This is a genomic window from Streptomyces sp. NPDC002076 (assembly GCF_053593835.1).
Window position 1 is genome coordinate 1 of sequence record NZ_JBSFDI010000023.1, and the last position, 112979, is coordinate 112979.

Sequence of the window (112979 nt, forward strand, 5' to 3'; positions counted from 1 at the left end):
CAGCTGGCAACTCGCCCCGGCCACCGCATAGCGAACAGGGGCTGCCCGGCCTATGCCCGGACAGCCCCTCACCAAGATCTTCATGAGTCTTCTAGCGCTCCGTGACCTTCCCGTCCGCCACTTCCAGCCGCCGGGTCACGCGGACCGCGTCCAGCATGCGCCGGTCGTGGGTGACCAGGAGCAGGGTGCCGTCGTAGGAGTCGAGGGCGGACTCCAGCTGTTCGATGGCGGGCAGGTCGAGGTGGTTCGTGGGCTCGTCCAGGACGAGGAGGTTCACTCCCCGGCCCTGGAGCAACGCCAGGGCGGCACGGGTGCGTTCGCCCGGGGAGAGGGTCGCGGCCGGGCGCAGCACATGGTCGGACTTCAGGCCGAACTTGGCGAGCAGGGTGCGGACCTCCACCGGCTCGGTGTCGGGGACGGCCGCGCAGAAGGCGTCCAGCAGGGTCTCGGGGCCGTGGAAGAGCTTGCGGGCCTGGTCGACCTCGCCCACCAGGACGCCCGAGCCGAGCGCCGCATGCCCGGAGTCGAGCGGGACACGGCCGAGCAGCGCGCCGAGCAGGGTGGACTTGCCGGCGCCGTTGGCCCCGGTGACCGCGACCCGGTCCGCCCAGTCGATCTGCAGGGACACCGGCCCGAAGGTGAAGTCGCCGCGCCGGACCTCGGCGTCCCGCAGGGTCGCCACAACCGCTCCGGAGCGCGGGGCGGACGCGATCTCCATGCGCAGTTCCCACTCCTTGCGCGGCTCCTCGACCGCCTCCAGGCGCTCGATCATCCGCTGGGTCTGGCGCGCCTTGGCCGCCTGCTTCTCGCTCGCCTCGCTGCGGAACTTGCGGCCGATCTTGTCGTTGTCGTTGCCGGCCTTGCGCCGGGCGTTCTTCACGCCCTTGTCCATCCAGGCCCGCTGCATCTGCCCACGGTCCTGGAGGGCGGCCTTCTTGTCGGCGTACTCCTCGTAGTCCTCGCGCGCGTGCCGCCGGGCGACCTCGCGCTCCTCCAGATAGGCCGCGTAGCCGCCGCCGTAGAGGTTGATCTGCTGCTGGGCCAGGTCGAGTTCGAGGACCTTGGTGACCGTGCGGGTGAGGAACTCGCGGTCGTGGCTGACGACGACCGTGCCGGCGCGCAGGCCGGTGACGAAGCGCTCCAGGCGCTCCAGGCCGTCGAGGTCGAGGTCGTTGGTGGGTTCGTCCAGGAGGAAGACGTCGTAGCGGGACAGCAGGAGCGAGGCGAGCCCGGCGCGGGCCGCCTGGCCGCCGGACAGCGCGGTCATCGGCTGGTCCAGGTCGACGGCGAGACCGAGCGAGTCGGCGATTTCCTCCGCGCGCTCCTCCAGGTCGGCGCCGCCGAGGCCGAGCCAGCGCTCCAGCGCGGTCGCATAGGCGTCGTCGGCACCGGGTGACCCGTCCACGAGCGCCTGAGTGGCCTCGTCCATGACGCGCTGGGCCTCGGCGACACCCGTACGACGGGCGAGGAACTCCCGGACGGTCTCGCCCGGCCTGCGCTCCGGCTCCTGCGGCAGATGACCGACGGTCGCGTTCGGCGGGGACAGCCGCAGCTCGCCCTGTTCGGGCGGGGTGAGTCCGGCGAGCAGCTTCAGCAGGGTGGACTTGCCCGCGCCGTTGGCACCGACGAGACCGATCACGTCGCCGGGCGCGACGACGAGGTCCAGCCCGGAGAAGAGGGAACGGTCACCGTGCCCGGCGGCGAGGTTCTTGGCGACGAGGGTGGCAGTCATCAGGACGCCGATCCTAATGGGCCGGACACCCACACCTCCGCCCCCTTTCCCGGTGGGCCTGCCTGCCCCTCAGCCGCGTCGCCCTCCGCCGACCGGTGCCGTGAGCACGCCTCCCGTCGTGCGGGCGACGATGTACGCCTCCCCCTTGACCGCCTTCGGGTCCAGCGGGACGCGGTGCCGGCCGGGCTCCAGGACGCCGTCGAACACCTCGCGGGTGTGGGTGCGGTAGAGCCGGTCGAGGCGGTAGGCGGTGATCCGTACCCGACAGGCCGAGGTCACCTCGATGTCCGCGGCGCCGTCGGCGGCGGCCAGCCCCACGAGCCGGCGCTGCGGGAGCGGGCTGCGGTCGAGGGCGTGCTCGATCTGGGCGACCAGCAGCGGCACGATCGGCGCCAGGCCGTCCACGCGGGCGATGTCGACCCCGGCGCGCTCGAAGGCCTCCAGTACGGCGGCCCGGTCGGCCTCCCCGACCGCACGGCCGAAGGCGACCGCGCCGTAACCGCGCAGTTCCTCGGCGGGGACGGTCCGGGCGTCCTGGGTGATGTCGGCGCCGATCCCGATGGTGCGCAGCGCGGCGGCCAGCTTGGCCAGGACCGCAACCCGGGCGCCGATCAGCAGCACCCGTCGACGGGGCGCGCAGGAGCCCGCCATCAGCTCGCCGAGCGCGGCGCGGTACTCGGCGCCCCGGAAGCGGAACGGCCCTATGCCGTGGTAGCCGTTCAGCTCCAGGTCGGCGCGCTCGTTCGTCTGCCAGGCGAAGTCCCGCCAGACGTAGTCCTCGCCGTCGCGCTCGATGACGGCGGTGACCGCCCCGCAGGCCAGGTCCGCGCAGTCGGGGCAGCCGTAGATGACGAACCGGCCGTCCGGGAGCGGCGGTTCGGCCTCCAGGAGCAGTGCGCGCACCTGCTCGGTGAAGATGGCGGGCGGGATGTCCGAGGCGAGCGGGGAGACCGCGTCGAGGTCGGACAAACGGAACAGCAGCGGGCGGCCGTCCACGACGAAGTCCACGAAGTCGCGGTGCACCTGGTAGCCGCCGTCGGCGAGCACACCGCCGGCGCGGATGGCCGGTGCCAGGCCGAAGGTCGCGTATGCGGCAGACATGCTGTGAGTATCCCCACACCGGCACGGATGTGAGCGCAGCATGACAGGGTCTTCCGGACAGGGCCTATCGTCCTGGTGTGGAAAGCGAGCCGAGCGACGAAGTGATCGTGGTCGGGAGCGGGATCGCCGGGCTGACGACGGCCGTGGTCCTGGCGGAGTCCGGGCGCCGGGTGCGGGTGTGGGCGCGGGAGCCCGCCGAGCGTACGACCTCGGCGGTCGCCGGCGGCCTGTGGTGGCCGTACCGCATCGAACCCGAGCCTCTGGTCGGTGTGTGGGCGCTCGCGTCCCTCGCCGTGTACGAGGAGCTGGCGGACCGGCCGGACGAAACGGGCGTACGCCTGGTCGACGGCGTACACCGGGGGACCCGGCTGGACGAACTGGGCGCCTGGGCGGGCCGGGTGCCGGGACTGCGGGCGGTGGCCGACGGTCTCGCGGCGCGGTTGCCGGTGATCGACATGCCGGTGCATCTGGCATGGCTGCGGGAGCGGCTGGCGAAGGCCGGGAGCGTGCTCGAGGCGCGCGAGGTGACCGACCTCGCCGCGGTGCCCGCGCGGGTCGTGGTCAACTGCACGGGTCTGGGCGCGCGTTCGCTGGTGCCGGATCCCGCGGTGCGTCCGGTGCGTGGGCAGTTGGTGGTCGTGGAGAACCCGGGGATCACGACCTGGTTCACCTCCGTCGACCACTCCTCCGCCGCGTCCACGTACGTCATCCCGCAGCCGGGTGGCCTGCTGCTCGGCGGTACGGCGGAGGAGGACGACTGGTCCCTCGACCCGGACCCGGCCACCGCCGCGGCGATCGTGGCCCGGTGCGCGGCGGTCCGCCCGGAGATCGCGCAGGCGCGGGTGCTGGACCACCGGGTGGGGCTGCGGCCGGCCCGGGACGCGGTACGACTGGAACGGCAGCCGCTGCCCGACGGCCGTGTGCTGGTGCACAACTACGGGCACGGCGGGGCCGGGATCACGGTGGCGTGGGGGTGTGCGCGGGAGGCGGCCGGGCTGGCGTTCCCGGCCGCCTGACCGGGCACCCGCGCGGCGGCCGGGCCGGCGGGTGCCGGCCCGCGCTTGCGGGGTGCCGGTGCGCCCACCCGTGCCGCCTGGGGGTCCCCCAGACCCTTAAGGCACTGGGGGAGGCACGGCTGCCCGCAGGGGCGGCCGTGCCACGCAGCCGATGGCGCTGCAGCTCAGGTCAGTTCGCCGGAATGCGCGGGGCGGCGTGCGGTGCGCGGACGCCGGTCAGCCGTGCCGGGGCAGGGGCCATGGCCGGCGTACCGCTGGTGGCCCGGGCGAACGCCGGCGCCCCGCCGACCAGCGGGAGCGCAGCCGTCGTACCCGACAGGGACACCGTGAGGGCCGGCTCGGTGGACGGCGGGTCGATGAGGTCCTTGTCCGTGCCCGCGATGATCAGGGCCAGCCGGTGTCCCTCGGGGACGACGTGGTCGGTGGCCGCGAGACGAAGAGTCATCGTGTAAGCCATGCCCGGGGTGAGCGGGACCCCCTTGGTGAGGGAGGCGTAGTGGCCGAGGTCGGCCCAGCCGCGGCTGAACACCGTGTAGTCGACCTTGGCCGTCTTGGCCGCCGTCTCCTTGAAGCAGGCGCTGTCCCCGGTCGTGCTCTCGCCCCAGCAGGTGCGGTTGCTGAGCGTGGTGATGCCTTCCGCGGCGTCCGCGTAGTCGCGGATGGTGTCCGGGCCGAGATCGACCAGGACGGCGGACAGGTGGGCCGAGGCGGTCGAAGGCGTCGCGGTCACCGTCACCGTGGACGAGCCGGACAGGCGCAGGTCGTGGGTGAGCGGCGCGGTGAGGAAGCCGGTCTTCGCCGGGGTGGGCGTGGTCAGGTGGGCCGCCCAGTCGGTCTCGCTCAGCTTCGGGTCGTCGGTGAAGGTCTCGGTGCCGGTGGCCGGGTGCAGGCCGAGCGTGCCGACGCCCGCCTGGGCGCCGGGAGCCGGGTGGAGAACGGTGGTGCGGGTGGTCTGCGGGGGCCAGACGCGGGAGGTGACCCACTGGTCGGGGTGGCGTTCGAGGTCGGCCATCGGCTCGCGGTCGATGCCGTTGTCATAGCCGAGGAGTTCGTGGTCGAACCAGCGATGCAGGGTGTCGACCCAGGCGCCGCGCCGGTAGTCGAAGGGGTCGACATGGCCGGTCTGGGACAGCCAGATCTTGCGGTGCACACCGTGCTTCGCCAGCGCGTCCCACCACTGGCCGAAGTGCTTGGTGCGGACGTTGAGATCCTGCATGCCGTGCACCAGGAACACGCTGGCACGCACCTTGGCCGCGTCCTTGACGTAGTCCCGCTCGGTCCACAGCGACGTCCAGTCGCCGCTGCGCGGGCTGCCGTCGGCGAGTTTCTTCTGTACGGCGGCGCAGTGGGCGTGCGCCGTGTCGCTCTCGACGTAACCGGCCAGTTGGTCGGGGCCGCCGTCGTACAGCGGGGCGCCCTGCGCGAAGTAGTAGTCGTACCAGGAGGAGATGGCACTGATCGGGACGATGGTTTTCAGCCCCTTGACGCCGGTGGCGGCGACGCCGTTGGCGATCGTCCCGTCCCAGCTCTTGCCGATCATGCCGGTCCGGCCGTTGGTCCAGGTGGCTGTGACGGTCTTCGTCCCGGTCCGGCTCGTGTACGCCTTGGCGCGGCCGTTCAGCCAGTCGACGACGGCCTTCGCGGACTGGACGTCGGAGCGGCCGCCGACGTCGGCGCAGCCGTCGGAGCGGTTGGTGCCGGCGAGGTCGACGCCGACGAAGGCGTAACCGCGGGGAACGAAGTAGTTGTCGTAGAAGAGCGGCATCTGGACCACGTGGCCCTGTGCGTCGTACGTCTTGACCTGGCTCTCGTTGCCGCGTCCGCAGCAGGAGTAGTAGGGGCTGGCGTCCATGATGACGGGCACCTTGCGGCCCTGGCGGGCGGGTTCGGCGGGCCGGACGATGTCGGCGGCGACCCGGTCGGTCCTGCCGTCGCCGTCTTCGTCGAGCCCTGTGTCCACCCATACGGACTCGCGGACGGCGTGGGCGTAGGAGTAGACGGGCCGGCTCTCGCGCGGGGCCCGGCTCGCACCGGTGGCGGCCTGTGCGGCGGACGGGGTGAGGAAGGCGGCCGTCAGGATGGCGGCGACCGCGGTCGCGAGCGCTCTCCAGATCGTGAAGCGCGTGCGGATGAGGGTGCGTATCGGCATGCGCGGACGGTACTCCGGTGAACTCCCGCTACAGAAGGGGACTTTACGGCACTCCGCGGGCACGTGACGGCCGAATGGCGATCGTGTGACAGCGGGGGCCATGGACAGGTCAGGGGCCACAGGGACTGAATAGGCTCCGGACAGCTGTCCCCGAAGGACCTTCCGAACGGACGTGAAGTCCCGACGACTTGGAGCTGACGTGCACCGCAGAATCATCGCGCCGGGCGCACTCGCGGCGGCCTCCCTCCTGCTGGCGATCCCGGCATCGGCCGCGAGCTTCTCCCCCGGCGCGCCGGGCATCGGCGACCCCTACTACCCGTACTACGGCAACGGCGGCTACGACGTCTCCCACTACGACCTGAGGCTGCAGTACCAGCCGACGACGGACGAGCTGCAGGGCACGGCGACGATCCTGGCGCGGACCACCCAGGACCTGTCCAGCTTCGACCTGGACTTCCTGCTGGACGTGAGCGAGGTGCGGGTCAACGGCGCCAAGGCCGCGTTCACCACCTCCGGGCAGCACGAGCTGGTGATCACGCCGAGGACGCCGCTGGCCAAGGGCACGCCGATCACGGTGGTGGTCCGCTACAGCGGGGTGCCGTCGACGAAGAGCGCCTATGGCTTCAACACCTGGCACCGCACGCCCGACGGCGCGGTCGCGGCCGACGAGCCCGAGGCGGCCTGGTGGTGGTTCCCGAGCAACGACCACCCGAGCGACAAGGCCACCTACGACGTGTCGGTGGCCGTGCCCGACGGCACCCAGGCCATCTCCAACGGCACGCTGCAGTCGACCGGTTCCAAGCTGGGCTGGACCCGCTACAACTGGCGGCAGAACAAGCCGCAGGCGACCTATCTGGCCACCCTCGCCATCGGGAAGTTCGACATCACGACCAGCACCTCCGACGGCGGGGTGCCGGTCGTCAACGCCTACAGCAAGGACCTCGGCGACAACGACGGGGCCGCCCGGGCGAGCGTGGAGCGCACCGGGGAGATCGTCGACTGGCTCAGCGGCTACTTCGGGCCGTATCCGTTCAGTTCGGCGGGCGGGTACGTGCCCAACACCACCACCGGGTACGCGCTGGAGACCCAGACCCGCGTCTACTACAGCCCGAAGCAGTTCGCGAACGGCTCCAACACCTCGGTGGTGGTGCACGAGCTGGCCCACCAGTGGTACGGCGACGACGTGTCGCTGAAGGGCTGGAAGGACATCTGGATCAACGAGGGCTTCGCCCGGTACGCGCAGTGGCTGTGGTCGGAGCACGAGGGCGAGGGGACCACGCAGGAACTCGCCGACTACGTGTACGCCTCCCATCCGGCCGACGACGCGTTCTGGACGGTCAAGCCGGGTGACCCGGGCCCGGACGACCAGTTCGACATCGCCGTCTACGACCGCGGAGCGCTCGCCATCCAGGCATTGCGCAACGAGATCGGTGACGACGCGTTCTTCCGCATTCTGAAGGGCTGGCCGCAGGAGCACGCGTACGGCAACGCCTCGGTGGCCGACTTCCAGAAGTACGCCGAGCAGGTGTCCGGCAAGCCCCTCGCGGCACTGTTCGACACCTGGCTGTTCCAGCCGTCGAAGCCGGCCGCGCCCGCCGCACGCGCCGCGTCCCTGGTGAAGGCGGACACGGCGGTGGCCCGGCCGAAGTCGTGGCAGAAGATCGAGGCGACGAACGACATCCACGCCACGCACGGACACTGACCCGGGGACCGGCTAGGGTCTCGGCTCTGCCGCCCGTTCGAGCAGTTCGTCCCGGTCTATCGACTCCGCTCGGGAGGCCGGGACGGTGCAGGCGTAGGCGCCCGCCACCGCGCCGTAGCGGGCGCAGGTCTCGGGCGGTTCGCCGGCGAGGCGGCCGTAGAGGAAGGCGGCGGCAAAGGCGTCGCCCGCGCCGTTGGAGTCCACCACCGGCGCGGGCGGCAATGCCGCGGGCACGCGGGTCAGCTCGCCGTCGGCCAGCAGATACGCGCCCTCGGCTCCGGCGGTGGCGACGACCACCTCGGCACGCCCCCGCTCGGTGATGCGCCGCATGGTGCGCTCGGTGTCGGTCAGGGCGGCGGCCGACAGGAAGACGATGTCCGCGGCGTACGCGAAGGGCTCGTGGTACGGGTTCTCCCCGTCCCAGTCGTGCAGATCCGTGGACAGGGGGACGCCGGTCGCGGTCAGCACGGGCAGGGTCTCGGCGCAGGGCTGGGTGATGGTCACGTGCACATGCCGGCTCGCTCCGGCCAGCATGCGCAGCAGCTCCGGCGGGAAGCGGTCGCCGGGGCGGGCCCGGCTGGTGTCGTACAGGGACAGGCGACGACCGTCCGGGCCGACGAGGTTGACCGCCCGTTTGGTGCCGGCGGGCTGCGGGAGCGCGGTCAGTCCGATGCCGTGCTCGCGGTGCAGGGCGCGCACGAGGTCGCCCTCGGGGTCGGCGCCGAGCAGGTCGAGGTGGTGGGTGCGCAGGCCGAGTGCGGCAAGGCCCAGGGCGACGAAGTCGCCGGTCTGTCCGGCGCGGGTGCGGATCCCGGAGTCGATCATGTAGCTGTCGGCGTACGGGAGAGGCAGTTCGGGGACGTGGATGATCGTGTCGACGCCGGCTCCGCCCAGCACCAGGACGTCCGTCGCAGGGGGGTGCGAGCTCGGCTGGTCGCGCGGTTCCCCGATCACCTTGGCGGCCTTGAGGGACGGCACGGTGGCGTCACCCCGGACATGCATGATCTCCGACATGACGCCACCGTAGGCGATGCCACTGACAGTGGCACTGAGCCGCTAGTTCGCGGAGCGCGACAGCTCCGTGAGCTCCTGGTCGGTGTTCTTCGAGACCCGGCGGCGCACGCCGAACCAGCCGACGACGAGCATGACGGCGATGACCGGAATCAGCAGGATGGTCTTCCGGCCGACCTCGGGGTCGTTCCACATCATGCCGAGGCAGATCAGCAGGAACGCGATCGTGGCGATCTCGGTGACCGGGCTGAACTTCAGCTGGAAGTGCGGCCGGGTCGCGAGGCCCGCGCGGGCCCGGCGGACGAAGATCATGTGGCAGAGCATGATGATCACCCAGGTGCTGATGATGCCGAGGGAGGCGACGTTCAGCACGATCTCGAAGGCCTGGCTGGGCATCAGGTAGTTCAGGCCGACGCCGAGCACACAGACCGCACAGGTCAGCAGGATGCCGCCGTAGGGGACCTGGCTGCGGTTCATGCGGGCGGTGAACTTCGGGGCGGAGCCCGCCATGGCCATGGAGCGCAGGATGCGGCCGGTGGAGTACAGGCCGGAGTTCAGCGAGGACATGGCCGCGGTCAGGACGACCAGGTTCATCACGTCACCGGCCGCCGGAACCCCGATCTTCGACAGGACCGTGACGAACGGGCTCTCGTCGGCGGAGTACACCGAGCCGGGCAGCAGCAGGGCGAGCAGCACGACCGAGCCGACGTAGAACAGGCCCACACGCCACATGATCGAGTTCACCGCGCGCGGGACGACCTTCTCCGGCTCGGCGGTCTCGCCGGCGGCGACACCGACCAGCTCCAGCGCGGCGTAGGCGAAGATCACGCCCTGCATGACCAGGACGACCGGCATCGCGCCGTGCGGGAAGAGCCCGCCGTGGTCGGTGATGACGCTCAGGCCGGGGGTGTGGCCGCCGACCTTGTGCTGGGTGGCGAGCAGGAAAATGCTGATCAGCATGAAGCCGACGATGGTGGCGACCTTGATGATCGCGAACCAGAACTCCATCTCGCCGAAGATCTTCACCGAGATCAGGTTCACGGCCAGGACCACCGCGAGGGCGATCAGGGCGAGCACCCACTGGGGAATGCTGGTGAACATGCTCCAGTAGTGCGTGTAGAGCGCGATCGCGGTGATGTCGGCGATGCCGGTGGTCGACCAGTTCAGGAAGTACATCCAGCCGGCGACGTAGGCGCCCTTCTCGCCGAGGAACTCACGCGCGTAGGACACGAAGGACCCGGAGGACGGGCGGTACAGGACCAGTTCGCCCAGGGCCCGGACCACGAAGAAGGCGAAGACGCCGCAGACCAGGTAGGCCAGGGCGAGTGCCGGTCCCGCGTTGTGCAGGCGGCCGCCGGCGCCCAGGAGGAGTCCGGTGCCGATGGCGCCACCGATGGCGATCATGTTGACGTGGCGGGCCTTGAGGTCCTTGCTGTAACCGGCGTCGCCCGCGTCCGCGGGCGTCCGGTCCGCCTGATCCGCCTGGATGCGGGCGGGGGCCTGTGCCGATTCCACGGCGTCCTTGCTCACGGGTGGTTCACTTCCTGGTGCGCCCAGGCCTCGTGGGCCCGGGGGACGTGCAGGGCTTGGTCCGCACCACCCCGGTGTCGAGTCGCGGCACAGACCAAGCCAGCAGCTTCCCAGAAGGAATCACCTCTACGCGATGGCCCATGTCACACAGCGTTACTTCTCACAGGATCAACGCAGGGTTCACATGTCGTTCACCTCAGGTTTCACACCATTGGTGAGACAGCGATACTGCTGCACATGACGACCCATGCCGAGGACACGCCCCTCACCATCGACGAGCTGGCCGCCCGGGCGGGCGTCACCGTGCGCACCGTGCGCTTCTACGGCAGCAGGGGTCTGCTGCCGCCCCCGGTGATCGGCCCCCGCCGGGTGGGACACTACGGGCCCGACCACCTGGCGCGGCTGGCCCTGATCGAGGAGTTGCAGCAGCAGGGGATGACCCTGTCGGCGATCGAGCGCTACCTCGGGCAGCTGCCCGCCGACCTCTCCCCGCACGACCTGGCCATCCACCGTGCCGTGGTCGCGTCCTGGGCGCCGGACACGGTCGACACGGTGTCGCGGGAGGAGCTGGAGCGGCGGGCCGGCCGGCCGCTCGCCGCCGAGGACGTGGAGCGGCTGGCGGCGATGAACGTCGTCATGGCAGCGGAGGACGGCACCTTCCGGGTCGACTCCGGGTTGCTCCGGCTCGGGGTGCAGCTGCTCGACGTACCGCTGTCGCAGGAGGTGATCCTCGCGGCGCGCAAGGTGCTCATCGAGCACTCCCGCGCGGCCGCTCACGCGTTGTCACAGCTGTTGCGAGGCGCGGTGACGGAGCGGGACACCAAGGAAGTGCGCTCCCTGTCCGCCCACATGCACCCGCTGGTGGTGCAGGCCCTGCTGACCACGTTCCAGCGCTCCCTGAACCAGGAACTGCGGGAGTGGCTCGACTGAGCGGCACCGGTTGCGGGGTGCGGGCAGGGACTGCGGGTCCGGTTGACAGTGCCTCGGGGTGAAGCCCTCCTGCCGGGTCCGTCTCGTGCCTGCCGCTCAGCCGTCGGCCGATGCCGGGCCGATCCCGGTCGCGGTGACGGCGTCGGCGAGGGCGCGGAGCAGGGGGTTGCCGTCACCGGTGCGCCAGGCGAGGGCCCAGCGGCGGGGCAGGCGATGACGGCCTGGCCGAAGCTGGCCGCCTTGAGCTGGTCGTCCGATCATCGCCACCCAGGCCGTCGGACGCGTCGGCACTCCCGCGGATATAGCCGCGGTCGTCGCCTTCCTCGCCTCGCCCGACAGCGCCTGGGTCACCGTCAACACCATCGATGCCAGCGGCGGCATCTGTCTCGGTCCCAAGCAGCACGGCTGACAGGCGAGGACCGTCAAGGCGGCACCTTCCGTCGCAGGGGAGGGTGCCGCCTTGTCGGGACCGGGTCAGTGGCCGTCGGTGAAGGTCTCTCCGCGCTCCGACTTCTCGACGAGCAGCGCGGGCGGGGTGAAGCGCTCGCCGTAGGTCTCGGCGAGTTCCCGCGCGCGGGCCACGAAGCCGGGCAGGCCGCCTTCGTAGCCGTTGATGTACTGCAGGACGCCGCCGGTCCAGCCGGGGAAGCCGATGCCGAAGATCGAGCCGATGTTGGCGTCGGCGACCGAGGTCAGGATGCCCTCCTCCAAGAGGCGTACGGTGTCGAGCGCCTCGGAGAAGAGCATCCTCTCCTGCATGTCCCGGAACGGGATCTCGTACCCGGGCCGGGTGAAGTGCTCGCGCAGGCCCGGCCAGAGTCCGGCCCGCTTGCCGTCCTCGGTGTAGTCGTAGAACCCGGCACCGCCGCTGCGGCCGGGGCGGCCGAACTCGTCGACCATGCGGTCGATGACGGCTTCCGCCGGGTGCGCGGTCCAGGTGCCGCCCGCCTCCTCCACGGCCCGCCTCGTCTCGCCCCGGATCTTGCGCGGGAGGGTGAGGGTCAGCTCGTCCATCAGGGAGAGGACCTTGGCAGGGTAGCCGGCCTGGGCGGCGGCCTGCTCCACGGAGGCGGGCTCGATGCCCTCGCCGACCATGGCGACGCCCTCGTTGATGAAGTGGCCGATCACTCGGGAGGTGAAGAAGCCGCGCGAGTCGTTGACGACGATCGGCGTCTTGTTGATCTGCCGGACCAGGTCGAAGGCGCGGGCCAGGGCCTCGTCACCGGTGCGCTCGCCCCTGATGATCTCCACCAGCGGCATCTTGTCGACGGGCGAGAAGAAGTGCAGCCCGATGAAGTCGGCCTGGCGCTCCACACCCTCGGCGAGGGTGGTGATGGGCAGGGTGGAGGTGTTGGAGCACAGCAGCGCGTCGGGCGCGACGACGGACTCGATCTCCTGGAACACCTTGTGCTTGAGGGCGGTGTCCTCGAAGACGGCCTCGATCACCGCGTCGCAGCCGGCGAGATCGGCCACCTCGGCGGTGGGCGTGATCCGGGCGAGCAGCGCGTCGGCCTTCTCCTGGCTGGTACGGCCCTTGGCGACGGCCTTGGCGCACAGCTTCTCGGAGTAGCCCTTGCCCTTGGTCGCCGCCTCCAGGGAGACGTCCTTCAGGACGACGTCGATGCCGGCGCGGGCGCAGGAGTAGGCGATGCCGGCGCCCATCATGCCGGCGCCGAGGACGGCGACCTTGCGCACCTTGCGGGGCTCGATGCCCTTCGGCCGGTTGGCGCCGGAGTTGACGGCCTGGAGGTCGAAGAAGAACGCCTGGATCATGTTCTTGGCGGTCTGCCCGGTCACCAGCTCGGTGAAGTAGCGGGTCTCGATGGTGATCGCGGTCTCGAAGTCGACCTGGGAGCCCTCGACGGCCGCGGCCATGATGTTGCGCGGGGCCGGGTAGGGGGCGCCGTTCGTCTGCTTGCGCAGATTGGCCGGGAACGCGGGCAGGTTGGCGGCGAACTTCGGGTTCGCGGGGGTGCCGCCCGGGATCCTGTAGCCGGGGACGTCCCAGGGCTGGTGCGACTCGGGGTGGGCGTCGATGAAGGCGCGGGCCTTGGCGAGCATCTCCTCGGGAGACTCGGCCACCTCGTGGACCAGGCCGTTCTCCAGGGCGCGGCGGGGGTTGTACTGGGTGCCCTGGAGCAGCACCTTCAGCAGCGCGTCCGTGATGCCCATCAGACGCACGGTGCGGGTGACGCCGCCGCCCGCCGGCAGCAGGCCGAGCGTGACCTCGGGCAGGCCGATCTTGGAGCCGGGGGCGTCCAGGGCGATGCGGTGGTGGGAGGCGAGCGCGATCTCGTAGCCGCCGCCGAGGGCCGCGCCGTTGATGGCGGCGACGACCGGCTTGCCGAGGGTCTCGATGCGGCGCAGCGCGTTCTTGATCTCGGTTGCGGTGTCGAAGACCTGCTGGGCGTCCTCGGGACCGGCCTTGATCATGTCCTTGAGGTCGCCGCCGGCGAAGAAGGTCTTCTTGGCGGAGGTGTAGATGATGCCGCGGATGGAGTCCTTCTCGGCCTCCGCGCGCGCGGCGATCGCCGTGATGGAGGCGCGGAACGCCTGGTTCATGGTGTTCGCGGACTGGTTGGGGTCGTCCAGGACGAGGGTGACGACACCGGTGTCGTCCTGCTCCCAGCGGATGGTGGTGCTCTCGGTCATGACAGTCGTCTCCGTTGAAGTCTGGTGATTCCGCGGGGAGTTCAGATGCGCTCGACGATGGTGGCGATGCCCATGCCGCCGCCGACGCACAGGGTGGCGAGGCCGTAGCGCTTGTCCTGGCGCTCCAGCTCGTCGATGAGCGAGCCGAGGATCATCGCGCCGGTCGCGCCGAGCGGGTGGCCGAGGGCGATGGCGCCGCCGTTGACGTTGACCTTGTCCAGCGACAGACCCATGTCCTTGACGAAGCGCAGGACCACCGCGGCGAACGCCTCGTTGATCTCGACCAGGTCGATGTCGTCGATGGTGAGGCCGGCCTTGGCGAGGGCCTTGCGGGTGGCGGGGGCGGGCCCGGTGAGCATGATGGTCGGCTCGGAGCCGGAGACGGCGGCGGAGATGATCCGCGCGCGGGGGGTGAGGCCGTAGCGCTCGCCGACCTCCTTGGAGCCGATCGCGACGAGCGAGGCGCCGTCCACGATGCCGGAGGAGTTGCCCGCGTGGTGGACGTGGTCGATCTTCTCCACCCAGTGGTACTTCTGCAGCGCGACGGCGTCGAAGCCGCCGAGTTCGCCGATGTCCGCGAAGGAGGGCTTGAGCTTCGCGAGCGAGTCGGCGGTGGTGCCGGGGCGCAGATGCTCGTCGTGGTCGAGGACGACCAGGCCGCTGCGGTCCTTGACGGGGACGACCGAGCGGTCGAAGCGGCCCTCCTTCCAGGCCGTGGCGGCGCGCTCCTGGGACAGGGCCGCGTACTCGTCGACGTCCCGGCGGGAGAAGCCCTCGATGGTGGCGATCAGGTCGGCGCCGATGCCCTGCGGCACGAAGTTGACGGCGAGGTTGGTCATCGGATCGTTGAACCAGGCGCCGCCGTCGGAGGCCATCGGCACCCGGGACATCGACTCCACGCCGCCCGCGAGGACCAGGTCCTCCCAGCCGGAACGCACCTTGGCGGCGGCCAGGTTGACGGCCTCCAGGCCGGAGGCACAGAAGCGGTTCTCCTGGACGCCGGCGACCGTGTCGGGCAGTCCGGCGGCGATCGCGGCGATCCGGGCGATGTCGGAGCCCTGGTCGCCGACCGGTCCGACGACACCGAGCACGATGTCGTCGACGGCGGCCGGGTCGAGGCCGGGGAAGCGGTCGCGGATCTCGTGGATGAGGCCGACGACCAGGTCGATGGGCTTCGTGCCGTGCAGGGCGCCGTTCGCCTTGCCGCGGCCGCGCGGGGTGCGGATCGCGTCGTACACGTACGCTTCGGTGCTCACTGGTGTGCCTTTCGGGAGGGTGGGCCGAGCGGGGTGGGCCGGGTCAGTCGGCGTCGGTGACCGGGTCGTCGTTCACGGGTGCGGGTATCCCCCAGTCCCGCGCCACCGCCTCCGTGTCGGCGCCCGGCAGGGCGGGGCCGGTGCGGACGGACGTGGGGGTCGCGGAGAAGCGGGGGGCGGGGGCCGGCTGGGTGATGCCGGCGTGGTCGGTGAAGGTGCCGCGGGCGGCCAGGTGCGGGTGGTGCGGGGCCTCGCGCAGGGACAGCACGGGCGCCACACAGGCGTCCGTTCCCTCGAAGAGTGCCGTCCACTCGTCCCGGGTGCGGGACTTGAAGCGGGCGGCGACGCGCTCGCGCAGCTCGTCCCAGCGGCTCCAGTCCTTGTGGGCCGGTGCCAGGTCGTCCAGGCCGAGCAGCCGCAGGAACTCCGCGTAGAACTGCCCCTCCAGGGCGCCGACCGCCATGTACTTGCCGTCGGCGGTCTCGTAGGTGCCGTAGTAGGGGCAGCCGCCGTCGAGGAGGTTGGCGGCGCGCCGGTCCTGCCAGCCGCCGGCCGCGAGCATGCCGTGGATCATCGCAGAGAGGTGGGCCGCGCCGTCCACGATGGCGGCGTCGACGACCTGTCCGGTGCCGGTCACGCGCGCGTGGTGCAGGGCGGCGAGGACGCCGACGACCAGGTAGAGGGAGCCGCCCGCGTAGTCGCCGAGCAGGTTGGCCGGAAAGACGGGGGGCTCGTCCGGGCGGCCGGTCATGCCGAGGGTGCCGGTCAGCGCGATGTAGGCCACGTCGTGGCCCGCGCGGTCGGCGAGCGGGCCGTCCTGCCCCCAGCCGGTCATGCGGCCGTAGACCAGGCGGGGGTTGCGGGCGTGACACTCCCCGGGGCCGACGCCGAGGCGCTCGGCGACGCCCGGGCGGTAGCCCTCGATGAGGATGTCGGCCCGCTCGGCGAGGTCCAGCACGCGTCCGGGGCCGTCCGGGGCCTTCAGGTCGACCACGACCGAGCGCTTGTTGCGGTTGGTGACGTCGTACCCGGGATCGATGCCGAGGCCGGGACGGCCCGGCCGGTCCACCCGGACCACGTCCGCGCCCAGGTCCGCGAGGAGCATGGCGGCGAACGGGCCCGGCCCGATGCCGGCCAGCTCGACCACGCGCACGCCGGAGAGCGGCCCGTCGCCCGGCGTCCCTGCCGTCGTCATGCAGCCCCCAAGCGTGTGTGACACAACTGATGTAACACCGGTGATGCTAGGAATGCGTTCCACCGGACACAAGACCTAACGAGCAAGCGCTTAGTCAAGTGCCCGGGCTCCACGCGGATCACCCAGGAGGGTGAGAGGCGGCCGTGCCGACGGCCTCGCCCCGGAGCCCGACGGTGGGGCCCTGTGGGCGACCGCCGTCGTCCACAGCAAGGAACCCGCGCGCTTTCTCCCGCTTCGTCAGGGCATTCCTGGCTGTGGCCACCACTGCCTCCGGGCTGGTCGTCGACACTCGCACTCCTCACGCTAGCCTCAGCCACCGACAGCGGCGCGAGCTGCGGGACCAAGGGGTGTCATGAGCAGGCTGAACAGGACGGATCGTCCCTATGACCTCGTGCTCTTCGGAGCCACCGGCTTCGTCGGCTCCCTCACGGCGGAGTATCTCGCCGCGCACGCGCCCGAGGGCCTGCGCTGGGCGGTGGCCGGCCGGGACGAAGGCAAGCTGCGGCGGCTGCGTGAGCGCCTGCCCGGCGGGGCGGACGTCGGTGTCCTGCGGGCGGATGTGACCGAACCGGCGACCCTGCGCGCCCTCGCCGAGCAGGCGCGCGTGGTCGCCACGACCGTCGGGCCGTACGTGCTCTACGGCGAGGAGCTGGTCGCCGCCTGCGCGGACACCGGGACCGACTATCTGGACCTGACGGGCGAGCCGGAGTTCGTGGACCTGATGTACGTCCGGCACGACACACGCGCGCGGGAGACGGGCGCGCGCCTGGTGCACGCGTGCGGCTTCGACTCCGTACCCCACGACCTCGGCGTGTACTTCACGGTCCGGCAGCTGCCGGAGGGCGTGCCGCTGACCGTGGACGGATACGTGACCGCCGACGCGGCCTTCTCCGGCGGGACCCTGGCCTCGGCGCTGAACCAGTTCGCCCGTGGCCGGCAGCTGCTGGCCGCGGCGCGGGAACGGGGCCGGCACGAGCCGCGGCTGATGGGCCGCCGGGTTGTGGCGCCGACGGGCGCGCCGCGGTTCGCCAAGGAGGTCGGCGCATGGGCGCTGCCGCTGCCTACCGTCGACCCGCAGATCGTGCGCCGCTCGGCGAAGGCGCTCGACCGGTACGGCCCCGACTTCCGCTACCGGCACTACGCGGCGGTACGGCACCTGCCGGTCGCCCTCGGCGGGGTCGCCGCCGTCGGCACGGTTCTGGCGGCCGCCCAACTGCCGCCCGCGCGGCGCTGGCTGTCGGGCCGGCTGCAGCCGGGAGACGGGCCGAGCGCGGAGAAGCGGGCGCGGAGCCGGTTCGCGGTGCGCTTCGTCGGCGAGGGCGGCGGGCGGCGCGTGTACACGGAGGTCTCGGGCGGCGACCCCGGCTACGACGAGACGGCGAAGATGTTCGCCGAGGCGGCCCTCAGCCTGGCCTTCGACGACCTCCCGGCGACGGCCGGGCAGGTCACCACGGCGCAGGCGATGGGTGACGCCCTGACCGAGCGGCTGCGCGCCGCGGGGATCACCTTCCGGGTCGCGGCCACCGGTCCGGGCGCCTCCTCCCCCGTTTGAGGCTTTCGCCGCAGACACCCCCGGCTGCCTGCGGCCATCGCCGCGAAAGTCTCACAAAGCTCTTCAACGAAACGATGGAGGCCCGGGACGCGGAGCCGAAGGAGGCGCCAGAGGCATGAGGTTCGTGCTCGAAGTGACCGTGGACGAGGCTGCGTCGGCGCAGGACCGCGCCGGTGAGCTGGGGCGCATCCTGCGCTACTGGGGCGGGAACCTCCACCATTACGCCCTGGAACCGGGAGACGGCTCGGCCGTCCACGACTCGACGTATCAGGAGGTCGGCGCCTGGCGCGTCGTGGGTTCCTGAGCACCGCCTCCGGCGCCCTGCGCCGCCTCCCGCAGCGCGCGGCGGCACAGGGCGTCGGCCCGGCGCGTGGTCTCCGGCAGCCGGTAGCGCGGGGTCAGGGCCAGCGTGTGGGCCACGGCGTTGTCCAGGCTCACCCGGTGGCCGACGGAGACGAAGACCGGTTTGACGTCGTCACGGGTGCGCAGGGCGCGCCCGACCTCCTCGTCCCCCGCGAGCAGCGGAGCGGAAGCGCCGCGCGCCTGCTCCGGATCGTCGTACGTGAAGGTGAACGGGCTCTTGGCGACGCCGATGACCGGCAGGCCGGTGAGCACGCCGAGGTGGCTCGCGAGGCCGAAGCGGCGCGGATGGGCCAGGCCGTAGCCGTCGCACACGACCAGGCCCGGCGGGCACGGCAGCCGGTCCAGGGCGGCCCGGACGGCCGGGATCTCGCGGAAGGCGAGAAGACCCGGCACATACGGGAAGGAGACGCGGCCGACGGCCGTCGCCTCGGCCACGACGTCCAGGGTGGCGGCGTCCAGCACGACGGCCGCCGCGGCGACGAGGTCGAGCTCGTCGTCGTAGGCGACGTCGACCCCGGTGACCCGGCCCGCGCCCGGCTCGGGACCGCGCTCGTCGAGCACCACCCGCCCACGCAGCTCGTCCTGCACCGCGCGGGCGTCTTCCTCGGTCGCGGGCCAGCCCGCGGGTACGCCAACGGTCGTCATGGTGACCTGAACTGTACGGTCCCGCGGCCCGTTGTCGGAGCCGGGGGTACGCTCGCGATCATGTTCGTGCTGGAGCTGACCTACACCGCGCCTCTCGACGCCGTCGACGCGCTGCTGCCGGACCATGTGGCATGGCTCGAGGAGCAGTACGAGAAGGGCTTCTTCCTGGCCTCCGGGCGCAAGAACCCCCGGGACGGCGGGGTGATCCTCGCCGTCGCCGAGGACCGCGCCCGGATCGAGGAGATCGTGGCGGGCGACCCGTTCGCCACCGGCGGAGTATGCACGTATCGCATCATCGAGTTCGTCGCCACGAAGACGGCTCCGGAGCTGGCCCGCCACCGGCAGACGCCGGACTGACTGTCGCTGCTCATCCCTTCTTGGCGTTCAGCGCGCGCTGCAGCTGGTCCTTGTTCATGTTCGAACGGCCTTCGATGCCGCGCTGCTTGGCCTCGTTGTACAGCTGGTCGCGAGTCGGGCCCTGGGAGCCGACCCGGTTGCCCGACCGCTGGCCGCCGCGCCTGCTGGACGACATGTCCTGCGTCGAGCTGCGGCTCGCGGTCTTGGACTCGCCGGAGCGGGCGCGTTCCTTGTTGACCGTCCGCGAGGCGATCTCCTTGGCGCGCTCGGTGCTCTCGCCCCGGTCCTGCGCGCTCTTCTTGATGTGCTCGTACTGACGCTCGCGCTTGGAGCTGGAACCGGCGGGCATGATGGCTCCCTTCGTCTCGGTTCCCGTGCTACCCGAGTACCCGGTTCCGGCCGCTCCCTTCAGCGTTCCAGCCGCGCGACCCTCCCCTGCTCACCGGCCGCCCAGCAGCTGAGGTCGGGCGTGCAGTCCACGGTGTCGTACGAGCCGGTGTCGATCGTGCGCCAGGTGCGGCCGGCATCGGTGGTGAGGTCGGTGCCGGTGGGGCCGACGGCGAGCGCGGCGGTGCGGCTGTGCGGCAGCCAGGCGGCTCCGGAGCGGTAGGCGGGCGGGGACGTGGCGGCCGGGGTCCAGGTGCGGCCGCCGTCGTCGGTGACCGCGGCGGCCTGCGGCGAGGCCTGGTCGGGGCGGTAGTCACCGCCGACGGCGAGACCGTGGTCGCGGTCGCGGAAGGCGAGCGCGAAGACGCCCTTGGCGGGGTCGCCGGCCGGGACCGGTGTGTCGGCGGCCGTCCAGGTCAGTCCGCGGTCGGCGGAGTGCAGCACGCGCGCGTGGGCGCCGCCGCCGGTGGCCAGCCAGACGTCCTTCGGGCCCGAGGTGACCAGGCACTGGCCGCTCGCGGCGAAGCCCGCCTCACCGTCCAGGGCGGGCGGCATGCCCGTCGAGGGCAGCATGCGCCAGGAGCGGCCGCCGTCGCTCGTGGACAGGATGCGGAACCTGCCGTCCACGGGGTCGCTCATCGCGAGGCCGTGCCGGCGGTCGAAGAACGCCAGGCAGTCGTAGAACGCCTTCGGGTCGCTGTTGCGGAAGGACTCCGTCCACGTCGCCCCGCCGTCGTCGGTGCGGTACACGCGGGACGCCTCGCCCTCGCCGATGGCCAGCACCACGGCGCGCCGCGCGTCGAACGCCTCGACGTCCCGGAACTGCAGATCGGCCGCGCCCGGCGGAGAGACGTTCCGCCAGCTCGCTCCGCCGTCGGTGGTGCGCAGCACCGTGCCGCCGGTACCGGCCAGCCAGGCGGTGTGCCGGTCGACGGCCGCGAGGCCACGGAAGCGGACCTGCGGGGTGCCCGGGTCCTTCGGCGCCCAGTGCGGGCTCCCCTGACCGAGGGGTCCTGCCTCGGCGGCGGGCACGGTCAGCGCGGCCAGCGCCGCCCCGCACGCCACCCCCGCCGCCACCAGCCTGCTCCTGCGTCCTCTGCGTCGCGTGCTCCCCAAGCGCCTCATGGCGGGCGAAGCTAGCCCACCGTCCGGGCCCCGTCCAGAGGCCAACTCCCCTCCGCCGCAAGCGGAGACGAGAGGGCCCGCGCCGTGCATGAACGCGGTGACCGAGGTCACTCGTGATTCCTGTGCACGGATCGGCCGGATCCGTCGTCTCTTCCGATGCCGGGTGTCGCACACCCGGGCGTAGTCCAGCCGTCACGAGGGAGCAAGGCGTTGTCCACCGTCATCGAGCAGCCCGTAGAGGCACGTCTCGTCGCCGCAGCACCGCGCATGCCGAGCATTCCCGCCACGCTGCGCTACGACCGACGCGATCCGTACGCCGTCGTCATGGCCTTCCCGGCCCCGGCCACCCTCGAAGGGGTCGAGGTGCGCTGGACCTTCTCCCGTGATCTGCTCACGACCGGGCTGCAGCAGCCCGAGGGGCACGGGGACGTCCGGGTACGGCCGTACGGCTACGACCGCACCGTGCTGGAGTTCCACGCCCCCGAGGGCACCGCGATCGTGCACGTGCGCTCGGGTGAGATCCGGCGCTTCCTGGAGGCCACCAACGAGCTCGTCCCCGTCGGCCTCGAACACCTCCAGCTCAACCTGGACCACGACCTGGACGAACTGATGCGGGACGCCTGCTGAGCGCTCCGCGCGCGTGCCCAGGCGTTGGGCAGCACGAGCGGCTCGCCGGGCATTTAATTGCGTTGACAGCCTCCCGGCCCCCTCCTACGGTGTACAGCGGTCCTGTTGCCGTCGATTGGAGAAGGACGTTGCTCGTCTGAGGTCCTGAGGCATCGCGTCGCACCGGTTGAGGTGTGTGCGCGGCGTACGACCTCGGCGTCCGAGCCGTCCTCGGGCACAGGCCCTCTTTTCGTGGCCTCTTCGTGCCCCACGACCTTTCGGTTCCCGCCTCGCGGTGTCTCGACATGCGTCCACCCGACCGCACGAAACCCTCGCGAGGCCCTCATGTCATCTTCCCTCACCTGTACGTCCCTGTCCTTCACCTGGGCCGACGGCACCGCCGTCTTCGACGGCCTGGACATCGCCTTCGGGCCCGGCCGGACCGGCCTGGTCGGCATCAACGGATCAGGGAAGTCAACCCTGTTGAAGCTGCTGGCCAGCGAACTCACCCCGGCCGACGGCATCGTCAAGGTCTCCGGAGAGGTCGGCTACCTCCCCCAGAACGTCACCCTGGACACCGCGCTCCGCGTCGACCGGGTCCTCGGCATCGCCGAACGGCGGGCCGCGCTGCACGCCATCGAGGCGGGCGACGCCGCCGAGGAGCACTTCGAGACGCTCGGCGACGACTGGGACGTCGAGGAGCGCGCCCTGGTCACGCTCGGCGAGCTCGGTCTCGGCCATATCGGCCTGGACCGCACGGTCGGCGAGGTCTCCGGCGGCGAGTCGGTGCTGCTGCGGCTGGCCGCACTGCTGCTGCGCCGTCCGGACGTGCTGCTGCTGGACGAGCCCACCAACAACCTGGACCTGTATGCGCGCCGGCGGCTGTACCAGGCCGTCTCCGCGTGGCCGGGCGTCCTGGTCGTGGTCAGCCACGACCGGGAACTGCTCGACCTGGTCGACCGGATCGCGGAACTGCGCGCCGGCGAGGTCACCTGGTTCGGCGGCAACTTCTCGGCGTACGAGGAGGCTGTGGCCGTCGAGCAGGAGGCGGCCGAGCGGATGGTGCGCGTCGCCGAGGCCGATGTGCGCAGGCAGCGGCGCGAACTGTCCGACGCCCAGGTCAAGCTGGCCCGGCGCAACCGGTACGGGCAGAAGATGTGGGACTCCAAGCGCGAACCGAAGATCGTCATGGGTGCCCGCAAACGTGCCGCCCAGGAGTCGGCGGGCAAGCACCGCATCATGCACGAGGAGCGGCTCGCCGAGGCCCGGGAGCGCCTGGACGAGGCGGTGGAGGCGGTACGGGACGACGACGAGATCCGCGTGGAGCTGCCGTACACGGCCGTACCGCCCGGCCGGCAGGTGCTCACCCTGGAGAAACTGGAGATGGCCTACCACGCGCGCGTGGAGGGCATCCTCGATCTGCGCGGCCCGCAGCGCGTCGCGCTGGTCGGCCGCAACGGCGCCGGCAAGACGACGCTGCTGCGGACCGTCGCCGGAGAGCTGGCGCCGGTGGCCGGCGAGGCGCGGGTGCATGTCCCGCTGCGTTTCCTGCCCCAGCGGCTGGACGTGCTGGACGACGCGTTGACGGTCGCCGAGAACGTGGCCCGGTTCGCGCCGGACGCCACCAACAACCGGATCCGGGCGCGGCTCGCCCGCTTCCTGTTCCGGGGCGCGCGGGCCGACCAGAAGGCGGGCACGCTGTCGGGCGGCGAGCGGTTCCGGGCGGCCCTGGCCGCGTTGATGCTCGCCGAGCCGGCACCCCAGCTGCTGCTGCTCGACGAGCCGACCAACAATCTCGACATGGCGAGCGTGCGGCAGCTGACCTCGGCCCTGGAGTCGTACGAGGGCGCGCTGCTCGTGGCCAGTCACGACCTGCCGTTCCTGGAGTCGATCGGCATCACCCGCTGGCTGCTGATGGAGGAGGGGGTGCTGAAGGAGATCTCGCGGGACGACATCGAGGCCTCGGCATAAGACCTGACGTCTCAGGAGGGCCACAGCCTGACACCGGGGGTTTTGCCGTGGCCGGGGCGGATTGCATGATGGCGGACCGGTGCCGTCTCACCGGCACCGGAAAACCGCACCATCGATTCGAAAGGCCCCTCGTGCCCAGCAAGAAGGCCCTCGTCCGCCGCCCAAGCCCCCGTCTCGCCGAAGGCCTGGTGACGCACATCGAGCGGGAGAAGGTCGATGTCGGGCTCGCCGTCGAGCAGTGGGAGGCCTATGTCGAGGCCCTGCGCACGCACGGCTGGGAGACGATCGAGGTCGACCCGGAGGACGACTGCCCGGACTCGGTGTTCGTCGAGGACACCGTCGTCATGTACAAGAACGTGGCGTTGATCACCCGGCCCGGCGCGGAGTCCCGGCGCCTGGAGACCGTCGGCGTGGAGGAGGCGGTGGCCCGCCTCGGCTGCTCGGTCAACTGGATCTGGGACCCCGGCACGCTGGACGGCGGTGACGTCCTGAAGGTCGGGGACACGGTGTACGTGGGCCGCGGCGGGCGCACCAACGCGGCGGGTGTGCAACAGGTGCGGGCCGCCTTCGAACCGCTGGGCGCGCGCGTGGTGGCCGTTCCCGTGAGCAAGGTTTTGCACCTGAAGTCCGCGGTGACCGCGCTGCCCGACGGCACGGTGATCGGGCACATACCGAAGGTCGACCGGCCGTCGCTGTTCCCCGGCTTCCTGTCGGTGCCGGAGGAGTCCGGCTCGCACGTGGTGCTGCTCGGCGGGCACAAGCTGCTGATGGCGGCGAGCGCGCCGAAGACCGCGGAACTGCTGACCGATCTCGGCCACGAGGTGGTCACGGTGGACATCAGCGAGTTCGAGAAGCTGGAGGGTTGTGTGACGTGCCTCTCGGTGCGGCTGCGGGAGCTGTACGCCTGACGGACGGTCCCGTCCCTGCGACGGCCTCGGAATCCGCAAGGTCCGCAGGCCGTCGGCACGTCCGGGACTGGCCGGCGAAGGCGCGCGGCAGCACGGCGGGAGGCCCCGTCCGGCGTACTGATCAGCGATCTTTACGACAGCCTTAACCTACGGCTTCGTAACCTACGGTTTCGTAGCCTACGATCTCGTAGGTTTCCGGCACCCGCTCGCCGGACCGTCCCCTTTCCCTCCCCCGCTGTTCGGCGTCCCCCTGGAGTTACCGTGACGATCACCTCCCCTCACCTCGGCAGCCCGTCCGCATGGACCGACGCCCGGCTGCTGTTCGCGCTGGAGGAAGTGGTCGAGAAGGAGCTGAACCGGCATCTGAAGATCGCCAAGGACTGGATGCCGCACGAGTACGTGCCCTGGAGCGACGGCCGCAACTTCCCCGGTCTGTTCGAGGACGGTGAGGCCTGGGACAAGGACCAGTCCAAGGTGACCGAGATCGGCCGTACCGCCCTCGTGGTCAACCTGCTCACCGAGGACAACCTGCCGAGCTACCACCACGAGATCGCCACGCTCTTCGGCCGCGACGGCGCCTGGGGCACCTGGGTGCACCGCTGGACGGCCGAGGAGGGCCGGCACGGCATCGTGATGCGCGACTATCTGCTCGCCTCGCGCGCGGTGGACCCCGACAAGCTGGAGCAGTTCCGCATGGCGCACATGAGCGAGGGCTTCGAGTCCGACAACCGGCACTCGATGCTGCACTCGATCGCCTACGTCGCCTTCCAGGAGCTCGCCACCCGGATCTCGCACCGCAACACCGGCCACCAGTCCGGCGACCCGGTCTGCGACCGCATGCTGGCCCGCATCGCGACCGACGAGAACCTGCACATGGTCTTCTACCGCAACCTGCTGAAGGCCGCCTTCGAACTGGCCCCCGATCTGACCATGCAGGCCGTCCGTGACGTCGTGGTCAACTTCCGCATGCCCGGCCACAGCATCCCCGGGTTCGAGCGGGCCGCCGCGCAGATGGCCATCGGCGAGGTGTACAACCTGCGCATCCACCACGACGACGTGCTGCAGCCCGTACTGCGCTTCCTGAAGGTCATGGAGATCGACGGCCTCGGCCCCGAGGGACGCCAGGCGCAGGAGGAACTAGGCCTGTTCATGGGCGGCCTGGACGCGGAGGCCGCCAAGTTCGACGAGAAGCTGGCCGCCCGCAAGGCCCGGATGGCGGCCCGGGCGGGGGCCTGACGCACGCCGGCGCCGGACGCTCGCCGGGCCGGCCCTTCCGAAAGGACGGGTGGCAGGCGGGCGTCGGCGGACGACGTCAGTGGGACGTGCGGCGCAGGGCGAGGCGCTCCTTCTCGGACAGACCGCCCCAGACGCCGAAGCGCTCGTCGTTGGCCAGCGCGTAGTCCAGGCAGGCCGGACGCAGCTCGCACATGGCGCAGATACGCTTCGCCTCGCGCACCGAGCTGCCCGGCTCGGGGAAGAAGAAGTCCGGCCCGGTCTGCGCGCACAGGGCCTGTGCCTGCCAGGCGTCGTCGGCCGGGGTGATCGTGTCGAAGTGCATGCCAAGGATCGTGCCGCGCGGCGAAAAACGTTCGATCAACGCCGGGTCAACGCCGACGGCAGGGCCTCCGGCCGTCCCCGATGATGCTCCCCGGGACCGCACCGGCGCACGGCGGCGCGCGGGGCGCGGCGAAAACCCGATGAACACACCCGAGCGCCGAGGACGAAGGCGGATCCGTCCGGCGCGTCGCGGCGCTCCGGCAGCGATTGTCAGTGGGGGGTGCCAGACTCGGCAGTGCAGAGGACGGGACCCCTTTCGAGGAGGGCGAAGATGCTCACCACCCGTTTCGTCAACGGCGCTCCGAACTGGATCGACATCGGCACCCCTGACATCGACGGCGCCGTCGCCTTCTACGGCGGTCTCTTCGGCTGGCAGTTCCAGTCGGCGGGACCGGAGGCAGGAGGCTACGGGTTCTTCCAGCTGGGCGGCAGGACCGTCGCGGGCGGCATGCAGTCCGGCCCCGAACAGGGCCCGCCGACCTGGACGGTGTACTTCCAGAGCGCCGACGCGCAGGCCACCGCCAAGGCCGCCGAACAGGCGCACGGCAGCGTGCTGTTCCAGCCGATGGACGTCATGGGCGAGGGACACATGGCGGTCCTCGCCGACCAGGCTGGTGTGCACTTCGGGATCTGGCAGCCGGGCCGGACCAAGGGCGTGGACGTGGCGAGCGAGCCGGGCTCCCTGTGCTGGGTCGAGCTGTACACCCCGGACATCGCGGCGGCCGCCGCCTTCTACCACCAGGTGCTGGACCACGAAACCTCCGCCGTGCCGTTCCCCGGCGGGACGTACACGTGCGTCAATCCGGCCGACGGCGGCGAGGACGCGATGTTCGGCGGGATCGTGCCCCTGGCCGACGACCCGTCCGAGGCCCAGGGCAGCCCGTACTGGCTGCCGTACTTCGAGGTCGAGGACACCGATGCGGTCGTGGAGAAGGTGCAGCGGCTCGGCGGAAAGGTGCGCATGCCGGCGACGACCCTGGAGGGCGTCGGCCGCATGGCCAAGTTCGCCGACCCGTACGGCGCCCGCTTCGCGGTGATCAAGAGCCAGGCGCCGCAGGGCTGAATCCGGTCGGCCGACCGGACCGGAGCCGCACACACGGCGACAGCTCCCCGCGCCGTGGCTAGGCGGACGCCCGTCGTATCAGCGTGGTCGGGAGGATCACGCCACCGACGGGCGCGCCGTCCACCGTGGTTCCGGCCCCGTCGCGGCCATCGGTCCGGGCGCGGGCGTCTGCCCGGCCACGGGCGTCTGCCCGGTCACGGGCATGCGTGCGGTCGGGGGCATGTGTCCTGTTGCGGGCTTCCGTCCGGTCGCGAGAGTCCGTCCCATCACGGCCGCCTGACCGGCAGCAGGCATCCATCCGGTCGCGAAAGTCCGCCCCATCACGGCCGTCCGCCCCATGCCGGCCGTCTGTCCGGTCGCGGCCGTCGGACAGACCGTGCAGCAGCAGGCGGGCCATCAGGCGGCCCATCCCCTCGATGTCCTGACGGACCGTCGTCAGTGGCGGGTCGGCCTCCTCGGCGAGGGGCAGCATGTCGTCGAAGCCGATCACAGCCACGTCCTCCGGCACCCGCCGGCCGCTCGCGCGCAGCACGCGCAGGGCGCCCAGCGCGGTCAGGTCGTTGGCGGCGAACACGGCGTCCACGTCCGGGCAGCGGTCGAGGAGTTCGCGCATGGCGCGTTCGCCGCCGGCCGGGGTGAAGTCGCTCTCCACCACCAGCCGGGGATCTTCGCCGCCCGGCACCTCGGCCATGACGTCCCGGTAGCCGTCGAGACGGTCCACCGCCGACGTCTGGTCCAGGACGCCGGTGAGATGCGCGATGCGTCTGCGGCCGAGATCCACCAGATGCCGTACGGCCGCGCGCGCCCCGCCCCGGTTGTCGCAGTCGACGTACACCACGCCCGGGTCCTTCACCGTGGAGCGAGTGGGGCCGGCCGCGCGGACCTCGTCGCCCCAGCCGGGCCGTCCGCCGAACACGGTGGGCACGCCGGCGTCGTGGATGAGGCCGGGCAACGGGTCGTCGAGATGCAGGGAGAAGACCAGCGCGCCGTCGACATGGCCCCCGGAGAGATATCGGGCCACCCGCGTGTGATCGTCGCGGCCCTCGGTGAGCAGCAGCACCAACTGGTTGTCGTGTGCGGTCAGTTCCTTGCTGATGCCGCGCAACTGCAGGGCGAAGAAGGGGTCGGCGAAGACCCTGGTCTCGGGCTCGGCGATGACGACCGCGACGGCGTCGTGCCGCTTGGTGACGAGGCTGCGCGCCGCCTGGTTGGGGACGTAACCCAGCTCTGCCACGGCCTGCCGGACGCGCTCGGCCAAGGGTTCGCGCACCCCGTCGCCGCCGTTGACCACCCGCGAGACGGTGGCCCGGGACACACCGGCGCGCGCGGCCACGGCCTCCAGCGTGGGACGCGACACTCCCTCGGCCACTTCGGGACTCCTCATCGGCGGTTGCCGGCCAGGATAACCGCGCCGCGGCTCACTTCAGCAGGTCGATCGTCGCGCCCACACCTCGGCGTTCCGCCTCCCGCCAGGCGAGCCAGGCGAGGGCGAGGTCCTGCCAGGGCAGCCCGACAGGGGCGTACACCGTGCGCTGCCGGGCCGCGGTGCGGCCGGGATGCGCGCCGCGCAGGACATCGGTGAGGGTGGCGTCAGCGGTGGTCCGGGCGAGCCCGGGCGCGGCCAGCGCGCCCATATGCACGGCGAGTTCGATGTCGTCCACGACGAGGAGCGCGGCGTCCAGCAGGTCCGGGGCGAGTTCCCGCTTGCCGGGCTCGTCGGTGCCGAGGCTCGTGAAGTGCTGTCCGGCACGGGTGTCCGCGAGGGCGAGCAGCGGGGCCCGCGACCAGGTCGCGAGCAGGACGGTGTCCGCGGCCCCGGCCACCGCGCCGGCCGAGTCCAGCACCCGTCCGCCGTGCCGGGCGGCGAAGGCGGCGGCCCGGCCGGAGTCGGTGTCGTGCACGACGAGCCGGCCGGGCGGGCGCTCGATCGCCAGCCCGCGCAGCGTCAACTCGGCCTGCGCACCGGCGCCGATCACACCGAGCACACCGTGGTCGGCCGGGGCCAGGAGCGCGGTGCCGAGGGCGGCGGCCAGCCCGGTCCGCCAAGCCGTGACGGTCGCCGAGTCCAGCAGGGCGAGCAGTTCGCCGTCCGCGCCGCCGTGCAGGCAGATCACACCGCGCAGGGCGGGCCGGGCGCCGGGAAACTTGGCGTTGACCTTCACGGTGTAGGCCTCGACGCCGGGCAGCAGACCGGGAATGAGCGCGGTGGCGGTACCGGGGAACGGCAGGTCGGTACGGACCCGTTGGCCGGGTACGGAGGTGGCGCCGGCCGTGCGGAAGCCGTCACGGAGCGCGGCGAGACAGGCCGCGGGCTCCAGCACGGCCTCCAGGTCACTTCGGGTCAGGACACGGGTCATCGCGGCATGATCCCCTGGTCCGGGGCCGTTGTCAGTGACGTGGTGCATGCTGTGATCAGTGGCGGACGGGCGCCACGGTGGACCATGGGGGGAGGACAAGGTATGGTCCGCGCACTGCTCTCAGGGCATCGGCTCCTGCCGGGCCCGGCTCGGCTGGACGCGTTTGGGTTCGCCGGGCATCTTCGGGTACTCCGGCGGGTACGGCAGATCGCCCAGGCCGTGGTCGTGTTCGTCGCGGCGGGCCAGCTCAAGCAGGGCGTCCAGGGAGTAGGCGTGCTCGTCCATGTCGGAGTGCACGTCGCCGAGTTCGGCGAAGCGGGCCGGCATGGTGGCGAGGTCGAAGTCGGCGGGGCGGGCCACGCCGACCTCCTCCCAGCGCAGGGGTGCCGAGACGGTGGCGTTCGGGCGGGGGCGTACGGAGTAGGCGGAGGCGATGGTGCGGTCGCGAGCCGTCTGGTTGTAGTCCAGGAAGATGCGGCGGCCCCGTTCCTCCTTCCACCACTTGATCGTCACATGGTCGGGCATGCGGCGTTCCATCTCCCGGCCGACGGCGATCGCGGCGCGGCGCACCTGGGTGAAGGTCCAGCGCGGTTCGATCGGGACGAAGACATGCAGACCCCGGCCGCCGGAGGTCTTCGGCCAGCCGCGCAGCCCGCCGAACTCGTCGAGGACGGCGCGCAGTTCATGGGCGGCGCGGGCCGCGTCGTCGTAGTCGGTGCCGGGCTGCGGATCGAGGTCGATGCGCAGTTCGTCCGGGCGGTCGACGTCCGTGGCCCGCACCGGCCAGGGGTGGAAGGTGAGCGTGCCGTACTGGGCTGCCCACACGACGGCGGCCTGTTCGGTGGGGCACATCTCGTCGGCGCTGCGGCCGCTGGGGAAGGTGATGTGGGCGGTCGGGATCCAGTCGGGCATGCCCTTCGGGGCCCGCTTCTGGAAGAACCACTCGCCGCCCACGCCGTCCGGGTAGCGCTCCAGCGTGGTGGGGCGGTTGCGCAGCGCGCGCAGGATGCCGGGGCCTACGGCGACGTAGTACTGCGCGAGGTCCAGCTTGGTGAAGCCCCGCTCCGGGAAGAAGACCTTGCCCGGGCTGGACAGCCGTACGGTCCGGCCGTCCACCTCCAGTTCCACCGCATCACCCATGCGGCCACGGTAGGCGCACCCCGCACGGCTCGCACACCGGGCGGCACGCGGCGTATGCGAGCAGAATCGAATCCATGGATCTCCCCGTCATGCCGCCTGTCAAGCCCATGCTCGCCAAGTCGGTGGCGAAGATCCCTCCGGGGATGCACTACGAGGCGAAGTGGGACGGGTTCCGTTCGATCGTGTTCCGGGACGGGGCCGAGGTAGAGCTGGGCAGTCGTACCGGTAAGCCGTTGACCAGGTACTTTCCGGAGCTGGTGGCGGCGCTGAAGGAGCGGGTGCCCGAGCGGTGCGTGCTGGACGGGGAGATCGTGATCGCGCGGGAGGGCCATCTGGACTTCGACGCGCTGGCCGAGCGGATCCATCCCGCCGACTCCCGGGTGCGGATGCTGGCGGAGAAGACCCCGGCGTCCTTCGTCGCCTTCGACCTGCTCGCCCTGGACGACCAGTCCCTGCTCGACGTCCCGCTGACCGACCGCAGGGCCCTGCTGGAACGGGCGCTCGCCGACGCCACACCGCCGGTGCATGTGGCGCCCGCGACGACGGACAGCGAGGTGGCGCGGCAGTGGTTCGAGCACTACGAGGGCGCAGGCCTCGACGGAGTCGTCGCCAAACCGCTCGATCTGCGCTACCGGCAGGACGAGCGGGTCATGTTCAAGGTCAAGCACGAGCGGACGGCGGATGTCGTCGTGGCCGGGTACCGGTTCCACAAGAGCGGCCCGGTGGTGGGCTCACTGCTGCTCGGCCTGTACGACGAGCGGGGGCAGCTCCAGCATGTGGGGGTGTCGGCCGCCTTCGCCATGAAGAAGCGGGCCGAACTGGTCGAGGAGCTGGAGCCGCTGCGCATGGCGGACGTGGCCGGGCACCCGTGGGCGGCCTGGTCGGAGGAGGCCGCCCATGAGACGGCCCGGCTGCCCGGCGCGCCGAGCCGGTGGTCCGGAAAGAAGGACCTGTCCTGGGTGCCGCTCCGGCCGGAGCGGGTCGCCGAGGTGGCGTACGACCACATGGAGAACGGGCAGCGCTTCCGGCATACCGCCCGCTTCCGCCGCTGGCGCCCGGACCGCACACCGGAGAGCTGCACCTACGCCCAGTTGGAGGAGCCGGTGCGCTACGACCTCGCGGAGATCCTGGGCGAGAAGGACCGGAGCTGAGCCGGGCGGACCGGGCTGAGCCGGGCGGATCGGGCTTGGCCGGGCAGGGGGGGCCAGCGAGGCAGGGCCAGTCGGAGTCCTACGGCTGCATGAGGATCTTGATGGCGCCGTCCTGCTTGTGCTGGAACATGTCGTAGGCCTGCGGTGCCTCGGCGAGCGGCAGCCGGTGGGTGGCGAAGTCGTCGACGCCGAGCGGGTCCTCGTCGGTGAGGTAGGGCATGATCCGGTCGCTCCAGCGGCGGACGTTGGCCTGGCCCATACGCAGCTGGATCTGCTTGTCGAACAGGGTGAGCATCGGCATCGGATCGGCCGTGCCGCCGTACACGCCGCTCAGCGAAATGGTGCCGCCGCGCCGTACCAGGTCGATCGCCATGTGCAGGGCGCTGAGCCGGTCGATGCTGAAGCGTTCCGCGAGGGGAGCGCTGATCTTGCGGGGCAGCAGCCCGGTGGCTGTCTGGGCGAGCTTGGCGGCGGCGCTGCCGTGGGCTTCGGTGCCGACGGCATCGATCACGGCGTCCGGGCCCCGGCCGCCGGTCTCGTCGTGGATGGCGTGGACCAGGGCCTTCTCGTCGTCGAAGGCTCTCAGGTCGTAGGTCTCCACACCGTCCCGGGCGGCGCGCGCGAGCCGTTCCGGCACCAGGTCGATGCCGAACACCCGCTCCGCGCCGCATGCCTTGGCGATCCGGCAGGCCATGTCGCCGATCGGCCCTAGGCCGAGGACGGCGAGGGTGCCGCCGGGCGGGACGGCGGCGTACTCGACGGCCTGCCAGGCGGTGGGCAGGACGTCGGAGAGATAGACGAAACGGTCGTCCGGCGGGCCCTCGGGCACCTTCATCGGCCCGAACTGAGCCTGTGGGACGCGCAGATACTCGGCCTGGGCGCCGGGCACGGCGCCGTACAGGCGGGTGTAGCCGAACAGGGCGGCGCCCATTCCCTCGCCGGTGACCTGAGTGGTCTCGCACTGGGTCGGCAGCCCGGTCAGGCACATCCAGCAATTGCCGCAGGCGATCTGGAACGGCACCACGACCCGGTCCCCGGCCTTGAGGTCCGGCACTCCGGGGCCGACCTCCTCGACGATGCCCATCGGTTCGTGCCCGAGGATGTCGCCCGGAGTCATGAACGGGGTGAGCACCTCGTACAGATGCAGGTCCGAGCCGCACAGTCCGGTGGACGTGATGCGGATGACGGCGTCGGTGGGCTCTTCGATCCGCGGGTCGGGCACGTCCTCGACCCGGACGTCCCGCCGCCCCTGCCAGGTGACTGCCTTCATGGGTCCCGCTCCCTCGTTCGCGTGGGCGTTTGGCGGTGGCGCCCGGGTACCCGCGCCCACCAGCACCGAACCCCTCCTGACGGAGCCCGAGCCGCCCACGGAACGCGCACCTCCGTACGCGTTCGGGTATGGCCGGCGATGACCCGATGAGCACACAATCGGACGCATGAACGGGGTGGCCATGGTGGGCATGAGACACAGAGCGAGTATGCGACGCGGGGCGCTGACGGCGGCGGCACTGGCGGTCTCGCTGACCGTCTCCCTCACGGCCTGCACCCATCACGGCCGGGACGACGGCCGCGCCCCACAGCACACCCCGGCATCCATGTCGCCGCCGACTCCGGCGCCGTCGGTCGCGGCGGCCGGCTCACCACTCGCCGTGAAGATCGACAACGTGCCCGCGGCCCGCCCGCAGACCGGGCTCGACGCGGCGGACGTGGTGTACGCCGAGCAGGTGGAGGGCGGTCTGAGCCGGCTGATGGCGGTCTACGCGACCAGGCTTCCGCAGACCGTAGGACCGGTGCGCAGCGCCCGCGAGTCCGATCTGGAGCTGCTGCGCCAGTTCCACCGGCCGACGCTCGCCTTCTCCGGCGCCCAGCACAAGCTGCTGCCGCTGATCGACCGGGCGCCGCTGCGGCCGGAGTCCCCCGACGAGGCCCCCGCCGCCTACTACCGGGGCACCGCCAAGGCCGCCCCGCACAACCTGTATCTGCACCCCGCCAAGCTGCTGCCGTCCGCCCCGGGCAAAGCGGCACTGACGACCGGCTTCAGCTCTGGCCCGGCCCCGTCCGGCGGCACTCCGACGGCCACGCGCACCGTCCGCTACCCGGCCGCCCGCTTCACCTTCACCTGGTCCGCCGAGCGGCACCGCTGGCTGGTGGCGATGGACGGCACGCCCACGGTGACGACGGACGGCACGCGGGTCACACCGGCGACGGTCGTCGTGCAGTACGTGAAGATCCGGACCTCCCGCTACCACGACGTGCTGGGCAACCACACGCCGTACACCGTGACGGTCGGCTCGGGGAAGGCCCAGGTGCTGCGCGACGGCCGTTCCTTCGACGCCTCCTGGTCACGGCCGGCCGCGACGGACGGTACGAAGTTCACGGCGGCGGACGGCAGCCGGATGAACTTCGCCGCCGGCCAGGTGTGGGTGGTGTTCGCACCGGCGCCGTGAACTGCCGTACGGGACCGGTCAACGCCCGTACCGGCCAGGTCAGCCCCGCGCGACCAGCGGTTCGGCCGGGTTGCGCAGGCCCTCGGCCGCGTCCGCGACCCGGCGGATCAGGTCGAAGAACACGGTCTGTTCCTCGGCGGACAGCGGCGCGAGGAAGACCTGGTTCATCCGGGCGGTGCGCACGGTCAGCTTGCGGTGGACCCGCCGGCCCTCGTCGGTCAGGCGGAGCAGGAAGCGCCGGCCGTCCTCCGGATCGCGCGCCTTGGTCAGCAGCTCCCGGCGGCCGAGCCGGCTGATGACCTCGGCGATGGTCGAGCGGTCCAGACCCACCCGCTCGCCCACCGTCCGCTGGTCGAGGCCCGGCTCGGCGACGAGCGCGTTCATGACCGCGAACTGCGGCGAGGTGATCTCCTCGGAGACCATCGTGTTCCACAGCAGGTAGTGCGCCTGCTGCAGCCGCCGGGCCAGGTGCCCGGGATGGGTGGTGAGGTCCACCGCGGCCATGTGCGCTCCCTGATCATTTCGTTGGTGTACTGAACAATACCCGCCGATCAGACGGTCTGTCGCCCATGGGAACTGCGAATGACCCGCGTCTTGACGGACATCGTCCCCCGGTGGCAGCGTGTGAGGCACCTCGCTGAAATACTCAGTGCGCTGATTAATGGCGAAGAGATGAGGCTTCACGGATGGACAAGGTGGTCGCCACCGCCCTTGAGGCGGTGGCCGATGTGCCGGACGGCGCGTCCCTCGCGGTCGGCGGGTTCGGGCTGAGCGGTGTGCCGAACGTGCTGATCCAGGCGTTGTACGAGCGCGGGGTCGGCGGTCTCTCGGTCGTCTCCAACAACTGCGGAGCCATGGAGTCCGGACTCGCGGTACTGCTGGCCGCGGGGCGGATCGGCCGGGTGACCGGCTCGTACATCGGCGGCAACAAGGAGTTCGCCCGGCAGTACCTCGGCGGTGAGCTGGAGCTGGAGCTGATCCCGCAGGGCACGCTGGCCGAGCGGCTGCGCGCGGGCGGCGCCGGCATCCCCGCCTTCTACACCCCGGCCGGGGTCGGCACCCAGGTCGCCGAGGGCGGGCTGCCCTGGCGCTACGACGGCTCCGGCGGCGTGGCGCTGGCCTCGCCGCCGAAGGAGGTGCGGGAGTTCGACGGCGTGGAATACGTCCTGGAGCGCGCCATCCGCACCGACTTCGCGCTGGTCAGGGCCGCGAAGGGCGACCGGCACGGAAACCTGGTCTTCGCCAGGTCCTCCCGCAACTTCAACCCCCTCGCGGCCATGGCGGGGAAGGTCACGATCGCCGAGGTGGAGGAGCTGGTCGAGCCCGGCGAGATCGACCCGGACGCCGTACACCTGCCGGGCGTCTTCGTGCAGCGGGTGGTGGCCCTCACCCCGGAGCAGGCGGCGGACAAGCGGATCGAGCAGCGGACGGTGAGCAGGACGGTGAGCAGCTGATGGCCTGGACACGCGAGGAGCTCGCCGCCCGCGCGGCACGAGAGCTGCGCGACGGCCAGTACGTCAACCTTGGCATCGGCCTGCCGACGCTGATCCCGAACCATCTCCCCCCGGGCGTCGAGGTCGTCCTGGAGTCGGAGAACGGCATTCTGGGCACGGGCCCCTACCCGACCGAGGACCAGGTCGACCCGGATCTGATCAACGCGGGCAAGGAGACCGTGACGGTCCTGCCCGGCGCGTCCTTCTTCGACTCGGCGCTGTCCTTCGCGATGATCCGCGGCGGGCACATCGACGTGGCCGTACTCGGCGCCATGCAGGTCTCCGCCGGCGGCGACCTGGCCAACTGGGCCGTGCCGGGCAAGCTGGTCACCGGGATCGGCGGCGCGATGGACCTGGTGCACGGCGCCCGTCGGGTGATCGTGGTGATGACCCACACCGCCAAGGACGGTTCCCCGAAGATCCTCAAGGAGTGCACGCTGCCGCTCACCGGCAGGGCCTGTGTGAACCGAGTCATCACCGATCTTGCGGTGGTGGACGTCACCGAGGGGGGTCTCGCCCTGGTGGAGACCGCGCCCGGGGTGACCGTGGACGACGTCGTCGCCCGAACCGACGCCGAACTCACCATCCCGGAGAGCCTGCAGTGAACGCAGCCAACACGGTCTACCTCGTCGACGCCGTCCGCACCCCCATCGGCCGCTACAACGGCGCCCTGGCCTCCGTACGCCCGGACGACCTCGCCGCCCACGCGATCCGCGCACTCCTCGCCCGCACACCGGCTCTGGATCCGGCCCGGATCGAGGACGTCTACTTCGGCAACGCCAACGGCGCCGGCGAGGAGAACCGCAACGTGGCCCGCATGGCCGCGCTGCTGGCGGGCCTGCCGACCTCCGTGCCCGGCGTGACCGTCAACCGGTTGTGCGCCTCCGGTCTGGAGGCGGTCGTCCAGGCGGCCCGCGCCATCGCCGTCGGCGACGCGCACATCGCCCTCGCGGGCGGCGTGGAGTCCATGACCCGCGCCCCGTATGTCCTGCCCAAGTCCGACCGCGCCTTCCCGGCCGGACACGCCGAGCTGTACTCCACGACGCTCGGCTGGCGCATGGTCAACCCGAGGATGGACCCGCAGTGGACCGTCCCGCTCGGCGAGAGCGCGGAGCTGATCGCCGACAAGCACAGGATCACCCGCGAGCAGCAGGACGAGTTCGCCCTCGCCTCCCACCGCAAGGCGGCCGCCGCCCAGGAACAGGGCCTGTTCAGCGCCGAGTTGGCGCCCGTCCCCGTCCCGCAGCGCAAGGGCGAGCCGGTCTCCTTCGCCGCCGACGAGTGCGTACGGCCGGACGCCTCCCTCACCGCGATGGCCAAGCTCAAGCCGTCCTTCCGTACGGACACCGGCAGCGTGACCGCGGGCAACGCCTCCCCGCTGAACGACGGCGCCGCCGCCCTGCTCCTCACCGACGAGGAGGGGCTGAAGGCGACCGGCCGCGAACCGCTCGCCCGGATCTCCGCGACCGGGGTGTCCGCGACCGACCCGCACTACTTCGGGCTCGCCCCCGTCGAGGCCGTCGACCGTGCTCTCGCCAAGGCGGGCAAGGGACTCGACGATCTGTCGGTCCTGGAGCTGAACGAGGCCTTCGCCGCCCAGGTCCTCGGCTGCCTCGCCGAATGGCCCGAGTTCGACCCGGCGATCCTCAACCCCCAGGGCGGCGCCATCGCGCTCGGCCACCCGCTCGGCGCCTCCGGCGCCCGCCTCGCCGGCACCGTCGCCCACCAGCTCGCCCGCCGCGGCTCCGGCACCGGCGTGGCCACCCTCTGCATCGGCGTGGGCCAGGGCCTCGCCCTCGTTCTCGAACGCTGACCTCCAGGACGTGCCATGACTCTCACCCAATCCGACATCGACCTCGAAATCGCCGCCGAGCACGCCGCGTACGAGAAGCGCGTCGCCGACGGCGCCCCCGTCGAGCACCATCCGCGCCGCGACTACGCGCCCTACCGCTCCTCCGTACTGCGCCACCCCAAGCAGCCCCTGGTCGCCATCGACACCGCCCGGGACCCGGAGCTGGTGGAGCTGCGCTCCCCCGCCTTCGGCGAGCGCGACATCACCGGGATCGACAACGACCTCACCCGGCACCACCGCGGCGAGCCGATCGGCGAGCGGATCACCGTCTCCGGGCGGCTGCTGGACCGCGCCGGGCGCCCGGTGCGCGGCCAGCTCATCGAGATCTGGCAGGCCAACTCGGCCGGCCGCTACGCCCACCAGCGCGAACAGCACGACGCCCCGCTCGACCCGAACTTCACCGGATTCGGCCGCACCCTCACCGACGCCGAGGGCCGCTACCACTTCACCACCATCCAGCCCGGCCCCTATCCGTGGCGCAACCACGTGAACGCCTGGCGCCCGGCCCACATCCACTTCTCGGTGTTCGGCACGGCGTTCACCCAGCGGCTGGTGACGCAGATGTACTTCCCGAACGATCCGCTGTTCCCGTACGACCCGATCCTGCAGTCGGTGACGGACGACGCGGCCCGGCAGCGGCTGGTCGCCACCTACGACCACGGCCTGTCGGTACCGGAGTTCTCGCTCGGCTACCACTGGGACATCGTGCTGGACGGCCCGGCCGCCACCCGGGTCGAGGAAGGACGCTGACCGCCATGACGAAGATCGACACGAGCAGCCCGGAGCAGGTGCTCCCCACCCCGTCCCACACGGTCGGCCCCTTCTACGGCTACGCCCTGCCCTTCCGCGGCGGCGAGGAGATCGCCCCGCTCGGCCACCCGGACACGATCACCGTGCACGGGTACGTCCTCGACGGCGCCGGCGCGCCGCTGCCGGACGCGCTCGTAGAGCTGTGGGGACCGCGCCCCGACGGCACGGTGCCGCAGGTGGACGGCTCCATCCGGCGCGACCCGGCCACCGGCGAGTACCTCGGCCGCAACGGCGTGGAGTTCACCGGCTGGGGCCGCATCCAGACCGACGCGAACGGCCACTGGTACGCGCGCACCCTGCGTCCCGGCGCGCGCGGCGGCAACGCGCCGTACCTCAGCGTCTGCGTCTTCGCGCGCGGCCTGCTCGTCCACCTGTTCACCCGTATCTACCTGCCGGGCGACGAGGCCGCACTGACCGCCGACCCGCTGCTCACCCGGGTGGGCGACCGGCGCGACACGCTGATCGCCGCCGAGGAGGGCCCGGGCGCCTACCGTTTCGACATCCGCCTTCAGGGCGAAGGCGAGACGGTCTTCCTGGAGTTCCAGTGACACCTGCGTCCCCTCCGTACGCCGACACCGGCCTGCTCGCACCCGGGTGGGCCCGGTCGGGCGCCGCGTCCGAGACCAGCGACCACGCGTATCTGCGGGCGCTGCTGGACGCCGAGGCCGCGCTGACCCGGGCGCAGGCCGCGCTGGGCCTCGCCCCGGCCGAGGCCGCGACGGCGGTGACCGAGGCGGCCGTCCCGGACCGGTTCGACCTCCGCGACCTGGCCGCGCGGACCCCGGCCGGGGGCAACCCGGTCATTCCGCTCGTCGCCGACCTGACGAGGGCGGTCGGCGAGGAGTACGGCCCCTGCGTCCACCGGGGCGCCACCAGCCAGGACGTCCTGGACACGGCGACCATGCTGGTCGCCGTGCGCACCCTCGGCCTGGTCCTGGCCGATCTGGGCCGTGCCGAACGGGCGCTGGCCGGACTCGCCGCCGAGCACCGGGAGACGGTGATGCCGGGACGGACGCTCACCCAGCACGCCGTACCGACCACGTTCGGGCTGAAGGCCGCCGGGTGGCGCGCGCTGGTCCTGGACGCGCGCGACCGCGTCACCCGGGTACGGGACGCGCTGCCCGCCCAACTCGGCGGTGCCGCCGGGACCTTGGCGGCCTTCCGAGCCTACGGCGCCCAGGACGCCACCGCACTGACGGTGGCGTACGCCCGCGAAGTCGGCCTTGCCGCACCGGCGTTGCCCTGGCACACGCTGCGGACGCCGATCGCGGACCTGGCGGGGTGCCTGGCCTTCGCGGCGGGGGCGCTGGGCAAGCTCGCCGTGGATGTGCTGACGCTGTCGCGCACCGAGATCGGTGAGGTGAGCGAGGGCAGCGGCGGCGGCTCGTCGGCCATGCCGCACAAGGCGAACCCGGTGCGCGCCACGCTCCTCCTGGCCGCCGCCCGGCGCGCCCCCGAGCTCGCGGCCACGCTGTACGGCTCCGTCGCCGCCGAGGACGAGCGGCCGGCCGGCGCCTGGCACGCCGAGTGGGAGCCGCTGCGCGATCTGCTCCGGCTGGTGGGCGGCTCGGCCGCCCACGCGGCCGAGCTGGCCGAGGGCCTGCGCGTGCACCCCGCCGCGATGCGCCGGAACCTCGGCCTCACCCGCGGCCTGATCGTGTCCGAGCGGCTGTCCGCCGCCCTCAGCCCCGTCCTCGGTCGTGCGCGTGCCAAGGAGCTGCTGACCGAACTGGCCCGCCGAGCCCACGCCGAGGACCGCCCGCTGCGCGAACTCCTCACTGAGCAGGCCGAGTTGAAGGAGATCGACCTGGACGACCTCTGCGCCCCGGCCCACTACACCGGCTTCGCCGGAACTCTCACCGACCGTGCTCTGGAGCGACGTTGACCGAGAAAATCCTCAACCACCTGGCGGAAGGCCCCGCTTCGGCACCCCCGCTGCTGCTCGGGCCGTCCCTCGGCACCTCGTACGCCCTGTGGGACGCGCTCGCGCCCGAGCTGTCGGCGGCCCACCGCGTGGTGCGCTGGGACCTGCCCGGCCACGGCGGGTCGGCGCCGGAGCTGATCGGGCCGGGCGCGACCGTCGGCGACCTCGCCGCGCTGGTGCTGGCCCTCGCCGACTCGCTCGGCATCGACCGGTTCGCCTACGCAGGCGTCTCCCTCGGCGGCGCCGTCGGCCTCCACCTGGCCGTGCACCACCCCGAGCGGCTGACCTCCCTGGCGGTCATCTGTTCCTCCGCCCACTTCGGCGGCGCGGCGCCCTGGCGGGAACGGGCGGACCGGGTGCGCCGGGAAGGCATGGAGTGGCTGGTGGAGAGCGCGGATGCGCGCTGGTTCACTCCCGGGTTCACCGTGCCGAGGCTGGTGCTGGACCATCGGGATGCCGATCCGGAGGGGTACGCCGCCTGCTGCGACGCGCTGGCCGCGTTCGACCTGCGCGACCGGCTCGCCGGCATCGCCGTACCGACGCTGCTGGTGGCGGGCAAGCAGGATCCCGCGACACCGCCGGCGCATCTGCGCGAGATCGCCGACGCCGTGCCCCGCTCGACGCTGGTGGAGCTGCCCGGCGCCTCCCATCTGGCGCCGGCGCAGTGCCCGCGGGCCGTGCTGGCCGCGCTGCGCACCCAGCTGGACGGATTCCCGGCGAGCGGGATGGCGGTGCGCCGCGAGGTGCTGGGCGACGCGCACGTGGACCGGGCGCAGGCCCGGCAGACCCCGTTCACCGCCCGGTTCCAGGACTTCATCTCCCGCTACGCGTGGGGCGAGATCTGGACCGATCCGACGCTGTCCCGGCGCGAGCGCAGCATGATCACCCTGACCGCGCTGGTCGCCCACGGCCACTACGACGAGCTGGCGATGCATGTCCGGGCGGCGCGGCGCAACGGGCTGACGCCGCAGGAGATCGGCGCGGTGCTGCTGCAGACCGCCGTCTACTGCGGGGTGCCGGCCGCCAACTCGGCGTTCGCGACCGCCCAGCGGGTCCTCGCCGAGGAGGAGGGGGACACCAAGGGCTGAGGGTGACCCTGCCGGTCGTAGCTTCGACAGCACCCCCCTCGCGGCGCCCGGCCGTGCCTAGGGTGGAAGCATGTCCACCATTCTGATCACCGGTGCCACCTCCGGACTCGGCCGCTACGTGGCCTTCGAACTGGTCCGCTCCGGCCATGTCGTCCTGGCCCACGGCCGGGACCGGGACCGCACCGAGCGGCTGGTCGCGGAGCTGCGCACCGAGGGCGAGGCGGAGGGCTTCGTCGCCGACCTGGCCCGCCTCGCCGAGGTCCGCGAATTGGGCGCGCGGGTCGCCGGGGCTCATCCCGACCTCGCCGTGCTGATCAACAACGCGGGGGTGGGCGGCGGCACGCCCGGCTCCGGGCGGGAGCTGAGCGCCGACGGGCACGAGCTGCGGCTCGCCGTGAACTATCTCGCGCCGGTCGTCCTGACCCGGTCCCTGCTGCCGGTCCTGCGGAACAACGCGCCGGCCCGGATCGTGAACGTCGGCTCGGCCGGCCAGGAACCCCTGGATTTCACCGACCCGGAACTCAGCCGCGGCTACAGCGGGATGTCGGCGTACTGCCGCAGCAAGTTCGCCCTCGCCGCGCACACCTTCACGCTCGCGGAGGAACTCGGGCACAGCGGGGTGTCGGTGAACGTCCTGCACCCCGCCACCTTCATGGACACGGCGATGGTCCGCGAGAGCGCCATCGCGCCGTGGAACTCGGTCGCGGACGGCGCACCCGGTGTACTGGCCCTGGCCACCGAGGAGTTGGGCAGCGGCGGCTACTTCGACGGCACCCGGCGGGCCCGGGCGCACGAGGAGACGTACGACCCGGAGGTACGCAAGCGTCTGGCGGCGGTCACGGAACAGTTGCTCACGATGTGAGGTCCGCAGCAGGGCGCTAGCTCAGCCCCTGTCCCGACTCCAGCGCCTCCCTCGCCTGGGCTGCCAGCCCATCGGCACCGCAGGCCCGGGCAAGGTCCAGGCCCCGGCCCAGTTCCGCGACGGACCGGGCGGCGATGCCGTACTCGACGCGGGCCGCCGCGTGTTCGTACTGGCAGGGCGAGGCCTCCAGGTAGGTGACGGCCTGGGCGGCGAGCTGGACCGCGCGCCCGCCGGTCTCCAGGGCGGCTGCGCAGCGCAGGGCCTCGCCGATGGCGGTGTCCGTGCCGAAGCGTTCGGCCTGCCGGCGGGCGTCGGCGGCGAGCTGTGCGGCGCGCTCCGGGTCCCGGTCGGCGAGGGCTCTGGCCAGGTCGATGGACCAGGGCGAGAGGACCGGGTTGTGGCCGCCGCGCGAGGCGGCGATCTTCTCGGCGGCCTCCAGCTCGTGGACGCCCTCCTCGGTACGGCCGACGGCGAGCAGCAGCCGGCCGCGCACGCAGCGGATGTCGGGCAGCACGATCGTGGAGGGGTAGGGCGGCGCGAAGCCGTACTGTTCGGCGATCGACCAGGCCTCGTCGACGCGGCCGCGGGCGAGCAGGGTGTCGACCAGGCCGCAGGTCGCCGACCAGTACAGCGGCAGGCGGCGGCCGACGCGTTCGGCGAGGACCAAGGCCTCGCGCAGGGTGGACTCGGCATCGCGCAGCCGGCCCTGCCTGCGGTAGGCGAGCCCGAGGAAGGCATTGGCGAGGGAGAGGTGGCCGCCGCGCCAGCCGGCACTGTGTAGACGCGCAGGGCCTCGGCGAAGAGGCTCTCTGCGCGGTCGAGCCGGTCGGCGTAGGCGTACGCGCTGCCGAGCATCATCAGCAGCTCGATGCCCCACTCGGGGTCGGTCCAGCCGAGGCCGGGGGCGAGGCGGCCGTTGACGAGGGCGCGGTCGCACAGTTCGAGCACCTCGTCGGCGCTCTCGCCGTGGGTCATGGCGTCGAAGCCGCGCAGGATGAGCAGGGCGCGTTCGGCGTTGTCGCGGCCGGTGCAGGTGCTCGCGAGTTCCGCGAGGCGCCGGGAGCGGGCCGGGGAGACGGTCTCGCCGTGGATGCCCTCCCACATGAACTGCACGGCCTGCAGCCGCATCCGCACGGGGCCGGCTTCGTGCCGGGCGGCCTCGGCCTGGACCGTGCGGACGGCCTCCTCCAGCTGGTCGTTGTGGATCAGCGCCTGGGAGAGCCGGACCACCGCGTCGACCCGCCGCTCGCCGTCTAGGCCGGGCAGGCCGAGGGCGAACTGGAGGTGGTCGATGGTGACGGCGGGTGCCGTGAGCAGGCTGGCGCAGCCCAGTTCGTACAGGACGTGGGCGTGGACCTCGGGGAGGGGCGGCTCCTGCAGGGCGCGTTCGAGGCAGGTGCGGGCCGCGTCGGGCGCGCCGACGGCGAGGTGTTCGCGGGCGGCCTCGCGCAGTTGCTCGACGAGTTCCTCGTCGCCGTCCGGGTGCACCTTCAGCAGATGCCGGGCGGCCTGGGCGGCGCCGCGTCCCAGTTGGGTGATGATCTGGGCGGCGACGCCGTGCATGGCGGTGCACACCCCGGACGGGATGGAGTTGTAGACGGCGCTGGCGATGAGCGGGTGGACGAACTCCAGCTCGCCCTCCTCGCGTTCGGCGCCGGCCACGGGGGCGGGTTCGGTGAGGATGCGGGCGGTGCAGAGCAGTGCCGCGCAGTGCCGGGCGACGGCCTCGTCCATGGTGGCGAGGCGGGCGACCATGTCGACGGTGATACCGGTACCGAGGATGGCGGCCGCCCAGGCGAACTGGGTGGCCTCCAGGCCGAGCCCCTTGAGCCGGTCGACCAGTCCGCCACCGCGGGCGGCGCGGTTGAGGGCGCGCAGTTCACCGGCCCGGGCCTCGACCGGCTGCAGTTCGCTGTCCTGCACCTTGGCGAGGAGTTCGGTGGTCTCGTAGGGGTTGCCCGCGGTGACGGCCCAGACCTCGCGGCAGAACGCATCGTCCGCGTGGCGGCCGAGGGTGGCACGGGTGAGTCCCGCCGCCGCGTCGGGCGTGAGGGCGCTGAGGTTGTTGACGGGGCGGCCCGCGGCGGCGGCCACCGCGTCGAGGTGGCGGGCGCTGTCGCCGCTGACCTCGCCGGGGCGGCGGGCGACCACGACGAGGACGGAGAGGTCGTCGAGGCGCTCGGCGAACGCGGCGAGCCAGCGCAGGGTCTCCTGGTCGGCCCAGTGCGCGTCGTCGATCAGCAGCACCAGCGGCCACTCGCGGCGGGCGAGTCGGCGCACCGCGGCGACGAGTCCGTCGCACACGTACTGCGGGTCGGCGCTGCCCTCCTGCGGGTCCGCTATGCCGAGGGCGGGACCGGCGATGTCGTACCAGTCGCCGAGGTACTCGCGGGCCTCCTCGGGCAGTAACGACAGCAGGGCGGGCTGCAGCAATTGCCGTACCACGTTGAACGGGACGGACTTCAGGGTCTCCGCGCCGCGCGCGGACCACACGGCGCAGCCGCGGCGTTCGGCGATGCGGCGTGCCTCGGCCAGCAGCGCGGTCTTGCCGAATCCCGCCTCGCCGCGGAAGACCAGCAGACTGCCCGCGGACGACTGGTCGGCGCACAGGAGGTCGAGTGCGTGTGCGACGGTGGCGATCTCCGCGTCCCGCTCCCACAGGGAAGCCGAGGCGGCCGTCGGCGGCCGTCCCTCCGTCATCCCGATACCTCCCCAGGTCGCCCGAATGACGTACAGAACCTGAGCGTAGCCGTCCGCCGGGATGTGTGGTGGCCGGTCGGGGCAGCTCTTGCCCCGGCGGGTGAAAGTGGGCGCGGGCGGGCGACGCACCCCCGGGCCGAAGGGCCGGTCAGCAGCGGACGAGGCGTCAACCATGGCCGGTACGGGACCGGTTGCCGCTGGTTGCCGGTACCGCTCTCGCTGCCGCGACGGCGTCCGCCCCGAGGACGCGTCGGCGGCGCTCACCCTGCCGGGGCGTACGTCTTCGCGGTCCGCGGCCTATGACCGTCCACGGCCTGCCGGGCACGGCCGGGCACGGATCCGGCGCAATGCGGGCGCCCGGCGTCCGAGCGCGCGGACGTCGGTGACGGGGAGTCAGAACAGGGCTGTGGGAAAAATCCCGGTGGCGAAATGTCCGGTCCGGCCGATTGGCGGCTGATCCTCTCATCGCACTTTCACTGTCGCCTCATACGGTGGGGTCATGACGCAGGTGACTCCCCCCGGGTGGTACCCCGACCCCGGGCAGACGAACGACGGTCCGCCCACCGAGCGCTGGTGGGACGGCAAGGCCTGGACGGACCAGACCCGCCCCGCCGGGACGGCCGCCACGTGGGGTCCCCCGACGCAGCCGCCGCCGGCCGGCGGCCCGCAGCCGGCCGCTCCCTCGGCTTTCCCCGCCTATGGCGCTCAGGCCGCGTATCCGGCGTATCCGGTCTACCCCGCCCCGCCGCCGGCCGGCCCCCGGCGGGGTGTGCGCACGGGTATAGCCGTCGTGGTGGCGACCGCGGTCCTGGCGAGCATCGCCGTCGGCGTGTGGGCCCTCACCAAGGACCCCGGCGGCGGAAGCTCCGACCAGGCCGGGTCGGGGCAGGGCGCAGCGGGCGGACAGGACGGCGGGCAGGGCGGTCCGGGCGGCGGCTTCGGCGGCCAGGGCGGCTCCGGGGGCTCGGGGGGCTCCGGCGGGGCCTCGCCGTCGCCGGGCCAGTCCGAGGCGCCCAAGGTCAAGGGCGGCGGCACGGTGCCGGACCCGGTCAACGGCATCAGCCTGCCGGTGCCCGAGGGCTGGACCGGGCAGACGATCAGCGTCGGTGCGCAGGTGACCTCCGACGACTCCTACAAGTGCCCGGGCAACTCCGCCCAGACCTGCACCTCGGGCGGCGCCTACTCGGCCCCGGCCCAGGCGCTGGGCATCAAGGGCGACACGGCCGAGAAGGTCGCCGAGGCGGACATCGCGGCCAACGCCAAGGAGTCCTATGGCGGCACCACTTACGGCAGCATCACCTCACACCAGGTGCTGGGCTCCGGGGCGGTGACGGTGGCCGGGCAGAAGGGGTACATGGTGCGCTGGAAGGCGGTCACCAGCAAGGGCGCCGACGGCTATGTGGAGTCGGTCGCCTTCCCCTCACCCGACGACGCCAAGCGGCTCGTGGTGGTGCGCTTCGGCATCGACGTCGGGCAGAAGACCTCGGTCATCGACGACATCCTCAAGGGGATCAAGGTGTCGTCCGGCGGCGGGAACGGCCAGGACGTCTGACCGACGGCGGCCGGGACATGATGCGGCCGGGTGGGGTTCCCCTCCGCTCAAGAGGAGCCCCACCCGGCCGGGGGGCGCGCCGCCCCCGTCCCCACGGTGCGGCGCGGTCAGGCCACCGTTCAGTCATCCCATGAACGGCGGCCTGGGTCTCAGGTCGGTCCTTGCGTCAGTCCGAGCGCGGGCAGCACGGTGGACTCCACGAACCGGATGAGATAGTCGCTGTCGGCGTACTGGCCGCTGAGCACCGGCCGGACGCGCAGGACGCCGAACATCATGGCGGGGATGTACTCCAGCGCGGGATGGTCCGCGCGCACCTCGCCCCGGGCCACGCCGCGGGCGAGCATCTCCTGCAGCGCCGCGATCTCGGGATACACCAGCGCCTCGCGCAGCGCCTGGGCCAGCTCGTGGTCCGCCGTCACCGCGTGCCCGAGCGCCTGCAGCAGCCTGGTGTCCTTGCCGGACCAGTCCCCGGCGGCCCGCGCCGCCTGGCGCAGGTCCTCGGCGAGCGATCCGGTGTCGATGCCGGTGAACCGCACCTGGCGGCTGGCGCGCAGCGCGGCGGCGACGAACTGAGGCTTGGTCTTCCACTGCCGGTAGAGCGTGGACTTGCTGCACCGGGTGCTGGCAGCGACGCCCTCCATGGTGACGGACTCGTAACCGCATTCGCGGATCTGGTCCAGCACGGCGTCGAAGAACTCCCGCTCACGCTCGGCCGTGATCTTGGAGCGGCGCGAGGCGACGACCGTCTCCGGTCCCTCCGCGGCCTGCGACGTCATGCGGTGCTTCCCCTCACTCGTGTACTGCGGTCATTCCTGCACGGCCCGCTGAAGCATCGCTCAAGCCGGGCTCCCGACGCTGTCTCCAGTGTGTCGCACATCAACCGATACGCAAGTGTACCGGTACTCGGCCGTATCGGTACACTGACGTATCGGTACGGCCACGTATCGATGAGCTCCGCCCCCGGGGACGGTGCTCGTCCGCACCACCACACGCACCACCGTCAGCGAAGGGGCCGGGGGATGGATGCCCGAACCGAGCCTGCAGAGGCAGCAGCGGAGCCGCCGGACGCGACCGCGCGCCCGGCACTCATACGTGAGCTTCTGCTGGTCGCGGGGCTCTTCCTCGTCTACAAGCTGGGCCGGCAGCTGGCCACCGGGCACACCGGCAACGCCGTCCACAACGCCCACCGCGTGTGGGACCTGGAGCGGGCGCTGCACCTCCCCCACGAGAACGCCGTGCAGTCCGCACTGCTGCACGGCGACATCCTCGTCCACCTGGCGAACGCCTACTACGCCACCGTCCACTTCCCGGCCACGCTGGCCTTCCTGGTCTGGCTGTATCTGAGGCGGCCCGCGCACTACGTGTGGGCCCGCCGGGTTCTCGCGGTCGTCACCACGGCCGCGCTGGTGCTGCCGTTCACGTTCCCGCTGGCCCCGCCGCGGATGCTGACCGGCACCGGCCTGGTGGACACCGCCCGCCGCTACGGCCCGTCCGTGTACGGACCGCCGTCCAGCGACCATCTGTCCAACCAGTTCGCGGCGATGCCGTCGCTGCACTTCGGCTGGGCGCTGATGGTGGCGATCGGCCTGATCGTGGCCACCCGGTCCCGGTGGCGCTGGCTGTGGCTGCTGCACCCGCTGATCACCCTGCTGGTGATCGTGGGCACGGCGAACCACTACTGGCTCGACGCGGTCGCCGCGACGGCCATGCTGGGCCTCGCCCTCGCCGTGATCCGTCCGCCGCACCGGACGGCCGGCACGGCGGGACGCGGCGCCGGCCGGCTCGCGCCGCGCGAGCCCGTCCTGGTGGGAGCGGCCCGATGAGCGCCGCCGCCCTGATCTCCGTCGCCCTCTCCCTCGTCTCCGCGATCGCCTACGCGCTGGCCGCCGTCGCCCAGGAACGCCTCGCCTCCCACACCACGGCGACCGGCCTGCTGCGGCTGCTCGGCACCGGCGCCTGGTGGTCGGCGGTCGGTCTGAACGCGGCGGCCGCCCTGCTGCACGTCGTCGCCCTCAAGTACGGCCCGCTCACCCTCGTCCAGCCGCTGGGCGCGCTCACCCTGGTCGCGGCCGTACCGCTCGGCGCGCGGGCGGCCGGGCGCCGGGTCAGCCCGGTGGAGTGGCGCGGTACGGCGCTGACGCTGCTCGGGCTCGCCGCGCTGCTCGTCACCGCCTCCGGTCCGGCGCCCGCGCGAGTGCTGTCGTTGACCGAGGCGCTGGCGGTCGCGGGTACGACCGCCGCCGCGATCGGCATGCTGTCCTGGCCCGGCGCCCGGCCCGGCCTCCGGCACGCGACGGCGTCCGGCTTCGCCTCCGGCGTCGCCTCGGCGCTGACCCAGACGGTCACCGTGGCGGCCACGGACCGCACGGGCCCGGCGCTGAGCACCGAGGTCGTCGTGGTCGCCGTGCTCGTCGCCGGGTTCGCCGTCGGCGGGCTGCTGCTGTCGCAGACCGCCTACCGCGGCGGCCTCGGCGCGCCGTTGGCCGTGGTGACCCTCGCCAACCCGGTGGCCGCCGCGGTCATCGGCCTCAGCCTGCTAGGCCAGGGTCTCCAGGGCGGCCCGGCCGGCGTCCTGCTGGCCCTCGTCGGGGCGGGGCTGGCTTCCTGGGGCGTGGTCCTGCTCACCCGGGTCACGCCGGAGCCGGTGCCTGAGGACGACGACCACCCCGTGGCCGCGGTACTGGCCCTGGAGCCGGGAGGCGCGACCACCGAACCGGCCCTGATTCCGCGGCAGCCGGACCAGCCCGGACATCTCACGGCGCTGTGACTGCGCCGCGGGCGGCCGGATCACTCCGGATGGGCCACCGCCTCCTTCTGCAGGTGCACCGCCGCCAGCAGGCTCAGCCTCGGCTCCGCCTGGCGCAGTGCCTTCACCGCCGCGACCGAGGCGATGTCCCCGGCGAAGCCGACAGCGGCCAGCCGGGAGCGGACCCAACGGGCGCGCACCTGGGACTCGGTGGCGGCCGCGGTGGCCTCGACGAGCGCGGCGGCGCGTGCCAGACCCGGGCGCTCCTGAGGCGATGCCTCGGCCAGCGCCTGGCGCAGGGCGACCGCGACCATGTCCGCGTCCCGGATGACCGGCACGACGTCGTGCTTCCTGTTGAATCCTGCGAGAGCTGCCATGTGGATCATCGTGGCCGCATGCCCGCCACCTGGCACGACACTTGAGGATTCCCAGAGGATCGGCCCTCGTCCGCGTGCGTGCCGTCCCCGGGTGCCGCCCGGTGTCGCGCTTGACTTCGAGAGCACTTGAACTCGTAGCGTTCCCGGCATGAGCACTGCACAGCACAAGATCGGATCGGGTTTCGGCGCCACCAGCACCGCCGACGAAGTCCTGCGGGGCATCGACCTGACCGGAAAGCTCGCCCTCGTCACCGGCGGTTACTCGGGCATCGGCCTGGAGACCACCCGCTCGCTCGTGAAGGCCGGCGCCCACGTGGTCGTGCCCGCCCGCCGCCCGGCCACCGCCGAGCAGGCGATGGCCGACATCCCCGGCGTCGAACTGGACGAGCTGGACCTCGGCGACCTGGAGAGCGTGCGCGGTTTCTCCGAGCGGTTCCTCGCCTCGGGGCGGACCATCGACATCGTGATCGACAGCGCCGGGATCATGGCGTGCCCGGAGACCAGGGTGGGGCCCGGCTGGGAGGCCCAGTTCGCCACCAACCACCTCGGCCACTTCGCCCTCGTCAACCGTCTGTGGCCCGCGATCGCACCGGGTGGTGCCCGGGTCGTCTCCGTCTCCTCCCGCGGCCACCACTTCTCCGGGATCCGCTGGGACGACGTCCACTGGCGGCGGGGCTACGACAAGTGGGAGGCGTACGGCCAGGCCAAGACCGCCAACGTCCTGTTCGCCGTCCAGCTCGACAAGCTCGGCCGTGACGCCGGCGTCCGCGCCTTCGCCCTGCACCCCGGCGGCATCATCACCCCGCTCCAACGGCACCTGCCCAAGGAGGAGATGATCGAGCGCGGCTGGATCGACGAGGACGGCAACGTGCTCAACCCCGAGGGCTTCAAGACCCCGCAGCAGGGTGCGGCGACCCAGGTGTGGGCGGCGACCTCGCCGCAGCTGGACGGGCTCGGTGGCGTCTATCTGGAGGACTGCGACATCGCCGAGCTCGCGCCGGAGGGCGAGGAGCGCACCGGCGTCAAGGACTGGGCGATCGACCCGGAGCAGGCGGCTCGGCTGTGGGAGCTGTCGGCGGAACTGACGGGCGTCGACGCGTTCTCGGCCTAGGCGTACGGCTGCCCATGGGCGAGCGGCGCCCCGAGCGAACGCTCTCCCGGGCGAACGGCGCCGTGCGCGAGCCGCATCCCGAGCGAACACTGTCCCGGGCGAACGGCGCCGTGCGCCACGGGTGCCGCTCCGTGCCGCACGGCGGCTCGGCCACGACATACAGCGGCGGCCGGTGCGCACGCGTTCCGTGTGCACCGGCCGCCGTCGGCGTTCTCCCCCGTCGGGGCCTGTTCAGTTCCAGCCCCGCGAGTCCTGCTTGAGCGCGGTGTCGACGGTCAGGGCCGTCGCCACCACGAGGCTCAGCAGCGGCTCCGGCAGCTGGTAGTGGATCTGCAGGACGTAGTTGTCCGCGGTCGTGAAGAGCGTCTTGGCGAGGCCCTCCCAGGTCTTGGTGATCCGGGCGACCTCGTTGTCCGCGTGGTCGACGATCGCGAAGTTCCACGCCCGCCAGTTCTCCGCCTTGATCGCGCCGACCTGCTGGCCGTTCGCGTTCATCGCGAAGTTGATCTTCCCGATCATGTTCTGCTGGACGATCTCGCCGACCTGCGACCCGTCCGGACGCGACACGATCACGCGGGACTTGAAGATCTTCGCGGGCCGGGTCAGCAGCAGCTGCGGCTGGCCGTAGGCGTCGCGGATCTCCAGCTTGTGGGTCAGGAACTGGTCCCAGTTGGAAATGAAGCGGAAGATCTTCCGCAGTACGCCCTGCCCGACCTCGGTGACCGAGCCGATGTCCCGGCCGTTCTGATCCATGACCTTGTACTCGTTGGTCACCTCGATCAGCTTGGCCTTCTGGTTCACCACCAGGACGGGCTCGGTGAAGAGGGTGCCGCCGCCGGGGCCGCCGGCCGCGACCCCGGCCTGCTGCTGCACCTGACGCTGCACCTTGGGGTCGACGCCCTGCGCCTGCGGGGCGCCGTACTGCTGGGGAGCGGCCTGCTGCTGCGGAACCTGACCGGCGGGCTGCCCCGCCGGGTTGGTGTGCTGGGTCCACTGCGCGCCGTCCCAGTAGCGGAGCGTCTGGGGCGCTCCGTGCGGATCCGGGTACCAGCCTGCCGGAGTGTTCGATTGCGTGGTCACCGGGGCACACTACCCTGATGTGACCGGTACCTGACCAGTCCGCACGGAGCGGTCGTCATCGCCCGTTCACTCCGAGGCGATCGCCGGGTCGCTGACGCCGGGGTGGCCGTTCTCGACGTGGCCGGCGAAGCCGCGCAGGAAGGCCGGGTCGGCGTCACACGTCACCGTCACGTCGTACCAGCGCTTGCTCGCCGTGAGGTCCACGGTGTGCTTGACGGTCGCGCCGGGCCGTACGGTCACCGTCGCCGGGGCGCCGCCGTAACCGCTCACGACCTTCAGCTTCACCGTGCCGGAGCCCTTGTTGGTGAAGGTGAGTTCCAGGTCGTCGCCCTTGTGCCGCGCGGTCGCCTCCGGTCCCGCGGCCTTGCCCTTGCCCTTGAAGACGCGCAGGAAGCCGTTGGGGCCGTGCACGGCGAGGTCGTGCAGACCGCCGGAGTAGGCCGAGTTCCAGGTGTCCGTCAGGGACTTGCCGGCCGCGGTGGTGTAGGTCCAGGGGCCGTCGGTGCGGTTGCCCGAGGTCACCAGGAAGGCGGCGCCCGCGTGCGCCCCCGAGGCGAACGTGAGCGTGAGGGTGCCGGCCGCGGTGTCCGCGGAACCGTCCACCACCGGGTCGTACTTCAGCGGGCGGGTGGGCCGGTGGCCGCGCTCCTGCTTGGGCAGGGCGGGGTGGGCGGGCGGCGTCGGCACGTAGTCGGGGTGCCGGTTGTGGTCCGGCGGCTCGTACGCGGCCGTGGACGGCAGCGCGACCGGCTTGGTGTCCTTGCGGGAGAAGTCGAAGGCGGCCGTCAGGTCGCCGACGACGGCGCGGCGCCACGGGGAGATGTTCGGCTCCTGCACGCCGAAGCGGCGCTCGATGAACCGGATGATCGAGGTGTGGTCGAAGGTCTCGGAGCAGACGTAACCGCCCTTGCTCCACGGGGAGACGACCAGCATCGGGACGCGCTGGCCGAGCCCGTAGGGCCCGGCGACATGACTCGCGTCGCCCTTGTACAGGTCGGGGGTGGCGTCCACGGTCGACTTGCCCTGGGCGCCGGAGGCCGGCGGGTACGGCGGGATGACGTGGTCGAAGAAGCCGTCGTTCTCGTCGTAGGTGATGAACAGCGCGGTCTTCCCCCAGACTTCGGGGTTGGAGGTGAGCGCGTCCAGGACCTGGGAGACGTACCAGGCGCCGTAGTTGGCGGGCCAGTTGGGGTGCTCGGTGAAGGCCTCGGGGGCGACGATCCAGGAGACCTGCGGCAGCTTGCCGGCCTTGACGTCGGCCTTCAGCTGGTCGAAGAAGCCCTCGCCCTTGCGGGCGTCGGTGCCGGTGCGGGCCTTGTCGTACAGCGGGTCGCCGGGCTTGGCGCCCCGGTACTGGTTGAAGTAGAGCAGGGCGTTGTCGCCATAGTTGCCGCGGTAGGCGTCCTCGATCCAGCCCCAGCCGCCGTTCGCGTCGAGGCCGTCGCCGACGTCCTGGTAGATCTTCCAGGAGACCCCGGCCTTCTCCAGGCGCTCGGGGTACGTCGTCCAGCCGTAGCCCTTCTCGTCGTTGCCGAGGACCGGGCCGCCGCCCTGGCCGTCGTTGCCGACGTAACCGCTCCACATGTAGTAGCGGTTCGGGTCGGTCGAGCCCATGAACGAGCAGTGGTAGGCGTCGCAGATGGTGAAGGCGTCCGCGAGGGCGTAGTGGAACGGTATGTCCTCGCGGGTCAGGTGCGCCATGGCCGTGGTGCCCTTGGCCGGCACCCACTTGTCGTACTTGCCGCCGTTGAACGCGGCGTGGGTGTCCTGCCAGCCGTGCGGCAGGTCCTGGATGAACGCGAGGCCCAGGTCGTCGGCGTCCGGGTGGAAGGGCAGGATGTCCTTGGTGCCGTCCGACTGCTTCCAGACCGAGCGGCCGTTCTGCGTGACGGAGCGGGGGTCACCGAAGCCGCGGACGCCTCGGAGCGTGCCGAAGTAGTGGTCGAAGGATCGGTTCTCCTGCATGAGGACGACGATGTGCTCGACGTCCCGGACCGTTCCGGTGCGATGGTTCGCGGGCAGTGCGGCGGCACGCTGGATGCTGCTGGACAGTGCGGTGAACGCCGTCGTGGCGCCCGCGAGTTGGAGGAATCGGCGCCGATTGACTTCGGGCATGGGTCTGCGGGTCCTCTCGTCCTGACGTACGTGATCCGCCCAAATGACGGAATCTGCGCGCAGCGAGTGTTCCAAGAGCGACAAACGTCAGGGAAGGGTCTGATGGCGCCCGTGTGAAACTCGGCGGTCCGTGTGGTGCGGCAATCGTTCGCAGGCAGGCTTCCGTCAGACGGAAGTCGGCGTTGTGCCCTGTGCGGCACGCCCCGACGATGTGGCCACCACCCACAGATGGGAGCCGCAGCCATGCCGCACATGACCGCTTTCGCGCGGAATCAGTGGTACGTCGCCGCCTACAGCGAGGAGGTCGGACGCGAGTTGCTCGGCCGGACGATCCTCGGGGAACCGCTCGTCCTCTACCGTGCCGAGGAGGACGGCGGCCCGGTCGCCCTGCACGACCGGTGTGTCCACCGCCGCTACCCGCTCTCCTCCAGCGGCCTGGACGGCGACCGGATCGTCTGCGGCTACCACGGTTTCACCTACGACCGCACCGGCGCCTGCGTCTACGTACCGGGCCAGAAACGCATCCCGCGCACCGCGCGCGTCGCCTCCTACCCGGTGGTGGAGCAGGACTCGCTGGTCTGGGTGTGGATCGGCGACCCGGCGCTCGCCGACCCGCAGACGATCCCGCGGGCCCGGCACCTGGACTCCCCCGGCTGGACCACCGTGCGCGGCATGGAGCCGATCGACGCCGACTACGGCCTGCTCGTCGACAACCTCCTCGACCTGTCCCACGAGACGTATCTGCACGGCGGATACATCGGCACCCCCGAGGTCGCCGAGACGCCCATCACCACCGAGGTGGACGAGGGCGCGGGCGTGGTCCGGGTCAGCCGGCACATGGACGACGCCGAGTGCCCGTCGTTCTACGCCCGTTCGACGGGCATCGAGGGCCGGATCACCCGCTGGCAGGACATCGAGTACCACGCACCCTGTCTGTATCTGCTGCACAGCCGGATCGCGCCCGTGGGCGTCGTGCCGGAGCCGGACGGCAGCGACCCGCAGGGCTTCCACACCGAGATCACCTACGCCATCACGCCCTCGGCGGACGGCAAGGTGTACGACTTCTGGGCGGTGTCCCGGGACTGGGCGACCCAGGACGCCGAGGTCACCGAGTTCCTGCGGGCCAACAACCACACCGTGGTGATGCAGGACGTGGACGCGCTCAATCTGCTGCAGCGCACCCTCGGCACCGAACGCACCGGCTACCAGGAGCTGAGCATCAACATCGACACCGGCGGCCTGGCCGCGCGCCGGATCCTGGCCCGGCTGGTCGAGGAGGGCGACAAGCCCGTCGAGGAGGTCCGGTGAGCCCCGGTACCGGCGAGGTCTACCGCATCGACTGGCTGCCGGGCACGGACCTGCTGCACGGCACCTGCCACTGCGGTGCGGAGCACACCGCCGATGACCCGGTGCTGATGTGGGAGTGGATGCTGGCGCATCCGGAAGGACACGACAGCGAAGAGGCCGTACGGTGACCGAACTCGAACTCGTCGTGGCCGCACGGGAGTCCGCCGCCGAGGGAGTGCTGGCCCTGACGCTGCGCGATCCGCTCGGCCGTGAACTGCCCGACTGGGAGCCCGGCGCCCACGTGGACCTGCTGCTCGGGCCGGGCCTGGAGCGGCAGTACTCGCTGTGCGGGGATCCGGCGGACCGGTCGGCGTGGCGGATCGCGGTGCTGCGCGAACCGGCCGGGCGGGGAGGCTCGGCCCATGTGCACGAGCAGGTGGGCGAGGGCGGGAAGGTCCGGGTGCGCGGGCCGCGCAACCACTTCCGGCAGGAGCCCGCGTCCCGCTACCGGTTCATCGCGGGCGGCATCGGCATCACCCCGATCCTGCCGATGCTCGCCGCAGCCGAACAGGCGGGGGCCGACTGGACGTTGCTCTACGGCGGACGCACCCGCTCGTCCATGGCGTTCATCCCGGAGCTCGCCCGCTACGGCGACCGGGTCACCCTCGCCCCGCAGGACGAGACCGGCCTGCTGGACCTGGGCCCGGTGCTCGACGACCTGCCCGAGGGCACCCTGGTGTACTGCTGCGGTCCGGGGCCGCTGCTGGACGCGGTCGAGGAGCGCTGCCCGGCCGGAGTGCTGCGGGTGGAGCGCTTCCAGACGAAGGAGCAACAGCCGGGCGCGGACGAGGCGTTCGAGGTCGTGCTCGCCCGTAGCGGCATGACCGTCACCGTCCCGCCGGAGGTGTCCGTACTGGACGCGGTGCGCGCCGCCGGGGTCCAGGTGCTCTACTCCTGCACGGAGGGGACGTGCGGCACCTGCGAGACCGATGTGCTGGAGGGCGCCCCGGATCACCGGGACTCGGTCCTCACCGAGGAGGAGCGGTCGGCGGGTGACACGATGATGATCTGTGTGTCCCGGTGCCGGGGCGCCCGTCTGGTGCTGGATCTGTGAGGGTGGTCCTGGATCAGGACGTCAGGTAGGCCTCCACCTCACTGAACTGCCCGGCCGGCCAGCCCGTGTTGGCGCTGACGGTGAGGCGGAGGTACCGCAGGTTCGTGCTGCTCGGCAGGGCGACGGTGGCCGTGTTGCCGGTGGCCGGGTCGAAGCGGTAGCCCTGGGAGCCCGCGACGGTCGAGTAGGCCGAGCCGTCGGTGCTGCCGAGCACGGTGATGGTCTGGGTGCGGGCGCCCCACGCCGAAGACGGCGGGAGCTTCAGCACCAGGCGGCGTACGGCGTAGGACGAGCCGAGGTCGACCGTCCAGGACTGCGGGAAGGCGTTGTTGGTCGACTCCCAGTAGGAGTTCGCGTCACCGTCGACCGCCTTGCCGGGCGTGTAGACGTCCTGGGAGCCGGTCGCGGAGGCCGGCCTGCCCTTGGCGAGGTTGCGGTTCGGGTCGGGGTCGGGGTTGCCCTGGCCGGGCTGGGGCCAGGTGGAGCAGTCCGACCAGGTGCTGGACCAGCCGGAGTTGCCGCCGCCGTCGGTGAGCGCGAAGGAGCCGGAGTTCGCCGGGTAGGGGCAGTTGTAGATGCCGGCGGCTCCGACCTGGGTGGCGGTGACGTTCTTGAAGGTGGCCGCGCCCTGCGCCTCGGCCTGGACGACGACCGTTCCGGTGTTCTTCACCGTCGCGCCGGTGACATTGACGTTCTTCACCGGGTAGCCCTGTCCGCCGCCGGAGACGAACTCGAAGGCGCTGTACGGGCTGTCGGTGATCGTCGTGTTGGTGATGTTGACGGTCGCGTTGATCGCGCTGTCGTAGGAGTCGACGCGCAGCGCGCCCATCGGGTGGTTCCAGTTGGGGTTCATCGCTCCGGTGCGGACGAGTGTGTTGCCGTCGACCGTGATGGTGCCCGACAGCGGGGAGAAGGGGTCCATGAACTTCTGGTTGGAGATCGCGATTCCGCTGCCGAGGGCGTTGGTGTCGGAGACCAGGTTGTTCTTCACGGAGATGTCGGTGCCGCCGTAGATGGTGATGCCGTTGGCGAGGTTGGGCTGCGAGATCGTGTTGTTCTCGAAGCTGGAGTTCGTGTCCGGCGAGTAGAGCGACCACATGGCGAGGGCGTCGTCGCCCTGGTTGCGCAGGAAGTTGTTGCGGACGACGACGCCCCTGGCGGTGCCGTTGAGGTTGATGCCGTCGGCGGTGGTGTCGAGGAAGCGGTTGTTCTCCACGACCAGGTTGTCGTTGGTGCCGGTCAGCCACATGCCGCACTTCAGGTGCTGGATCCACATGCCGGAGACGGAGGAGTTCGGGCCGAGGGAGCCGTTGACGAAGTTGTCGGGACTGGAGTCGACGCGCTCGGTGACCTCGCCGATGACCGCGAAGTCCTTGATGTGGACGTTCCCGGAGGAGCTGGACTGGTCGATGAACCGGGAGGTGTGCACCACCGAGTACCAGCTGCCGGCGCCCTGGAGCGTCACGTTCTGCACGCCGTCGAGGGACGAGGTGATCTTGTAGTCACCCGGCGGGATCCAGACCGTTCCGCCCTGGGCGGCGGCGATGGCGTCCCGGAAGGCCTGGGTGGAGTCACCGTTGCCGCTGGGGTCGGCGCCCTTGGAGACGACGGACACGGAGCCGGCGGGCTGGGTGGCGGGCGCCGCGACCTGCTCGAAGTCCGCGACGTCGACCGTGACCTGGGTGCCGGTCGACTCGAGGGCGACCTTGTCGCCCGCCTGGATGTTCCGGCCGAGCATCAGGCGCGCATCGTCGAAGAAGTGATGCTGCTTGGCGCCGGGGATCCAGCCGGTGTCGATGTAGGAGTACTTGGAGGTGACGGTCAGGGTCCTGGCGAGCTTGACACCGTTGACGTACACGTCGAGCGTGCCGGTCTGGCCGTCGGGGACGCTGTAGGAGACGTTCACGGCGTTGGCGGCCTGGGGCGCCGTGAACTCGACGCGCTGTCCGGAGGTGAGGCGCACGGCCTGCCGTCCGGAGGCCTCGGAGGCGAGCGTGCCCTGGGTGTAGTCGGGGCCGATCCTGGTGCCGGTGGTGGTCGCCGACTCCGCCTCCACCGAGGTGAAGGGGAGGGCGGCGCCGGCGGCCGCGTGGGCGGCGGGCGCGACGGCGACGAGCATGCCGGCGGCGAGAGCCACGGCGACCGCAATGGCTGGCATGCTCCTGACAGCTCTGGCCCTGGTGCTCTGCATGTGCTGATCCCTTCGAGGTGGGGGTGTGGGGATAGCGCGGTGCGTCGGCGGCTCAGCTCCGCAGCCAGGCCGCCGTGTCCTGGGGCAGCCGGCCGGCGTCGTCCAGCGGGCCGCTGCTCAGCAGGAGTCGGGAGTGCGCGGGGAGGTCGGCGGGCGTGGGCGCGAAGTTGACCACGCACATCGCCCCCTCGGCGCGGATGAAGGCCAGTACCCCGTCGGGGGCGGGCAGCCAGGTCAGGGGGCCGTCACCGAAGACCGGGCGGGTGGCGACGGCCTGGCGGTAGAGGGAGAGCATGGAGTCGGGCTCCTGTTGTTGACGGTCGACGGCGTACGACGGCCAGTCGGCCGGCTGGGGCAGCCAGGGCTCCTGCTGGGCACCGAAGCCCGCATGCGGCATACCGGCGACCCACGGCAGCGGCACCCGGCAGCCGTCCCGGCCGGGGTCTGCTCCCCGCGAGCGAACGTACATCGGGTCCTGTATGCGGTCGACGGGGATCTCGGCCTCCGGCAGCCCCAGTTCCTCGCCCTGGTAGAGGTACACCGCCCCCGGCAGGGCCAGCGACAGCAGGGCGGCGGCCCGCGCCCGCCGGGTCCCGAGCGCCAGATCGGTCGGGGTGCCGAAGGCCTTCGCGGCGAAGTCGAACCCGGTGTCCTCGCGGCCGTAGCGGGTGACCGTGCGGGTGACGTCGTGGTTGCACAGCACCCAGGTCGCCGGGGCACCGACGGGGGCGTGCTCGGCGAGGGTGGTGTCGATCGAGGCCCGCAGCCGGCCGGGGTCCCAGGGGCAGGAGAGAAAGGAGAAGTTGAAGGCGGTGTGGAGTTCGTCGGGGCGCAGATAGCGGGCGAAGCGCTCGGCGTCGGGCAGCCAGACCTCGCCGACGAAGACGCCGTCGTACTCGTCCGCCACGCGCCGCCAGGAGCGGTAGATGTCGTGGAGTTCGTCGCGGTCGACGAAGGGGTGCGGCTCGGGGTGGGAGGCGAGGTCGGGCAGGTCGGGATCCTTGGCCAGCAGGGCCGCGGAGTCGATGCGGACACCGGCGACGCCCCGCTCGAACCAGAACCGCAGGATGTCCTCGTGCTCCTGGCGGACGGCCGGGTGGGCCCAGTTGAGGTCCGGCTGCTCCGGCGTGAACAGGTGCAGATACCAGTCGCCGTCGGGCAGCCGCGTCCACACCGGTTCGGTGGAGCCGACGAACTGCGACGGCCAGTCGTTCGGCGGGAGTTCGCCGTGCGGTCCGCGCCCTTGCCGGAAGTGGAACAGCTCGCGCTCCGGGCTGCCGGGCCCGGCGGCGAGCGCGGCCCGGAACCAGGGGTGCTGGTCGGAGACGTGGTTGGGCACGATGTCGACGATGGTCCGGATGCCCAGCTCCCGGGCCTCCGCGATGAGTTTCTCCGCCTCGGCGAGGGTGCCGAAGGCCGGGTCGATGGTCCGGTAGTCGGCGACGTCGTAGCCACCGTCCTTCAGGGGTGACAGATACCAGGGGGTGAACCACAGTGCGTGCACGCCGAGTTCGGCGAGATACGGCAGCTTGGCGCGGACGCCCGCGAGGTCGCCGGTGCCGTCGCCGTCGCCGTCCGCGAAGCTGCGGACGTAGACCTGGTAGATGACGGCCGAGCGCCACCAGTCGCGGTCCGTTCGGGCATGGATGGGCTGTCCCACGGAGCTTCCCTTTCTCTGGACGTGACGGCGGCGTCAGCCCTTGGTGCCGCCCGCGCCGATCCCGGCGATGATGTGCCGCTGGAAGACGAGGAACAGCGCCACCACCGGGATGCCGGCGATCACCATGGCGGCGATGAGCACGGTGAGCTGGATGTTCTGCGACAGCTGGACCAGGGCCACGCTGATCGGCTGCTTGTCGGTGTCGGAGAAGACCATCAGCGGCCACAGGAAGTCCTGCCAGACGGCGACCAGCGCGAAGATCGACACCACGCCGAGCACCGGCCGGGACATGGGCAGCACTACCGACCACAGGATGCGCAGCTTGCCGGCGCCGTCAATCTCGGCGGCCTCCAGCACATCGCGGGGCAACTGGTCGAAGAACCGTTTGAGCAGATAGAGGTTGAAGGCGTTCGCGACCGCCGGGAGCCAGATGGCGAGGCGGTCGTTGAGCAGGCTGGTGTGGATCAGCGGCAGGTCGGCGACCGTCAGGTACTTCGGTACGACCAGGGCCTGCGCCGGGACCATGAGGGTGGCCAGGATGCCGCCGAGGATCACCTTGCCGAAGGCCGGTTTCAGCTTGGACAGGGCGTAGGCGGCGGCCGTGCAGAACACCAGCTGGAACGCCCAGGCGCCGGCCGCCTGCACCACCGTGTTCCACAGGTGCTGCGGCAGCTGCATCAGGTCCCAGGCGTCGGTGTAGCCGCCGAGGTGCCAGTGCTCGGGGATCAGCGTCGGCGGTGTGCGGGCCACCTCCTCCGGCGACTTCATCGCGCCGGTCACCATCCAGTAGACCGGGAAGAGGAACGCCAACGCGAAGAGCACGACGACGGCCGTGAACACGGTCCAGTAGACGGCCTTGCCGCGCGGGCGGGCGAGGGTGGCCGGGGAGACCAGGGTGCGGGTGCTCATGCGCTGTCCCCCTCGGTGCGGGTGAGCCGCAGATAGACGGCGGAGAAGACGCCGAGCAGCACCAGGAGCATGACGCTGAGGGCGCAGGCGCCGCCGAAGTCGTTGTAGAGGAAGGCGTACTTGTAGATGAGGTAGAGCACGGTCACCGTGGCGTTCTCCGGTCCGCCGCCGGTGATGACGAACGGCTCGGTGAACACCTGCATGGTGGCGATGATCTGCAGGAGCATCAGCATCAGGATCACGAACCTGGTCTGCGGCACCGTGACGTGCCGGACGCGCTGGAGCAGGTTCGCGCCGTCCAGTTCGGCGGCCTCGTACAGCTCCCCCGGGATGGACTGCAGGGCGGCGAGGTAGATGAGGACGGTGCCGCCCATGTTCGCCCACGTCGCCACGATCACCAGGGAGACGAGCGCGGTGTCGGTGCCGTTGGACCAGTTGGACGTCGGCAGGTGGAGGAAGCGCAGGGCCTCGTTGGCGAGGCCGGCTCCGGGGTCGTAGAACCACTTCCACAGCAGGGCGCTGACCACCGGCGGGATCATCACCGGCAGATAGACCACGACCCGGAAGAAGGCCTTGGCGTGCCGCAGCTCGTTGAGGACGAGGGCGAGGAGGAAGGGGATCGCGAAGCCGATCAGCAAGGCGAGCAGGGTGAAATACAGGGTGTTGCGCCATGCCGCGCCGAATTCGGGGTCGTGCAGCACTCGGGTGAAGTTGGCGGTGCCGACCCACTCGGGCTTCGAGCCGGGCGTGTACTTCTGGAAGGCGATGACGACCGCGCGGATCGCCGGGTACCAGGAGAACAGGGCGAAGCAGACGAGGCCGCCGAGGAGGAAGGCGTAGGCGCGGGCCTGGTCGAGGAGGCGGCGCCGCCTCCGGCCCCCTACCGGGGGCGGCGCCGGGACCGGGGGGACGGCGGCCTGGGTCGCGGGCCGCCGTTCGGCCGTCTTCGTCATGGCGGTCAGCTCCGGGCCAGGATGCCGTCGATCTTTCCGGAGGCGTCCTTGAGGAGCTGGTCGATGTCGGCGTCCTTCTTGGTGAGGACGGCGGAGACGGTCGAGTCGAGGACGGAGTAGATCTGCTGCGCGTCCGGCGGCTCGATCTTCATCTGCAGCTGCTGGTTGCCGTCGAGGAAGGACTGGTAGTTCTCCACCGGGACGTTGGCGTTGGCCTTCTTGGCCTGCTGGTCCTTGGCGTCGGCGGCGCCGGTGAACAGGCGGGGCTCGGGCAGTCCGACGGGAGCGTCGTTCTTCTTGGCGCGGGCGTAGTCACCGAGGAAGCCCGTTCCCGGGGTGAGGAACATGTGGTCCAGCCACTTCAGGCCGGCCCGGATCTGGGCGGGCGTGTCGCGCTTGTCGAACATGTAGCCGTCGCCGCCGATGAGCGTGCCCTTGCCGCCCGGCATCGGGCCGATGGCGATGTCGTCGTAGTTGGCGCCCTTCTCCTTGACCAGGATCGGGATGTTGTCGGGGGCGGCGAGATACATGCCGAGCCTGCCCGAACCCATCATCTGCTGCACGTCGTTGATGACGAGGAGCTGCTTGCTGCCCATCGAGTTGTCGGTCCACCGCATGTCGTGCAGGTTCTGCAGCACGGCGTGGCCCTCGGGGGTGTCGATGGTTGCCTTCTTGCCGTCGCTGGCGACGACGTCCCCTCCCTGGGAGTACAGCTCGGCGGTGAAGTGCCAGCCGCCCTGGTTCTGGGCGCTGTAGTCGGCGTATCCGACGGTGCCGTTGCCGAGGGCCGCGATCTTCCTGGCGTCGGCGCGGACCTCGTCCCAGGTCGTCGGGGGCTTGTCGGGGTCGAGGCCGGCCCTCTGGAACAGCTTGCGGTTGTAGATCAGCCCCATGCTGTATCCGGTGCGCGGGATGCCGTAGACCTTTCCGTCGACGGTGTAGATGTCCCGCAGCTGCTTCTGGATGGTGCCGTAGGACTTCAGGTCCTTCAGGTACGGCGTGAGATCGGCCGCCTGGTGGATGTCCACGACGTGCCGGGCGTCGGTGAAGTACGTGTAGAAAACGTCTTCCATCTGACCGCCGGCGAGCTTCGCGTCGAAGGTCTTCGGGTCCTGGCAGGGGAAGGCGTCGTGCGCGACGACGTCGATGTCCGGGTTCTGCTTGGCGAAGGAGGCGAGGTCCTCCTCGAAGAACCTCCGGTCGACCTTGGCGCTCTTGGGCGGCTCGCAGTTGACGGTGATGCGCGTCTTGCCGCCGGCCGAGCCGTCACCGCCGGAGCCGCAGGCGGTGGCGGCGAGGGCGAGCGAGGAACAGACGCCGATCGCGACGAGGGTACGGCGGAACCCGGTGCTTCTCATCGGTGGACCCCCTGATGGCACTCATGGCAGGAGCGGTGGGCGCCGCACACTCAAGCACCGCCGACATCCTGACGCAAGATGTCGCGCGGAATCTGCAATTGTTCGACAAGCAGCCGGATCTTCTCGATCTCAGCCGCGCGGGGCCTGCCCGGTGGACCCCCGCACCACCAGCTCGGGTTCGAACAGCAGCTCCTCGGCGGGTACAGCGGTACCGCCGATCTGCGCGTTCAGCAGCTCGACGGCCGCGCGGCCCATGGCCTCGATGGGCTGGCGGACGGTGGTGAGCGGGGGCTCGGTGCAGTTCATGAAGGCCGAGTCGTCGTAGCCGACGACGGAGATGCGGCCGGGGACGTCGTGTCCCTTGCGGCGGGCGGCCCGGATCGCGCCGAGGGCGAGCGGGTCGCTGGCGCAGATGATGCCGGTGACACCGCGGTCGATCAGCCGGGACGCGGCGGCGTGACCGCCCTCGATGGAGAAGATCGCCCGGGCGACGAACTCCTCCGGCAGATCGCCGGCGATCGCCCGCGCGGCGGCCAGCTTGCGCGCCGAGGGCACATGGTCGCCGGGGCCGAGGACCAGTCCGATGCGCTCGTGCCCGAGGGAGGCGAGGTGCCGCCAGGCCTGCTCGACGGCGACCGCGTCGTCGCAGGACACGCCCGGGAAGCCGAGGTGTTCGATGGCCGCGTTGACCAGGACGACGGGGATGTTGCGCTCGGCGAGCAGCCGGTAGTGGTCGTGCGGGGCGTCCGCCTGCGCGTACAGGCCGCCGGCGAACACGACGCCGGAGACCTGCTGCTGCAGCAGCAGTTCGACGTAGTCCGCCTCGGAGACCCCGCCCTTGGTCTGTGTGCACAGCACCGGGGTGAGTCCGAGCTGGGCGAGCGCGCCGCCGATGACCTCGGCGAACGCCGGGAAGATGGGGTTCTGCAGCTCCGGCAGCACCAGGCCGACGAGCCGGGCGCGTTCGCCACGCAGCTGGGTGGGGCGCTCGTAACCGAGGACGTCGAGCGCCGTCAGCACCGCCTGCCGGGTGGCGTCGGAGACCCCGGGTTTGCCGTTGAGCACCCGGCTGACGGTCGCTTCACTGACGCCGACCTTCTTCGCCACTTCCGCAAGTCGTCGTGTCATGTGCGCAAGCCTAGCGCAAAATATGCAAGTGGCTTGCGTAAGGGGGGGGAGCAGAGCGGCCTTTCGGGGCGCTCCTTGCCGGGCGACGGATTCTTCCGACCCGGCGCCGCCGGCGACCTGAACGCCGGCGGTGCCGGGTCAGTTCTCGGTGGCCGGTACGACGGTCAGATGGGCCGCCGTGCCCCGCGGCCGGCGCGGGCGGCGTACGGGCGCTGCGGGCCGGCGGTTCTCCCGCACGACCATCGAAAGGCGCCGGTAGCCGAGGCCGCGCAGAATCTCCGGCGTCTCCTCGACGATGCGGCACTCGGCGGGGCCGCGCCGCGGATCGGGGTGGACCAGCAGCCGGACGGCCCCGTCGAGCCGGGTCGCGCTCTCGCCGACGGCACGGATCCAGTGCGGCAGGCCCTGCCGGTAGGCGGCCTCCATCAGCGGGTCCTGGGCGATGTCCCGGCGGATCGCCTGGAGTTCCTGGTCGTGACCGTACGTCTCCAGGGCGGTCCTGAGGTGGGCCAGCATCGGCAGGCACCAGCCCTGCTCGTGCTCGCCGAGGACCTCGCCCGCGTCCGGATGGAACAGGACGAACCGCAGGAAGTTGTCCCCGGGCATGGCCGTCGCGTGCGGGCGCACGCCGCGGAAAAGTGTCTCGAACGCGCCGTTGGCCATGACCACGTCCCAGCGGTGGTCGACGACCAGGGACGGGCAGCCGAGGGACTCCAGCAGTGCGGCGTAGTCCTGGAGATACGCCTGGGTCTCGCAGGTCTCGGGGATGGGCCGCGGTGCCGGCCGCTGCCCTCCTGCCTGATGTGCCATCGGGAGGTCACCCCTCTTGCCTCTGCGGCCTTCACGCGGCCCTGCGATCCTGCGGCCCGCGACAAGACCGTGTCAACTATCGTGGCATTCCGCGCGCATTGACGGCTGAAATTCGCCACAGTTGTGGCGACACCTGGATGTGAGTTCGAGGCACCCGATACTCTCCGGGAAGTTCACGGCGATCGCTCGTGAGAATCACGGACTCAGAAGCACAGACACATCTGAAGCCCTAGAGAGACGTAGGAGTTCTGTCGGTGACGGATGGCTACGAGGATCCGGGCGCCACGGCGACCGCCCAGCTGCCGGCCGTCGTCGCCCGCGTCACCGCGCTCGCCGACCGGCTCGGCGTGCCGCATGCCGAGGTCTTCGACGTCGGGCGGCTCTCCGTGGCCTGCGGGGTGCCGGAGCCGGTGGTCAAGGCCCTGCTCGCCGGCCGGCCCGCCGGTGAACCGGATGTCCAGGCACGCTTTCTGCAGCGCCTGGGCCTGCTGCGGCGCACCCGGCTGAAACCCAACGGCCGCAAGTACACCCAGCAGGAGATCGCCGACGGCGCGGGCATGTCCCGGCAGCAGGCCGGCGCCCTCATCAACGGCGACCGGCGGCCGACCATGGAGCACTGCGACGCGCTGCAGCGCTTCTTCCGGGTGCACGCCGGCTTCCTGACCGCGGAGGATCCCGAGGCGCTTGCGGGCGCCCTGCAGCGCACCGAGCAGGAGCTGCTGACGAAGCTCGCCGACCGGGAGCGGGCCGCCGCCGGGGCCGAGGAGGATCCGCTGGAGCGGCTGCTGCAGGACCACGGGGTGCGCGGAATAGCCTGGCGGGCCGCGCAGTTGCCCACCGACCAGCACCGGGACAAAGTCGCAGAGTGGCTCGACATGCTCCTGGAGAGCGTCAAACGGCCCGAGTCGTGAGCCGGGGGAGGACTGTGGGCATCGGCAGGGACATGCGCCGGCTGTGCGGCGAGCTGGTGGGCGGGCTCGCACTGCCCGCGCCGGCGCCGCCGCGGGAGCTGTACGGCGCGCTGTGCGAGGCGATGAGCCGCCGCCGGGGCCGCCCGGTGCACTTCCGCGCGGCCGCCTTCCCGCCGGACACGGCGAGCGGCCTGTGGCTGGACCTGACCGACCGCGACCTCGTCGTCGTGGAGGAACGCACCGCGCCCGACCACCAGTTGGTGATTCTCGGCCACGAACTGTGGCACATGCATGCCGACCACCGCGGACACCACGTCGACGGTGTCGGGGTCGCCACGCGACTGCTGCACGACGACACCGACCAGGAGGCGCTCCAGGCCACGGTGCAGCGGATCGCGGCCCGGACCCGTTTCGACCGCGCCGAGGAGCGGGACGCGGAGACCTTCGGTCTGCTGCTGGCCAGCAAGTGCCGTACCTGGCTGGCCGGTTCGGCCCTGCGGGGCCCGGTGCAGCGCGACGACGTGGCCGGGCGCATCGAGGCGTCCCTGGGCTATCCGGGGTCACAGGGCTGATCCGGCCGTACGGCGCAAGGGCGAGCCGCGGACGACACGCCGGTCACCCCCGCAAGCTGTACCGAAAGGATTCGGCCTCGGCTAAGCGGGCGAACCGGGACGGGACCGAACGGCGTTGTCAGTGGTGGGCGGCAAGCTGGAGAGGTGCGCCGCAGGGCGCGCGACCGTGACGCCTATTCGGGGAGAGCCGATCGATGCCCACCGCCGTACTGACCGACCGCGAGCGCACCGCCGTACAGGCCTATCTGCGGCTGCTGCATACCGTGCGCGCCGTCTTCGACGGGCCACCGGACGCCGGCCGGCCGGCCGTGGTGCCGCCCGCCGTGCTGGCCGAGGCGGAACAGGCCCTGGCGCGCGCGGGCCTCGCGGGCAATGAGGAGCAGTTCTTCCGGCTGCTGCGCGACTGGTGCCCGCCGGCCTGACCGGGCCCGGTGCTCCGAGCCGCTGCCGGGGGCTCAGGGATGCGGGACGACCACTGCGGTGGTGACCACTTGGTCGCGTACGGCCCACCGGCCGTCGAAGACCTGGAGCCGGCGGTCGCCGACCCGGGGCCCGGGGACGAGGAGTTCGGCACGCAGGGTGCCGTGCGGCTCGTCGCCGGGGCTCGGGTCGAGGGTGATGTCGGCCTCGGAGAAGTCCAGCCAGGTGCGGGTCAGCGGGAACCACGCCTTGTAGACGGACTCCTTGGCGCTGAACAGGATCCGGTCCCAGTGCACACCGGGTCGCCGCGCGGCGAGGCGGTCCAGCCGCTCGGCCTCGGCGGGCAGGAGGACGGAGGCGCCCACGCCGTCCGGGAGCGGCCCGTGCGGTTCGGCGTCGATGCCGAGGGAGGCCAGGTCGCCGCCCCGGGCCAGTGCGGCGGCGCAGTAGCCGTCGCAGTGGGTCATGCTGCCGATCAGGCCGTCCGGCCAGCGCGGGGCGCCCCGCTCGCCGCTGAGGACGGGCTGGGCGGGCACGCCGAGCTTCTCCATGGCGCGCCGGGCGCAGCCGCGCACGGCGGCGAACTCGCGGCGGCGCTTGGGCACGGCACGCTCGACGAGCGCTGCCTCCCCGGGGTAGAACGGGGCGTCCCACAGCGCGTCGTCACCGTGTGCCTCCACGGCCACGACCGACTCCGGGAGCAGCTCCTCGATCACCGGCTTCGACCTCCATCGGCAGGATGCGGCGCAGCTGTCCCGGCGGCTCCGAGCGCTTGCGCCATTCTCGGGGATAGCCTACGGAGACCTCCTCGAAGCGGACTCCGTCGTGCCAGGTGGTGCGGGGGATGTGCAGATGGCCGTAGACCATGGTCGCGACGCGGAACCGGCGGTGCCAGTCGGCGGTCAGCAGGGTGCCGCACCACATGGCGAACTCGGGGTACCACAGCACCTCGGTGGGATGCCGGTGCAGCGGATAGTGGTTGACCGGTACGACCGGCAGGTCCGCGGGCAGCTCGGCGAGCCTGCGCTCGGTCTCGGCGACCCGCGCCCGGCACCAGGCGTCACGGGTCGGATAGGGATCGGGGTGCAGCAGGTACTCGTCGTTGCAGACGATGCCGGTGCTCTGCGCGTAGGCCAGACCTTCGGCCTTGGTGGCGCAGCCGGGCGGCAGGAACGAGTAGTCGTACAGCAGGAACAGCGGGGCGACGACGACCGGGCCGCCGGGGCCGCGCCACACCGGATAGGGGTCCTCGGGGGTGACGACGCCCAGCTCGCGGCACAGTGCGACCAGGTGCTCGTAGCGGGCGACGCCGCGCAGGGCGACCGGATCCTTCGGGTGCGTCCAGAGCTCGTGGTTGCCGGGGGCCCACAGCACCTTGTGGAAGCGGCCCGCGAGCTTTTCCAGGGTCCAGCGGATGTCGGCCACCGTCTCGGCGATGTCACCGGCCACGATCAGCCAGTCCTCGTCGCCGGCGGGGCGCATCTCCTCGACCAGGGCGCGGTTCTCCGGATAGGTGATGTGCAGGTCGCTGATGGCCAGCAGCTGCCCGGCCCCGGCCGCAGACTCCACCCTGCACCCCTTCCGATCATCCTCCGCCGGGACCACGAGAACACATTCCCGGACACCCCGACAAGGGGCCCCGGCCACCGTGTCGCGGGGCGCGGCAGCGGGCCGGCGCCGCCCTGGGGGACTCCGGCGAGCCTACTGGACGAGTCCCGGAAATCCGTAACATCCGCGTTGCACGCGGGGGCTCTCGAAAGCCGTATGATCGCCCCGACACCATCACCCCAACCTCCCTTTTCTCAGGGGTTCTTTGGCGTCCCTTCCTCCCTCCTGCCCGGGCACGGGCCGCCGAGCCCTGCCCGAAAACCGTGAAAGGCGGCCTGCATGCTCTCTCGCGTACGCGTCTGGCTCAACCGCACGTACGCGGAGAACGTCTTCTTCATGGATCAGCTGCGCAGAAATCCCAGCGATCGCGCGGTGGAGATCCATGCCACGCACGGGGACCCCGACTCCCCCGTCCTGGCCGCCGCCGACACCGCCGACCTGGAGCCGGAGGGCCTGTCCCCGGCCGGTTACGTGGAGTACGCGCTCGACCAGTGCGCCCGGCGCGGCATCGACGTGTTCGTGCCCCGGCTGCACCAGGCGGCGATCGTGCGGCACCGCGCGGAGTTCGCCGCGGCCGGTACGGCGCTGCTGGCGCCGACGCCCGAGGCGGTGGCCGTGTTCGAGGACAAGGCGACCGCGTACGAGGCGGTCCGCTCGGTGGGCGTCCCGGTGCCGCCGTGGTGGCGGGTGCGTACGGCCGACGAACTCCTCGCCGCGGTAGAGGAGTTGGAGGCGGCCGGGTACAAGGCGTGCTTCAAGCCGGCCGCGGGTGCCGGCGGGGTCGGCTTCCGGGTGATCACCCGCGCCCCGTTCTCGCTCAGCCACCTCGAGGGGTTCCCGAGCCCGTACGTCCAGCTGGACCTCGTCGTCGAGGCGCTGCGGCGGTCGGGTGAGCCGGTGGACTGGCTGGTGATGCCGCGCCTGGAGCAGCCCGAGGTGTCGGTCGACTGCCTGACCGGACCCGACAACCGGCTGCGGCTCGCGGTGGGCCGCACCAAGAACGGCCGCCGCAGGGGTTTCACGCTGGACGAGCGGTGGCTGGAGCCGGCCCGGCTGATCGCGGAGGGCTTCGGGCTGCACCACCTGTCCAACATCCAGTTCCGCATGTTCGGCGACCGGCCGGTGCTGCTGGATGTCAACACGAGGCCCTCCGGGGGCCTGCACCAGGTGTCGCTGTGCGGGGTGAACATGCCCTGGGCTGCGGTGCAGTTGGCTCTGGGCGAGGATCCCGGGGTGATCGAGCCGCCGTTCCTGGGGCAGGACTACACGGTGGTGGCGGGGCCGCGGTCGCTTCTGCCCGCGGCACTTCCCCGGCAGAGGGAGGCGGAGATCGCCCTTCCGGCGTTGCCCGTCCAGGCGGCTTCGGCGGTGGAGGCCCTGCCGCTCTAGTCCGCCGGTATGGACCAATTCTGCTTTCGCCCTTGACAGCAAGATTGGTCCATACCAAATTCATGGGCGCACCTCCGCACAGCCGTGCACTCCCGAACACCCCATCCCCACAGGGAGATCGCGTGCGCAATCCACTCGGACGTCACAGACGTCGGCTTCTCGCTCTCCTCGGTTCCGTCGCCCTCGCGGTCGGCGGGGCCATCGCCCTTCCGGGCACCGCACAGGCGGCCAACATCCTCACCAACCCCGGCTTCGAGTCCGGCGGCCTCTCCCCCTGGACCTGCACCGGCAATCTCGGCTCGGTCGTCTCCTCCCCCGTGCACAGCGGCTCCAAGGCGCTGCAGGGTGCGGTGACCGACAGCGACGACGCGCAGTGCAGCCAGACGGTCGCCGTGCAGCCGAACACGACGTACACCCTCAGCGGCTGGGTACGCGGCAGCTATGTGTACCTGGGCGTGAACGGCGGCGCCTCGACCTGGACGACCTCGCCGACGGCGTACAGCCAGCTCAGTGTCTCGTTCACCACCGGCGCCTCGCAGACCAGCGCCACCATCTATGTCCACGGCTGGTACGCCCAGGGCACCTACTGGGCCGACGACATCGGCCTCGACGGCCCGGGCGGCGGGGGCGGCGGGGACACCCAGGCGCCGACCGCGCCGACGGGCCTGACCTCCACCGGCAAGACCTCGTCCAGCGTTTCGCTGTCGTGGAACGCCGCCACGGACAACGTGGGCGTAACCGGTTACGACATCTACAGCGGCCCGAACCAGGTGCTGACCGTCTCCGGCACGTCCGCCACGGTCAGCGGGCTGTCGCCCAGCACGTCGTACACCTTCACGGTCAAGGCGCACGACGCGGCCGGGAACGTCTCGGCCGCCTCCAACGCCGTCTCCGTGACCACGGACGCGGGCAGCGGCGGCGGCACCGGGTTCACGCAGGCCGCGCCGTATCTGTACGAGGGCTGGGGCGATCCGCCGAGCCCGACTACGGTGATGAGCGCGACCGGGATCAAGTGGTTCACGATGGCGTTCGTGCTGGACTCCGGCGGCTGCACCCCGGCCTGGGACGGCAGCCGGGCGCTCACCGGTGGCGCCGACCAGAGCGCGATCAACGCCGTCCGGTCCGCCGGCGGTGACATCGTGCCGTCCTTCGGCGGCTGGCAGGGCAGCAAGCTCGGCGCCAACTGCTCCTCCGCGGCCGCGCTCGCGGGGGCCATCCAGAAGGTGATCGACGCCTACGGCCTGAAGGCCGTCGACATGGACATCGAGAACACGGACGAGTTCGAGAACGAGGCCGTGCAGGCGAAGATCCTCACCGCGCTGAAGACGGTCAAGGCGAACAACCCCGGCCTGAAGACCATCGTCACCTTCGGCACCTCGACCACGGGCCCGACCTACTACGGCAACCGGCTGATCGAGCAGGCGCAGTCGCTCGGCGCGAACATCGACGTGTTCACCATCATGCCGTTCGACTTCGGCGGCGGCTCGGACATGTACGGCAACACCGTGAACGCGGCGGAGGGGCTGAAGGCCAAGCTCAAGTCGACGTTCGGGTGGGACGACGCCACCGCGTACTCCCACATCGGCATCTCCGGCATGAACGGCCTGTCCGACCAGCAGGAGAACACGACCCCGGCGATCTGGACCCAGATCAGGGACTGGGCCAACAGCCACCACATCGCCCGCCTCGCCTTCTGGTCGGTCAACCGTGACCGGCCGTGCCCGGGCGGCGGGGTGGTGAGCAACTGCTCCGGCATCAGCCAGAACAACTGGCAGTTCACCTCGATCACGGCCGGCTTCACCGGCTGACGGCGACCGGGAGAAGGGCTGGCGCCCGGGCCCCCGCGGCGGGAAGAATCTTGTCCCGCCGCGGGGGCCTCCCCGTGGTTCGGCATGACGGAAGTCGGGGGCGGCACAGGCGTGAAGAAGAGGATCGCGGCCGCCTGGTGTCTGTTGCTCCTCCTGACACTCGGCCTCGCCGCCTGCGGGGTGCCCGAGGAGAGCAACAAGGGTCCCGAGTCCGTGGGGCAGCGCCCCGGTCAGGCGGACTTACAGTCCTCGATCGTCGACGACCGCAAGCACCTCTTCGACGGTTCCCTCGCCTACGACCCCTCCGTCTCGGTCTCCGTCGGCGACAGCCTCACCTACGACGTCCGCCTCACCGCGCGGGGCGAGAAGTCCTCGCACGGCACCGCGCAGGCCGCGCTGGTGACCCGGGCGTTCCAGGTGGGCGGGGTGGAGGCGGCCGCTCTGTCGGCCGGCGACTCGGCCGTGCGGGTGGTGTCGCTGACCCCCGAGGTCAAGCAGGTCATCGCACAGCCCGGGGACCTCGCGGAGTGGCAGTGGAGTGTGTCCGCCGGCGAGCCGGGCGAGTACGACCTGGCCCTCACCGTCACCACCTTCCAGGGTGACTCGGACCGTGCCCTGGACACCCTCACCCCGCCGATCACCGTCCACCTGAGCGTGCGCGACACCTGGTCGCACCGATTCGCCTCGTTGCAGGACGGCTTGTACACGGCGGCGGGCATCGCGGGCGCCCTGGCCGGCGTCTACGCGCTGCGGGCTCCCCTGACCGAACTCGTACGAGGACGGCGGGAGGCCCGGCCGCAGCCCAGCGAGGACCGGGACGACGGCTACCTGTGAGTGACCGTCGGAGTCGGCGTTGCATGCCCATCGGTCAGGCCCTGCGCAGCCGGAGCGTGAGGATCTGGAAGGGGCGGAGGGAAACGGAGACTCCGCTGTCCGCCGACTCCGCGTCTTCCAGCGGACGTTCGAGCAGGTCGGTCACCTGGGCGCCCGCGAGGGGGAAGCCGGTGCGTACGACGCCCGTCGCACGGCCGCCGCGGGACTCGTAGAGGCGGACGACGACGTCGCCGCTCTCGTCGTCGGCCAGCTTCACGGCCTCGACGGTCACGCCCTCGCCGTCCACCGAGACGACCGGCTGCGGCGCACCCGCCGAATCGGCCACGCGGAGGGGGAGGTTGAGGGCGTACCCCTCGGCCACCGCGTCCTCGATGCTCGCGCCGGGCAGGAGCGAGTAGGTGAGGCGGTGGCGGCCCTGGTCGGCACCCGGGTCCGGGATGCGTGGGGCGCGCACCAGGCTGAGGCTGACCCTGGTCGTCGTACCGCCGTCCTCGCGGACCGTGCGGGAGACGTCATGGCCGTACGTCGAGTCGTTGATGAGCGCGACGCCGTAGCCGGGCTCGGCCAGGTGCACCCAGCGGTGGCCGGAGACCTCGAAGCGGGCCGCCTCCCAACTGGTGTTGGTATGCGTGGGCCGCTGGATGTGGCCGAACTGGATCTCGGCGGAGGAGTGCGCGGCGCGGATGTCGACCGGGAAGCCGGCCTTGAGGAGCTTCTCCGCCTCGTGCCAGTCGATGTCCGTCTCGAAGTCGATCCGGGGGCTGCCGGCGCGGAGGGTGATCGTCTGGGTGATCCGCGAGCCCTTGCCGAAGGAGCGGGCGACGCGGATCGAGCCGAGCAGCGGGTCCTCGTCGACGACCGTCACGGAGTCGGCGTCCAGCAGGTCCGTGTAGCGGTTCCTGTAGTGCTTGTCGACGTCCCAGGCGTCCCAGTGGTTCGGGAGGTCGGTGTGCAGGCGCAGCAAGTTGCCCTTGCCGGCGAGGACTTCACGGCCGCCGGCGCGCAGGTCGCGCACCGAGGCCAGTGTGCCGTCCGCGGCCACCTCCACCCGCACCAGTCCGTTGTCGAGGACCCGGCCGGCCACCGTGACCGGCTGCGGAGCGTCGACGGCCACGACCGGTGCGCTGCCGTTCGCCGGTGCCTCGACATACGTCGGCACACCGGCGGCCGTACGGATGACCTCGGCGCGGTCGAACGGGCTGGTGTTGAAGACCCGGGTCGAGCCGCCGCCCAGCGCGGCCACCGCCTCGGCCGTCAGCTCCTCCAACTCCCTTGCGACACGGGCGTACTCGGCCTCCGCCTCCCGGTGCACCCACGCGATCGAGGAGCCCGGCAGGACGTCGTGGAACTGGTGCAGCAGCACCGTCTTCCACAGCCGGTCCAGCTTCTCGTACGGGTAGGCGTAGCCCGGCGCGTGCAGCGCGGCGGTCGTCGCCCACAACTCGGCCTCGCGCAGCTTGTGTTCGCTGCGGCGGTTGCCCTGCTTGGTGCGGGCCTGGGAGGTGTACGTGGCGCGGTGCAGCTCCAGGTAGAGCTCCCCGACCCAGACCGGGGCGTCCGGGTACTCCTCACGGGCCTTGGCGAAGAAGGCGTCGGGGTGTTCGACGACGACCTTGGGCGAACCCTCCAGGTCGGCGAGCCGGCGCGCCCGTTCCATGATCTCGCGGGTGGGGCCGCCACCGCCGTCGCCCCAGCCGAAGGGAGCGAGGGACCTCGAAGCCCTGCCCTTCTCGGCGTAGTTGCGGACCGCCCGGGCCATCTCCGCGCCGCTGAAGCGGGCGTTGTAGGTGTCGACGGGCGGGAAGTGGGTGAAGATGCGGGTGCCGTCGATGCCCTCCCACCAGAAGGTGTGGTGGGGGAAGGTGTTGGTCTGGTTCCAGGAGATCTTCTGGGTGAGGAACCACTCATTGCCGGCGAGCTTGGCGAGCTGCGGGTAGGCGGCGTTGTAGCCGAAGGAGTCCGGCAGCCAGACGCCCTTGGTCTCGATGCCGAAGTGCTCGATGAAGAACCGCTTGCCGTGGATGAGCTGGCGGGCGATGGCCTCCCCGCCGGGCAGGTTGCCGTCGGACTCGACCCACATGCCGCCGACCGGCGCCCACTGGCCCTTCTTCACGGACTCCTTGATGCGGGCCCAGACGTGCGGGTGGTTGTCGCGCACCCACTCGTACTGCTGGGCCTGCGAGCAGGCGAAGACGAACTCCTCGTACTCCTCGGCGAGCGAGGTGACGTTCGAGAAGGTGCGGGACGTCTTGCGCTTGGTCTCGCGGATGGGCCACAGCCACGCCGAGTCGATGTGCGCGTGGCCGATGCCGGAGATGACGTGGGCACTGGCGTGGGCGGGCTTGGACAGGGCCGGGCGCAGGGCCTCGCGCACGGCGGCGGCGGAGCCGGGGATGTCGTCGAGGTCCAGCAGGTCCAGGGCGCGGTCCAGCGCGTGCGTGATCTCGTGCCGGCGCGGGTCGTGCTCGCCGAGTTCGACCATCAGTTCGCGCAGCACCTGGAGGTCGAGGTCGAGGTGCCAGACCTCCTCGTCGAGTACGGCGAGGTCGGCGCGCCGGAAGGTGTACAGCGGCTTGTCGCCGGCGGTCAGGACATCGCCCAGCGGGGTCGGCGCCGCGAAGTTGTCGGCGAGGATGTCGGGGTTGGAGGCCGCCTCGACCAGGTAGTCGATCTGCTCCCCGCCGGCTGCCGGGTTGGCGATCGGGACGTACTGGTTGAGCGGGTTGACCGCCTTCAGCGGGCGGCCGTCGGGCAGGTGGACCAGGGCCTCGGCCTGGTTGCCCGGCCAGTCGCCGATGAAGCCGAGATCGATGACCGCCTCGACGCGCCGGCCCGCCCACTCGGCGGGCACCCGGCCGCTCATCCGGAACCAGGTCGTGCCCCAGGGCGGGCCCCACGGGGTGTCCATCGCGAAGGGCTCGTAGCGCGCGGATGCGGCCTCCTCGAAGGAGACCGGCTCGCCCGGCGCCTGCCAGGCCTCGACCGCCATCGGGGCGGTGGCCGCGTAGATCGCGGGCTTGATGCGCTGGGTGTGGAGGCGCTCGGCGCGCTCCTCGATCCGGCGGCGTTCGTCGTGCATCAGGGGCCTCCAAGAAGGGAGGGGCGAGCGGGTTGGAAAGCGCTTACCCGTGGGCGGTCACCCAAGGTACGCCAGACCGGGATGGACTTCGGTGTAGCCCTCGACCAGGCGCCGGGCCACGTTCACGGAGTCGACCAGCGGATGCAGCGCGAACGCCTTCACGGCCGTCTGCCGGGAGCCGGACTCGGCGGCGGCGAGCACCTCCCGCTCGACGGCCTTGACCGAGCAGACCAGTCCGGTGGCGTGATCGGGCAGCGGGGCGACGGCGAGCGGGTGGGCGCCGTGCGCGTCGACCCGGCAGGGGACCTCGATCACGGCGTCGCCGTCGAGCACGGAGAGGGTTTCGCGGTTGCGCACGTTGAGGATCAGCGTGGTCCGCTCGTCGCGGGCGATGGCCCGCATCAGGGCGAGCGCGACCTGCTCGTAGCCGCCGGACAGGTCCTCGGCCTCGCGCTCGCCCGCGCCGGCGCTCTCCCGGTTCTCGGCCATATAGGTGGCCTCGCGCTCGGCGCGCGTGCGGTCCCACACCTCCAGCGCGGACCGGTCCGGGTCCAGTGCCTCCGTGTAGAACCGGGCCTGCTGGTCGCGCAGGAAGGCTCCCCGGGTCTGCCCGGCCTGCTGGTAGGCGCGTACGGCTTCCCGGTTGAAGTAGTAGTAGTGCAGGTACTCGTTGGGGATCGCGCCGAGCGACTGCAGCCAGTCGACGCCGAACAGCCTGCCCTCCTCGAAGGAGCCGAGCAGGGCGGGGTCGGCGAGCAGGCGCGGCAGTTCGTCGCGTCCGGCGACGCGCAGGCCGCGCACCCAGCCGAGGTGGTTGAGGCCGACGTAGTCGACGAAGGCCTCCTTCGGGTCGGCGCCGAGGACGCGGGCGACACGGCGGCCGAGACCGACGGGCGAGTCGCAGATGCCGATGACGCGGTCGCCGAGGTACCGGGACATCGCCTCGGTGACCAGGCCGGCCGGATTGGTGAAGTTGATGACCCAGGCGTCCGGGGCGAGGCGGGCCACGCGCCGGGCGATGTCGACGGCGACGGGCACGGTCCGCAGGCCGTAGGCGATGCCGCCCGCGCCGACGGTCTCCTGGCCGAGCACGCCCTCGGCCAGCGCCACCCGCTCGTCGTCCGCCCGGCCCTGAAGGCCGCCGACGCGGATCGCGGAGAAGACGAAGTCGGCGCCGGCGAGCGCCTCGTCGAGGTCGGTGGTCGCGGTCACCCGGGGCGCGTCAGGGACGCCGGCGGCCTGTTCGTCCAGTACCCGGCGTACTGCGTACAACCGGCGCTCGTCCAGGTCGTGCAGGACGACCTCGGTGACCCGCCCCTCGGCGTGGTCGGTCAGCAGTGCACCGTGGACGAGCGGCACCCGGAACCCGCCGCCGCCCAGAATCGTCAGCTTCACGTCTGCGTCCTTCCCCGAACTTGCGCCACGACCACCTCGGCCCCGGCCCCTGGAGGGCGGACCGGGCGGTGGCCGGGTCCACCGGCATCCCATCATTTCCGGGCGCGCGGACCACTGGGCGGCCACCGAGTCCACGCCGGGCCTTCAGGACGGCTTCATCCGGGAGTCCTGGGACCGCGGAATCCTCGGCGCGTGAGCGAGGGAAGACCGGCCGGGCGCGCGGCTGCCGGGCAGCAGTACGACAACGGTGTCACCGCACCCGGCTGCCGCCGGGCGTACGGCGGTGACCACGAGAGCCCGTGCACCGCGGGCGGGGTGGACGAGGCCGAAGGGGCCGAAGTAGTGGTCTTCCCCGGCCGCGGCGACCGCGTCCCGCGGCCGGACCCGCACCATCGTCGGGAGATCGCGGCACCGGTCCGGATCCGGTGCTACCGGCACGAGGGGATCGTCGTCGCCAACCACCGGCGCTTCCCGGGTCTTGCCGGGCTGACGGCGACCTGGGAACTGGCGCCCGCCAACGGCCCCACCCTGACCGCTCCGGCCCCGCTGCCCGATCTGCGGCCCGGCGAGACCGCGGCCGTACCGCTGCCCTTCACCCTGCCGAAGGACGGCGGTGAGGCGTGGCTGACGCTGCGGGTGGTGACGGCCGAGGACGGGCCGTCGGCGCCGCGTGGCACCGAGGTGTGCGCGCCGCGCATCCGGCTGCGGGCGGCGCCGACGGCTCGTCCTCGTACGGAAGGTCCGGCCGGCGCACCGCGAGCCCTTCGTTCCGTGGCCACCTGACCCTCCCCCTCGTCCTCCCCCTCGTCCTCCTCCTCGTCCTCCTCCTCGTCCTCCCCCTGTCCGCCCCTCATCCGCCCTCTCGTTCCCCGTGCCCTCCCGTCCCGTCACCCTCCCGGAGCACCCATGTGTACATCGCACGACCACAACCAGGGCGAGGCCGTGCAGGCCGGTGCCGGAAGACGTGGTTTTCTCAGGGCCACCGCGCTGCTCGGCGCCGCCGCCGCGGCCGGGGTCGCCATCCCGGCCGGCGCCGAGGCGGCCGAGCGGAGCGGCTGGCGGCCGGACTCGGACAGCCGCCGGTTCACGCTCGCGGTGATGCCCGACACCCAGTACCTGTTCGACGGCCCGAGCATCTACCCGGCGCCGCTCGAAGCCTCGTTGCGCTATCTCCTGGAGCACGGCAGGGACGACAACATCGTCTTCCTGAGCCACCTCGGGGACCTCACTCAGAACGGCGCCGCGGACGAGTTCGCCGCGATCGGGGAGGCGTTCGGGATCCTCGACCGTCGGGGCGTCGGCTACAGCGTGCTGGCCGGCAACCACGACATCAGGTCGTCGACGGACGACCAGCGCGGCTCGACACCGTACCTGGACGCCTTCGGGCCGCAGCGCTTCCGGGACAAGCCGACGTTCGGAGGTGCTTCGCCGGACGGCTACAACACCTTCCACCTGTTCCGGGCCGCCGGCCGCGAGTGGATGGTGCTCGCGCTGGACTGGCGGCTGTCGGCGCAGGGATACGCCTGGGCGAAGGACGTGCTCGCCCGGCACCCGAGGACGCCGGTCGTGCTCACCACGCATGAACTGGTCGTCGGGGACGAGCAGTTGTCGGCGTACGGGCAGCAGCTGTGGGACCAGCTGATCGAGGACCACGACCAGATCTTCCTGACCCTGAACGGCCACTACTGGCCCGCGGGCCGCGCGACCCGCAAGAACGCGGCCGGCAACGAGGTGCATCTGCACCTCACCAACTACCAGAACCGCTACTTCGGCGGCGCGGCGATGATCCGCCTCTACCACTTCGACCTGGACCGCAACGTCATCGACGTGGAGACGGTCTCGCCGTGGATCCTCGGCCGGGCGAAGCAGGGGCTCAACGAGCTGGAGCGGCAGGAGATCGAGCTCAGCGGCGACACGGACCGCTTCTCGGTCGAGATCGACTTCGCCGCCCGCTTCTCCGGCTTCGACCCGGTGCCGGCCCGCCCGGCCCGGCCGGTGTCGAGGATGCTGATACCGGGCACGGCCGCCTACTGGCGCTTCGAGTCGCCCGTCTCCGGCACCGTCCGCGATCTGTCCGGCCGGGGCAACGACCTCACCGTGGTCTCGGTGGGCGGCGGCACGCTGGGCTGGTCGGCGGACCACCACCCCGACCAGCCCGGCCACGGCAGCCTGGAGTTCCAGGGGTACAAGTCCCCGCTGAAGGGCGCGTATCTGCGCACCGTCGACTCCGCGCCGCTCAACTCGGCCACTTTCGAGAACGGTTACACGATCGAGGCCTTCTACTGGCTGCCCGCCGACTGGGACGCCTCGCACAACGCCTGGTCCGGGCTGGTGAGCCGCACCGGCCGCAACGGCTCGGTGGGCACGGTCACGGACGACCCGGACGAACCGCTGGCCACGCTCTCCCTGTCCGACGGCCCTGGCCCGCAGTGGGCGGTCCACCCGCTCAACCAGCGGCAGCTGGCCACCAACTGGGGCGACGAGACCGCCCGGGAGACCTGGTGGCACCTGGCATTGGTCAACGACGGTCAGCACACGGTCATGTACGTCCAGGGCTGCCCGGTGGCGCGCAACCCGCACGCCCCGGCGATCGGCATCGCCTCGTCCGGGCGCCCCTGGCTGCTCGGCGGCTACGAGTACGCGGACAAGATCGACCAGATCCTGCACGGACGCCTCGGCGACGTCCGGATCGTCTCCCGGGCACTGCCCGTCACCTCCTTCATGACGCGCTGACCCCGCCGGAGGACCTGTGACCGGCGTGACCGAGCAGCCGCTGCAGGCCTGGGCCGGCGGCGTCGGTTACGATCCGGGCCACGACGTACGGCGACAGGGTGAGGTGTCCGTGAGCGAGCGGTCCGCGGCCGACCGGCTGCTGGCCGTGCTCGCCGCGTTCGACCACGAGCACCCCGCCCTGTCCCTGACGGACATCGGCCGCCGGGCCGGGCTCAGCCTGACCACCGCGCACCGGCTGGCGGGCGCCCTGACCGCGTGGGGCGCACTGGAGCGCGACGCGTCCGGGGTCTACCACGTGGGGCTGCGGCTGTGGGAGGTGGCCGCGCTCGCGCCGCGCGGCCTGGGCCTCAGGCAGCTGGCGCTGCCGTATCTGGAGGACCTGTACGAAGCGACGCACGAGAACGTGCAGTTGGCCGTGCGGGACGGCGCGGAGGTCGTCTACATCGAGTGGCTGTCGGGCCGTTCGGCGGTGGGCGTGCACATCCGGGTCGGCGCGCGCTGGCCGCTGCACGCCACCGGCGTCGGGCTCGCCCTCCTCGCCCACGCGGACCCGGACCTGCAGGAGGAGTACTGCGCCGGGCCGCTGGCCGCCTTCACGCCGTACACGATCACCGATGGGGTGCGGCTGCGCCGCACGCTCGCCGAAGTGCGCCGCGCGGGCGTGGCGGTGAGTGAGCGTCAGGTGACGGAGGACGCGCTGTCGGTGGCGGCGGCGGTGCGCGGGCCGGGCGGGGAGGTGGTGGCGGCGGTGTCGGTGGTGGTGCCCCGGGCGGGCGCCCAGGTGCCGGCCCTGGCTCCTGCGGTACGGCTGGCGGCCCGGGGGATTTCACGGGCGCTGGGCTGGCGGCCGGGGCGGCGCGAGCGGTGACCCGGGCGTGGGCCCGGGACCGGTTCACACCTCGCCGCCGAAGTAGACCTGCACCTCCCGGATGAGGCCGTCGCGGACGGTGATCGCCTCCATGTTGCGGTACCGCTCTCCACCGGTCGGCTCGTACTCGTACTGGACGAACACGAACTCCTCGTCCACGGCGACGACATGGAGCAGGCGCTGCTCGGCGAACCGGTCCGCGGTGGGGAAGCAGCGCTCGAAGGAATCTTTCCTGGGCCGACTGGAAGGCGGGCAGCGCGGTCTGAGCCGGTACGGGAGGCTTCACCCCGTGAACTCCCCTGCGGGTCAAGGACTTTCCTTGTTTCACGTCTTGACGGCCGCAGGGGCGGGGAGCACATTGGCGGCACCTTGAGAGCGCTCTCAGGCTTCAGTGTGGGAGCGCTCTCACAACACCCCGCACACTCCCCGTACCCACCGAGAGGCCCCCCATGAGCGAATCCTCCGGCATACCCAGACCCCGCCCCCTGCGGCGTGCGCTCGTCGCCGCCGTCGCCACGCTCGGCCTGGCGGTGGCGGTCGCCACGGCCGCCACCGCGCCCGCCGGCGCCACCGCCCCCAGCCCTCCCTCCGGCTGGACCCAGGTCTTCGCGGACGACTTCAACGGCGCGGCGGGCTCCGGTGTCAACACGGCCAACTGGCAGTACGACACCGGGACTTCGTACCCGGGTGGTGCCGCGAACTGGGGCACCGGCGAGGTCGAGACGATGACCTCCAGCACGAACAACGTGGCACTGGACGGCAACGGCGACCTGCTCATCACCCCGCGCCGCGACGCCTCCGGCAACTGGACCTCCGGCCGGATCGAGACCACCCGGACCGACTTCCAGCCCCCGGCCGGCGGCAAGCTGCGCGTGGAGGCCCGTATCCAGATGCCCAATGTGACCGGGGACGCGGCCGCCGGCTACTGGCCCGCCTTCTGGATGCTGGGCGCGCCCTACCGCGGCAACTACCAGAACTGGCCGAGCGTCGGTGAACTGGACGTCATGGAGAACGTCCAGGGCCTGAACAAGACCTGGGCCACCATGCACTGCGGCACCAACCCGGGCGGGCCCTGCAACGAGACCACGGGCCTCGGCAACTCGACGGCGTGCCCCAACACCACCTGCCAGTCGGGCTTCCACACCTACACCATGGAGTGGGACCGCTCGGTGAGCCCGGAGGCGATCCGCTTCTACGTCGACGGCGTCAACTACCAGACGGTCACGGCGAACCAGATGGACGCGACCACCTGGGCCAACGCCACGAACCACGGCTTCTTCGTCATCCTGAACGTGGCGATGGGCGGCGGCTTCCCCGGGGCCTTCGGCGGCGGCCCGACCGGCGCCACGGAGCCGGGCCACCCGATGGTCGTCGACTACGTTCAGGTCCTGCAGTCCTCGGGCAGCGGCGGCGGCACCACTCCCCCGCCGCCCGGCAACCGCGACGCCTACAGCGCCGTCCAGGCCGAGTCCTACGACAGCCAGTCCGGCATCAGCACCGAGACCACGACCGACACCGGCGGCGGCCAGGACATCGGCTGGATCGCGAACGGCGACTGGGCGCTGTACAAGGGCGTGAACTTCGGCTCCACGGCGGCCACCCAGTTCTACGCCCGGGTGGCGAGCGGCGCGGCCGACGGCGTCAGCGGACTGGTCGAGGTGCGCCTGGACAGCCGTGGCAATCCGCCCATCGGCAGCTTCGCCGTCGGCAACACCGGGGGCTGGCAGACGTGGAAGACGGTTCCGGCCAACATCGGCGCGGTGACCGGAACGCACGATGTCTATCTGACCTTCACCAGCGGCCAGCCGTCCGACTTCGTCAACGTCAACTGGTTCGACTTCGGGCACTGATCGGTCGGCGACAGGGGGTTGGCCCGCACCCATGGGTCAACCCCCGCCTCGTCATGTACGGGGGCGGTCAGCTCGCGGACGACTCGTGCGTCACCGCAGTTCCGCCCGGAACGCGACCGGAGTCTGCCCGGTGTGCAGATGGAAGAACTTGGTGAAGTTCGCCGCGTCGGGGAAGCCCACGGCCGCCCCGACGCGGCCGATCGGCAGGTCGGTGTGGGCGAGGAGGCGCTTGGCCTCCAGGACGACACGTTTGTCGATGAAGCCCTTGGGCGTCTCGCCGGTGGCGGCGCGGACGGCGCGGACCAGGGTGCGCCGGGAGTAGCCGAGGGCGTCGGCGTAGGCACTGACGCTGTGATTGGTGGCGAAGCCCTGCTCCACGGCGTCCCGGAAGCGGGTGAAGGTACTGTCCGTCCGCTGCCGGTCGGCCTCGGCGGAGCTGGCCGCGAGGTGCGCGAGGCGCAGCAGGAACGCGGTGAGGGTGTGGCGGAGGACGGCCGTGTGCAGGCTCAGCGGGAGCGTCGCGGTGTCCTCGTACTCGCGGCGCAGCTGGTCGAGGGACGCCTGGAGCGCGGCCAGCCGGTCCGGGTCGGGGTGCAGCAGCGGCGGCAGGTCGTAGCGGTACAGGCCGGTGGACTCGACGGTGGCGCGCGGCAGGAAGCCGGGCTGCATGGTCAGGACGGTTCCGCGGTACACGGCCTCGCGGGAGAAGCGGTGGACCTGTCCGGGGCGGATCCACAGCAGGTCGCCGGCGTCGGCCTCGTACTCGGCGAAGTCGATCATGTGCCGTACGGGGCCGTCGGTGAACAGCATGATGACGTGGAAGTCGATGCGGTGGACGCGGTGCAGGGGGGCGTCGGCGTGCCAGGTGCGGTCGGTGCCCATGGGGCCGACCTGCATGCCGACGCCGCCCACGGCCAGTTCGGTCGGGAAGGGGAAGGTTCTGATGCCGTCGCCTTCGGCTTGGGATCTTCTGTCAGCCATGTCCTTTTCGTGCCGTCCCTGTCGCGCGATCACTGTCCCAGATTCACCACAGGCTGACACACCCCAACCTTTCCTCGAAAAAGTCAGACTTTTAAGTTTGAACGCGTCAGGCCAGCAATCCCGCACTGAACGAGGACTTCTTGAAGATGACCACGCAGACTTCCGACGGCTTCGAGTGGACCGACCTCGACCGGCGTGCGGTGGACACCGCCCGTCTGCTGGCGGCCGATGCGGTGCAGAAGGTGGGGAACGGACACCCGGGCACGGCGATGAGCCTGGCACCTGCCGCGTACACGATCTTTCAGAAGGTGATGCGTCACGATCCCGCCGACCCCGAGTGGACCGGCCGGGATCGTTTCGTCCTGTCCCCCGGTCACACCTCGCTGACCCTGTACACCCAGCTGTTCCTGTCCGGGTACGAGCTGGAGCTGGACGACCTGAAGGCGTTCCGCACGCACGGCTCCAAGACCCCCGGTCACCCCGAGTACGGCCACACCGCCGGCGTCGAGACCACCACCGGCCCGCTCGGCCAGGGCGTCGCCAACGCGGTCGGCATGGCGATGGCGGCCCGCTACGAGCGCGGCCTGTTCGACGCGGAGGCCCCCGCGGGCACCTCCCCCTTCGACCACACCATCTGGGCGATCGTCTCCGACGGCGACCTGGAGGAGGGCGTCTCCGCCGAGGCCTCCTCCCTTGCAGGCCACCAGAAGCTCGGCAACCTGGTCTTCCTCTACGACGACAACCACATCTCCATCGAGGGCGACACCGCGACCGCCTTCTCCGAGGACGTGCTGAAGCGGTACGAGGCCTACGGCTGGCACACCCAGCGCGTCGCACCCACCCCCGACGGCGACATCGACGTCCCCGCCCTGTACGCGGCGCTGAAGGCCGCGCAGGCCGAGACCGAGCGGCCCTCGATCATCGCCATGCGCACGATCATCGCCTGGCCCGCCCCGACCGCGCAGAACACCGAGGCCTCCCACGGCTCCGCGCTCGGCGAGGAGGAGATCGCCGCCACCAAGCGCGTCCTCGGCTTCGACCCGGAGCAGACCTTCCAGGTCGAGGACGAGGTCCTGAAGCACACCCGGCGGGCCCTGGACCGCGGCGCCGAGGCGCACGCAGCCTGGGACAAGCGGATCGCCGAGTGGCGCGCGGCCCAGCCGGAGCGGGCGGCCCTCTTCGACCGGATCGCCAAGGGCGAGCTGCCCGACGGCTGGGAGCAGAGCATCCCGGTCTTCGAGGAGGGCAAGTCCGTCGCCACCCGCGCCGCCTCCGGCAAGGTGCTGCAGGCGCTCGGCCCGGTGATCCCCGAGCTGTGGGGCGGCTCCGCCGACCTCGCCGGCTCCAACAACACCACGATCGACAAGACCAGCTCTTTCCTGCCGAAGGGCAACCCGCTGCCCGAGGCCCACCCGTACGGCCGTACCGTCCACTTCGGCATCCGCGAGTTCTCCATGGCCGCGGAGATGAACGGCATCGCCCTGCACGGCAACACCCGGATCTACGGCGGCACCTTCCTGGTGTTCTCCGACTACATGCGCAACGCCGTGCGCATGTCGGCGCTGATGCAGCTGCCGGTGACGTACGTGTGGACGCACGACTCCATCGGCCTGGGCGAGGACGGCCCGACCCACCAGCCGGTCGAGCACCTGGCCTCGCTGCGCGCCATCCCGGGCCTGAACGTCGTCCGCCCGGCCGACGCCAACGAGACCGCGGTGGCCTGGGCCGAGATCCTGAAGAGGCACGCCGTGAACCCCGCCCCGCACGGGCTCGCGCTCACCCGCCAGGGCGTGCCGGTGTACGCGCCGAACGAGGACGCGGCCAAGGGCGGCTATGTGCTGCGCGAGTCCTCGACGCAGGTCCCGGAGGTGATCATCATCGCGACGGGCTCCGAGGTGCAGCTGGCCGTGGCCGCGCGTGAGCAGCTGGAGGCCGAGGGCATCGGCACGCGCGTGGTGTCGATGCCGTCCGTGGAGTGGTTCGAGGAGCAGCCGCGCGCCTACCGCGAACGGGTGCTGCCGCCGGCCGTCAAGGCCCGGGTCGCGGTGGAGGCCGGGATCGGTCTGACCTGGTACCGGTACGTGGGCGACGCGGGACGGATCGTCTCCCTCGAGCACTTCGGCGCCTCCGCGGACGCGAAGACCCTGTTCGCCGAGTTCGGCTTCACCCCTGAGAACGTCGCAGCGGCGGCCCGCGAGTCGCTCGCCGCCGCGCGCGCCTGACACCGACGCCCGATACGACCCGAAAGAAGAATGATCACTGTGACCGAAGCAATCGCGACCCCGGGAGCCCTCAAGCGCCTCGCCGAGGAGGGCGTGTCGATCTGGCTCGACGACCTGTCGCGGAAGCGGATCACCTCGGGCAGCCTCGCCGAGCTGGTGGCGAGCGGCAGCGCCGTCGGTGTCACGACGAACCCCTCGATCTTCCAGGCCGCCATCGGCTCCGGCGAGGGCTACGAGGAGCAGCTCACCGACCTCGCCGTACGCGGTGTGACGGTGGACGAGGCGGTGCGGATGATGACGACCGCCGACGTGCGCGACGCCGCCGACATCCTGCGTGACGTGTACGACGCCTCCGGCGGCCGGGACGGCCGGGTCTCCATCGAGGTCGACCCGCGCCTGGCGCACGACACGGCGGCGACCGTCGCCGAGGCCAAGCAGCTCTTCTGGCTGGTCGACCGCCCCAACGTGATGATCAAGATCCCGGCGACCAGGGCGGGCCTGCCGGCCATCACCGAGGTCATCGGGCTGGGCATCAGCGTCAACGTGACCCTGATCTTCTCCCTGGAGCGTTACCGCGAGGTCATGGCCGCCTATCTGGCCGGCCTGGAGAAGGCCCGCGAGCGCGGCATCGAGCTGGCCACGATCCACTCGGTGGCGTCCTTCTTCGTCTCCCGCGTGGACACCGAGATCGACAAGCGGCTGACCGCCCTCGGCACCGACGAGGCCCTCGCCCTCAAGGGACGCGCGGCCCTCGCCAACGCCCGGCTGGCCTACGAGGCGTACGAGGAGGTCTTCGCCTCCGCCCGCTGGGTCGCGCTCGCCGGGGACAAGGCCAACAGGCAGCGTCCGCTGTGGGCCTCCACGGGTGTGAAGGACCCGGCCTACAAGGACACCCTGTACGTGGACGAGCTGGTCGCGCCGGGCACGGTCAACACCATGCCGGAGGCCACCCTGAACGCCGTCGCCGACCACGGCGAGATCACCGGCGACACGGTGACCGGCGGCTACGCACAGGCCCACGCCGACCTGGCCGCCGTGGAGCGGCTCGGCATCTCCTACGACGAGGTCGTCCAGCAGCTGGAGGACGAGGGCGTCGCCAAGTTCGAGGCGGCCTGGCAGGAACTGCTGGACGCCGTGACGATGTCCCTGAACAGCAAGGGAGTTGACGCCCGATGACCGAGAAAGCCCCCGCCGCCGAGGCGCCCGCAGCGCAGGCGCCCGCGCCCGAGGCGGTGCAGGTCCCGCTGGCCCCGGCCGCCGACTGGGAGAACCCGCTGCGGGACACCCGCGACCGCCGGCTCCCCCGCATCGCCGGCCCGTCCGGGCTGGTCATCTTCGGGGTGACCGGTGACCTGTCCCGCAAGAAGCTGATGCCGGCCGTGTACGACCTCGCCAACCGCGGTCTGCTGCCGCCGGGCTTCTCCCTCGTCGGGTTCGCCCGCCGGGAGTGGGAGGACCAGGACTTCGCGCAGCTCGTGCACGACGCCGTGAAGGAGCACGCCCGCACCCCGTTCCGCGAGGAGGTGTGGCAGCAGCTCGCCGAGGGCATGCGGTTCATCCCCGGCGACTTCGACGACGACACCGCCTTCAAGCAGCTGAAGGACGCCGTGGAGGAGCTGGACGCCTCCCGCGGCACCGGCGGCAACTTCGCGTTCTACCTCTCGGTGCCGCCGAAGTTCTTCCCGAAGGTCGTGCAGCAGCTGAAGAAGCACGGCCTGGCGAACCCGCCCAAGGGTTCCTGGCGGCGCGCGGTCATCGAGAAGCCGTTCGGCCACGACCTGGCCAGCGCCCGCGAGCTGAACGCGATCGTGCACGATGTGTTCGAGCCGGACCAGGTGTTCCGCATCGACCACTACCTCGGCAAGGAGACCGTCCAGAACATCCTGGCGCTGCGCTTCGCCAACCAGATGTACGAGCCGATCTGGAACCGCAGTTACGTCGACCACGTGCAGATCACGATGGCCGAGGACATCGGCATCGGCGGCCGGGCCGGCTACTACGACGGCATCGGCGCCGCCCGCGACGTCATCCAGAACCACCTGCTGCAGCTGATGGCGCTGACCGCCATGGAGGAGCCGATCGCGTTCGACGCGGAGGCGCTGCTCACCGAGAAGCTCAAGGTGCTGAAGTCGGTGCGGCTGCCCGAGGACCTCGGCGGGCACACCGTGCGGGCACAGTACGCGGGCGGCTGGCAGGGCGGCGAGAAGGTCGTCGGCTACCTCGAGGAGGAGGGCATCGACCCGCAATCGAAGACCGACACCTTCGCCGCGATCAAGCTGGGCATCGACAACCGCCGCTGGGCGGGCGTCCCCTTCTACCTGCGCACCGGCAAGCGGCTGGGCCGCCGGGTCACCGAGATCGCGGTGGTCTTCAAGCGGGCCCCGCACTCCCCCTTCGACTCCACCGCCACCGAGGAGCTCGGGCAGAACGCGATCGTCATCCGCGTCCAGCCCGACGAGGGCATGACCGTGCGGTTCGGCTCCAAGGTGCCGGGCACCTCGATGGAGATCCGGGACGTGTCGATGGACTTCGCCTACGGCGAGTCGTTCACCGAGTCCAGCCCGGAGGCGTACGAGCGGCTCATCCTGGACGTGCTGCTCGGCGACGCGAATTTGTTCCCCCGTCACCAGGAAGTGGAAGAGTCCTGGAAGATCCTCGACCCGATCGAGGAGTACTGGGCGGCACACGGGCGGCCGGCGCAGTACGCGTCGGGCAGCTGGGGACCGAGGGAAGCGGACGAGATGCTCGCACGAGACGGACGGAGCTGGCGCAGGCCATGAAGATCGACCTGACCGACACCACGGCAAGCAAGATCAACAAGGCGCTGGTGCAGGGCCGCCGCGCCATCGGCACCCCGGCCGTGGGCATGGTCCTGACGATGGTCATCGTCACGGACGAGGAGAACGCCTACGACTCGATCAAGGCCGCGGAGGACGCCTCGCACGAGCACCCCATGCGGACCCTGGTCGTCATCAAGCGGCATGTCCGCACCCTGCGCGACCGCACCCACTCGCGGCTGGACGCCGAGGTCCGGGTCGGCTCCGAGGCCGGCACCGGTGAGACGGTCGTGCTGCGCACCTACGGCGAGGTGTCCGACCACGCCGACTCGGTCGTGCTGCCGCTGCTGCTGCCGGACGCGCCCGTCGTCGTGTGGTGGCCGGTGGACGCCCCCGACACGCCGTCCGAGGACCCGCTCGGTGCGCTCGCGCAGCGCCGGATCACCGACCTGTACGCGTTCGAGCGGCCGATGGAGGTCCTGGACACCCGCGCCCGCAACTACGCCCCCGGCGACACCGACCTCGCCTGGACCCGGCTCACCCTGTGGCGGTCGATGCTGGCCGCCGCCCTGGACCAGGCCCGCGCGCGGATCACGTCGGCGGCCGTCGAGGCCGAGGCCAACAACCCCAGCGCCGAGCTGCTGGCCCGCTGGCTGGAGGCCCGCCTGCAGGTGTCCGTGGACCGCGTGGTCACCGCCGGGCCGGTCGTCACCGCCGTACGGCTGGGCACCCAGAACGGCGAGATCCGCATCGACCGCCCCGAGGGCCCCCTCGCCACGCTGTCCCTGCCCGGCCAGCCGCCGCGCACCCTGGCCCTGAAGGTCCGACCCACCTCCGAACTCATCGCCGAGGAACTGCGCCGCCTCGACGCCGACGAGATGTACGCCATCGCCCTCAAGGGCGAGGCCGCCAAGGAGAACGCCTGAGATGGCAGAGTCCGAGTTTCCGAAGCTCAGCAACCGGCCCGAGTGGACGGCCCTGGCCGACCACCGCGCCGAGGGGCAGCCGCACCTGCGCGAGCTGTTCGCGGCGGACCCCGGCCGCGCCGAGCGGTACGCCGTACGGGTCGGCGACCTGTACATCGACTACAGCAAGCACCTGATCACCGACGAGACCCTGGCCCTCCTCCAGGAACTCGCCACCGCCACCGGCGTGTTCGCGCTGCGGGACGCCATGTTCCGCGGCGAGAAGATCAACGTCACCGAGCAGCGGGCCGTCCTGCACACCGCGCTGCGGGCCGCGCGGGAGGCGGTGATCGAGGTCGACGGGGAGAACGTCGTCCCGAAGGTGCACGCCGTCCTCGACAAGATGGCCGGCTTCGCCGCCAAGGTCCGCTCCGGCGAGTGGACCGGCCACACCGGCAGGCGCATCAGGAACGTCGTCAACATCGGGATCGGCGGCTCCGATCTCGGCCCGGCGATGGCGTACGAGGTGCTGCGCCCGTACACCGCACGGGAGTTGACATTCCGGTTCGTGTCGAACGTCGACGGCGCCGACCTGCACGAGGCCACCCGCGACCTGGACCCGGCGGAGACCCTGTTCATCGTCGCGTCCAAGACGTTCACCACGATCGAGACGATCACCAACGCCACCTCGGCGCGTTCCTGGCTGCTGAACGCCTTCGACGGCGACGAGAAGGCGGTGGCCCGGCACTTCGTGGCGCTGTCCACGAACGCGGAGAAGGTCACCGAGTTCGGCATCGACCCGGACAACATGTTCGAGTTCTGGGACTGGGTCGGCGGCCGCTACTCGTACGACTCGGCGATCGGCCTGTCCCTGATGATCGCGATCGGACCCGACCGGTTCCGCGAGATGCTCGAGGGCTTCCGGCTGGTCGACGACCACTTCCGCACCGCACCCGCCGAGGCCAACGCCCCGCTGATCCTGGGTCTGCTGGGCATCTGGTACGGCAACTTCTACGACGCCCAGTCGCACGCCGTCCTGCCGTACAGCCACTATCTGTCGAAGTTCACCGCCTATCTCCAGCAGCTGGACATGGAGTCCAACGGCAAGTCGGTGCAGCGGGACGGCCGGCCGGTCGAGTGGCAGACCGGGCCGGTGGTGTGGGGCACGCCGGGCACCAACGGGCAGCACGCCTACTACCAGTTGATCCACCAGGGCACCAAGCTCATCCCGGCGGACTTCATCGGCTTCGCCCGGCCGGTCGACGAGCTGAGCGGTGAACTCAAGGCCCAGCACGACCTGTTGATGGCCAACTTCTTCGCCCAGACCCAGGCGCTGGCCTTCGGCAAGAGTGCCGAGGAGGTCCGCGCGGAGGGCGTGCCGGAGGAGCAGGTCACCCACCGCACCTTCCGCGGCGACCACCCCACCACCACGATCCTCGCAGGCTCGCTGACCCCGTCCGTGCTCGGCCAGCTGATCGCCCTCTACGAGCACAAGGTGTTCGTGCAGGGCGCGGTGTGGAACATCGACTCCTTCGACCAGTGGGGCGTGGAGCTGGGCAAGGTGCTCGCCAAGCGCGTCGAGCCCGCGCTCACCGAGGGCGCGGACGTCCCCGGTCTCGACCCGTCCACCAAGGCCCTCGTCGCCGCCTACCGCACGCTCAAGAACGCTCAGGAAGTGAACTGATATGCAGCTCGGTCTCATCGGTCTCGGCAAGATGGGCGGCAACATGCGCGAGCGGATCCGCCGCGCCGGCCACACCGTCATCGGCTACGACCGCAATCCCGAGGTCTCCGACGTCAAGTCCCTCGCCGAACTGGTCGAGAAGCTGGACGCGCCCCGCCATGTGTGGGTGATGGTCCCGGCCGGCACCGCCACGCAGACCGTCGTCGACGAGCTCGGCGACCTGCTGGAGCCCGGCGACACGGTGATCGACGGCGGCAACTCCCGCTGGACGGACGACGAGAAGCACGCCGCTGCCCTCGGCATCAAGGGCATCGGCTTCGTCGACGCCGGTGTCTCCGGCGGTGTGTGGGGCCTGGAGAACGGCTACGCGCTCATGGTCGGCGGCGACAAGCAGCACGTGGAGCCGCTGAAGCCGATCTTCGAGGCGCTCAAGCCGGAGGGCCCGTACGGCTATGTCCACGCGGGCCGGGTCGGCGCCGGGCACTTCTCCAAGATGGTCCACAACGGCATCGAGTACGCCATGATGCAGGCCTACGCCGAGGGCTGGGAGCTGCTGGAGAAGGTGCACTCGGTGGAGAACGTGCGCGAGGTGTTCCGCTCCTGGCAGGAGGGCACCGTCATCCGTTCCTGGCTGCTGGACCTCGCGGTCAACGCCCTGGACGAGGACGAGCACCTGGAGAAGCTGCGCGGCTACGCGGAGGACTCCGGCGAGGGCCGCTGGACCGTCGAGGCGGCCATCGACAACGCCGTACCGCTGCCCGCGATCACCGCCTCCCTGTTCGCCCGGTTCGCCTCCCGGCAGGACGACTCGCCGCAGATGAAGATGATCGCGGCGCTGCGCAACCAGTTCGGCGGCCACGCGGTCGAGAAGAAGGACTGACCCGCCGTGGGCGACCTCCTGCTGGTCCGCCACGGTGAGACGGAGTGGAGCAGGTCGGGACAGCACACCAGCTGGACCGACCTGCCCCTGACCGAGGACGGCGAGCAACAGGCCAAGTCCCTCGCCCCGCTCCTCACCGGCCGGACCTACGCCCTGGCGCTGGCCAGCCCGCTCGGCCGCGCGCTGCGCACCGCCGAACTCGCGGGCCTGACCGGGGTCGTGCCCGACCCCGGTCTGCACGAGTGGGACTACGGCGGCTATGAGGGTGTCACCACCATCGACATCCACCGGACGCGCCCCGACTGGGACCTGTGGACCGACGGTGTGCCGCCGGGCCCCGACGGGCACCCGGGCGAGTCGCCCGAGCAGGTCGGCGCCCGCGCCGACCAGGTGCTGGCCCGGCTGTCCCCGGCCCTGGCGGAGGGGGACGCGATCCTCGTCGCCCACGCCCACTTCCTGCGGGTGCTCACCGCCCGCCGGCTGGGCCTGCCGCCCGCGGAGGGCCGGCTGTTCCAGCTGGCCACCGGCACGGTCAGCCGGCTGTCCACCGAGCACGGGCGGCCCGTGATCGCCGAGTGGAACAGACGGCCGTAACGGCTCTTCGTCCGCAAGTCCCGTCGTCCGCGGCCCGGTTCACCTCTGGTGGTCCGGGCCGCAGTCGTAGAGGAGATGCGTCGCGTCCCGGGAGCCGTACGCGGCGGCCGGGACGTGGGTGCAGTGCCCCACGGTCCATCGCTCCAGCCGGCCGACGAGGGTGCTCGGCCGGTGCCGGCGGGCGGCCCTGGCGTCGCTGCCGGGCAGCAGGAGGTAACGCAGTCGGCCGGAGTCGATCAGCTGGTGAAAGCGGGCGGCCGAGGGGGACGGGACCCTTCCGGTGAAGCCGCCCATCGGCAGGATGCGCGCGTTGGCCGAGATGACATACGGCGCGGCCGCCCACCAGCCGGGGACCGCGGCCAGGTACTCGGCGCCGGCCCGGTGCGCGGTGAGGTAGCCCAGCAGCCGCCGCTGGGCGGGGGTGAGCTTCGCGAGCGGGTTGCCCTGCCGGTGGTTGGTGGGGCCGACGCGGGCCAGGGAACCCGGCTGGTTGTAGCGCAACGACATGGCCGACGCCGACCAGGCGGCGGGCACGAGCAGGGCCGCGGCCAGGCCCAGGGCCAGGCCGGCGCTGACGGCACGCGGCCGGCGGCGCAGCGCGGTCAGCACCAGCGCGACGACGGCGAGGGCGGTCGCGGTCGGAGCCGACCAGGGCAGGAAGTGCGGGGACCACAGGGTCAGCGCCACGCACCAGGCGGCGTTCCCGGCCAGCGCCGCCGGCAGCACCCAGGCCCGCCGGCCGCCCCGCAGTCCCGCCGGCCAGGCCCGTACGACACCGGCGGCGGAGAACGCGGCGAGGGGCACCGCGACCACACCCATGTAGTAGGTGTGCCCGGTCACGCTGCCGAAGCTGAAGACGAGGAAGAACGTGGCCAGCCAGACCCCCCACAGGACCTGGCCCGCGAGCACGCGGTCGGTACGGGGCGCACGTCGCCGCCACAGGGCCAGCGCGCCGCCCACGAGTCCGAGTGCCGCCAGCGGGTAGAGCCAGCCCGTCTGGGTGGCGAGCCCCGGGCTGAACATCTTCCAGACGCTGTCGCCCATGCCGGGACCCGTCCCGGCCGCCCGCAGACTCGCATTGGGCGCGACACTGCCGGTGCTGGCCGCGTCGATGCCGACCCCGTGGAAGCGGGTCAGGAAGTTGTAGCCGACGACCAGGCCGAAGGGCGAGTTGTCGGTGGTGCCGTCGAGCCACGGGCGGTCGGAGCCCGGGGTGAGGGCGGCCACCAGCATCCACGACACCGACACGGCGAGCATCACCGCGGTGGCCGCAGCGAGGTCGCGCAGCCGGCGGCGCAGGCTCACCGGAGCGGCGACCAGGTAGAGGGCGGTGAGTGCGGGCAGCACCGCCCAGGCCTCCAGCATCTTGCACTGGAAGGCCACGCCGACCCAGAAGCCGGCCAGCAGCAGCGGGCCCATCCGGCCCCGCTCGGTCGCCCGCCAGGCGGCTTCGGCGGCCAGCAGCAGCAACAGGACGAACGGCGCGTCCTCGGTGACGGAGCGTCCGAGGCCGACGATCACCGGTGTGAGGACGAGGAAGGCGGCCGCCAGCAGCCCGGCCGGCACGCCCGCCCAGCGGCGCACCAGCACGTGGAGCAGAACCACCGAGGCCACCCCTTCGAGCGCCTGCGGCAGTACCAGCGCCCACGGGTGGAAACCGAGAACCAGCGCCGACAGGGCCTGCGGCCACAGGAATCCGGGCAGCTTGTCGATGGTGAGGTTGTTGCCCGGGTCGAAGGAGCCGTAGAAGAACGCGACCGGGTTGTCCGTCATGCTGCGCACCGCGGCGGCGTAGAAACCGTGGTACGAGCTGTGGTTCAGGCCCCACAGGGACAGCAGGGCGGCGAGCGCGGCTATGGCGAGCAGCGCGGGACGCTCGTACCGGCTGGCGCGCGGGCGGGGCGGAGCGACGGACGTCGGTCCGTCGTCACGGACCGCCGACTCGGTGGGGGTGCTCAGCATGGACGGCCTTTCAGGCTCCCGGAAACGGAGTGATCCGGGCGCAGCGCGCATACCGGATCTTGCGGAGTATCCGCGCCCGGACATGTACGGAACCTGAAGCGGAGCTGAACCCCGTGGAGGTCTCACCGGCCTCTCACCCCTGCCGCGGACCTGGTAAGAGCCCGGTCGGATCAGCGCAAGAATCGTCCGGCGTGTTGGGCCGCCAGACGGACCGGGGCGTTCACGGCGCCGTAACCACGGTAGCCGTCATCACGCTGGACGAGTTCGAAGAAGACCCGGCCGACGGTCTCGGTGTAGCAGTGCCGGAAGGCGCCGCCCGCGTCCCGGTCGTAGAGGATGCCGAGCTCCCGGTAGGTCTCCAGCTCGTCGTCGGCGAGGTCGTACCGGGCGGCGAGGTCGTCGTGGTAGTTGGCCGGCACCGGCAGCAGCCGGCCGCCCGCGGCGCGGAAGGCGCGGGCCGCGGCCACCACGTCGTCGGTGGCCAGCGCGATGTGCGCCGCGTGCACGGTGTCGTCGGTGGGTGCCGCGCCGACGCCGAGGGCGATACGGACCCTGCCGTCGGCGTCGGTGACGGCGCGGCTGCGCATCAGCCCGTAGGGGTCGGCGACGTCGACGCTCTCCTGGGCGGTGAGGCCGAGAACGCTGCGGTGGAAGAGCGTGGCCTCGTCGAAGTGGTGCCAGGGCTGGGTGAGGGCGAGGTGGTCGATGCGGGTCGCGGAGGGCGCCGGGCTGTCCGGCAGGTCGGCGAAGTCGGCCTGCCAGTCGGGGAGTTCGGGGTCGCCGGTGGCGCAGAAGAACAGTTCCGTGCCATCGGGGGCAGCGACGGCGTCGAGCGGGACGTCCCCGGGGGCGCGGTGGCGGGGCAGGACGGGGGCGAGGAGTGCCTCGGCGCGGCGGGCGGCAGCGGCGGGATCCGGGGACTCCAGGCCGATCGCGGCCAGCCGGGTGCCGTCGCGACGGGCGGTGGCGGCGGTGTTGACCAGGACGCGGGCCTCGCCGCGCTGCCACAGGTCGACGGGCTTGCCGCGATGCCGGGCGGCGCGGGTGAAGCCGAGCGCGCTCAGCAGCGCGGTGACCGGTTCGGCGTCCGGGGTGAGGAGTTCGGCGAAGGCCACCCCGGTGGGCACGACGGGCGGCGGCAGCTCGGCGGCGCCGACGGCCTCCCGCAGAAGCAGCAGGGAGCGGTGGGCGTCGACGGCGGTGGGACCGGCGTCGGCCTGCCGGAAGACGTCGTTGAAGACCTCCAGGGACAGCGGCCCGCGGTATCCGGCGGCGAGCACGTGCCGCAGCAGCCCGGCGACGTCGAAACCGCCCTGGCCGGGGAAGCAGCGGTAGTGGCGGCTCCACTGCAGGACGTCCATCGCCAGCAGCGGGGCGTCGGCGAGCTGCAGGAAGAAGATCTTCTCGCCGGGGATGTCCTCGATGCCTTTGGGGTCGGAGCCGCGGGAGAGGATGTGGAAGCTGTCCAGACAGACGCCGAGCGCCGGGTGGTCGGCGGCCTCGACGATCCGCCAGGCGTGCTCGTAGGTGTTCACATGCCGCCCCCAGGCCAGCGCCTCGTACGCCACCTGTATCCCGAACTTCTGGGCGAGCACTGCCAATTGAGCGAGCTGACCGGCCGCTCGTGCGTCGTCGTCCACGGCGTCCGGCGACACGCTGGAGCACACGAGCACGGTGTCGGCGCCGAGCCGGTTCATCAGCTGGAACTTGTGCCGGGCGCGCCGCAGATTGCGTACGAAGACCTCGTCGGGCACGCCCTCGATGTCCCGCATCGGCTGATACAGATCGATGCTCAGCCCGAGGTCGGCACAGCGCGCACGGATCTCCTCGGGAGCGAGCGGGCAGGCGAGGAGATCGTTCTCGAAGATCTCCACCCCGCCGAACCCGGCACGCGCGGCGGCGGCGAGCTTCTCGGTGAGGGTACCGCTCAGGGAGACGGTGGCGATGGAGGTGTGCGTGTCTGTGTTCGTCGTCATCCGACAGCACTCCCCGAGCGCTCGACGCCCACCAGTTCCTCGAAGTCGGCCAGCATCCGCCCGCTGTCCGGCTCTCTTCCCGTGAACAGCCGGAACGCGTCGGCGGCCTGGAACACGGCCATTCCTCCCCCGGGCAGAACGGCGCAGCCCCGCGACTGGGCGACCCGCAGCAACTCCGTCCGTAGCGGCCGGTAGACGACCTCCGCCACCCACAGACCGGGATGCAACAGCTCGGCGGACAGGGGCAGCCCGGGATGCGCGGCCATGCCGGTGGGTGTGGCGTGAACGAGCCCCCCACAGCCGTCGGCCTCACCCAGCAGCGCCGGAAGCCGATCGACGGTCGCCGCGCCCGCCCGGCCCGGGCCGAAGTGCCGTACCAAGGAGTCGGCGAGTGCGGCCGCTCGCTCGGGCAGCGCATCGACGACGGTGACCCGCCCGGCGCCCAGGGTGAGCACGGCATGCGCGACGGCCGCGCCCGCGCCGCCCGCGCCGAGCTGGACGACCCGCTCCAGCGGGGCGTCCGGCAGGCCGCGCGCGAAGGAGGCGGCGAAACCGGTCACGTCGGTGTTGTGGCCCACGGCCCGGCCGTCCTCGAAGACCACGGTGTTGACCGCGCCGAGCGCCTCGGCCCGCGGATCGAGCGCGTCGAGGTGGTCCATGACCAGTTGCTTGCAGGGGTGGGTGATGTTCAGCCCGTCGTAGCCGAGATCGCGGGCGGCGCGCACCAGGTCGCCGACCGCCTCCGGCGCGCGGCCGAGGACGTCGATGTCGAGGAGCCGGTAGAGGTAGCGCAGGCCCTGCCGGTCCGCCTCCCGCTGGTGCAGGGCGGGGCTGAGGGAGGGGCCGATCCCGGCCCCGATCAGCCCGACGAGATACGAGTCCTTGGCCATGTGGGCCTCCCGAGGCGGCACTAATGTACGAACTAGTACGTTAGCTATATCAGTCGTGGGTGCCGTGAGGAAGACCTCGGCGACGATCCAGGGTCCTGCTTCTACAATCACCGGCACGCACAGCGAGCGTGCCGCCCAGGCGTACACCGGCCCGAAGGACAGCGATGACCAGCGTCGAAGAACCCGTACGACCCGGGGGACGGGTGCGCGACGCGGCCCGCACCCAGGCCGAGATCCTGGATGTGGCCACGCAGGAGTTCGCGCGGGCCGGCTACGACGGGGCCCGGGTCGACGAGATAGCGGCCCGCACCCGCACCACCAAGCGGATGATCTACTACTACTTCGGCGGCAAGGAACAGCTGTTCACGGCCGTGCTGGAGCGGGCGTACGGAGTGATCCGCGAGGCCGAACAGCAGCTGGACGTCGAACACCTGGACCCCGTCGCCGCGATCCGCCGCCTGGCCGAGCTGACATTCGACCACCATGAGCGGCACCCGGACTTCATCCGCCTGGTCAGCATCGAGAACATCCACGGCGCCGAGCACATCGCGGCCTCCGAGAAGCTCGGGCGGATCGGCTCCCCGGCCCTGGAGGTGATCCGCCGGATCCTCACCGCGGGACAGGAGTCGGGGCTTTTCACGGCCGACGTGGACGCGGTCGACCTGCACGCGATGATCAGCTCTTTCTGCTTCTTCCGGGTCGCCAACCGGCACACCTTCGGCGCCCTGTTCGGCCGGGACCTGGTGGACCCCGCCCAGCGGGAGCACTACCGGACCATGCTCGGCGACATGGTGATCGCCTACCTGACGGCGGAGCGCGCGGCCGGCTGACCCGGCGGGCGCGCGCCGCCGTAAGGACTGCCGCACGGACTCTTGACAGCGGGGAAACACGGGCGCAACATCCCACCCACCACGACTAACTATCCAGTGGGTTAATTAGCCGCCGAGATCCGGCCCTCGCCCGCTCCCTCCTCTCAGTCGCTCACCCCGCCCTTCCGTAGGGTGGAGTTTCCCCGAAGGAGCACCGCCGTGTCCGTCCCCACCCCCGCGCCCGCCGCCAAGGCCCCACCGGGCCAGCCCTGGAAGGCGGCGACGGCCGCCTGGATCGGCAGCGCGCTGGAGTACTACGACTTCTTCGTGTACGGCAGCGCCGCCGCATTCATCTTCCCGAAGGTGTTCTTCGACTCCTCCGACCCGGCGACCGCGACCCTGCTGTCGCTCGCCACCTTCGGCGTCGCCTACGCCGCCCGGCCGCTCGGCGCACTGGTCCTCGGGCACGTCGGCGACCGGCTCGGCCGCAAGAAGATCATGGTCTTCACTCTGATCCTGATGGGCCTGTCGACCTTCCTGATCGGCTGTCTGCCCACCCGCGCGCAGGCCGGCTCGCTCGCCCCGGTGCTGCTCGTGCTCTGCCGCGTGCTGCAGGGCATATCGGCGGCCGGCGAGCAGGCGAGCGCGAGTTCGATGAGCCTGGAGCACGCGCCGCCGGGCCGACGCGGGTTCTTCACCAGCTTCACGCTCAGCGGCACCCAGGGCGGCCAGCTCATCGCCACGCTGGTCTTCATCCCCGTCTCCAGGCTCCCCGAGGACCAGTTGCTCTCCTGGGGCTGGCGGGTGCCGTTCTGGCTGAGCGTGGCGGTCGCCGTCGCCGGTTACGTCATCCGGCGCCGGCTGCGCGAGACCCCTGCCTTCGCCCGGCAGGCGGCGACCGAGGGCGTGGTCCGGCTGCCGCTCGTGGTGCTGATGCGCGAGCACTGGGCGGATGTGCTCCGGGTGATCGCGGGCGCGCTCATCGCCTCGGTCAGCACCATCTTCACGGTGTGGGCCCTGGCGTACGCCACCAGTGACGCGGTCGGCATGTCCCGTACGTTCATGCTGTGGGTGGGCGCCCTGGCCAACCTCTTCGCGCTGGCCGCGATCCCGCTGTGGGCCACGCTGTCGGACCGGATCGGGCGCCGGCCGGTGTTCCTGATCGGCGCGGTGGGCAGCGCGGCCGCGATGGCCGGCTATCTGTGGGCGATCTCCACGGGCTCCCGCCCGCTGACCCTGCTCCTCGGGATCGTCGCCTTCGGTCTCGTCTACAGCGCCGCGAACGGTGTGTGGCCCGCCTTCTACGGCGAGATGTTCGCGACCCGGGTGCGGCTGTCGGGCATGGCCATCGGCACGCAGATCGGCTTCGCGGTCGCCGGGTTCGCGGTCACCTTCGCCGCCGAGATCGCCGGTCCGGGCGGCGACGACTGGTCGGCGGTGGCCCTGTTCACGGCCGCGCTGTGCCTCCCGCCGACCGCGGCCGCACTCACCGCCCGCGAGACGCACAGGGTCCCGACGGAACTGCTCGGCGAACGCCCGGGCCGCCAGGCGGAGCGGGCGGAACAGGTGACGGCCTGAGACCGGCCCGATCCCAGGTGCGCCCGGTGCGTCCACGGCCGGGGACCCGTCCGCTCAGGGTGTCGGGTGGCGCGGCTCGTACAGGGCGAGTTCGCCGCCGCCCGGCAGGCGCAGGGCGGTCACCCGGCCCCAGCGGGCCTCCTCCACCGGCCGGGTGAACTCCACTCCCCGCTCGGCGAGTTCACGCTGCGTCTCGTCGAGGTCGTCGCACATCAGCATCAGCTCGTGCGCGGGCTCGCCGTCAGTGGGGTGACAGGCCACCTCGGTGGGCGGCGCCCGGAAGATCAGCCATCCGTGGCCCGCGTCGACGTGCGTCCACCCGAGGGTGTCGCGCAGGAAGACCCGGTCGGCCTCCGCGTCCCGGCTGTAGAGCACCACATGTGCACCGTTGATCACGGGCGGAGGGTAGTGCGGTGAGGAGGGCCGGACAAGCACCGGGCTGCCCGCGAGCCGCCGTTGTCGCCGACGAGCTCTGCCAACTCGTCGGCCGACTCGGAGGTCAGCCGGTAGAAGCCCTGGAGGCTGACCGAGCGCTCGAGGCGGCCGTCGACCACATACTTCAGACCGCGGGTCTGACCTCGGCGATTACGCCAGGTGAGCCTCATCAAAACATCACCAGGTATCGGCATGTCGAAGCGAATGGGCGTCGCGTCCACGTGCACTGCCGCAGCACCGCAGCCGCCGGCACCGAGCATCGACCAGGCGCTGTGCCCGGGAAACGCTGGCTCCTGCCACGTCCCGGGGGCCGTGCCGCAGCAGTCGCGCCGCTCCATGTCGATCACCCGCATCCGGCTCACGACGTGTACGACGCGCCGGTTGACGTGCAGCGCGTACACCTCGTCTCCGGCTCGGGCCCCCGACCAGGCAGGCAGCGAGGAATGGACGCCGCTGAAGGCGACCGGCGGGCGCTCTCCCACGCGACCCGCTTTGCGCAGGGCACGGCACGTGTCATGGGTCCACAAGACAGTGAAGGCATCAGACATGCCGTGATCGTACGAAGGAGCACTGACAACCTCCCGTGGGGCAGCACTCCTCTCCTCCAATTTCGTCGGTGTCCGTCACGCCGATTACTCGAGCCGGACCGGCTGCATCCACACACCGATACCGCTGCCGCCCCGCCACACCGACCGCACCGGCCCCAACTGGCGCAGCGCCCGGGCACGATCCGCCGCATCCGCCACACGAGCTGCCCACCGCAGCCAACCCATCGCCCCGACCGCTCACGCCCGCCACCCCGGCCGCGCTCACCCGGACCGACGCACTATCACGCCCACCCGGGCCGACGGCCACCGACGCGCCCACCCGGACCGACGCCCACCGACGCGCCCACCCGGCCAGTGGCCCCCCTCGCGTCACTCCGCCGGGCCCACCGCCGAGTCGAGCAGCGGGCCGAGTTCCCGTACCGCCGTGGTCAAGGGCTCTGTGTCCTGTTCGGCGCGGGCCATCAGGATCGCGCCCTCCAGGGTGCTGATCATCAGCGTGGCCAGGGATTCGGCGCGGGCCGCGGGAACACCCATGCCGGTCAGGGCCTCGGCGAGCGGAGTCCGCCAGGTGGTGAACGCTGCGGCCACGGCCTCACGGGTCGAGCCGCCGGCCGAGGCGCAGTCGACGGTGGCCGCGGCGACCGGGCAGCCGGTCGCGAAACCGTGCGCCGCGTACTCGTCGGTCCACTGCGCGACCATCGCCGCGAACAGACCGCTCGGCGTCGGCTCCTCCAGCCCCGCGAGGAAGCGCGCGATGCGCTTGCCCGCATACCGGCCGGCCCAGCCGACCGCCTCGTTGACCAGCTGTTCCTTCCCGCCCGGGAAGTAGTGCTGGAGCGAGCCGCGCGGTGCGCCGGCGTGCGCGGCGACCTCCCGCATGCCGGTCGCGGCGACACCGTCACGCCGGATGAGCTGGGCCGCGCTGAAGATCATCCGCTCCCGCGGCCCGTGTCGCGTCTCGCTCATCGTCGACCTCCAGCTCCTCGCCTCCCCACTCTATGACCGGCGTCATAACGACCGCTACTATGACAGCGGTCATAGTCGGCTGCCGCAGCGAAGGACGGTCCCCGTGAACGTCGGTTTCATCGGTCTCGGAGTGATGGGCCGTCCCATGGCTCAGCGCCTGGTGTCCGCCGGCACTCCCCTGGTGGTCTGGAACCGGACCCCGGAACGCGCCGCACCCCTGCGCGCGGCCGGGGCCGCGGTCGCCGCGGACGCCGACGAGGTGTTCGCCCGGGCGGACGTGGTGCTGCTGATGCTCGCCGACGAGGCCGCGGTCGACACGGTCCTCGGCCGGGGCACACCCGCGCTGGCGGCCCGGGTCGCCGGGCGCACCGTCGTCCACATGGGCACCACCTCCCCCGAGTACTCCCACGCCCTGGAGACGGACATCCGGGCCGCCGGCGGCCGGTACGTCGAGGCACCCGTCTCCGGATCACGGGTACCGGCGGAGGAGGGTCAGCTGGTGGCGATGCTCGCCGGGGAAGCGGACGCCGTGGACGCCGTACGGCCGCTGCTCGCGCCGATGTGCCGGGAGACGTTCATGTGCGGCCCGGCGCCGAGCGCGCTGCTGATGAAGCTGTCGGTGAACCTGTTCCTGATCACCCAGGTGACCGGGCTGACCGAGGCGTTCCACTTCGCCGAGCGTCAGGGCCTGGACCGGCGGCTGTTCCTGGACGTCCTCGACGCGGGTCCCATGGCCAGCGGGGTCTCCCGGATGAAGGCGCCGAAGCTGTTCGACCGGGACTTCGCGGTGCAGGCGGCCGCACTGGACGTCCTGAAGAACAACCGGCTCATCGCAGAGGCGGCCCGCAAGGCACACCTGGCCTCACCGCTCCTCGACGTGTGCCACACCCTCTTCGAGGAGACGGTGGCCCAGGGGTACGGCGGCGAGGACATGGTCGCCGTACTGCGAGCGATCGAGACACGGACCGCCGGGGCGTCGTAGCCGGAGCGGGGGCGGGTCAGCGCTTCGGGATACCGTACGCCCGCTCGACGTGCAGCCGCACCACCAGACGGCGGTCGCGGACCATCGCGGCCCGGTAGTCGTCCCAGTCCGGGTGTTCGCCCTGCACGTCCCGGTACAGGCGGATCAGTTCCTCGACGGTGTCGTCGTGCGGGTCCTGGGCGACCGGGGAGAGTTCGGCCGTGCCCTCGGCGACGGTGAACGCCCAGCGGTCGGCGCTGGTGACGTGGTAGGAGGCGCGGGGGTCGCGGCGCAGATTGCGGGTCTTCGCGCGGTCGTCGGTGACGGAGATCCGGATGACGCGCTCGTCGGGGTAGTAGGCGTGGTTGACGTTGGACAGCTGGGGGCGGCCGTCGCGTTTGAGGGTGACCAGGACGCCGGCGTCGCCTTCGGCGAGCAGTTCGAGCAGCGCGTCCTGCGTGGGGGCCGAGGTGGAGTCTTCGCTCATGACACGGTCAACTCAATGGAGCGGGCCACGCATTCCCGCGGCCTTACTGCGTCGCATCGATCACAAACACCGCTGATGAACGGGTCCATGGTGGGGTTCCTGGGCGACGATGAGCAGCGGGTGCGTCACGGCGGGCAGCCGGGCGCATCGCGTTGCAGGCGACGGGAGGAGAGCGATGGCACGGCTGCGGCAGGAAGTCGACCCGGGCGAGGCGGGGCTGGACGTCAAGGCGCTGGACCGCCTGGACCGGCAGATCGCGCACTACGTGGACGAGGGGCGGCTGCCCGGCTTTCTGGTGGCCCTCTCGCGCGGCGGCCGGGTCGCCCACCTCACCACGTACGGCCGCCGCGATGTCGCGGCCGGGCTGCCGGTCGAGGCCGACACGCTGTGGCGCATCTACTCCATGACCAAGCCGGTCACCGCGGTCGCGGTGCTGCTGCTGGTGGAGGAGGGCAGGCTGCACCTGGACGACCCGCTGGAACGTCATCTGCCGGTGTTCGCCAACCCCCGTGTGTATGACGGAGGTTCGGGCGCCGACATGCGTACCCGCCCGGCCGCCGGCCCGATCCTGATCCGGCAGCTGCTCACCCACACCGCCGGCCTGACCTTCGGTTTCTACTACAAGCACCCCGTCGACGCGCTCTACCGGGAGTCCGGCCTGGAGTACTCGGTGCCGCCCGGCGCCGATCTGGCGGAGACGGTCGAGGTGTACGCGCGGATGCCGTTGCAGTTCGACCCGGGCACGCAGTGGAACTACTCGGTCGCCTCGAACGTGCTGGGCCGGGTCGTCGAGGTGGTGTCCGGGCAGCCGCTGGACGCGTTCTGCACCGAGCGGATCCTGCGCCCGCTCGGCATGGCCGACACCGGTTTCCATATCGAGCCCGAACAGGCGGACAGACTCGCCGAGTTGTACGGCGAGACCGAACAGGGCGGCATCGAGCCGGTGCCGGGGCTGCCGGTGCGCGGCCGGCCGAGGTTCCTGTCCGGCAGCGGGGGGCTGGTCTCGTCGGCGTACGACTTCCACCGGTTCATGGAGATGCTGCGCCGGGGCGGCGAACTGGACGGCGTACGGCTGCTGTCCGCGGACAGCGTCGGCATGATGACCCGCAACCAACTGCCCGGCGACACGACGTTGCGCTCCTTCGGCGCCCCGGCTCACCAGGAGCCCGGCAACGACGGGCTCGGCTTCGGCTTCAACGTCTCGGTGGTGACCGACCCGTCCCGCACCCTGGCCCCTTCCAGCCTCGGCACGTACGGGTGGACCGGTGCCGCCACGACCGCGTTCTGGGTCGATCCGGCCCATGAGCTGACGGTCCAGTTCATGACGCAGGTACGTCCGAAGACGCTGAAGATCTTCCCGGCGCTGCGGCGGCTGGTGCACGAGGCGCTGATGGACTGACCGCGGGGGGCGCCCGCCGCCCGTGGGGGGAGGCGGCGGACGCCGGAGCGGCCGCCTTCAGGAGCCGTGGGCGACGGCGTCCAGATGGGGCAGGATGTGGTCCATCCGCTCCCGCTTGGTGCGCAGATAAGTGATGTTGCTCTCGCACGGCTCGATCAGCAGCGGCACCTGCTCGGCGACCTGGATGCCGTGCCGGACCAGCGCCTCCCGCTTGCGCGGGTTGTTGGACATCAGGCGTACCGAGCGCACCCCGAGGTCGCGCAGGATCTGAGCCGCGATGCCGTAGTCGCGGGCGTCGACGGGCAGGCCGAGCGCGAGGTTCGCCTCCACGGTGTCCAGGCCCTCCGCCTGCAGGGCCATGGCGCGCAGCTTGGCGAGCAGTCCGATGCCGCGGCCCTCGTGGCCCCTCAAGTAGACGACGATCCCGCTGCCTTCGGCGACGACGGCACGCAGCGCGGCCTCCAGCTGGTCACCGCACTCGCAGTGCCGGGAGCCGAACGCGTCGCCGGTCAGGCATTCGGAGTGCAGCCGGGTCAGCACGTTCTCGGCGCCGATGTCCCCGTACACCAGGGCCACTTGTTCGTCACCGCGGTCGTGGTCCAGGTAGCCGATCGCCTGGAACTTCCCGTACACGGTGGGCAGCGGTGCATTCACGACGCGTTCCGCGCCCGAACGCCGCGGGGACTTCTTGCCGAGTACGCCCGTGTTGACGCCGGATTTTTCTGTCATGATCTGATTCCTAAGCAGAGACGAAAGGCCGTGAAACGATGAGTGGTTCGGGCGCGCGTGCGGCGGCAGGTGGGGAGACAAACAGCGTGGCGTACGGTGTGTTGCCGACGGACACCACCGAAAAGGTACGGACGCGGGGGGCGGGCGTTTCAGCACAGGTCGCCGTCCTTCCCGTGGGCAGTTTCGAACAGCACGGTCCGTTCCTTCCGCTGGCGACCGACACGCTCGTCGCCTGCGCCGTGGCGCGGGAGATCGCCGCCGCGTACCCGGTGCACCTCCTTCCTCCGGTGACGGTCTCCTGCTCGCACGAGCACGCGGACTGGCCGGGGACCGTCAGCATCTCCGCCGTGACCCTCCATGCGGTGGTCTCGGACATCGCGGCGTCGCTGCGCCGCTCGGGCGTCGACGCGCTCGTCGTGGTCAACGGGCACGGCGGCAACTACGTGCTCGGCAACGTCGTCCAGGAGGCCTCCGCGCGCGGTGAGCGAATGGCGTTGTTCCCGGCCGTCGAGGACTGGGAGTGGGCCCGGGAACGGGCGGGGGTGCGCACCTCGCTGCTCACCGACATGCACGCGGGGGAAATCGAGACCTCGATTCTTCTGCACGCTCATCCCGAATTCGTCCGCCCTGGTTACGAGTCCGCCGATTTCACCGCTGACGACCGTCGTCATCTGCTCACAGTGGGAATGTCCGCCTATACCGAATCGGGCGTCATCGGCCGTCCTTCCCTGGGGTCGGCGGAAAAGGGGAAGGAACTGCTGGCGAGCCTGGCGGAATCCTTCGAGTCGTATTTCGCACTGCTCACGTCCGGGGCGCGGCGCGGGTAGTCCTTCGCGGGCGCGGTGGCCTGTCCCGGCGCGTCGCCCTGTGCGGGCGCAGGGTGCTGCGCCGGCCGCGGACGGTCCGGCGCGGAGACCGGGTCGGGGTCCGTCGGTTGGGGCGCGGCCTTGTCCAACTTGGCGGGGTCCGTCGTGGCGGGGTCCGCCATGGCGGTGTCGGCGCGCAGGCCGGCGTACCAGCGCACGGCGAGGACGACGGCGCCGGGCAGGCTCGCCACGAAGCTCAGCACGCCGTACACGACGGCGACAGCGACCCCGGTGCTCGCACCGAGCCCCGCGGCGCCGAACGCCCAGGCGGTGACGCCCTCGCGGGGCCCGAAGCCGCCGACGTTCAGCGGCAGTCCCATGGCGACTAGGGCGAGGACCGCGAGCGGCACCAACTGCGCGGCGGAGGCGGCGGAGCCGGCGACCCGGGCCGCCACGACGAACATCGCCACGTGCCCGGCCAGGACGACGGCCGAGGACAGCGCGATGCCCGGCCCGCCCCGGCGGGAGAACAGGCCCTGGCGCGCCTCGCCGAGGGCGGTGCGCAGGCCGCCGGCCCGGCGGGCGGACGCGTGGTTCATCCGCACGGCCAGGGCGACGGCGAGCGCACCGGCCAACCCGAGGGCGACCAGCGGGGCGAAGTCGCGGGCCTCGGCGCGCACCGGCGACGGCAGCGTCGGCAGCACCACCACGGCGAGCACGGCCAGCGCGAGCTGCCCAGCGACGCGTTCCAGTACGACGGCCTTCACCCCGCGCCGCAGGTCACCGGCGCTCTGTCCGTGCCGGACCGCCCGGTGCACATCGCCCAGGATCCCGCCGGGCAGCGCAGCGTTCAGGAACAGCGCCCGGTAGTAGTCGGCGACGGCGGGGCCGAGCGGCAGCCGGATGCGCAGCCCTTGAGCCACCAACTGCCAGCGCCAGGCGCTGAGCACGGTGGTCACCACGCCGATGCCCAGCGCGGCCAGCACCGTCACGGCGTCGATCCGCCGCAGCCCGTCGACGAGCACGCCCGTACCCAGCCGCCACAACAGGGCCCCGAGGATGACCGCCCCGGCAGCCGTGCCGAAGTGCGTCCGCAGCGCACGCAAGCGCGGGCGCCGGGAGGCGGAGGCCTGCGGGGGTTGCGAGGGCTCGGGGGTGGATTCAGCAGCCGGCGGTACCGAGAGCGAGGGCGACGACGGCTCCGGGTGCGATGACGGTCGTTCAGCCTGCGCCGTGCCCCCACGCGGCACACGCGTGTGGATCGTGCCGGCACCGTACACGCACACATCCGCCGGACCGCCGTCGTGCCCGCGCACGTGGCCCCTTGCCGGATCGTGCACGCGTGCGTGCGCCGTGCCGGAGGGCGTCACCGGCCGCGAACTCATGACGCGCCGCCCGTCGGCCGGGGCAGGGCCAGCAGGTCGCTGTGGTGGACCACGACCCGCAGCTCACCGGCCGCGCAGGCGGCGAGCCGGTCCCGCAGATACCGCTCGGCGCGGTCGTGCAGTTCGGGCCGTTGTTCCACGGCCGCGCCCACCCAGCCGCGCAGCCACTGCTCGGTCAGCGCCGCCTGTTCGGGGCCGAGCCGCCAAGGGCTCGGGTGCACGCTTACGGCGGCCCCGCGTGCGGCGAACGCCTCGCAGGCCACGGTGACCGCGTCCGGGCCGAGCAGCCCGGCGCGCCGCTGATGGGCGTTGAACGCCTCGGCGATCTCCGTGTCCAGCGGGTCGGCGGGGGTGAGTTCGACGCGTCCGGCGACCGACAGGGTGAGCAGCGCGGGGCAGCCGGCCCCGGCGCAGGCGTCGACGAGGGTGCCGATCTCCTCGCGGGTGAGCACGTCGAGCAGCGCGGAGGCGGTGACCAGCGAGGCCCCGGCCAGCGCGTCCGGCGTCAGCCGGGCGACGTCACCGCGCCGGGTCTCGACGGTGACGCTGCTGCCGTCGGCGGCGGAGTGCGGGGAGCCCACGGCGGCGAAGTGCAGCAGGTAGGGGTCGCGGTCGTGCAGGACCCAGTGCTGGGCGCCGTCCAGGCGGGGCGCGAGCCAGCGCCCCATGGAGCCGGTGCCACAGCCCAGGTCGTGCACGGCGAGCGCGCCGGTGCGGCCCGGCAGGTTCGCCAGCCGGATCCGCAAGGGGTCCAGCAGGTCCTGTGCCCGGGCGGCCGCATCGGCCCCTTCCCGCAGCCTGAGCCATTCGGGCGCGTACCGGGGCGCTTCCTCGGGTTCGCCGTGCCGCAGCCGTACGGTGGCCCGTTCACCGGGTCGGCCTACGGGTCCGGCCCCGGCGACGACCGAGGCATCCGTACCGCGCTCCCCGTCGTCGGCAACGCCGTCGAACCGCCCCGCACCGCTTCTCCCGGACACCGCCTCTCGAACCGGGGCCCCGGTACCGTTCGCCGCCCCGAAGGCGCCGTCCCTCTCCGCCGTACCGGACGCCTCCGAAGCCGTCGGGCCGCCCGGGACGCCGGGCTCCTCGTGACCGGCCTCGAGTGCCGGGTTCCGCTCGTCCTCGGCCCTGCGCACGGGACCCACCTCCCTCGGTCCGGCCTGGGCCGGGATCGACGCCATGCCGTTCGTCGTGGTCTCCTGCGCGGTCATGCCGCCCTCCTCGGAGCTTCGGGGAGCCGTGCGAGGACTCCGGCCAGGCTGCGGGCGGTGGCGGCCCAGCCGTCGAGCGCGGCGCGGCGGCCGCGGGCGGCGGACTTGAGCCGGCGGCGTACGTCGGGCTCGCCGAACCAGCCGCGCAGTTCGGCGGCGAGCGCGCCGGGGTCCTCCGGCGGGACGAGGATGCCGGGCACCCCGCCGTCGGGGGCGCGGCCGACGGCCTCCGGCAGTCCGCCGACGTCGGTGGCGAGCACCGGGATGCCGCGGGCCAGGGCCTCGGTGACCGCCATGCCGTAGGTCTCGGCGTAGGAGGTGAGGACCATCAGGTCGGCGGCGGCGTAGGTGGCGTCGAGGTCGGCGCCGGAGCGCGGGCCGGTCAGGTGCAGCCGGTCGGCGAGGCCGTATCCGGCGATCGTCTCGCGCAACTGTGCGACGTACGCGCGATCGTGGCCGAGTCCGCCGACCAGCTCGCAGGTCCACGGCAGGTCCCGTACCGCCGCGAGGGCCTCCACGAGCCGGTGCTGGCCCTTGCGCGGGGTGACGGCGGCCACGCACAGCAGCCGGGAGACGCCGTCGGTGCCGGGCGCGAGGGGCGCGATGTCGGCGCCGGGCGCGGCGACATGCACCCGTTCGGGGGCCAGTCCGTGATGGGAGACGAGCCGCCGTACGGCCCAGTCGCTGGTGGCGATGACGGCGGGCGCGGCGCGCAGCACGGCGCGTTCGCGGGCGTCGAGGTCGGCGGCGACGGCCGGGGCGAGGCCCGTCTCGTCGCCCAGCGGGAGGTGGACGAGCACGGCGAGGCGCAGCCGGTCGGCGTGCGGGGTGACGACCTCCGGGACGCCGCAGGCGACGATCCCGTCCAGCAGTACCACCGCGTCGTCCGGCAGGTCCCTCAGGATGCGGGCGAGCTGGTCGCGGGCGGCCTGGTCGGGGCGCGGCCAAGTGCCGGGCGCGGGGTGCCGGGTGACCTGCCAGCCGAAGCCGGGCAGGTCCAGGCAGACCCGGCGGTCGTAGGCGTTGCCGCCGCTCGGCGCGGCCGGGTCGTCGATGCCGCCCGGCAGGACGAAGTGCACGGTGCGCAGGGACATGGGGATGATTCCGGCCTTCTCGACGGCGGCGGCTGTGAGCTGCGCCGGGACGTAGGACAGCCGTGACCGCTCCGTGGTCGCCCCGGTCACAGGCCACGCTCGTAACTCGCCCAGGCGATGTGCGACTCGTGCAGGGTGACGGAGATGCCCGCGAGGCCCTTGGCGCCCTCGCCGAGCGCGCCCTTGTGGACGCGTTCGGCGAGCCGGTCGGCGATGACCTTGGCGAGGAACTCCGTGGAGGTGTTGACGCCGGCGAAGTCGGGCTCGTCGTCGAGGTTGCGGTAGTTCAGCTCGGCGGTGATGAGGCGCAGTTCCTGCGTGGCCAGGCCGATGTCGACCACGATGTTGTCCTCGTCCAGCTGCTCGCGGCGGAAGGTGGCGTCCACGAGGAACGTTGCGCCGTGCAGGCGCTGCGCGGGCCCGAACACCTCGCCGCGGAAGCTGTGGGCGATCATGATGTGATCGCGGACGGTGATGCTGAACAACGGACGACCCTCCAGGTACGACGCGTCTGGTCCCCCTGTCCTTACCCGCCGGGGGATGCCGTGTAGTACGGCTCTTCGGTTCCCCGTGTTCAGCCCACTCTCACTCTTTTCTCAGGTCAGGCCCGTCCCGGCGTACCGGATCCGGTGGCACAGGGCGGGGATCTCGCCCGAGGCGAGCCTCGGCATGACGTCCGGGAGTTGCTCGAAAGCGCTCTCCCCGGTGATGAGCGCGTCCAGCGCAGGGTCGGCGAGCAGGTCGAGGGCGAGCGCCATCCGGTCGGCGTAACCGCGGCCTGCGCGGGCGGCCGGGGAGACGGTGCCGACCTGGCTGCTGCGCACGGTGAGCCGGCGGGAGTGGAACGCCTCGCCGAGCGGCAGGGCGACGCGCCGGTCGCCGTACCAGCTCAGTTCCACCACCGTACCCTCGGGAGCGAGGAGTTGCAGCGCGCGGGTGAGACCGGCCTCGGTGGCGCTGGCGTGCACGACGAGGTCGCAGTCGCCGAGGGCGGAGTCGGGCGCCGCGAAGTCCACGCCGAGCGCCTCGGCGGTCTTGGCGCGTTCCGGGTCGGCGTCGACGAGCTGCAGCCGGACGCCGGGGAAGCGGGCCAGCAGGGCGGCCACCGAGCAGCCGACCATGCCGCCGCCGACCACCGCGATCCGGTCGCCGATCAGCGGCGCCGCGTCCCACAGGGCGTTCACGGCGGTCTCCACCGTGCCGGCGAGCACGGCCCGCTCGGCGGGCACCCGCTCGGGCACGACGGTCACGGCGTTCACCCGAACGACGTAACGGCTCTGATGCGGATACAGGCAGAAGACCGTACGCCCGACCAGCTCGGCCGGTCCCTCCTCCACCTCGCCGACGCTGAGGTAGCCGTACTTCACCGGGCCCGGGAAGTCGCCCTCCTGGAACGGCGCCCGCATCACGGCGTGTTGGCTCTCCGGCACCCCGCCACGGAACACGAGCGTCTCCGTGCCGCGGCTCACCCCGGAGTACAGGGCGCGCACCAGGACCTCGTCCTCGGCGGGCTCCGCGAGGGTGATGTCGCGCAGCTCACCGTGGCCCGGTGAGCGAAGCCAGAACGCGCGGGCCGAGCGGTTCATCGGCATCCTCCTGAACAGTAGGGAAGTTGTTCACGTACCGAGAAGTGCACAGGCCGCGCACAGTACGCGGCGTTGATCGACTCTGTCACTCGGCCGGAGGGTGTGCGGTGGCCCTGAACAACACGTATGACGCCAGGCCTCAGCAGGAGACCGCGGTGGGAGCGGGCATCCAGCTCCTGCTGCTGGCCCTGCTCGGAACGGCGATAGGCATGGGGCCGGCCGGCTGGCTTACGGGCCTGGCGTTCGCGTTCGCCACCTGGGCGGTCCTTTCCCGGGCCCTGCACCGCTCCTGCCTGCGCACCTTCGGCCCCGCCAACCGCGTGACGCTCGGCCGGGCGACCCTGGTGGGCGGAGTGACCGCCCTGGTCGCCGACTCCTTCGAGAGCGCGCCGCCGGTGACGTTGCTGGTCGGCCTGACCGCCGTGGCACTGCTGCTGGACGGGGTGGACGGCAAGGTGGCCCGCCGCACCGGGACGTCGACCGCGCTGGGCGCGCGCTTCGACATGGAGGTGGACGCGTTCCTGATCCTGGTCCTGAGCGTGTACGTGTCCACGCAACTCGGTCCGTGGGTCCTGCTGATCGGCGGCATGCGCTACGCCTTCGTCGCCGCGGCCCGGATCGCCCCCTGGCTGAACGCCCCCCTGCCGCCGTCCTTCGCCCGCAAGACCGTCGCCGCGATCCAGGGCATCGCCCTGCTCCTGGCCGGCGCCGAACTCCTCCCCCACCTGGCGAACCTCGCGGTCGTGCTCGTCGCCCTGGGCTCACTGCTGTGGTCCTTCGGCCGGGACGTGCGGTGGCTGTGGCGCACCTCGCGCATCTCGGTGGAGGCGGCGACCGGGGGGAAGGTGCTGGAGCTGGTGGGGCGTTGAGCGACGGCCTCCGGCATCGGGAAGGGCCCGGACCGGTTTGCCGGTCCGGGCCCTTCCCGGTCTGAAGCGGCGCGATCGCCGGGCATGGGGCCCGCCTTCGCGCCGCAGGTGTGTAAGGCTCCACAAGCGTGGCGTCAAGCAGGCGGAGCTCGAACAGTCGTGACATCGTCTACCGGAGGCTCTGCAACAGCTGCCCTGTGACGGTGACGATCCAGAAGGACCATCCGTTGCGATTCGGATTGACGTGCGGATTGAGGGCGCGCACCACGGCGACTGCGGCCCCGCTCGGGGTGTCGTACTCGCCGCGGCCAGGTCCGGCGGGAATCGTCACCGTGCGAGAAGAAGGGTCGTAGTAGGTGTTGACGCGGCGGCTTTCGTAGATCGCGTAGATCTCGACACCATTCTCCGTGCGAAGCTCTTGCACTGCTGTTCCGACGAGCGTGGGCGCGGCCGGGTCCTCTGCGATCACCTCCTCGTCCGCAGTCAGTGCGCTGGTACGGCCGCGCGCTACCGCGAGGAGACTCATGAGGCGCAGGACAGCCTTCGGCATCAAGACAACGGGGCGGTCGGTGAAGCAGCGCAAGAACTACCGCAGCACTCAGGAGATACTTCACTGCTCCACGGCCCTGCTCGTCGGCCGGCCCATCGCCCAGCTGGAGGACGAGCGCCGCGACGAGACCCTGCTCGGGTTCCGCTCCGCGCTGCACGGCGACGGGCCCGCCGTGCAGTGTGCGAAGACCGGGGACGAGGAACTG

At 71.7% G+C, this 112979-nt stretch carries 98 protein-coding genes and 5 pseudogenes (1 of these 103 running past the window's edge); 53 read left to right on the forward strand and 50 right to left on the reverse strand.

Annotation, left to right across the window (positions count from 1 at the left end; translation table 11 throughout):
• Window positions 1-91: 91 nt before the first annotated feature.
• Both ACWCQS_RS35920 and ACWCQS_RS35925 read right to left on the reverse strand, forming a co-directional pair.
• Entirely contained in the window at window positions 92-1732 is a 1641-nt protein-coding gene (locus ACWCQS_RS35920; RefSeq protein ID WP_451008359.1) for an ABC-F family ATP-binding cassette domain-containing protein, read from the reverse strand.
• A 69-nt stretch (window positions 1733-1801) separates the two neighbouring features.
• Complete coding sequence (locus ACWCQS_RS35925; protein ID WP_451008360.1) at window positions 1802-2833, reverse strand: oxidoreductase; 1032 nt, start codon at window positions 2831-2833, stop codon at window positions 1802-1804.
• Window positions 2834-2934: 101 nt separating this feature from the next.
• Between ACWCQS_RS35925 and ACWCQS_RS35930 the strand changes: the two genes are divergently transcribed.
• Window positions 2935-3849 (forward strand): FAD-dependent oxidoreductase, encoded by a 915-nt coding sequence (locus ACWCQS_RS35930; RefSeq protein WP_451008466.1) that lies wholly within the window; start codon window positions 2935-2937, stop codon window positions 3847-3849.
• A 169-nt stretch (window positions 3850-4018) separates the two neighbouring features.
• On the opposite strand, the gene ACWCQS_RS35935 is transcribed toward ACWCQS_RS35930, so the two are convergent.
• Complete coding sequence (locus tag ACWCQS_RS35935; RefSeq protein WP_451008361.1) at window positions 4019-5998, reverse strand: Xaa-Pro dipeptidyl-peptidase; 1980 nt, start codon at window positions 5996-5998, stop codon at window positions 4019-4021.
• 199 nt (window positions 5999-6197) lie between these two features.
• Between ACWCQS_RS35935 and ACWCQS_RS35940 the strand changes: the two genes are divergently transcribed.
• On the forward strand, window positions 6198-7700 hold the full coding sequence (locus ACWCQS_RS35940; protein ID WP_451008362.1) for a M1 family metallopeptidase: 1503 nt from the start codon (window positions 6198-6200) through the stop codon (window positions 7698-7700).
• 12 nt (window positions 7701-7712) lie between these two features.
• Here ACWCQS_RS35940 and ACWCQS_RS35945 read toward each other — a convergent pair whose 3' ends face one another.
• Together ACWCQS_RS35945 and ACWCQS_RS35950 are read right to left on the reverse strand one after the other, a co-directional pair.
• Window positions 7713-8714, reverse strand: a complete 1002-nt coding sequence (locus ACWCQS_RS35945; RefSeq protein WP_451008363.1) for an adenosine kinase — start codon at window positions 8712-8714, stop codon at window positions 7713-7715.
• 42 nt (window positions 8715-8756) lie between these two features.
• Window positions 8757-10241: an amino acid permease gene (locus tag ACWCQS_RS35950; RefSeq protein WP_451008364.1), complete on the reverse strand. Its 1485-nt coding sequence runs from the start codon at window positions 10239-10241 to the stop codon at window positions 8757-8759.
• Window positions 10242-10478: 237 nt separating this feature from the next.
• Between ACWCQS_RS35950 and ACWCQS_RS35955 the strand changes: the two genes are divergently transcribed.
• A complete protein-coding gene (locus ACWCQS_RS35955) occupies window positions 10479-11171 on the forward strand; it encodes a MerR family transcriptional regulator (RefSeq protein ID WP_451008365.1) in 693 nt (230 codons plus the stop codon).
• Window positions 11172-11267: 96 nt separating this feature from the next.
• On the opposite strand, the gene ACWCQS_RS35960 is transcribed toward ACWCQS_RS35955, so the two are convergent.
• Window positions 11268-11522, reverse strand: coding sequence for a hypothetical protein (locus ACWCQS_RS35960; protein ID WP_451008366.1), 255 nt, complete (start codon window positions 11520-11522; stop codon window positions 11268-11270).
• On the opposite strand from ACWCQS_RS35960, the gene ACWCQS_RS35965 reads away from it, so the two are divergent.
• Window positions 11473-11580 carry a hypothetical protein gene (locus ACWCQS_RS35965; RefSeq protein ID WP_451008467.1) on the forward strand — a complete coding sequence of 36 codons (108 nt, stop codon included), beginning with the start codon at window positions 11473-11475 and terminating at the stop codon, window positions 11578-11580. The genes ACWCQS_RS35960 and ACWCQS_RS35965 overlap by 50 nt on opposite strands.
• A gap of 65 nt (window positions 11581-11645) precedes the next feature.
• On the opposite strand, the gene ACWCQS_RS35970 is transcribed toward ACWCQS_RS35965, so the two are convergent.
• Genes ACWCQS_RS35970 through ACWCQS_RS35980 form a run of 3 tightly spaced genes read right to left on the reverse strand, consistent with a single transcriptional unit; the run spans window position 11646 to window position 16274 of the window.
• A complete protein-coding gene (locus ACWCQS_RS35970; protein WP_451008367.1) occupies window positions 11646-13823 on the reverse strand; it encodes a 3-hydroxyacyl-CoA dehydrogenase NAD-binding domain-containing protein in 2178 nt (725 codons plus the stop codon).
• Between the two features lie 41 nt (window positions 13824-13864).
• On the reverse strand, window positions 13865-15079 hold the full coding sequence (locus ACWCQS_RS35975) for an acetyl-CoA C-acetyltransferase (protein WP_450984574.1): 1215 nt from the start codon (window positions 15077-15079) through the stop codon (window positions 13865-13867).
• 43 nt (window positions 15080-15122) lie between these two features.
• Complete coding sequence (locus ACWCQS_RS35980; RefSeq protein WP_451008368.1) at window positions 15123-16274, reverse strand: CaiB/BaiF CoA transferase family protein; 1152 nt, start codon at window positions 16272-16274, stop codon at window positions 15123-15125.
• Window positions 16275-16626: 352 nt separating this feature from the next.
• Between ACWCQS_RS35980 and ACWCQS_RS35985 the strand changes: the two genes are divergently transcribed.
• Both ACWCQS_RS35985 and ACWCQS_RS35990 read left to right on the forward strand, forming a co-directional pair.
• Entirely contained in the window at window positions 16627-17826 is a 1200-nt protein-coding gene (locus ACWCQS_RS35985; protein WP_451008369.1) for a saccharopine dehydrogenase family protein, read from the forward strand.
• Between the two features lie 115 nt (window positions 17827-17941).
• Complete coding sequence (locus tag ACWCQS_RS35990) at window positions 17942-18130, forward strand: hypothetical protein (RefSeq protein WP_451008370.1); 189 nt, start codon at window positions 17942-17944, stop codon at window positions 18128-18130.
• Here ACWCQS_RS35990 and ACWCQS_RS35995 read toward each other — a convergent pair.
• The gene (locus ACWCQS_RS35995) at window positions 18094-18834 is read right to left on the reverse strand and encodes an endonuclease V (RefSeq protein ID WP_451008371.1); all 741 of its coding nucleotides are present in this window, start codon (window positions 18832-18834) and stop codon (window positions 18094-18096) included. The two genes, ACWCQS_RS35990 and ACWCQS_RS35995, sit on opposite strands and share 37 nt — an antisense overlap.
• A 60-nt stretch (window positions 18835-18894) precedes the next feature.
• On the opposite strand from ACWCQS_RS35995, the gene ACWCQS_RS36000 reads away from it, so the two are divergent.
• On the forward strand, window positions 18895-19191 hold the full coding sequence (locus tag ACWCQS_RS36000) for a YciI family protein (RefSeq protein WP_451008372.1): 297 nt from the start codon (window positions 18895-18897) through the stop codon (window positions 19189-19191).
• A 10-nt stretch (window positions 19192-19201) separates the two neighbouring features.
• On the opposite strand, the gene ACWCQS_RS36005 is transcribed toward ACWCQS_RS36000, so the two are convergent.
• Together ACWCQS_RS36005 and ACWCQS_RS36010 are read right to left on the reverse strand one after the other, a co-directional pair.
• Window positions 19202-19540, reverse strand: coding sequence for a plasmid stabilization protein (locus ACWCQS_RS36005; RefSeq protein ID WP_451008373.1), 339 nt, complete (start codon window positions 19538-19540; stop codon window positions 19202-19204).
• A 59-nt stretch (window positions 19541-19599) separates the two neighbouring features.
• Window positions 19600-20703: a WD40/YVTN/BNR-like repeat-containing protein gene (locus ACWCQS_RS36010; protein ID WP_451008374.1), complete on the reverse strand. Its 1104-nt coding sequence runs from the start codon at window positions 20701-20703 to the stop codon at window positions 19600-19602.
• A gap of 210 nt (window positions 20704-20913) precedes the next feature.
• Here ACWCQS_RS36010 and ACWCQS_RS36015 point away from each other — a divergent pair, with 210 nt between their 5' ends.
• From ACWCQS_RS36015 to ACWCQS_RS36030, 4 genes are all read left to right on the forward strand, one after another.
• Window positions 20914-21330 carry an SsgA family sporulation/cell division regulator gene (locus ACWCQS_RS36015; RefSeq protein WP_451008375.1) on the forward strand — a complete coding sequence of 139 codons (417 nt, stop codon included), beginning with the start codon at window positions 20914-20916 and terminating at the stop codon, window positions 21328-21330.
• Window positions 21331-21654: 324 nt separating this feature from the next.
• Window positions 21655-23280: an ABC-F family ATP-binding cassette domain-containing protein gene (locus tag ACWCQS_RS36020; RefSeq protein ID WP_451008376.1), complete on the forward strand. Its 1626-nt coding sequence runs from the start codon at window positions 21655-21657 to the stop codon at window positions 23278-23280.
• A 131-nt stretch (window positions 23281-23411) separates the two neighbouring features.
• A complete protein-coding gene (ddaH, locus tag ACWCQS_RS36025) occupies window positions 23412-24188 on the forward strand; it encodes a dimethylargininase (RefSeq protein ID WP_451008377.1) in 777 nt (258 codons plus the stop codon).
• 261 nt (window positions 24189-24449) lie between these two features.
• Window positions 24450-25424, forward strand: coding sequence for an acyl-ACP desaturase (locus ACWCQS_RS36030; RefSeq protein ID WP_451008378.1), 975 nt, complete (start codon window positions 24450-24452; stop codon window positions 25422-25424).
• Between the two features lie 76 nt (window positions 25425-25500).
• On the opposite strand, the gene ACWCQS_RS36035 is transcribed toward ACWCQS_RS36030, so the two are convergent.
• Entirely contained in the window at window positions 25501-25746 is a 246-nt protein-coding gene (locus tag ACWCQS_RS36035) for a WhiB family transcriptional regulator (RefSeq protein WP_388626981.1), read from the reverse strand.
• 270 nt (window positions 25747-26016) lie between these two features.
• On the opposite strand from ACWCQS_RS36035, the gene ACWCQS_RS36040 reads away from it, so the two are divergent.
• Window positions 26017-26808: a VOC family protein gene (locus ACWCQS_RS36040; protein ID WP_450984563.1), complete on the forward strand. Its 792-nt coding sequence runs from the start codon at window positions 26017-26019 to the stop codon at window positions 26806-26808.
• Window positions 26809-27142: 334 nt separating this feature from the next.
• Here the strand turns inward: ACWCQS_RS36040 and ACWCQS_RS36045 are convergent.
• The 3 genes and pseudogenes from ACWCQS_RS36045 to ligD all read right to left on the reverse strand — a co-directional run.
• Window positions 27143-28177, reverse strand: a pseudogene (locus ACWCQS_RS36045) (LacI family DNA-binding transcriptional regulator); the annotation flags it as partial.
• 49 nt (window positions 28178-28226) lie between these two features.
• Window positions 28227-29165 (reverse strand): ornithine cyclodeaminase family protein, encoded by a 939-nt coding sequence (locus tag ACWCQS_RS36050; protein WP_451008379.1) that lies wholly within the window; start codon window positions 29163-29165, stop codon window positions 28227-28229.
• Window positions 29166-29285: 120 nt separating this feature from the next.
• Window positions 29286-30305 (reverse strand): non-homologous end-joining DNA ligase, encoded by a 1020-nt coding sequence (gene ligD, locus ACWCQS_RS36055; protein ID WP_451008380.1) that lies wholly within the window; start codon window positions 30303-30305, stop codon window positions 29286-29288.
• 74 nt (window positions 30306-30379) lie between these two features.
• On the opposite strand from ligD, the gene ACWCQS_RS36060 reads away from it, so the two are divergent.
• A complete protein-coding gene (locus ACWCQS_RS36060) occupies window positions 30380-31456 on the forward strand; it encodes an ATP-dependent DNA ligase (protein ID WP_451008381.1) in 1077 nt (358 codons plus the stop codon).
• A gap of 79 nt (window positions 31457-31535) precedes the next feature.
• On the opposite strand, the gene ACWCQS_RS36065 is transcribed toward ACWCQS_RS36060, so the two are convergent.
• Window positions 31536-32726, reverse strand: coding sequence for a zinc-dependent alcohol dehydrogenase (locus ACWCQS_RS36065; protein ID WP_451008382.1), 1191 nt, complete (start codon window positions 32724-32726; stop codon window positions 31536-31538).
• A 208-nt stretch (window positions 32727-32934) separates the two neighbouring features.
• On the opposite strand from ACWCQS_RS36065, the gene ACWCQS_RS36070 reads away from it, so the two are divergent.
• Entirely contained in the window at window positions 32935-33903 is a 969-nt protein-coding gene (locus ACWCQS_RS36070; protein WP_451008383.1) for a DUF3048 domain-containing protein, read from the forward strand.
• A gap of 39 nt (window positions 33904-33942) precedes the next feature.
• Here ACWCQS_RS36070 and ACWCQS_RS36075 read toward each other — a convergent pair whose 3' ends face one another.
• A complete protein-coding gene (locus ACWCQS_RS36075; RefSeq protein ID WP_451008384.1) occupies window positions 33943-34407 on the reverse strand; it encodes a MarR family winged helix-turn-helix transcriptional regulator in 465 nt (154 codons plus the stop codon).
• Window positions 34408-34589: 182 nt separating this feature from the next.
• On the opposite strand from ACWCQS_RS36075, the gene ACWCQS_RS36080 reads away from it, so the two are divergent.
• The 8 genes from ACWCQS_RS36080 to ACWCQS_RS36115 all read left to right on the forward strand — a co-directional run bounded on the left by ACWCQS_RS36080 (window position 34590) and on the right by ACWCQS_RS36115 (window position 41932).
• Window positions 34590-35357 (forward strand): CoA transferase subunit A, encoded by a 768-nt coding sequence (locus ACWCQS_RS36080; RefSeq protein ID WP_451008385.1) that lies wholly within the window; start codon window positions 34590-34592, stop codon window positions 35355-35357.
• Window positions 35357-36001, forward strand: coding sequence for a CoA transferase subunit B (locus tag ACWCQS_RS36085; RefSeq protein ID WP_451008386.1), 645 nt, complete (start codon window positions 35357-35359; stop codon window positions 35999-36001). Before ACWCQS_RS36080 ends, ACWCQS_RS36085 begins: the two co-directional genes overlap by 1 nt.
• A complete protein-coding gene (locus ACWCQS_RS36090) occupies window positions 35998-37209 on the forward strand; it encodes a thiolase family protein (protein WP_451008387.1) in 1212 nt (403 codons plus the stop codon). Before ACWCQS_RS36085 ends, ACWCQS_RS36090 begins: the two co-directional genes overlap by 4 nt.
• 15 nt (window positions 37210-37224) lie before the next feature.
• Window positions 37225-37998, forward strand: a complete 774-nt coding sequence (gene pcaH / locus ACWCQS_RS36095; RefSeq protein WP_451008388.1) for a protocatechuate 3,4-dioxygenase subunit beta — start codon at window positions 37225-37227, stop codon at window positions 37996-37998.
• A gap of 5 nt (window positions 37999-38003) precedes the next feature.
• A complete protein-coding gene (pcaG, locus tag ACWCQS_RS36100; protein WP_451008389.1) occupies window positions 38004-38606 on the forward strand; it encodes a protocatechuate 3,4-dioxygenase subunit alpha in 603 nt (200 codons plus the stop codon).
• A complete protein-coding gene (gene pcaB / locus ACWCQS_RS36105; protein WP_451008390.1) occupies window positions 38603-39943 on the forward strand; it encodes a 3-carboxy-cis,cis-muconate cycloisomerase in 1341 nt (446 codons plus the stop codon). Before pcaG ends, pcaB begins: the two co-directional genes overlap by 4 nt.
• Window positions 39940-41070 carry a bifunctional 3-oxoadipate enol-lactonase/4-carboxymuconolactone decarboxylase PcaDC gene (gene pcaDC, locus ACWCQS_RS36110; RefSeq protein WP_451008391.1) on the forward strand — a complete coding sequence of 377 codons (1131 nt, stop codon included), beginning with the start codon at window positions 39940-39942 and terminating at the stop codon, window positions 41068-41070. Before pcaB ends, pcaDC begins: the two co-directional genes overlap by 4 nt.
• Before the next feature lie 70 nt (window positions 41071-41140).
• Window positions 41141-41932: an SDR family NAD(P)-dependent oxidoreductase gene (locus ACWCQS_RS36115; RefSeq protein ID WP_451008392.1), complete on the forward strand. Its 792-nt coding sequence runs from the start codon at window positions 41141-41143 to the stop codon at window positions 41930-41932.
• Between the two features lie 16 nt (window positions 41933-41948).
• On the opposite strand, the pseudogene ACWCQS_RS36120 reads toward ACWCQS_RS36115, so the two are convergent.
• Window positions 41949-44632: pseudogene (locus ACWCQS_RS36120) on the reverse strand (ATP-binding protein).
• Between the two features lie 499 nt (window positions 44633-45131).
• Between ACWCQS_RS36120 and ACWCQS_RS36125 the strand changes: the two are divergent.
• Complete coding sequence (locus ACWCQS_RS36125; protein WP_451008393.1) at window positions 45132-46184, forward strand: DUF2510 domain-containing protein; 1053 nt, start codon at window positions 45132-45134, stop codon at window positions 46182-46184.
• 149 nt (window positions 46185-46333) lie between these two features.
• Here ACWCQS_RS36125 and ACWCQS_RS36130 read toward each other — a convergent pair whose 3' ends face one another.
• Window positions 46334-46960 carry a TetR/AcrR family transcriptional regulator C-terminal ligand-binding domain-containing protein gene (locus tag ACWCQS_RS36130; protein ID WP_451008394.1) on the reverse strand — a complete coding sequence of 209 codons (627 nt, stop codon included), beginning with the start codon at window positions 46958-46960 and terminating at the stop codon, window positions 46334-46336.
• Between the two features lie 243 nt (window positions 46961-47203).
• On the opposite strand from ACWCQS_RS36130, the gene ACWCQS_RS36135 reads away from it, so the two are divergent.
• Both ACWCQS_RS36135 and ACWCQS_RS36140 read left to right on the forward strand, forming a co-directional pair.
• Complete coding sequence (locus tag ACWCQS_RS36135; protein WP_451008395.1) at window positions 47204-48007, forward strand: phosphatase PAP2 family protein; 804 nt, start codon at window positions 47204-47206, stop codon at window positions 48005-48007.
• Complete coding sequence (locus ACWCQS_RS36140; RefSeq protein WP_451008396.1) at window positions 48004-48951, forward strand: hypothetical protein; 948 nt, start codon at window positions 48004-48006, stop codon at window positions 48949-48951. The genes ACWCQS_RS36135 and ACWCQS_RS36140 overlap by 4 nt, the downstream gene beginning before the upstream one ends.
• A gap of 20 nt (window positions 48952-48971) precedes the next feature.
• Here ACWCQS_RS36140 and ACWCQS_RS36145 read toward each other — a convergent pair whose 3' ends face one another.
• On the reverse strand, window positions 48972-49307 hold the full coding sequence (locus ACWCQS_RS36145; protein ID WP_451008397.1) for a hypothetical protein: 336 nt from the start codon (window positions 49305-49307) through the stop codon (window positions 48972-48974).
• 148 nt (window positions 49308-49455) lie between these two features.
• Here ACWCQS_RS36145 and ACWCQS_RS36150 point away from each other — a divergent pair, with 148 nt between their 5' ends.
• Window positions 49456-50418, forward strand: a complete 963-nt coding sequence (locus ACWCQS_RS36150) for an SDR family NAD(P)-dependent oxidoreductase (RefSeq protein WP_451008398.1) — start codon at window positions 49456-49458, stop codon at window positions 50416-50418.
• A gap of 231 nt (window positions 50419-50649) precedes the next feature.
• On the opposite strand, the gene ACWCQS_RS36155 is transcribed toward ACWCQS_RS36150, so the two are convergent.
• The gene (locus ACWCQS_RS36155; protein WP_451008399.1) at window positions 50650-51498 is read right to left on the reverse strand and encodes a phospholipid scramblase-related protein; all 849 of its coding nucleotides are present in this window, start codon (window positions 51496-51498) and stop codon (window positions 50650-50652) included.
• Between the two features lie 66 nt (window positions 51499-51564).
• Complete coding sequence (locus tag ACWCQS_RS36160; RefSeq protein WP_451008400.1) at window positions 51565-53613, reverse strand: phosphocholine-specific phospholipase C; 2049 nt, start codon at window positions 53611-53613, stop codon at window positions 51565-51567.
• A 243-nt stretch (window positions 53614-53856) separates the two neighbouring features.
• Here ACWCQS_RS36160 and ACWCQS_RS36165 point away from each other — a divergent pair, with 243 nt between their 5' ends.
• The 3 genes from ACWCQS_RS36165 to ACWCQS_RS36175 are packed head-to-tail and all read left to right on the forward strand — an operon-like array spanning window position 53857 to window position 56014.
• Window positions 53857-54921 (forward strand): Rieske 2Fe-2S domain-containing protein, encoded by a 1065-nt coding sequence (locus tag ACWCQS_RS36165; protein WP_451008468.1) that lies wholly within the window; start codon window positions 53857-53859, stop codon window positions 54919-54921.
• Window positions 54918-55088, forward strand: coding sequence for a hypothetical protein (locus ACWCQS_RS36170; protein ID WP_388627020.1), 171 nt, complete (start codon window positions 54918-54920; stop codon window positions 55086-55088). Before ACWCQS_RS36165 ends, ACWCQS_RS36170 begins: the two co-directional genes overlap by 4 nt.
• Window positions 55085-56014 carry a PDR/VanB family oxidoreductase gene (locus ACWCQS_RS36175; protein ID WP_451008401.1) on the forward strand — a complete coding sequence of 310 codons (930 nt, stop codon included), beginning with the start codon at window positions 55085-55087 and terminating at the stop codon, window positions 56012-56014. The genes ACWCQS_RS36170 and ACWCQS_RS36175 overlap by 4 nt, the downstream gene beginning before the upstream one ends.
• A gap of 13 nt (window positions 56015-56027) precedes the next feature.
• Here the strand turns inward: ACWCQS_RS36175 and ACWCQS_RS36180 are convergent, their stop codons facing one another.
• From ACWCQS_RS36180 to ACWCQS_RS36210, 7 genes are all read right to left on the reverse strand, one after another.
• Window positions 56028-58172 carry a discoidin domain-containing protein gene (locus tag ACWCQS_RS36180; protein ID WP_451008402.1) on the reverse strand — a complete coding sequence of 715 codons (2145 nt, stop codon included), beginning with the start codon at window positions 58170-58172 and terminating at the stop codon, window positions 56028-56030.
• 85 nt (window positions 58173-58257) lie between these two features.
• A complete protein-coding gene (locus ACWCQS_RS36185; RefSeq protein WP_451008403.1) occupies window positions 58258-59865 on the reverse strand; it encodes a glycoside hydrolase family 13 protein in 1608 nt (535 codons plus the stop codon).
• A gap of 33 nt (window positions 59866-59898) precedes the next feature.
• The gene (locus ACWCQS_RS36190) at window positions 59899-60774 is read right to left on the reverse strand and encodes a carbohydrate ABC transporter permease (protein WP_451008404.1); all 876 of its coding nucleotides are present in this window, start codon (window positions 60772-60774) and stop codon (window positions 59899-59901) included.
• Window positions 60771-61727 (reverse strand): carbohydrate ABC transporter permease, encoded by a 957-nt coding sequence (locus ACWCQS_RS36195; protein WP_451008405.1) that lies wholly within the window; start codon window positions 61725-61727, stop codon window positions 60771-60773. Before ACWCQS_RS36195 ends, ACWCQS_RS36190 begins: the two co-directional genes overlap by 4 nt.
• Before the next feature lie 5 nt (window positions 61728-61732).
• A complete protein-coding gene (locus ACWCQS_RS36200) occupies window positions 61733-63085 on the reverse strand; it encodes an ABC transporter substrate-binding protein (RefSeq protein ID WP_451008406.1) in 1353 nt (450 codons plus the stop codon).
• A 129-nt stretch (window positions 63086-63214) separates the two neighbouring features.
• Entirely contained in the window at window positions 63215-64213 is a 999-nt protein-coding gene (locus ACWCQS_RS36205; RefSeq protein WP_451008407.1) for a LacI family DNA-binding transcriptional regulator, read from the reverse strand.
• Between the two features lie 138 nt (window positions 64214-64351).
• Window positions 64352-65023: an MmyB family transcriptional regulator gene (locus ACWCQS_RS36210; protein WP_451008408.1), complete on the reverse strand. Its 672-nt coding sequence runs from the start codon at window positions 65021-65023 to the stop codon at window positions 64352-64354.
• 254 nt (window positions 65024-65277) lie between these two features.
• Between ACWCQS_RS36210 and ACWCQS_RS36215 the strand changes: the two genes are divergently transcribed.
• The 3 genes from ACWCQS_RS36215 (at window position 65278) to ACWCQS_RS36225 (ending at window position 66928) form a co-directional block, all read left to right on the forward strand.
• The gene (locus tag ACWCQS_RS36215; protein WP_388627033.1) at window positions 65278-65934 is read left to right on the forward strand and encodes a helix-turn-helix domain-containing protein; all 657 of its coding nucleotides are present in this window, start codon (window positions 65278-65280) and stop codon (window positions 65932-65934) included.
• A gap of 14 nt (window positions 65935-65948) precedes the next feature.
• On the forward strand, window positions 65949-66506 hold the full coding sequence (locus tag ACWCQS_RS36220) for a toxin-antitoxin system, toxin component (protein ID WP_451008409.1): 558 nt from the start codon (window positions 65949-65951) through the stop codon (window positions 66504-66506).
• A 194-nt stretch (window positions 66507-66700) separates the two neighbouring features.
• Window positions 66701-66928 carry a hypothetical protein gene (locus ACWCQS_RS36225; protein WP_451008410.1) on the forward strand — a complete coding sequence of 76 codons (228 nt, stop codon included), beginning with the start codon at window positions 66701-66703 and terminating at the stop codon, window positions 66926-66928.
• A gap of 33 nt (window positions 66929-66961) precedes the next feature.
• On the opposite strand, the gene ACWCQS_RS36230 is transcribed toward ACWCQS_RS36225, so the two are convergent.
• The gene (locus ACWCQS_RS36230) at window positions 66962-67642 is read right to left on the reverse strand and encodes a 4'-phosphopantetheinyl transferase family protein (RefSeq protein ID WP_451008411.1); all 681 of its coding nucleotides are present in this window, start codon (window positions 67640-67642) and stop codon (window positions 66962-66964) included.
• On the reverse strand, window positions 67590-68495 hold the full coding sequence (locus tag ACWCQS_RS36235) for a metallophosphoesterase family protein (protein WP_451008412.1): 906 nt from the start codon (window positions 68493-68495) through the stop codon (window positions 67590-67592). The genes ACWCQS_RS36230 and ACWCQS_RS36235 overlap by 53 nt, the downstream gene beginning before the upstream one ends.
• Before the next feature lie 318 nt (window positions 68496-68813).
• Here ACWCQS_RS36235 and ACWCQS_RS36240 point away from each other — a divergent pair, with 318 nt between their 5' ends.
• The 3 genes from ACWCQS_RS36240 to ACWCQS_RS36250 all read left to right on the forward strand — a co-directional run bounded on the left by ACWCQS_RS36240 (window position 68814) and on the right by ACWCQS_RS36250 (window position 72565).
• The gene (locus ACWCQS_RS36240; RefSeq protein ID WP_451008413.1) at window positions 68814-69923 is read left to right on the forward strand and encodes an ATP-grasp domain-containing protein; all 1110 of its coding nucleotides are present in this window, start codon (window positions 68814-68816) and stop codon (window positions 69921-69923) included.
• Between the two features lie 122 nt (window positions 69924-70045).
• Window positions 70046-71731, forward strand: coding sequence for a carbohydrate binding domain-containing protein (locus tag ACWCQS_RS36245; protein WP_451008414.1), 1686 nt, complete (start codon window positions 70046-70048; stop codon window positions 71729-71731).
• A gap of 84 nt (window positions 71732-71815) precedes the next feature.
• Entirely contained in the window at window positions 71816-72565 is a 750-nt protein-coding gene (locus ACWCQS_RS36250) for a hypothetical protein (protein ID WP_451008415.1), read from the forward strand.
• A gap of 34 nt (window positions 72566-72599) precedes the next feature.
• Here ACWCQS_RS36250 and ACWCQS_RS36255 read toward each other — a convergent pair whose 3' ends face one another.
• Both ACWCQS_RS36255 and ACWCQS_RS36260 read right to left on the reverse strand, forming a co-directional pair.
• On the reverse strand, window positions 72600-75644 hold the full coding sequence (locus ACWCQS_RS36255; protein WP_451008416.1) for an alpha-mannosidase: 3045 nt from the start codon (window positions 75642-75644) through the stop codon (window positions 72600-72602).
• 57 nt (window positions 75645-75701) lie between these two features.
• Window positions 75702-77039, reverse strand: coding sequence for a 6-phospho-beta-glucosidase (locus tag ACWCQS_RS36260; protein WP_451008417.1), 1338 nt, complete (start codon window positions 77037-77039; stop codon window positions 75702-75704).
• Between the two features lie 106 nt (window positions 77040-77145).
• Here ACWCQS_RS36260 and ACWCQS_RS36265 point away from each other — a divergent pair.
• The 3 genes and pseudogenes from ACWCQS_RS36265 to ACWCQS_RS36275 form a co-directional block, all read left to right on the forward strand.
• Window positions 77146-77753 (forward strand): annotated as a pseudogene (locus tag ACWCQS_RS36265) (beta-galactosidase domain 4-containing protein); the annotation flags it as partial.
• A gap of 192 nt (window positions 77754-77945) precedes the next feature.
• Window positions 77946-79772 (forward strand): LamG-like jellyroll fold domain-containing protein, encoded by a 1827-nt coding sequence (locus ACWCQS_RS36270; protein WP_451008418.1) that lies wholly within the window; start codon window positions 77946-77948, stop codon window positions 79770-79772.
• Window positions 79773-79881: 109 nt separating this feature from the next.
• The gene (locus tag ACWCQS_RS36275) at window positions 79882-80640 is read left to right on the forward strand and encodes an IclR family transcriptional regulator (protein ID WP_451008469.1); all 759 of its coding nucleotides are present in this window, start codon (window positions 79882-79884) and stop codon (window positions 80638-80640) included.
• Window positions 80641-80664: 24 nt separating this feature from the next.
• On the opposite strand, the gene ACWCQS_RS36280 is transcribed toward ACWCQS_RS36275, so the two are convergent.
• Complete coding sequence (locus ACWCQS_RS36280) at window positions 80665-80799, reverse strand: hypothetical protein (RefSeq protein WP_451008419.1); 135 nt, start codon at window positions 80797-80799, stop codon at window positions 80665-80667.
• A 290-nt stretch (window positions 80800-81089) separates the two neighbouring features.
• On the opposite strand from ACWCQS_RS36280, the gene ACWCQS_RS36285 reads away from it, so the two are divergent.
• Window positions 81090-82490, forward strand: a complete 1401-nt coding sequence (locus ACWCQS_RS36285; protein WP_451008420.1) for a glycoside hydrolase family 16 protein — start codon at window positions 81090-81092, stop codon at window positions 82488-82490.
• 90 nt (window positions 82491-82580) lie between these two features.
• Here ACWCQS_RS36285 and ACWCQS_RS36290 read toward each other — a convergent pair whose 3' ends face one another.
• The gene (locus ACWCQS_RS36290) at window positions 82581-83471 is read right to left on the reverse strand and encodes a helix-turn-helix domain-containing protein (RefSeq protein WP_451008421.1); all 891 of its coding nucleotides are present in this window, start codon (window positions 83469-83471) and stop codon (window positions 82581-82583) included.
• Window positions 83472-83617: 146 nt separating this feature from the next.
• Here ACWCQS_RS36290 and tkt point away from each other — a divergent pair, with 146 nt between their 5' ends.
• Genes tkt through ACWCQS_RS36325 form a run of 7 tightly spaced genes read left to right on the forward strand, consistent with a single transcriptional unit; the run spans window position 83618 to window position 92533 of the window.
• The gene (tkt, locus tag ACWCQS_RS36295; protein ID WP_451008422.1) at window positions 83618-85693 is read left to right on the forward strand and encodes a transketolase; all 2076 of its coding nucleotides are present in this window, start codon (window positions 83618-83620) and stop codon (window positions 85691-85693) included.
• 30 nt (window positions 85694-85723) lie between these two features.
• On the forward strand, window positions 85724-86869 hold the full coding sequence (gene tal, locus ACWCQS_RS36300) for a transaldolase (RefSeq protein ID WP_451008423.1): 1146 nt from the start codon (window positions 85724-85726) through the stop codon (window positions 86867-86869).
• Window positions 86866-88473, forward strand: coding sequence for a glucose-6-phosphate dehydrogenase (zwf, locus tag ACWCQS_RS36305; protein ID WP_451008424.1), 1608 nt, complete (start codon window positions 86866-86868; stop codon window positions 88471-88473). The genes tal and zwf overlap by 4 nt, the downstream gene beginning before the upstream one ends.
• On the forward strand, window positions 88470-89396 hold the full coding sequence (opcA, locus tag ACWCQS_RS36310; protein WP_450985335.1) for a glucose-6-phosphate dehydrogenase assembly protein OpcA: 927 nt from the start codon (window positions 88470-88472) through the stop codon (window positions 89394-89396). Before zwf ends, opcA begins: the two co-directional genes overlap by 4 nt.
• A 1-nt stretch (window position 89397) precedes the next feature.
• Complete coding sequence (gene pgi, locus ACWCQS_RS36315; RefSeq protein WP_451008425.1) at window positions 89398-91059, forward strand: glucose-6-phosphate isomerase; 1662 nt, start codon at window positions 89398-89400, stop codon at window positions 91057-91059.
• Window position 91060: 1 nt separating this feature from the next.
• Window positions 91061-91939, forward strand: a complete 879-nt coding sequence (gene gnd / locus ACWCQS_RS36320) for a phosphogluconate dehydrogenase (NAD(+)-dependent, decarboxylating) (RefSeq protein ID WP_451008426.1) — start codon at window positions 91061-91063, stop codon at window positions 91937-91939.
• 6 nt (window positions 91940-91945) lie between these two features.
• Window positions 91946-92533 carry a histidine phosphatase family protein gene (locus ACWCQS_RS36325; RefSeq protein ID WP_451008427.1) on the forward strand — a complete coding sequence of 196 codons (588 nt, stop codon included), beginning with the start codon at window positions 91946-91948 and terminating at the stop codon, window positions 92531-92533.
• Window positions 92534-92572: 39 nt separating this feature from the next.
• On the opposite strand, the gene ACWCQS_RS36330 is transcribed toward ACWCQS_RS36325, so the two are convergent.
• From ACWCQS_RS36330 to ACWCQS_RS36340, 3 genes are all read right to left on the reverse strand, one after another.
• Complete coding sequence (locus tag ACWCQS_RS36330) at window positions 92573-94495, reverse strand: glycosyltransferase family 39 protein (RefSeq protein WP_451008428.1); 1923 nt, start codon at window positions 94493-94495, stop codon at window positions 92573-92575.
• 170 nt (window positions 94496-94665) lie between these two features.
• Window positions 94666-96471, reverse strand: coding sequence for a bifunctional sugar phosphate isomerase/epimerase/4-hydroxyphenylpyruvate dioxygenase family protein (locus ACWCQS_RS36335; protein WP_451008429.1), 1806 nt, complete (start codon window positions 96469-96471; stop codon window positions 94666-94668).
• A complete protein-coding gene (locus ACWCQS_RS36340) occupies window positions 96468-97361 on the reverse strand; it encodes a shikimate dehydrogenase (RefSeq protein WP_451008430.1) in 894 nt (297 codons plus the stop codon). Before ACWCQS_RS36340 ends, ACWCQS_RS36335 begins: the two co-directional genes overlap by 4 nt.
• Window positions 97362-97525: 164 nt before the next feature.
• Between ACWCQS_RS36340 and ACWCQS_RS36345 the strand changes: the two genes are divergently transcribed.
• Both ACWCQS_RS36345 and ACWCQS_RS36350 read left to right on the forward strand, forming a co-directional pair.
• Window positions 97526-98191 carry a TetR/AcrR family transcriptional regulator gene (locus ACWCQS_RS36345; RefSeq protein ID WP_450985329.1) on the forward strand — a complete coding sequence of 222 codons (666 nt, stop codon included), beginning with the start codon at window positions 97526-97528 and terminating at the stop codon, window positions 98189-98191.
• Between the two features lie 198 nt (window positions 98192-98389).
• Complete coding sequence (locus ACWCQS_RS36350) at window positions 98390-99748, forward strand: MFS transporter (RefSeq protein WP_451008431.1); 1359 nt, start codon at window positions 98390-98392, stop codon at window positions 99746-99748.
• Window positions 99749-99802: 54 nt separating this feature from the next.
• On the opposite strand, the gene ACWCQS_RS36355 is transcribed toward ACWCQS_RS36350, so the two are convergent.
• The 3 genes from ACWCQS_RS36355 to ACWCQS_RS36365 form a co-directional block, all read right to left on the reverse strand.
• Window positions 99803-100144, reverse strand: coding sequence for a VOC family protein (locus tag ACWCQS_RS36355; protein WP_450985327.1), 342 nt, complete (start codon window positions 100142-100144; stop codon window positions 99803-99805).
• A complete protein-coding gene (locus tag ACWCQS_RS36360; RefSeq protein WP_451008432.1) occupies window positions 100141-100731 on the reverse strand; it encodes a hypothetical protein in 591 nt (196 codons plus the stop codon). The genes ACWCQS_RS36355 and ACWCQS_RS36360 overlap by 4 nt, the downstream gene beginning before the upstream one ends.
• Window positions 100732-101100: 369 nt before the next feature.
• Window positions 101101-101697, reverse strand: a complete 597-nt coding sequence (locus ACWCQS_RS36365) for a TetR/AcrR family transcriptional regulator (protein ID WP_451008433.1) — start codon at window positions 101695-101697, stop codon at window positions 101101-101103.
• Between ACWCQS_RS36365 and ACWCQS_RS36370 the strand changes: the two genes are divergently transcribed.
• Window positions 101639-102679 carry an NAD(P)-dependent oxidoreductase gene (locus ACWCQS_RS36370; RefSeq protein ID WP_451008434.1) on the forward strand — a complete coding sequence of 347 codons (1041 nt, stop codon included), beginning with the start codon at window positions 101639-101641 and terminating at the stop codon, window positions 102677-102679. The two genes, ACWCQS_RS36365 and ACWCQS_RS36370, sit on opposite strands and share 59 nt — an antisense overlap.
• Before the next feature lie 16 nt (window positions 102680-102695).
• On the opposite strand, the gene ACWCQS_RS36375 is transcribed toward ACWCQS_RS36370, so the two are convergent.
• A complete protein-coding gene (locus ACWCQS_RS36375) occupies window positions 102696-103145 on the reverse strand; it encodes a PPOX class F420-dependent oxidoreductase (protein WP_450985323.1) in 450 nt (149 codons plus the stop codon).
• A gap of 175 nt (window positions 103146-103320) precedes the next feature.
• Between ACWCQS_RS36375 and ACWCQS_RS36380 the strand changes: the two genes are divergently transcribed.
• Window positions 103321-104544, forward strand: coding sequence for a serine hydrolase domain-containing protein (locus tag ACWCQS_RS36380; protein ID WP_451008435.1), 1224 nt, complete (start codon window positions 103321-103323; stop codon window positions 104542-104544).
• 57 nt (window positions 104545-104601) lie between these two features.
• Here ACWCQS_RS36380 and ribA read toward each other — a convergent pair whose 3' ends face one another.
• A complete protein-coding gene (gene ribA, locus ACWCQS_RS36385; protein WP_451008436.1) occupies window positions 104602-105273 on the reverse strand; it encodes a GTP cyclohydrolase II in 672 nt (223 codons plus the stop codon).
• 38 nt (window positions 105274-105311) lie between these two features.
• Between ribA and ACWCQS_RS36390 the strand changes: the two genes are divergently transcribed.
• Window positions 105312-106100, forward strand: coding sequence for a creatininase family protein (locus ACWCQS_RS36390; protein WP_451008437.1), 789 nt, complete (start codon window positions 105312-105314; stop codon window positions 106098-106100).
• 224 nt (window positions 106101-106324) lie between these two features.
• Here ACWCQS_RS36390 and ACWCQS_RS36395 read toward each other — a convergent pair.
• The 5 genes and pseudogenes from ACWCQS_RS36395 to ACWCQS_RS36415 form a co-directional block, all read right to left on the reverse strand.
• Window positions 106325-107464, reverse strand: a pseudogene (locus tag ACWCQS_RS36395) (lysylphosphatidylglycerol synthase transmembrane domain-containing protein); the annotation flags it as partial.
• Complete coding sequence (locus ACWCQS_RS36400) at window positions 107461-108675, reverse strand: class I SAM-dependent methyltransferase (RefSeq protein WP_451008438.1); 1215 nt, start codon at window positions 108673-108675, stop codon at window positions 107461-107463. The pseudogene ACWCQS_RS36395 and the gene ACWCQS_RS36400, both read right to left, overlap by 4 nt.
• The gene (locus tag ACWCQS_RS36405; RefSeq protein ID WP_451008439.1) at window positions 108672-109859 is read right to left on the reverse strand and encodes a glycosyltransferase family 4 protein; all 1188 of its coding nucleotides are present in this window, start codon (window positions 109857-109859) and stop codon (window positions 108672-108674) included. The genes ACWCQS_RS36400 and ACWCQS_RS36405 overlap by 4 nt, the downstream gene beginning before the upstream one ends.
• Window positions 109856-110254: a 6-pyruvoyl trahydropterin synthase family protein gene (locus ACWCQS_RS36410; protein ID WP_388627085.1), complete on the reverse strand. Its 399-nt coding sequence runs from the start codon at window positions 110252-110254 to the stop codon at window positions 109856-109858. Before ACWCQS_RS36410 ends, ACWCQS_RS36405 begins: the two co-directional genes overlap by 4 nt.
• Window positions 110255-110365: 111 nt before the next feature.
• Window positions 110366-111355 (reverse strand): dehydrogenase, encoded by a 990-nt coding sequence (locus tag ACWCQS_RS36415; RefSeq protein WP_451008440.1) that lies wholly within the window; start codon window positions 111353-111355, stop codon window positions 110366-110368.
• 107 nt (window positions 111356-111462) lie between these two features.
• On the opposite strand from ACWCQS_RS36415, the gene ACWCQS_RS36420 reads away from it, so the two are divergent.
• Window positions 111463-112224: a CDP-alcohol phosphatidyltransferase family protein gene (locus ACWCQS_RS36420; RefSeq protein ID WP_451008441.1), complete on the forward strand. Its 762-nt coding sequence runs from the start codon at window positions 111463-111465 to the stop codon at window positions 112222-112224.
• Between the two features lie 169 nt (window positions 112225-112393).
• Here ACWCQS_RS36420 and ACWCQS_RS36425 read toward each other — a convergent pair whose 3' ends face one another.
• A complete protein-coding gene (locus ACWCQS_RS36425) occupies window positions 112394-112750 on the reverse strand; it encodes a hypothetical protein (protein WP_451008442.1) in 357 nt (118 codons plus the stop codon).
• Window positions 112751-112763: 13 nt separating this feature from the next.
• Between ACWCQS_RS36425 and ACWCQS_RS36430 the strand changes: the two are divergent.
• A pseudogene (locus ACWCQS_RS36430) lies at window positions 112764-112979 on the forward strand (3'-5' exonuclease); its annotated part runs 413 nt beyond the window's last position; the annotation flags it as partial.

Coding starts and splice junctions, on each gene's coding strand:
- ACWCQS_RS35920 (WP_451008359.1), bottom strand. CDS start 1,732: ATGACTGCCACCCTCGTCGCCAAGAACCTCGCCGCCGGGCACGGTGAC.
- ACWCQS_RS35925 (WP_451008360.1), bottom strand. CDS start 2,833: ATGTCTGCCGCATACGCGACCTTCGGCCTGGCACCGGCCATCCGCGCC.
- ACWCQS_RS35935 (WP_451008361.1), bottom strand. CDS start 5,998: ATGCCGATACGCACCCTCATCCGCACGCGCTTCACGATCTGGAGAGCG.
- ACWCQS_RS35945 (WP_451008363.1), bottom strand. CDS start 8,714: ATGTCGGAGATCATGCATGTCCGGGGTGACGCCACCGTGCCGTCCCTC.
- ACWCQS_RS35955 (WP_451008365.1), top strand. CDS start 10,479: ATGACGACCCATGCCGAGGACACGCCCCTCACCATCGACGAGCTGGCC.
- ACWCQS_RS35970 (WP_451008367.1), bottom strand. CDS start 13,823: ATGACCGAGAGCACCACCATCCGCTGGGAGCAGGACGACACCGGTGTC.
- ACWCQS_RS35980 (WP_451008368.1), bottom strand. CDS start 16,274: ATGACGACGGCAGGGACGCCGGGCGACGGGCCGCTCTCCGGCGTGCGC.
- ACWCQS_RS35985 (WP_451008369.1), top strand. CDS start 16,627: ATGAGCAGGCTGAACAGGACGGATCGTCCCTATGACCTCGTGCTCTTC.
- ACWCQS_RS35990 (WP_451008370.1), top strand. CDS start 17,942: ATGAGGTTCGTGCTCGAAGTGACCGTGGACGAGGCTGCGTCGGCGCAG.
- ACWCQS_RS35995 (WP_451008371.1), bottom strand. CDS start 18,834: ATGACGACCGTTGGCGTACCCGCGGGCTGGCCCGCGACCGAGGAAGAC.
- ACWCQS_RS36000 (WP_451008372.1), top strand. CDS start 18,895: ATGTTCGTGCTGGAGCTGACCTACACCGCGCCTCTCGACGCCGTCGAC.
- ACWCQS_RS36005 (WP_451008373.1), bottom strand. CDS start 19,540: ATGCCCGCCGGTTCCAGCTCCAAGCGCGAGCGTCAGTACGAGCACATC.
- ACWCQS_RS36010 (WP_451008374.1), bottom strand. CDS start 20,703: ATGAGGCGCTTGGGGAGCACGCGACGCAGAGGACGCAGGAGCAGGCTG.
- ACWCQS_RS36020 (WP_451008376.1), top strand. CDS start 21,655: ATGTCATCTTCCCTCACCTGTACGTCCCTGTCCTTCACCTGGGCCGAC.
- ACWCQS_RS36035 (WP_388626981.1), bottom strand. CDS start 25,746: ATGCACTTCGACACGATCACCCCGGCCGACGACGCCTGGCAGGCACAG.
- ACWCQS_RS36040 (WP_450984563.1), top strand. CDS start 26,017: ATGCTCACCACCCGTTTCGTCAACGGCGCTCCGAACTGGATCGACATC.
- ACWCQS_RS36050 (WP_451008379.1), bottom strand. CDS start 29,165: ATGACCCGTGTCCTGACCCGAAGTGACCTGGAGGCCGTGCTGGAGCCC.
- ligD (WP_451008380.1), bottom strand. CDS start 30,305: ATGGGTGATGCGGTGGAACTGGAGGTGGACGGCCGGACCGTACGGCTG.
- ACWCQS_RS36060 (WP_451008381.1), top strand. CDS start 30,380: ATGGATCTCCCCGTCATGCCGCCTGTCAAGCCCATGCTCGCCAAGTCG.
- ACWCQS_RS36065 (WP_451008382.1), bottom strand. CDS start 32,726: ATGAAGGCAGTCACCTGGCAGGGGCGGCGGGACGTCCGGGTCGAGGAC.
- ACWCQS_RS36070 (WP_451008383.1), top strand. CDS start 32,935: ATGCGACGCGGGGCGCTGACGGCGGCGGCACTGGCGGTCTCGCTGACC.
- ACWCQS_RS36075 (WP_451008384.1), bottom strand. CDS start 34,407: ATGGCCGCGGTGGACCTCACCACCCATCCCGGGCACCTGGCCCGGCGG.
- ACWCQS_RS36080 (WP_451008385.1), top strand. CDS start 34,590: ATGGACAAGGTGGTCGCCACCGCCCTTGAGGCGGTGGCCGATGTGCCG.
- ACWCQS_RS36085 (WP_451008386.1), top strand. CDS start 35,357: ATGGCCTGGACACGCGAGGAGCTCGCCGCCCGCGCGGCACGAGAGCTG.
- pcaH (WP_451008388.1), top strand. CDS start 37,225: ATGACTCTCACCCAATCCGACATCGACCTCGAAATCGCCGCCGAGCAC.
- pcaG (WP_451008389.1), top strand. CDS start 38,004: ATGACGAAGATCGACACGAGCAGCCCGGAGCAGGTGCTCCCCACCCCG.
- ACWCQS_RS36115 (WP_451008392.1), top strand. CDS start 41,141: ATGTCCACCATTCTGATCACCGGTGCCACCTCCGGACTCGGCCGCTAC.
- ACWCQS_RS36125 (WP_451008393.1), top strand. CDS start 45,132: ATGACGCAGGTGACTCCCCCCGGGTGGTACCCCGACCCCGGGCAGACG.
- ACWCQS_RS36130 (WP_451008394.1), bottom strand. CDS start 46,960: ATGACGTCGCAGGCCGCGGAGGGACCGGAGACGGTCGTCGCCTCGCGC.
- ACWCQS_RS36135 (WP_451008395.1), top strand. CDS start 47,204: ATGGATGCCCGAACCGAGCCTGCAGAGGCAGCAGCGGAGCCGCCGGAC.
- ACWCQS_RS36140 (WP_451008396.1), top strand. CDS start 48,004: ATGAGCGCCGCCGCCCTGATCTCCGTCGCCCTCTCCCTCGTCTCCGCG.
- ACWCQS_RS36145 (WP_451008397.1), bottom strand. CDS start 49,307: ATGGCAGCTCTCGCAGGATTCAACAGGAAGCACGACGTCGTGCCGGTC.
- ACWCQS_RS36150 (WP_451008398.1), top strand. CDS start 49,456: ATGAGCACTGCACAGCACAAGATCGGATCGGGTTTCGGCGCCACCAGC.
- ACWCQS_RS36160 (WP_451008400.1), bottom strand. CDS start 53,613: ATGCCCGAAGTCAATCGGCGCCGATTCCTCCAACTCGCGGGCGCCACG.
- ACWCQS_RS36165 (WP_451008468.1), top strand. CDS start 53,857: ATGCCGCACATGACCGCTTTCGCGCGGAATCAGTGGTACGTCGCCGCC.
- ACWCQS_RS36180 (WP_451008402.1), bottom strand. CDS start 58,172: ATGCCAGCCATTGCGGTCGCCGTGGCTCTCGCCGCCGGCATGCTCGTC.
- ACWCQS_RS36190 (WP_451008404.1), bottom strand. CDS start 60,774: ATGAGCACCCGCACCCTGGTCTCCCCGGCCACCCTCGCCCGCCCGCGC.
- ACWCQS_RS36195 (WP_451008405.1), bottom strand. CDS start 61,727: ATGACGAAGACGGCCGAACGGCGGCCCGCGACCCAGGCCGCCGTCCCC.
- ACWCQS_RS36200 (WP_451008406.1), bottom strand. CDS start 63,085: ATGAGAAGCACCGGGTTCCGCCGTACCCTCGTCGCGATCGGCGTCTGT.
- ACWCQS_RS36205 (WP_451008407.1), bottom strand. CDS start 64,213: ATGACACGACGACTTGCGGAAGTGGCGAAGAAGGTCGGCGTCAGTGAA.
- ACWCQS_RS36210 (WP_451008408.1), bottom strand. CDS start 65,023: ATGGCACATCAGGCAGGAGGGCAGCGGCCGGCACCGCGGCCCATCCCC.
- ACWCQS_RS36225 (WP_451008410.1), top strand. CDS start 66,701: ATGCCCACCGCCGTACTGACCGACCGCGAGCGCACCGCCGTACAGGCC.
- ACWCQS_RS36240 (WP_451008413.1), top strand. CDS start 68,814: ATGCTCTCTCGCGTACGCGTCTGGCTCAACCGCACGTACGCGGAGAAC.
- ACWCQS_RS36250 (WP_451008415.1), top strand. CDS start 71,816: ATGACGGAAGTCGGGGGCGGCACAGGCGTGAAGAAGAGGATCGCGGCC.
- ACWCQS_RS36255 (WP_451008416.1), bottom strand. CDS start 75,644: ATGCACGACGAACGCCGCCGGATCGAGGAGCGCGCCGAGCGCCTCCAC.
- ACWCQS_RS36270 (WP_451008418.1), top strand. CDS start 77,946: ATGTGTACATCGCACGACCACAACCAGGGCGAGGCCGTGCAGGCCGGT.
- ACWCQS_RS36285 (WP_451008420.1), top strand. CDS start 81,090: ATGAGCGAATCCTCCGGCATACCCAGACCCCGCCCCCTGCGGCGTGCG.
- ACWCQS_RS36290 (WP_451008421.1), bottom strand. CDS start 83,471: ATGGCTGACAGAAGATCCCAAGCCGAAGGCGACGGCATCAGAACCTTC.
- tkt (WP_451008422.1), top strand. CDS start 83,618: ATGACCACGCAGACTTCCGACGGCTTCGAGTGGACCGACCTCGACCGG.
- tal (WP_451008423.1), top strand. CDS start 85,724: ATGATCACTGTGACCGAAGCAATCGCGACCCCGGGAGCCCTCAAGCGC.
- zwf (WP_451008424.1), top strand. CDS start 86,866: ATGACCGAGAAAGCCCCCGCCGCCGAGGCGCCCGCAGCGCAGGCGCCC.
- opcA (WP_450985335.1), top strand. CDS start 88,470: ATGAAGATCGACCTGACCGACACCACGGCAAGCAAGATCAACAAGGCG.
- pgi (WP_451008425.1), top strand. CDS start 89,398: ATGGCAGAGTCCGAGTTTCCGAAGCTCAGCAACCGGCCCGAGTGGACG.
- gnd (WP_451008426.1), top strand. CDS start 91,061: ATGCAGCTCGGTCTCATCGGTCTCGGCAAGATGGGCGGCAACATGCGC.
- ACWCQS_RS36330 (WP_451008428.1), bottom strand. CDS start 94,495: ATGCTGAGCACCCCCACCGAGTCGGCGGTCCGTGACGACGGACCGACG.
- ACWCQS_RS36335 (WP_451008429.1), bottom strand. CDS start 96,471: ATGACGACGAACACAGACACGCACACCTCCATCGCCACCGTCTCCCTG.
- ACWCQS_RS36340 (WP_451008430.1), bottom strand. CDS start 97,361: ATGGCCAAGGACTCGTATCTCGTCGGGCTGATCGGGGCCGGGATCGGC.
- ACWCQS_RS36345 (WP_450985329.1), top strand. CDS start 97,526: ATGACCAGCGTCGAAGAACCCGTACGACCCGGGGGACGGGTGCGCGAC.
- ACWCQS_RS36360 (WP_451008432.1), bottom strand. CDS start 100,731: ATGTCTGATGCCTTCACTGTCTTGTGGACCCATGACACGTGCCGTGCC.
- ACWCQS_RS36370 (WP_451008434.1), top strand. CDS start 101,639: ATGAGCTGGGCCGCGCTGAAGATCATCCGCTCCCGCGGCCCGTGTCGC.
- ACWCQS_RS36365 (WP_451008433.1), bottom strand. CDS start 101,697: ATGAGCGAGACGCGACACGGGCCGCGGGAGCGGATGATCTTCAGCGCG.
- ACWCQS_RS36375 (WP_450985323.1), bottom strand. CDS start 103,145: ATGAGCGAAGACTCCACCTCGGCCCCCACGCAGGACGCGCTGCTCGAA.
- ACWCQS_RS36380 (WP_451008435.1), top strand. CDS start 103,321: ATGGCACGGCTGCGGCAGGAAGTCGACCCGGGCGAGGCGGGGCTGGAC.
- ribA (WP_451008436.1), bottom strand. CDS start 105,273: ATGACAGAAAAATCCGGCGTCAACACGGGCGTACTCGGCAAGAAGTCC.
- ACWCQS_RS36390 (WP_451008437.1), top strand. CDS start 105,312: ATGAGTGGTTCGGGCGCGCGTGCGGCGGCAGGTGGGGAGACAAACAGC.
- ACWCQS_RS36400 (WP_451008438.1), bottom strand. CDS start 108,675: ATGACCGCGCAGGAGACCACGACGAACGGCATGGCGTCGATCCCGGCC.
- ACWCQS_RS36415 (WP_451008440.1), bottom strand. CDS start 111,355: ATGAACCGCTCGGCCCGCGCGTTCTGGCTTCGCTCACCGGGCCACGGT.
- ACWCQS_RS36425 (WP_451008442.1), bottom strand. CDS start 112,750: ATGAGTCTCCTCGCGGTAGCGCGCGGCCGTACCAGCGCACTGACTGCG.